This is a genomic window from Methanolinea sp. (genome assembly GCA_016699325.1).
Classification (GTDB): Archaea; Halobacteriota; Methanomicrobia; order Methanomicrobiales; family Methanospirillaceae; genus UBA9949.
The window spans coordinates 1430045-1545387 of record CP064971.1 but is presented as its reverse complement, the minus strand read 5'-3'; the positions used below and the strand labels follow the sequence as shown (position 1 = coordinate 1545387).

Here is a 115343-nt window from a genome sequence, read left to right as displayed (position 1 = left end):
ATCAAATTTCAGGGAGTGCCATCTCCCTTCGGGACCCATATGGATATAGGGATGTTTATCATACCGTAAAACGATAAGGAATAATCGTCATACATTCTGGAGGTGTCCATGATCAAAACCAGGGACTGGCAATCCGCCGTTTCGCCCGTAGTCGGCGTGATGCTGATGCTGACTATCACCATCATCCTCGCTGCAGTAGTCAGCGCTTACGTTGGGGGGGTCGGGCCGACCAAGACAAAACCGCCGCAGGTATCGATTACGGGGACTGTGTACAACAACGGCACCATTTTATTCGAACACATGGGCGGTGATGGCCTCAACATCAACGACCTTGCCATCGTCCTCGACCAAGGTGATCAGAGGTTGCGGATCACCAATAGGACCATTAACCGAAGTTCATGCGATATGAAGATCAAGGGAGGATCCGATTTTTCGTTCATACGGTCCGGCGACACCATCGTTCTTTCGGGAGACCGTGGGTCCGGGATGACGAACTTCAGTGTCAATGATACATCACAAAAACCGATATCCATCAGGCATAAGGAGGAGTTCACCTGGACGCTGCTCTCGCAGCGGTGCGATGCCATCATAGCGTTCGGGAGACTGGCGTTCTACTGATAACCCGGGAAACGATAGGACGATGGAAATCCGGAAGAATGGAAGACAGAACGAAAAATCGTGTTGTGGACAGCGAAATCATAATCTTTTATAAAATACCCATAATAATCCATAATACTGAATTGGTATCTCATTATCTTTAGTAACATTTATCTAAATATATGTGCTACTGATCCAGTGTAGGGAGTTTCGGTGCACCCTGCCGTGCACTACTGCCATGCACATTGAACCGTTGCATGGCCGGATGCCACCTTTTTCCGGACTCCGTCCCTATTGCAATTACGGAGGAACATTCTGATGATAAAAGAGTATGAAAAAGACGATGCCGTCTCACCAGTAGTCGGCGTGATGCTGATGCTCGTTGTCACCATCATCATCGCCGCTGTCGTCTCAGGTTTTGCTGGAGGACTGGTATCCAGCACCGAGAAGGCCCCACAGGCGAGCATCGCGGTGAGTACCGGGACTGTCGATGGAAACTTCGACATCAAGTTCGAACACCAGGGAGGTGACCCGATCCGGACCAAGGACTGTGAGTTCATCACGTTCCTTACGCTGCCGAACGGGACCGTCGTCAAGCATGTCCAGACGCCGACGTCTTCAGTGGCGCGGAGCGAGAAACCCCAAATTGCTATGACTCATTATACTTACTCCCGTGGTCCGCATCTAACAGACCCGCAGAAGTACGCTTATCCATGTAACCCGGCGACAAGTGTTACCGTCAATGGTTGGGTGATTTCAGGGTATCAGGACGTTGGTGATAACTACGCCTGGTTCGGGCAGGCAGTCTGGCTGCCGGGCGATGTCGCACGCACTTTCAATAACGGCTATACCGCGAACTTCGTCGGCCTCGTAAAGGATCCATTGAACCCGACTGATGAAGAGTTCGCACTGCTGGGAGAATGTGTCCAGAGGAACTGCAATCTCGAGATCAAGCTGCTTCACGTGCCGAGCGGGAAGTACATCCTGGACAAGACCATCACGCTGCAGGGGTGACGAGAGATGAAAGACAGAATCAAGAAAGATGAAGCGGTATCACCGGTTGTCGGCGTGATGCTGATGCTCGTCGTCACGATCATCATTGCCGCGGTCGTGAGTGCATTCGCAGGTGGGCTTGCTGGTGACAACCAGAAAGCGCCGCAGGCGTCAATTGTTGCGACAGACTTTGTGGCGAGGGGAATTGTCGATACTGTGGAAACCTCCGGGATGACCAATGCATGGGGTCAGGGCCAGTGGCGACCTGACCAGGGAGATACGGGCCCCGCAGCTGACATTTACGTGGTCTTCGAGCACATGGGCGGCGATTCGCTCAACCTCGACACCATAGAGATCCACCTCGGCAAACTGAGCGAGCCACAGATGGGATCGCTCGTTTCCAGAGCGCTCACGCCACAGGCCGGACCGGACCTTGTTACATCGCAGGGTAATTTCGGGACGATTGGCGTCAAGGCGGATATACCCGGATGGAGTAAAGGCTGGACCAAGTATCTCGAGAAGTACCCTGACCGGACGAGTGTAGTCATCAAGCCAGGCGACCGGTTCGTCCTTCACGCCGATTATGGGGCGCGGAATGCGGGAGGAGAAAACCGGGTGATGTGGCTCCAGCAAAGCGGGGACTACCCGTTCCCGATCGGGAAGGGCGACGTCCTGACCTATGACATCATCGACAAGAACAGCAAGAAGATCATCTGCTCCGGGCAGATTGCCGTACCGGACTTCGGGGTGGCGAGCTCCTGAGGAGGGATGAACGATGAAAAAACAACACAGAAAGAACGATGACGCGGTCTCGCCGGTTGTCGGTGTGATGCTGATGCTTGTCGTCACCATCATCATCGCCGCTGTCGTCTCAGGTTTTGCCGGAGGACTCGCCGGAGGAGCAAAGACCGCGCCGCAGGCCAGCATCAAGGTGAAGACGGGGTACGGGTTTGACACGAATGGAGTGAATCTTGATAAAAACAACTTTGACATCAGTTTCGAACACTTAAGTGGTGACCCCATTCCAACGAAGGATATCGAGATCATCACTTACCTGACGCTTCCGAACAGGACTGTAGTTCAGCATAAACAAACTGCGAGCTCACAATTTAGTCTAATGGCAAATCCAGGAGCTTCAACTATTCGATATGCTAGGATTCCATACTTAATGGACCGGCAAAATGAGAATCTGACTGGGACAAATCCCGTTTATAAGACACAAACAGAAATTGGAACACAAGATCCTTCGAACGCATGGTTCGGTGAATATGTATTCAAGCCCGGACAGGTTGCACGGACATACAAGAAGGCAGGGACTGCCTCATTCTTAGGACTCGTTGCTGAAACGGATATGTATCCAGCTGATACGGATGCACACAATGTTGCATGCAACATCCTTGATGAATGCATCCGGAAAGGTTGTCCTGTTGACATCAAGTGGCTCCATGTGCCATCCGGGAAGTACATCCTGGACACGACAATCACGCTCCAGGGGTGAAGAAAGATGAAACATATGGCCAAAAAAGATGATGCGGTCTCGCCGGTTGTCGGCGTGATGCTCATGCTCGTCGTCACGATCATCATCGCTGCGGTGGTCTCTGGGTTTGCTGGTGGACTTGCCGGAGGAACCGGGAAGGCGCCGCAGGCGAGCCTTGTAGCGAATGAGATTGTGGTGAACGAGGCGTATGATACAAACACAATAAACAACATGGCTCCAAACCCTGTTGCTGATAAGGCTGCTGATATCTATGTAATCTTTGAGCATATGGGTGGAGATGGTATCAACCTGAACAACATTGAGATCCATCTCGGGAGCCTGAAATATGCTCATGAGAAAACGTTGATTAGTAATTCAAAGACACCAAATAATGATCCAGGTCACTATTGGGAATAAATCCTTTATTGAGTCAGATTTCTCAAGGAGCTGGGCTCAGTACATAAGAGGTTTCCCGGATAAGAAGAGTCTGATTGCGCCTGGTTCTAAGTTTGTGCTTCATGCAGATTATGGCCAGTGGACAACCACATATTATTCCTCTGGCAACATTGATCGGAAAGCAATTGGCTGGAAACCCGATGGTGCCGCCGCTGCATTTACTATTGAAGCAGGCGACTACCTGACCTACGACATCATCGACAAGCAGACACATAAGTCCATCTCGTCCGGCCAGATCCTGGTTCGGGACTTCGGTGTGGCTGCTTCCTGATCTTCCCTTTTTTCCAGGTGAATTGATCACTTACCAAATGATGCATTAATTCCAACGTAATATGATAACAGTGTGAACACCATGCACAACCCTCGTCCTGAACCCCGCCCCATCACCCTTCACCCCGTCGGAACGGTCCACAACAACATCACCAAGCCCACCTTGGTTGCCGGGAAGGACGGCCTATCCCTGCAGGGCAGTCATGCGGCCATGGTTGAACGCTCCCGGAGTACCGGTACCGAGGTCTCCGAGATCGTGATCCGGGAAGACCTGGAGGACATCCTCACCGGCATCGAAGAATACTCCCACCTGGTCGTCCTCTACTGGGCACATGCCGTTCCCGGTGAACGCCGCACACTGACCCGGGTGCACCCGATGGGGAGAAAGGACTTTCCCGAAGTGGGGATCTTCAGCACCTGCAGCCCGGCGCGGCCTAACCCCGTTCTCACCACCGTTGTCCGCCTCGTGCAGCGGGAAGGAAACGTGCTCAGGGTCACCGGCCTTGACGCCATCAACGGCAGCCCGGTAATCGATATCAAGCCTTACGCCAGCGAATTCTATCCGCGTGAAGGAGTCAGGATCCCCGCGTGGATGCAGCAGATCCACGATGAGATAGGGAGAAGAGACCGGTCCTGATACCAGGACCGTCCTGCATCTTCTTGAGCTCTATTGGGATGGGGCTGCCTGAGAGGAGGCAGTCGAGAACAGGAAAGATACTCCGGGGACAGTCTGTTCATAAACCGTGAATCTGCCCGGGAGATGTCCGAGAACCAACTTGAAAAACGTGCGGGACCAGGCTCCCCCGTCCCGGCCCGGCATATCTTCTGTTTTCGAGTGATGGTGCTTTCTTTCCGAGGAGATTTCTGCCTGAAATCGTCCTCGGGGAATACTTGTTCTCTAGGGTAATAAGATTTGTTGTTTCTGTGTGAATAGTTATGACTCCCCACAATAATCCTTCAAGGATCTTCAATCTCGCCCCGTTTCCTTCATTGAGAGCAGGAACGTTTCTCCCCTGGCTCCCCGCTCCGGGTAATTCATTGCCAGCATGAATGCTGCCCGGTGGGAGCAGGGTGCCGGAAGGTTCCCTGTACCGCATGGCATGACGGAGATCCAGGACACACCGGATCAGCCGGGACCAGGATGTTGGAACAGGAGGCCGCTGGTGGAGAACGGGAATGGTGCCGGGGCAGTCCTGCCTCCTGGTGAAAAAGAGGGGACGGGCAGGGAGGAAAGGATATGATCAGGTAACTTTTTTCTTTACCGTTTTCCCTGCAGATCCCGCTGCTGTGGGTGAGGCTGGTTTCTTGGTCGTTTTTGGCGGTGCAGACACGGACTTCTTCGGAGATGCAGGTTTTGTCACATCTCCTGCCGGGCTTATTTGTGTGGAAACGGCCTTCTTCTTCTCCGGCCGCTTCTTCACACCTTCTGCCTGCTTCACCGGTGCGGTTCCGGGAGTTGTACTTACCGCCACTGGTTTCCCTTTTTTTGATCCGGGCGCTTTTGGTTTCTCAGTCTTCTCCATGGTTCAGCTCCTGATACGAGCATGCATGGTCCGCGAGACGCAGAGGTGATCCGCGGGTGCCAGGTGCTCTCACCAGCGGTGAGTTGCACCTTATTCATACGGATATGTTTATGAGTAATAAACATTAAGATGACCGAACATGCCTGTAGCATTATGAACAGATGATCCCCTGAACAGATCGTTAAAAAAATGCACCCTGGGACCGGCTTCCCCTACCGGTCCCGGGAAACGTCATTATATATACAGCGATAGTTGTCGGTTGTGAGGAGATCTCCTCAAGGAGAAAATCATCCCCGTAAGGAGATGTATCCTGGTTCGTATTAAGCCTTATTGATTTCGTGTGAAATAATCACATTAATCTGTATCAACCACCTGGAATGAACAGTGGACAAGGACAATGGAACCATTACCAGGGATAGGGGATGCCCGGACCATGGGCAGGGACCGGCGGTGCCTGCCCGACACAAAGAAGGGAACTGACCGGAATCAGGGGGACAATGGACCTGCAGTATCAGCAGTGGCCGGGAAAAACCGCGGGAGAAAGACAGGGTCCGGGCACTGCTGGAGACGAATCACATCCACACCCGGAGCCTGTGGATCCTTCTGCGGTGGAGCCTCCCACGACCTGGAACAGGACATCCGTCCCCGGCGTCTGTAGGTCCTTTTTCCGCATCGCCAATAATCCTCATTTTCCCGGCGAAAACCCCACCACCATCCCGACAAACCCTGAGGTGAACGGGATAGCCGCACGGTTAAACCCGGACCTCGCGACGATATCGCGGAATTCCGCAACCGTGGTGAAGGTAGGCAGGTGCTTCGCCCGCTGGGCGATCATCCCCCTGATAACGTCGTCCGGAGTCCCGGCCAGTCTCATGCCCCGGCACCAGGCCTCCACCAGCAACCGTTCTTCCCAGTCTTCTTTGGCCCGGAAGATATCCCCGCAGATGAAACGCCCGTCCGGTGCCAGCGCCTGGGCAGCCCTCTTGGCAACCGCTATGCGGTCCTCGCGCGGAACATGATGGAGACAAAGTGACGTGACAACGGCGTCGTAGCATTCCTGCGGCCAGGAATCCCGGAGATCCTGCACAAGAAACCTGGCTCTTCCGAGACCTGGTTTTTCCGACGCTATTGCCAGCATCTCCGGTGACAGGTCGATGGCGGTTATCTCCACATCGGGATACCTGCCCAGGATCATTTCAGTAAGGATTCCTGTACTGCACCCCAGTTCGAGAATCTTTTGCGAACCTGTCGGCAGGTAATCGATTATGGATGAGAGTAAAAGGGCCTGGACAGGCACGATGCTCCTGATGAGACCATCGTACTGGTCTGCCTCCATGACCCCGTGTACAGTATGCTGTTCAGCCATTTGCTGCCCCCCACTATTCCTGTAATATAATCTGATAAGGTGTATAAAATGATTATATTTATTTCATACCAATTCTGATCCGCCTAATTTTAAATATCACTTTACAGATTATAGTATATGGATGCCAATACTCATTCCCACTGTAAATTCTATAATATCGATCCCCAGTTCTCTGTAGCCGACCTTGCCGCCTTCCACGGGCACCTTGGCCCCTATATCGTGGTCGGCTACCGCATCGGCAAGTACGTCCGTAACGCGTTCTGCGACGATCCGTTCCGGATGAAAGCCGAGGTGCGATGCAGTGGCACCCCGCCCCAGTCCTGCCTGGCCGATGGCGTCCAGCTCGGAAGCGGGTGCACGCTAGGGAAACGGAACATTGAGATCATCCCCTCGGAGACCATCAGCTGCACCTTCACGGCCGATGGAAAACGCCTCACCATCACCCCGCACCCGTTCCCCCTCCCGAGAAAGGACATGGACTACGAGGCTGCCATCGAGGCTGTTGCCGAAGAGATGTACCACCTGCGCGATGAAGAGCTCTTTGACGTTTCATTATCCTGAAAAGAGCAATGCCCCAGGCTGCACCCCTCATCGAGCTCAGGAACGTCTACACCGCCTACGAAGGAGCGGATCGTCCGACCCTGACCGACATCTCTCTCTCTATCGGGAAGGGCGAATTCGTGGTAATCGGCGGACCTAACGGGGCCGGCAAAACCACCCTGCTCGAGACCATCAACGGGATGCTCCCCATAACCCATGGAACGGCCACCGTATGCGGACATGATGTGCGGGGTGACGGGATACAGGTACGGTGCCGCGTCGGGTATCTGCTCCAGAACTTCGCCTTTGACCCGCTGACGCCGTTCACGGTAGGGGAAGTGGTCATGATGGGCCGCTTCGGGATAATCGGGCTCTTCCGGAAACCGGGGAAGGAAGACCGCGAAGCGGTGGAAGAAGCCCTGCACCTGCTTGGGATCGAAGACCTCGCCAGTCGGCCCATCGGGCAGCTCTCCGGTGGGCAGCAGCAGAAAGTGCTGCTGGCCCAGAACCTTGCCCGCCATCCCGAGATCCTGCTGCTGGACGAGCCGTTCTCCAACCTGGACATGTTTGCCCGGGAAGCCATCAACAGCCTGCTCACCCGGCTGGTCGCTTCCGGGATCACCGTGGTGATCGTCTCGCACGCCTTCGATGACCTGCCTGACCGCCCGGTCAGGGTGGTGGTGATGCATGACGGAAAGATTTCCCTGGACCGGGAGTGCCTCCCATCGGAAGTCGGCAGTATCATCAGGAGTGCCGGGAGCGTCCCTCTCAATGCTTGAATTTCTTATCCAGAACAATATCGTCTGCCACGCGGTGGAGGCCATGTTCTTTGCCTCTATTGCTTGCGCCGTTCTCGGAGTCATCATTACCCAGGTCCAGATCTCGTCCATCGGGTTCACCATGGCGCATGCCGCCTTTGGCGGAGCGGCAGTGGGGATGTTTCTCTCTCTCAATTCAACGGTCTGTGCGATCTTGGCCGGCGTCTGCGTGGCCTTTCTCATCGGCCCGTTGTCGGACAAGGCCCGTGTTTCCCCTGATACGGCCCTCGGTTTGCTCTTCGGGATCAGCATGGCCGTGGCCATCTTCTTCATCGCCTACATGCAGACGCTCGGTCGGGGATTTTCGGCCATGGGACTACTCTTCGGGGACGTTATCTCCCTTTACAGGGAAGAGATCTACCTTCTAGCCATAATCTGCGTGGTGGCGGTGGTCTTCATCGTGGTACTCTACAAGGAGATTACCGGCATCATCTTCAACAAGAGGATCGCTGAATCGGTCGGCATCCGGGTAAAACCGGTCTATTATGCCATGCTCTTCGTCATCGCCCTGACCGTATCCCTCTGCCTCCCCATCATCGGGGGCCTCCTACTCTATGTCTGGCTGGTCACACCGGCGGCAATCGCCCTCCAGTTCTGTTACCGGCTCTCGGCAATGTTTATCGTTGCCCCGGTTGTTGCCGCGGTCATCAGTATCTCCGGTGCACTGGCCGGGCTTGAATATTCTATGCCCGTTGCCCCCCTGACCGCCGTCCTCCTCTCTATTGTGTTCATCATGGCGGTGATCCTATCTCCCAAGCGCCGGGTAACATTTCGAAAATCTTAAACGATTCCTCACATTTATTCCTAACTATGAAAAGTGCGGTTTTATTTTTAATTCTAATCATATGCGTAATACCCGGGGTGGGCGCGCTCAACGTGGTCTCCACGACCGCCGTCCTCTGGGACCCTGTCCAGTACATCGGCGGGGAAAAGGTCGAGGCCATCTACATCGCCGACCCGACCATCTGCCCCCACATGCAGGCCGACATCATCCCCAACCGCATCCAGATGCAGAAAGACTTCATCCGCGATGCCGACCTCTTCGTCGCCCATAACGGCTCGGTCGACCAGTCCTACGTGATGCCCTATATCACGGACTTCATGGCCGCCAACAGATATGGTACCGTGGAATGGGTCACCCTGGAGAACTCCTCCATGATCTGGAACATCCCCTCAGGAGCAAAGATCCTCTCCCGCGAGGTGGCGGGATGGCTGGTCGCTGCGGACCCCGCGAACAAGAGCTACTACGAAGCACGCCTGGACGATTACCTTGCACAGATAGATGCAGCCGACCTTACTCCAGCGGAACGATCCCTGATTTCCGGGCAGGACGCGGTAGTCATGATCTGGCAGAAAGAAGCGGCCGGCGAGTGGCTGGGTCTGGATATGGTCAACATTTATGCTCCGGACTTTTACGAGCGGGGGCAATACACTCCGAGAGCCGTTGTGAACGATTTTTACAACACCCCCGGGAAATACCAGGACGTCAAGTACATCATCGAGAACATGCAGTCGGGCGAGATGGCAAAAGGCCTTGAAGAAGCCCTCCGTGACCACAAAATCCCTGTCAAACGGGTCATCTTCACCAATTTCCCAAAATCCCTTCCCGGAGTTGATTCGTTACCGGACGTTATCCGTTACAATAAAGGCCTCGTCACACCGCAGCAACAGCCCGGAGCTGCACCGGCACCAACCAGTGCCCCTTTCAGCGGCATCCTTTCGGTTGCAGCGGCCCTGGCATGTGGTTTCATCGCCCTTGGATCCCGCAGGCGCTAGGGAATTTTTCCTCAATTTTTCTCCCGAAGCGGCACCGGATAACATTTCGAAACTCTTAAACAATTTCTCACAAATAGTTCCCATATGAGAACTATTCGTATAATCTCTTTAATGCTCATGGTATTCCTTGTGGTACCGGGAGTGAACGCGCTCAACGTGGTCTCCACGACCTCCGTCCTCTGGGACCCTGTCCAGTATATCGGCGGGGAAAAGGTCGAGGCCATCTACATCGCCGACCCGACCATCTGCCCCCACATGCAGACCGACATCATCCCCAACCGCATCCAGATGCAGAAAGACTTCATCCGCAATGCCGACCTCTTCATCGCCCATAACGGCTCGGTCGACCAGTCCTATGTGATGCCCTATGTCACGGACTTCATGGCCGCCAACAACTACGGTACCGTGGAATGGGTCACGCTGAAGGATCCCTCCATGACCTGGAACACTCCGCCGGGGGCAAAGGTTCTCTCCCGTGAAGTGGCAGGATGGCTGGTCGCTGCGGACCCCGCGAACAAGAGCTACTACGAAACACGGCTGAACGATTACCTTGCACAGATAGATGCAGCCGACCTTTCTCCAGCGGAACGATCCCTGATTGCAGGGCAGGATGTCATTGTTATGGTCTGGCAGCAGGACGCTGCAGACTGGCTCGGGCTTAACATCGTGACCTTCTATGGCCCTGATTTCTACATGGGAGGAAAGTACACCCCGGTAAAGGTTGTTGACGATATCGGCAACAACCCCGACAAGTACCGGGAAGTGAAGTACGTCATCGAGAACATGCAATCAGGAGAACTGGCAAAAGGCCTTGAGGAGACACTTCGCGACAGGGGTGTGCCTGCCAGGCGGGTTATCTTCACCAATTTCCCAAAGTCCCTCCCCGGCGTTGATTCTTTGCCGGACGTCATACAGTACAACAAAGCGCTCGTAACCCCGGAACAGGCACCGGCCGCTAGTCCACCCACCAACGCTCCGCTGTCATGGATGGTCGCCGCTGGAGGAGTTGTTGGATGCGTTCTTGTCCTGTGGTCCCAGAAGAAGAAATAGCTACTATCCCAACCTCTTTTTCATCAATCCGGTGTTTTCATTGGTCGTGACCGGTATTGAATCCCTTAAAATTACTCTCCGGCCTTGGTAAAGAGATGGGGCCCGGGTTGGACCCTCGCTCTTGATTCCTGTTTAAATTAGATACGGTCGAGATCAATGGGCGCAAGGATCTGCAGGCCTGCCGGTACATCAACCCAGACCGTCTTTGGCTGGTAGCCGGACCGGTTCAGGGTCAGGTTCCGGGTCCCGGCCGGGACACCCGTGACAAACTGGTTCGTGGTACCGCCCAGCACGCCGTCGATATAGATCTCAGCGCCGGACGGCACTGATGCGATATACAGGGTACCGGTATCTGCAGGTCCGCCACCAGGGGTCAGAGTTATCGGCGCAAGCACCTTAATGCCGGTCGGCACATCGACCCAGACCGTCTTGGTCTGGTATCCGGATTTGACCAGGGTGATGTTCCGGTTGCCGGTTGGAATGTCCGTGACGAACTGGTTCGTGTACTGCCTCAGCACACCGTCGATATAGATCCAGCGCCGGACGGCACTGATGCGATATACAGGGTACCGGTATCTGCAGGTCCGCCACCAGGGGTCAGAGTTATCGGCGCAAGCACCTTAATGCCGGTCGGCACATCGACCCAGACCGTCTTGGTCTGGTATCCGGATTTGACCAGGGTGATGTTCCGGTTGCCGGTTGGAATGTCCGTGACGAACTGGTTCGTGGTACCGCTCAGCACACCGTCGATATAGATCTCAGCGCCGGACGGCACTGATGCGATATACAGGGTACCGGTATCTGCAGGTCCGCCACCAGGGGTCAGAGTTATCGGCGCAAGCACCTTAATGCCGGTCGGCACATCGACCCAGACCGTCTTGGTCTGGTATCCGGATTTGACCAGGGTGATGTTCCGGTTGCCGGTTGGAATGTCCGTGACGAACTGGTTCGTGGTACCGCTCAGCACGCCGTCAATATAGATCTCAGCGCCTGACGGCACTGATGCGACATACAGGGTCCCGGTTGCACCTGCAGAAACGGTTATCCACCCAGTCTTCACCTCGCTGTCCGAGCCGCCAGGTCCCGTAACGGTCAGGTTCACTGTATACGTCCCGGCTGAGGCGTAAGTGTGGACCGGGTTCTGGCTCGTGCTATCCACAACGCCGTCGTTCGTGAAGTCCCAGGCATAGGAGGTGATGGTCCCGGTTGACTGGTCGGTGAACGCGACGGTCAGCGGTGCCGTCCCGGACGTGGTGTTGGCCGTGAACTGGGCAACCGGGGCTACGGGTGGAGCAGTTACGGTGATATAGTTCGTCTTCACCTCGCTGTCCGAACCGCCAGGTCCCGTAACGGTCAGGTTCACCGTATACGTCCCGGCTGAGGTGTAAGTGTGGACAGGATCCTCATCCGTTGAGTCCACCACTCCGTCGTTGGTGAAGTCCCAGGCATAGGAGGTGATGGTCCCGGTTGACTGGTCCGTGAATGCGACGGTCAGTGGTTCCGTCCCGGACGTGGTGTTGGCCGTGAACCGGGCGACCGGGGCAGGTTCCTCGTACTCGATCACGAGGATGCAGTTCATCGCATACATGTTATCACCGCTGCTGCCCGGGTCCCGGCTCTGCAGGCGGGCTTCGTTGTTACCGCTCACCAGTGCACCGGTGACATCATATTCAGAGAACCCGATCTGCGGAGCAGTGAGATAATCTGGCCAGAACCCGGGATATTCCTGCTCGTTAAAGAAGAAGGCACTCTTGTCTGCATCCGCGGCGCTGGCAAGGATCGCGATCATTGTCGCTCTCTCCACCCCGCCCGTATCGATGCCGGCGAACGGTGCATACACCGTCGCCTCGGTATCGTTCACGGAGTAGGACGCCCGGGAATAAATCATGTCGAACCCGTCATTGATCCGGATAGATTTCCAGCTCTCCAGTGGGTCTTCATAGACCACCACGAGGTAAGCACCGTAGATGCCGTAATCATTCCCTGCCTCAGGGGCGATGATCATGCTATTGCCCGTTGTGTTGAACGATCCTGTGACATCGTAGACATACAGGCCGTAGGGGTAATCGAAGGACCCGAAGCCCTTGCGATCCTTGTAGGTCGCAACCGGCTGTACTGTAACCCCGTTCAGGGACAGGGTACAGGCAGGATCGGTTCCCATCTTGTTGTAGGCGTATCCCTGGTACAGGCGGGCGCTCACAACGGTCGCTCCCGGTGGGACCGGGAGATCGGACGCTGACCAGACAGCAGTCGTTTCAACCCAGTTCGCTCCCTGGTATGCGGTGGTGCCGGGAGAGGAGAGCAGCCCGTAGCGCCCGTCAAACGAGAGCTGGGTTGTGAGATCATCTCCTCCGGTCCAGCGCTTGCCTTTGTAACCGTTGTTGTACACCGTTTTTTGTACCGATGCAGTGTTGTTGGTCTCGTCCGACTCTTCAACCATCCCGGCAGAATCCGCGGTCGCCGTGATGGTGACGCTCTCCCCGCCACTTCGGAGAACCGTATCGGGCACGGTTACAGTCGTTGATGCTCCCATGGCGAGGCCGGTGACATCAACGGTCTGAACTGCTCCACCAATGTCCACGCTCACGGTGAATGCACCGGCATCGGCCGTTCCGCTGTTCCCCACGCTCACCATGACATCGTTCGGCTCAGCGGCGAAGAGGTCGTTTCCTGCACCGCTATTGGGAATGATCGATACAACGGTCAGATCGGGCATCCCTGCTTCATTCACGACGATATAGTCGATCTTCACTTCACTGTCCGAGCCGCCAGGTCCCGTAACGGTCAGGTTCACCGTATACGTCCCGGCTGAGGGGTAGGTGTGGACAGGATCCTCATCCGTTGAGTCCACCACTCCGTCGTTGGTGAAGTCCCAGGCATAGGAGGTGATGGTCCCGGTTGACTGGTCCGTGAACGCGACGGTCAGCGGTGCCGTCCCGGACGTGGTGTTGGCCGTGAACTGGGCAACCGGGGCTACGGGAGGAGCAGTTACGGTGATATAGTTCGTCTTCACCTCGCTGTCCGAGCCGCCAGGTCCCGTAACGGTCAGGTTCACCGTATACGTCCCGGCTAAGGGGTAGTTGTGGACCGGGTTCTGGCTCGTGCTATCCACAACGCCGTCGTTGGTGAAGTCCCAGGCATAGGAGGTGATGGTTCCGGTTGACTGGTCCGTGAACGCGACGGTCAGCGGTGCCGTCCCGGACGTGGTGTTGGCCGTGAACCGGGCAACCGGGGCTACGGGAGGAGCAGTTACGGTGATATAGTTCGTCTTCACCTCGCTGTCCGAACCGCCAGGTCCCGTAACGGTCAGGTTCACTGTATACGTCCCGGCTGAGGGGTAGGTGTGGACAGGATCCTCATCCGTTGAGTCCACCACTCCATCGTTGGTGAAGTCCCAGGCATAGGAGGTGATGGTCCCGGTTGACTGGTCCGTGAACGCGACGGTCAGCGGTGCCGTCCCGGACGTGGTGTTGGCCGTGAACTGGGCGACCGGGGGTGTATATGGGTATTCGACCACGAGAAACGCATGGCTCGCAGCCATTACCGGTGTCGATCCGGCGGTTGATCGGACACCAGCCTCATTCCTGCTCCCTGCCAGGAATGTCAGAACATCACGGGTATCCACCGCGACCTGCGTCCCGGTGAGTGGACCGTAGTCCCAGACACTGTTGCTGATGGTAACACCGTTCCAGAGCAGGTCCCCTTCAGGCCCGTTTCCTGACGGGACGAAGGTGGTCAGGAAGGCGCCAGACGCTTCTTCCGGGGATATAGTCATCCCGGAGAACGGGAGGTACGCGGTAGCCTCCTCCGGCGTGGTGCCGTACTGGGTCTCGTCCGCGCCAAGGATGTCGAAGCCCTCGTTCAGGAACACCTGTTTCCGGGAAGCAGAGGAGTCCTCGTAGACGACGGCAAGGGTCAGGCCGTACATGGCGACATTGGTATCGATGTTATCCTTGGAAAGCAACGCCGTATTTCCTGCCGGGTCAAACCATTGTGTCACGTTGTAGGCAAGCAAACCATACAGGTGGTTCGCATAGCCCCCGAAGTTGCTCTGGTCGGTATAGTGTGCTTCGTGGGCCATTACCTCCCCGTTGAAGGTGAGGTTGAAGTGGTCCGGGACTTGCTGCGAATCGTCCCATGTATAGGGCACGTACAGCCTCACTTCCCGGACCGTTGCGCCAGGTGGGAGAGGGAGGTCGGATCCGGTCCAGGTCACTGTATAGGAAGACCACCCAGACCCTCCCACGCCACCGGCCCTGTACGCGCTGTTCCCGGAGGAGAAGAGGAGCCCGCCGTGGAGATCAAAGGTCCGGGAGGTGAGCAGGTCGCTTTTTCCTTCCCAGTAGCGAGCTCCCTTGTAACCGTTATATCGGACCACCTTTTCGGTGCTACTCTTCTCGTTGTTCTCTTCGTTTGTCTCAAGGACGAGGTTGTCAGGGTCAACCATGGCGGTGTACGTCACTGTCCCACCGGCAAGGTTTCGCACGGTAGTATCGGTCACGGAGACGATGGTCGTCTGCCCCGCGGCGATTGAGGGGACGTCGCCGCTGCCGTCAAACCCGTCCGAGGAAGTGAGGCGCACCGTTGTTGGAGGGGACGGGTTGGCCCCGTTGTTCTTCACGGTGATGCGGACGGTGTTCGGTTCTTTTGCAAAGACATTCCCTGTCACCGGGTTCACGAACGTGACCTCGAGGTCACCGGGTGGCGTGGACTCCATCCTCACTTCAAGGGCAGCGAGCGGGATCTTGTAGTAGTTGACGATCCGGTCATAAGTGAGGTTGTTTAAATCGCCGGGAAGGACCATGGAAGTCAGGTCCCATGTGTTGTACCCAAAGAATGCCCCCTGGGAATTTCCCCCGGAGGGATCGGTCGGAACCTGGTTCCCGTTCCACGCATAGGTCCCGTCTGTGCTGGCAAGGTGATTGACCGTGAGCGTCGCAGACTCGATCGTTCCCGATAGAGAACCCAGGTCGAATATTGACTGCCCGCTGTAGGGCATGCCAGCGTCATCAGCAAGATAAGAATCCACGTCATGCCCCTGGTTCACCCAGTAGTACACTTCATCGGTATCCCCATCGTTGTAAGCGACAACAAGAGTGACCATCTTGATCCGACCGTCAAAACTACTACCATCGGTTTTTTCGGTCACTACCCGGGCCTTTGGTGTTTGGGAAGCTATCAGGGATGTAACATCGTACCACATCAGGTAGTCACTCGTTACCCGGTTGCAGTGATCGTTGACCGTGATAGGGCCCGTGCCGCCCTCGCCCGGGTAGGTATAGCCTCCCGGGGTATCAAGGGTCTCGGTACCCATAACAGTCCATGATGTACCATCGCCACTCCCGTCAAACGAGACAGTTGCATTGCCCGGGTTGTTGTTCTGCATGTGCCCGGAATAGACCACGACATAAATCCGGGCCCACTCGATATCATCTACAGAAGGGATGGATGCAAAGGTCTTGGTAACATCCATCGATCCCCACGAAGGAAGTTCTGCATCAACATAGAGCCCTCCGGAGACGGTACCGGACTGGACCGTGGTGAGTGGGATCCCTCCTACGTATTCGTCTGCAGAGATGCAGGGAACAAGGCAGAGGGTGAGAATGAGAAAAATTGGGAGTTGTGCCAAATACTGAGAGTATACCGTACACTTACCAGTCTTCATAATGCCACCTTTTGATTGGTAATCTGCTTATCTCCCACATAAGTATTAATAGTTATCAGCATATGCACACCAGAGAGAAGAGAATTTTTAACTTGACTGTTTGTCCCGCCCAACCAGTGGCCGTGAGCTTCACGGTGTAGGTGGCGGCTGTGGCATAGGTGCAGCTCAGGTTCTGCACGTTGCTGTCGGTTATCCCGTCGTTGTTGAAGTCCCAGGCCTATGACGTGATGGTGCCCGTGGACTGGTCCGTGAACGCAACAGTGAGGAGAACGGTGCCGGAAGGCGGAGAACCAGTAAAGGCTGCCACCGTGCAGGGGCAGATGAGATCTCGCCGGTTATGGTTAATGAGTCAGCGGCGAAAGCAGTGATGGCGAGGAGGGCGAGGGCAACCAGGGGTGCGACAAGCACGGCTGTACCAGTTCCTGCTGTACTCGGCTTCATACGACCCCTCCCGTGAAGATGAGGGTGATTGTATAATCACCCGGTGCCTCAGCCGCTACGATCTCCTGCTAGACGTCCGCAGTATCAGTCCGGCTCTCGTATTGTGCGCAGGTCATGAACCCAACGAAACAAGAAGGCATAGCCTAGAATGAGTAGTTACCGTTCGCAAAGCAGGAACCGCTGCTGGTTGAAAAGAACGCGTATTTGAATAGGTCGTACATACCGGGCACCCCCTCCGCAGGGCCTGTCCCGTTTCACGCCGGGAAGAGCGCATCATGTGACCCGGCAGTCTCAAATGCGTTTCGTTCGAGAAAAATTGAGTTCCTGGTAATCCAGGTGCAGTCCCGGCCCTCGATGGGAGAGTGCCAACGGTGAGCGCTCCCGGGGTGATACCGGATCTCCTGTTACGACCGCACTGGCAAACTGCGGTCCACGGCAAAATCCTGCCTGAAGACCGGGTCCGGGCCGCCGCCAGGTGCAATGCCCTGCAGGGGTCATACCATGGAAACTGAACCTGGGAAAGGAAGCTGGCAGGATGCGGGATGCCAGACAACAAGAGGACTTCCATCTTATTCTCCAAAGCTCCGTGGGTGATGGGGTGCCCCTGGGATCCACCTCCCGATCCCCTTTTTTTCACCCAAAAAAAGCCCTATACGGGCTCTGTTTTCCGGTGCACCAGTTGTCAGGCTCAGTTCCATGGGCAGTTGCGCTGACCCATGAGGAAAAATCTCCTATATTCTTTTGTTTTCAATAAACAAGCCTTAAAACCGCTCCAAAAAGATGCTCTTTATTGCGCTTCCAGAGGCGGTCTTCCTGGCCTTGGGTAATTCATCGATCAAACCAGGCAAACGCCGCCATACGCAATCTGTGAAGATCTCCAGGAAAAGGCTGGTTATTGACTATTTTCAGGAAATACGCCGGATATAACCTTCAGAAGTCCTCCGGTCTCCGGGACATCTCCACCCGGGACCGTCCTCTTTTTTCGTTCCACGAATATCCGGATGGTCTCTGTCATATCCAGGGTGTCCACCAGGTAGCAGGGATCGATCGCTCCGTGTTCCTGTTTAAGCCGGTACCGTTTGCGAGACCAAGGCGGGACATCTGCCCTTGATTCCCTGGTATCGATGACAGGGGCCTGGACCAACAGGGTGAAGATCTCCCGGTGTGTTGAGGGCCTTCCTGCGTTCCGGGCAGGGACCGGGTCACATGCAAGACCGATGACGGCATTCATGAGCGGGAACAACACCATAGCGGAAGCATAAAAGTTCTTCCGGTCGAGTTCACGCCGCTCATGAGTGGAGAGAAACGACGTGTCCCCTATATACCGGTCGATATCCCCACAGGTCCGTGCCATCCTTCTTGTTTTCCTGCAATCGTATCACCAAACGTGCGGGCGATATGGCGGTCTGCCAGGGAGGCTGACGCTTACGGCTGCAACAGGTGCCGGTGGGGGTAACGGAAAGCCATGGAGTATCCCGCAATGGAACAATGGGAACCTGGCAGGAGGGGGGGCCGGAGAAGAGCGATACCATAACAGTCTTTGGACCGAAAGGGAGGAGCTTTTCGCTGTACACCAGGCCATGGACGATGAACGGTCACAGAGCACTCCTCTCCGCTGCCCGGGAACCGGACATGCACTCCACCGGGAAGATCGGGGATCATGCGTACCAGTTTCCGCATGCCCGAAAGAGGAACTGGCCCCTCCCTTCCATCTTCATGGTCTCCAGGAAGGTTACCCCTTGCAGAATAAGTATGCCGGAGCAACATGATCGCCTGGATGAGACGCCGGGGCTTTGATTCTGCCGCTCGAAACCTCCGGCCGGGATGAAAAGGTGAGGTTGCCCCGAGGTGCAGTCATGACCCCGGTATTCTGCGACCCGGTTCACTCCGGGAACACCGCATGCACCCGCTTCTCCTCCCCGGCTCCCATGACCACATCGTAGGTGCGGGACACGTCCGCCCCCACCAGCCGCACGCTGTAGAAGCCGATGGGAAGGGACGTTATGGTGACCGGGGTCCGCTCGCCCGTGTTCCGGCCCGAGAGGTATACCCGGGCACCGGGCGGACTGCTGGTCAGGTTCAGGCTGCCATGGGGATATTCCTCGAGCCTGATGAATACCCGCTCATCGATCAGGTCGGCGATGATATCGGTGACCATCAGGTCCCGTTCTCCGGGAAGGTAGCCCGGCGCCTGGACCATGACGCGATGCAGGCCCGGCGAGACGTTCTCTATCACGGCCGGTGTAGTGGATCCGGTCGAAAAACCATCGAAGAAGATTGCTGCTCCGTTCGGCTCTGAGGTAACCACCACGGAAAGCGCCTCCCGGTCCTGCGGACTTGGCCGGATAAGCAGGCTTCCACCGCTCTCGAGGAAAGGGGGGATGACCCGGGATATGAACGAGCCTTCGGAAAAGATGACGATATAGGCCGGAGTCCCCTCGATCCCGACCTCGTCAGGGATCTCGCGGACAGGTCCCCGCCCGTTCACAGTGAAGGATGCACCTGCATAAGTGTCGCTTTCAACCGTCACCATCCGGGAATACCCGGGCCCTTCCATGAAGGAGACCGGGATAATCGTCCCGGGAGATACAGCGACCCGCAGTGGAGCGGGAAACACCATGTTCTTCTTCTCCACCCCGACCGTATGATAACCTTCCCGGAGCCCGTACATCACGCTGGGAGTGACCTTGTCGGTCTTTCGCCCATCGATGATGATCGTGGCCTCAGAGGGATAGGAAGTGACATAGACCCCGCCCAGATGTCCGGCGTGGGACAGCCCTGGTTCCTGCACGGGTATGTACGGGGGGACAAAGGAGGTAAAGACGATGTGGAGGTCGGAATCCGTGGCAGGAATTATCGCTGTGCGGTAAGGATCATAGCCGTCCAGCATGACCACAACTTCCTGGGTCTCGTTCCGGGGTACCGCCACGATAACCGGGGTCAGGTCGTCCTGTTCAACGCCGTTCACCTTGACCCGGGCACCCTCGGGATCGGTGAAGATGGTAAGGTCGACCTGGGAGGAGAGCGCGGCAACAGGGGGTCTCTCCCCGGCCGCAGGTGCCGTTGTCGCAGGCATGACCGGGGCGAAGATGAGCCGGAAAAGGTACTGGAAGAAGCCCGGGCGCTCCTCACCGCCAGCAGGAGCAGGTGTCACATCCGCAGGAGCCACCGTCCTCGTCACCCGGACCGTGTCCTGCCTGGTGACTGGGATGGATGCCGGCTGTCCGTCATCCGGTTCCACAACCAGCACCGCCCCCCGGTTCTCCAGGTAGTCCCCCCGTTTCAGGGTAAGGTGACTCTGGATCGTGGCCTCGTTGAAGCCGGGACGGATGCTTTCCAGCACATCAACCATGGCAATGCTGGTCGCCGCTGAACCGTTCACCAGCAGGTTATCCCATTCCGCCTCGTTGAAGGTGATCCGGTTCTCGTCATCCGGCTCTCCGGATGCCGCGGTGCTGATCAGGTAGAGCCTTGCCGCTGAAAGAGCTGCGGGAACCGCCTCAAAAGGAAAGACCGTGGTCGCATCTTCGGAGCTGGTCTGGAACTCCGTGCCGGCCAGCAGCACATCGCTACCCTCTGCGATCCAGTACCGGGTGGGAGTCCCTCCCTCGATCTCGGTGGCAAGCACGAGCAGCAGGCCGTAGACTGCAAAAGCCTCGTTGCCTTTTCCTGTATTTCCAACCGAGAAGGTATAGTTGCCCCCGCTGTCCAGGATCTCATGGACATCGTAGACGAAGGTCTCGACAGGATAATCGTAGATCCCGAACCCCTTCCGGTCAGAGTACTGTGCCACAGGAGGGACTGTGCTGCTCCCATACTGCAAGGTCAGCGGAGCCGCACGACCTTCCCGCCTTTTTTCATCGTGGCCCCAGGTCGTGTACGTGTAGAGGCGGGCGAGGCGTACCGCATCACCCGTGGCCAGTGGCACACGGAGCGTGTAATTCTTCGAATCCCCCACCGGGATAAGCCCCGAGTAATCGCTGGTCTCGATGACCTGCACGCTCCCGTTCACCATCCCGGTTAACGATACCGGGATGGTCCGGCCAAAGTACCCCTTTCCATCCGCAACGACCTCCCCGGTACCGGGATCCCCGGGTGCAGTGCCGGCGGCAGGGGGCAGTGTCGGCTCTTCCTCAGGAGGCTCCTCCGGTTCGTTACCCTGCCGGATGGTCAGGGAGGCAATGATGATCTTGTAGAACTGGCCTCCAAAACCTGGTCCGGTGCCACCGGCCCGGTCATAGGTCAGCAGGTTCTCTCCATCGCCTCTGACCTCCCCGGTCACATCCCAGCGATTGGAGCCGAAATAGGCTCCCTGGTTCTGGCCACCCTCAAGGTCTTCTCCGTTGAACCGGTAGAACCCGTCCTGGCTGGAAAGGTGGTTGACATAAAGCGTTGCCTTCTCGATCGGTCCGGAGACCCCGGAAGTATCAAACGAGGTCTCGCCCCGGTAGTCCTCGCCCAGAATGTCATCTGAGTAGTAGGTGTCGGTATCATGCCCCTGGTTTACCGCGTACCAGACCTGATCGTCATCCCCGTCATCGTAGGCAACAACCAGGGTGACGGCCTTGATCCTTCCATCGAAACTTGGGTTGAGCTTGGCGACCTCCACCCGCACCCCGGGTTTCCGGGAGCTGATCCGGTTCGCGACATCGTACCACATCAGGTAGTCGCTCGTCACCCTGGTCGTTTGGCTGTTCACCACCACGTATCCAGGTCCGCCGTCGACCAGGTAGGTAAACGGGACATCGAGAGTCTCGGTGCCAAGCACCGTCTCGTAGGTCCCGTCACCGTTCCCGTCGAAAGAGACCCTCACTGTGCCGTTATAGTTATTCTGCATGTGCCCACAGTAGACAACCACGTACAGCCGAGCCCACTGGATACGGGAATATTCCGGGAGCAGGAACGACTTGGTGACCGTGGCCTGGCCGAATGAGGGCACAGTGGCATCCATGAAGAGATCCCCTGATACCACCCCGGTCTGGACCGTCTCGAGCGGCATGCCCCCCACGTATGGATCAGCCGAAGCCGCAACCACAACCGTGAAGAGCGCGATCAGCATCGCGGATGCCAGGATCCGGATACTCCGCCCATCCCATTCGTTCGTTCTGGTTTGTTCCATCCTTTCCATAACTTATTACCACCCCATACGGTCAGCTGCCCGACCGGATAGCCTCCACCGGGTTGAGCCGTGCAGCCTTCACCGCAGGGTAAAGGCCGGAAAGCACGGCGAGCAGGACCGAGACCACGAGCCCTGCAAGGATAAGGCCGGGAGTCACCCGGGCGATCTCGGTTCCGAAGAGCACGGCAAACTCGTCTCCCAGCCGCGAGAGGATAAACGATCGACCTGCCGTGTTGATCAGTGCGGTGAACAAGACGCCAAAGATGCAGCCGAGCACTCCCCCGGTGGCCCCAATGATGGAACACTCGGTCAGGAACAGTGCGATCACGTCCCGGTCAGACGCCCCGACCGCCATGGTGATCCCTATCTCCCGGACCCGCTCGTAGATCGACGTCATCATGGTGTTCATGATCATCAGTGCCCCGACAACGAGCGATATGACTGCAAACAGGGCCAGGAACAGGACCACCATATCCATCAGCCGGTTGACCGACTCGATCTGCTCGAATGCACCGGTCGCCCCGAGCTGGAGCCCCCGGATACTGTCCACCACCTGGGCGACCCGTTCCGGGGAATCGACCCGGACCAGGATCCCGTCATAAGACGGGGCATCGGTCCGCGAAGCGACAACCGTGCCCCGGTCGGCAATGAGGGTCTCGTCAATCGCATCACCCCGTTCCTGGAGCACTCCCACCAGGGAGAGATCGAGCGCGGTGTCACGCGGTCTCCCGGATGCATCGTACTCCCGGATGGTCACGGTAAACCGGTCCATGATCCGGATCCCTTCGTAGCGCTGGAGTTTCTCGCCGAGACGGTAGCCGGCTACCACCTCGCGGGTATCGGGCGAGAACGGCCTGCCCCGCGAATACCTGAAGCTGAGGAGCCCTCCCTCCTCGGACGAATCGATGCCCATCACCGGGATAAAGGTCTGGCGGGCCGTTGCATAAGTATCGCGGGTGATCCCTTCCGCGCTCACCACGTGGGGAAACGTGCGGATCTCGGCAATCCGTGAACCGGTCACCAGCTGGACCGTGCTCCCCCTGACTTCCGGTTGGACGGTAACCAGCGTGAGGTCCGAATGTGTTTTGATGGTCTCGACAGCATTATACCGGATCCCCTCCCCAAGGGAGATCGTCCCGATCACTGCAGCGACCCCGATTGCTATCCCAAGCACGGTCATGAAAAACCGGAGCCGCTTCTTCCAGAGGTGCCGGATCGCGATTGCTGCATAATCGGCAATCATGCCACCACCTTCCCGTCCAGGAGCTCGATACTCCGGTCCGAGAAGCCGGCAAGATCCCGCTCGTGGGTCACGACCAGGAACGTGGTGTTCCGTTCCTGGTTCACTTCACGGAGGAGACTGTAGATCCCGCGGCTGGTCTTTGAATCGAGGTTCCCGGTCGGCTCATCGGCGAGCACGATCGGGGGGCTTGCCACAAGCGCTCTCGCGATAGCCACCCGCTGCTGCTCACCGCCTGAGAGTTCAGCCGGGTAGTGCCCTGCCCGGTCGGCGAGGCCGACCAGGTCGAGCAGCTCCTGTGCCCGGGCCTGCCGCTCTACGCGGGGCCTGCGGTGGAACAGGAGGGGATAAGCGACGTTGTCGGCCGCGGTCATGGCCGGGAGGAGGTTGAACTGCTGGAAGACGAACCCGACCTTCTCCCGGCGCAGCCTGACCAGTGCCGCATGGTCGCGGTAATTGGTGGGCGACCCCGAGACCCAGACCTCACCGGCAGTCGGGTAGTCGAGCCCTCCGATGATGTAGAGGAGGGTGCTCTTCCCGCTCCCGCTGCGCCCGACAATGGTCACGAACTCGCCATTCTCAACCGAGAACGTGACCTCCCGGAGTGCGCTTACCGTAGCGCTGTACTGCTTTGAGACCCCCCGCAGGCTGACCGCACCGTCATCTGCCGCCATAGGTCACCTCCAGGACCGCATTGGTTAGCTGGAGGTAGTCCCCGTTGTCCTGTACCTCTGCACGGTTCCCGCCTGCACGGAGAAACGGTTTTACTTCCCGCCGGTCTATCCCGATCTGCTGCAGCTCCGTGGCCGTGAAGATGTCAGTCCAGGTCTTCCCGGAGAAGGAGGGAAACAGGATATGCACAACAGGCCGCAGCACGAGCGGGACAGCACCCTCGTCTCCCCTGTTGAAAAACAGCCGGTTCATCTCCGGCACTCCGGTGAGAGAATAGCCTCCGGAAGGGGCAACAAGGAAGAGCTCGGCGTCCTCAACGCGATCGATGGCAAGGGGGAGGGGGAACTCAACCCTGCTTGTTGCCATTTCAGGGGTGATACCGTAGCGGCTGTACAGGAGGTCGGCCCCTTCCATGACCTGGATAACCCGCTCCCTGCCTCCCGGGATAGTGTAGACGGCCAGGAACCCGATACCCTGGATGGTGAAGGTCTCCCCCTCGCTGCCGGTATTCAGGATCCGGATGGTGAAGGGAACGCGGAGGTCGGTGCCGGCCGGAAACTCGTAGGTGTCCATTCCTGAATAGAAATCGTTCTGGCTGGCAAACCCCTTATTATCAATGAAACGGTCCCGGAACACGGGCGCAGACCCTGGCCGTTCTGGCACTGACTGCACACCGATCCCAGGAAAGATTGCCGCCTGCCCGCGCTTGCTCCAGGACCAGTAGACATAGATGCGGTGGTACAAGGGACTCGATCCAGCCGGGACCTCAGGCAGGAGGGTTGATTCATAGGCTGACCCGGGCTCCAGTATGCCGCTGTAGGTGCCGTTCCCGAGCACGAAAGAGTACCCGCCAACGACCGTTTCCAGGAAAGCCGGGCGCAGCGTGTTGTCCCCGGCATATGTGGCTGCACCGGGAGGGATGAGGAGGACGAACGCGATGACCACCCCGGACAGCAGTACATCAGGGAAATGCATAGACCCGCTCTGCAGTGTTATTTAACCGGTTGTTATCCGGGATGGTGCCCCGTTCATCCGCTACCACCCGCAGGGTGTGACTCCCGGGCAGGGCGAAGACCGGAACCCGCACTGTTACCTCCCCTCCGGCCGGGACGCCGTCCGTCACCTCGTGCTCTGTCACCTTCTCGCCGTCCAGGTACAAGGTGAGGATAAACGTTGGGGCATCACTCCCGCCGCTGTTCCTGATGGTGACCGGGACCGACACTGCCGAGATCCCGCTGGCTGTTCCCGAGGCGGCCGGGACCAGGGCCAGGGCAAAGATCCCGGACACCAGGATGAGGCAGGTGAGTAGGTTCGGGGGCGCCTGCCTGCGCCTCAGCCACCAGGCCAGGACGAGGACTTCTGCGCAGGCGCCGGTCATCGGGAACGGGATATCCCGGGAGCCGGTCATCCCGGAAGGTTCGAGGTCACCCAGCGAGACCGAGAGGTCAGGGAGGCTTCCCACCTTGAGGGAACGGGACGCCCGGTTGTTGGAGGGATCTGGATCCCCGGCGACGGTGACTGAGACTGATACGGTATGGTCCCCGGGTGTCGCCATCCAGGTTCCCTGCACCTCCTGGATTCCCCGGTACCCGATCGCCACCTGCCGGGTTTCGACCGGTGTGTCATCAACCGCATAGACCACTTCCGCCGGCCCGGAAGGAACGAGCCCGGTATTCCTGATGATGGCACTGATGGTCGCACGCTCACCCTCATAGGCATTCGTGACGGTGATCGGGTCAACTGAAAGATCGGCCGGGTAATCCCCGCTCTCCCGCCTTATGGTGAGCATGGCAAGGACCGGGTGAATATAGTCCTCGCCTTCGGAGAGAAGACCGGTGGTCGTGATCATCCCATCCCCGTCGAGATCCCGCCCCAGCTCAAAGATGACCGTGTTGGTCTCCCTGATGAGTGGCGTGACCTCGAAGGTTTCGAAATCCGTGTAGCGGCTGTCGACACCCTGTCCGCCAGAGCCATCAAGCGACCGCTCGTTGCCGATATCGCGGGCGCCCGGCAGGTAGTCTGCCGCAGGAGCTGCCGGAACTCCGAGATCCATGCCATTGAAGGTGATATAGTCCGGCTGGCCCCTGGTGGAGGCGAGGAGGACCGCGGACAGTTCAGCCGAGCGGATATCCCCGGGAGCCACCCTGCCGAAGGTCACGGCGCATGAATCGTGACGGGTCGGGCTGGTCCCGGCCCATCCCTCTCCATGGAGGTTCTCGTTTCCCTCGGCAATCCAGTACTGGATAACGGTCCCCTCACCGGTCTCGAGCAGCGCTATGACGAGGATACCGTAGACCCTGCCATCGAGCTTGTTGTTTGGCTCACCGCGGGAGGTGGTGACCGTCACCGTGTTTTCCCCTTTCCTGACCAGGCCGGTTGCTTCGGCAGCAAGCCAGTACACCCCGTGGCCGGAGACATAAACTCCTTCGGACATATCGTCCTTGCCGTAGAGCGTGATGCGCTCCTGCTTTTTCCCGTTGATCTCAACCTGGACCCAGCCGGTGTACTGTTCAGTCCCGCCCCAGACCCCGGTGTAGACCCGTGCGAATACCGGCTGGCTCTCGAGCGTGAAGTCATGGGTGTATGGCGGAGCCCCGATTCCCATCTTCCACGTCTGAACAATTTCCCCCTGGACAGCCCCCTGTGCCGTGATCCCGAGCGGGACACCTTCAAACGAGTATATGGCGGTGGAGGGGAAGACCAGGAAGGAGATCACCATGAGGCTGAACAGGAGAGGAGGGCGGTGGGCTACCATGGATAATCAATGGAGAAATCGCTATTCTTATTCTTATGCATTTTCAAATAATTAATAATCGATACTAATAATGATCGGTTTATATCCATTATTTTTTAATAAAATAATTACCGTAAAAATGTGTGCGATATCATTGACTATTTAATTTACCAAGCGAAAGAATACAACAGGTATAAGACATGGCTGTCCGTAACCGCCGCATCCTCCTCCCGTTCTCGGCCATCGTCGGACAGGATCGCATGAAAAGGGCCCTCCTCCTTAACGCCATCAACCCCCGTATCGGTGGTGTGTTGATCCGCGGTGAGAAAGGGACGGCAAAATCAACCGCTGTCCGGGCGCTGGCCGAGCTCCTCCCCGCCATCCGGGTGGTGAAGGACTGCCCGTTCTCTTGCAACCCTGACGACGAGCGAGAACTCTGCGAGAACTGTCTTGAGAAGCAGGATGCCGGTGAGGTGCCCGGGGTTGCGGAGCGCCCGGTCCGGGTGGTCGATCTCCCCCTGGGGGTTACCGAAGACCGGCTGATCGGGACTATCGATATTGAACAGGCTATCAAGGAGGGGAGGAAGGTAATTGAGCCGGGAATTCTTGCTGCGGTCAACCGCGGGGTGCTCTACATCGACGAGGTTAACCTGCTTGACGACCATATCGCTGATGTTCTCCTCGACTCGGCAGCCCTCGGCGTGAACGTGGTGGAACGGGAAGGGATCTCCTTTGCCCACCCTGCCCGGTTCATCCTGATCGGCACCATGAACCCCGAGGAAGGTGAGATCCGTCCCCAGCTCCTGGACCGGTTCGGCCTCCAGGTGGCGGTGGAAGCCCTCTCCGACCCCCGGCAGCGGATGGAAGTAGTCCGTGCGGCCGAGCAGTTCGACCGCGACCCGGTCGGATTTTCAGCGGCGCTGGAACCGGTCCAGGAGGAGTTGCGGCGAAAGATAAAGGCCGCGCAGGTCATCCTCCCTGAGGTCACGCTCCCGGAAGGTCTCCTGGAGACCATCGTTGCCACCTGCGTGGAGATGGGCATCGCTACCCACCGGGCCGAGATCACCATCGTCCGGACCGCAAAGACCATTGCTGCCTTCTCTGGGCGGCGGCAGGTCAATGATAGCGATGTACGCGAGGCCATGGAGCTCGCCCTCCCCCACAGGATGCGCAGGAAACCGTTCGAGGAACCAAGGCTGGATCCCGACCAGCTCGATGAGGCCCTGAAGAGGGCGGAAGAATCACGGCAGGAGCAGCCCGCAGCGGATCCCGAGAGCCGGGAAGAAACGCAGGAACCCCGACAGGAACAGGAGGAGCCACAGAAGGGTAGTGGCGGGGGCACTGGCAAATCCGCTCCGGGATCAGCCCGGGAGCGGGTCTTTTCCATCGGGGATCCCGTCGAAACGGGGACGATCCGGCCATTCCGGGGAAGAGATCGTGAGAAGAGAAAGAACCTTACCGGGAGACGGGTTGAGAGCCTCTCTTCCGGCCCGAAAGGCACCTACATCTCTTCCCGGATCCCGTCCGGTGAATTCGACCTCGCCCTCGATGCCACCATCCGGGCTGCCGCCCCCTGCCAGGCATCCCGGGAACACTCCTCCTGCGTCCTGGTGGTCAGGGACCAGGATATCCGGGAGAAGGTCAGGGTGGGGAAAGTCTCGGCCTCCTGCCTGTTCGTGGTCGACGCCAGTGGCTCAATGGGGGCTCACCGGAGGATGGAGGCGGCCAAGGGAGCGGTACTCTCCCTCCTCCTCGATTCCTACCAGAAGAGGGATCGGATCGGCATGATCGCCTTCCGGGGTGACGCGGCCGAGTTGGTATTGCCTCTTTGTGCCAGCGTCGACCTTGCCAGGAAATGCCTCGCTGACCTGCCAACCGGTGGAAAGACTCCGCTTGCCCAGGGCCTCTTAAGGGGGATTGAGACCCTGCTCCGCGAACGGCAGAAGAACCGGGAGGTCATCCCGGTCATGGTTCTCATATCCGACGGAAGGGCAAACGTCTCCCTGAACGGGGCTGTCCGGGAGGAGGTGCTCGCCGTTTCCGGGCGGGTCCGCGAGTACGGCATCCACCTGGTGGTGATCGATACCGAAGAACGGGCCGGGTCGTTCGTGCAGCTCCGGCTCGGGTTCTGCCGGGAGATCGCCGATGCAGCAGGAGGTCACTATTACCACCTGAGCGACCTCGGCCCGGGAGCGCTTCAATCGATCACCGTACAGGAGATCGCCGGTCTTTGCGGGGTTTTTTAGGAGAAGGGCAGGAAAAGGAGCACCCGCTCAGGGCATACCGGAAGGAAAGGTACCGGAAATGCCCCGCTGCCCGATTACCGGAGACCTCCTTCCTGCCCGTTCTTCCGGTCCCGCCGGTTCTTCCCGGCTTACCAGGTATCAGAGCGTCACCTTCCTGAAACGGTAGACGCTCACGGCGATCACCACGGCCGCCATAGAAACGAGGAGCCCCAGCCGCGCCCAGAGGATCACGCCTCCCTGGAGGGCACGGATTGAATCGATTGCGTAACTGACCGGGTTGATATAGGCCAGCGGCCTGAGCCATGCCGGCATCACATCGTAGGGCATCAGGGCGCTGCTGGTGAAGAAGAAGGGCATGCTGACCATGGCGTTGAACGCCGCGTAGGCATCGTGGTCGGAGAGGTGCAGGGCGACCGTGGTGGAAAACGCCGAGATAAGCAGGCCGAATAAAGCGAGGATCCCGTAGGTGAGGAGCAGTTCGGCCGGGGAGAAGAGCGCTGCCCCGAGCAGGAATGCCAGCACGAGGATTACCGTTGCCTGCAGCAGCCCGCGGGTGGTGATGAAGAAGATCTTTCCGAAGAGGATGCTCTCCCGCGGTGCAGGAAGGGCCAGGAACTTGTTCAGGAACCCGAGGATCTTGTCGAAGATCAGGAGCGAACCCCCCTGCAGTGCGGCGCCAAGCATGGTCAGCACCAGGATTCCCGGTGTGATGAAGTCGATGTAGTTGGTGGTAAAGCTGGTGGGCAGGGCAAGTCCCACGAAGATCAGCCATGCTGCCGGCATGATGAGCGCTGACACAACCGAGAGCCGCCCCCGTATCCAGCGGAGGAAATCGCGCTCGAAGTAGTAAAGGATATCCTTCATCAGCGCCTCCGGAGCATGGTCCTGAACCGGCGGTCATCGAAACCACCGGCCTCGTCCCTGCTCTTCACCAGGGTGAGAAAGATATCATCGAGCGTAGGAGTCCTCACAGAAATAGCCCGCACCGATGCCCCCTGTCGTTCGAAGTGCCGGACCATAACCGGCGCCACCGTGCTTCCATCCTGCGCGGAAAAGACCAGTTCATCTTCTTCTTCCCCGAGGAACCGGACCCCTTCCGGGACGGTCCCGTCCCATGCGCCGGCGATGCGGACGGTGATGATGTCAGCCGCCTCGTGGTTCTTCAGCCGGGCCGGCGTGTCGACCGCCACCAGCCGGCCGTGCTCGAGGATCGCTACCCGGTCGCAGGAAATATCGGCCTCGTCCATGTAGTGGGTGGTGACGAAGATGGTCATTCCCCGCCCCTTCAGGGCGCGGATATGCTCCCAGATCTTCCTCCGGGCGGCGACATCAAGCCCGATTGTCGGTTCATCGAGGAAGAGGACTTGCGGCTCATGTACCAGGGCCTGGGCAAGCTCCAGGCGCCGCCGCATCCCACCCGAATAGGTGCGGACCAGGTCATCCGCCCGCGCGTCGAGTTCCATGATAGCCAGGACTTCATCGATCCTGTCATCCCGGTGATTTACGCCGTAGAGCTTGGCAAAGAGAGCCACGTTCTCCCTGCCGGTCAGCTTGATGTCCACCGCCATGTCCTGCGGCACGTAGCTGATGTGCTCCCTGACCTCGCGCGCCTCTTCCACCACATCATGGCCGCAGACCGTTGCCGATCCGCTGGTGGGCCGAAGCAGCGTGGTCAGCATAAGGACCGTTGTTGTCTTTCCCGATCCATTCGGCCCGAGAAGCCCGAAGATCTCGTTTCCAACTGAGAGCGTGAGCCCGTCAACGGCATAGAGATCCCCGTAGAGCCGGGTCAGGTCACAGGCCTCGATCGCGGTATCAGCCTTCACCTGGTTTCCCCTTTAGACGAGTGTGGTAATATATGTTGAGTGAGTGGAAAAGACCCTCATGAACCTGGCGGGGATCTGGGTGGTCATCCAACTTTTTCATAACATAACAACTGGGACGTTAATAAATAAGACAATTTTTATGATATGTGCTACGAAATTCAAATATGCATATGCGAACCGGAATCCCGGCCACGGCTCTCGTTCTTCTCATCCTCGTCACCGCCCAGGCAAGCGGGGCGGACATCACCCGTACTGTGATGACGGAGAACAACACCACTGTTGTCACCCTGGTCATCTCGGAACGTTCCGTCACCGGGATCACCGAGACCCTGCCTGCCGGCACTACACTGGCCGGCTGCTCTCTTCCCCCTGAGCAGTACCGCTTCTCCGATGGTGCCCTCCACCTCGCAGTGATCGGTGAACGGGAACTGTCATATACCATCCAGGGAGCCGGTCCGCTCCCGGTGTCCGGGACCTGGATCGATTTCTTGGACGGTTCCCGGGGAACCATCCCCGCCGAAGGGCAGTCCCTGCCTGGAGGACGGCCCACCACACCCTCACCTCCGGCGACAGTGGCGCCCGGCTTCACGGGTGTGGCTGTGCTGGGAGCTCTTGCCATGCTGATACTCCTGTCCTGCCCTGGAAGGTGGGACCGATGACTGGCCGGTACTGGGGGTACGCGCTTCTGGTCATCGCCCTCGTTGTCGGGCCTGCAGCAGGAGCCCTGCCTGCCGACAGCGACGCGGACCTTTCCCTCACCCGGCAGGAACTGGCCTCGGCCATGCTCACCTTCCTTGACTGTCGGGCAGGTGGTTCCTGCAGCGGAGCGCTCCCGGAAGGCGAGCTCATCGATGCGGCATACGTCTTTACCATGTGGGGCGGAAAGCCGAAACAGGTAACCGATTCTTCCAAGGTGACCCGCACCCTCACCCGGCCGCTCCACCGCATCGTGGTGATGAACAGCGAGACCCTAGAGACCCTCCGATCGCTCGGAGTGTCCCCGGAAATGGTGGTCGCCGTGGACAAATACATCGCCCAGAAACCTGAATTCTACCCCGAGTTCCGGAATTTTCCCTCTGTCGGGTCAATCTGGGCCCCGGATTACGAGCGGATCCTCGCGGCCCGCCCCGATGCTGTCTTCCTCTATGCCACGGTCAGCATTACCGAATGCGATGAGATCGAGCAACGCATCACCTCTGCCAACCCGGCAATTACGGTCTTCCGGGTGGACTGCTACCACCCGGCAACCTACCTCGAGGATGTGGAGATCCTCGGAGAGATCTTTGACCGGCAGGAAGAGGGAGAAGAGCTTGCAGGCTTCTACACTTCGATTCTTACAACGCTCTCCGGAGGTCTGGCCTCTCCTGCCGCATCCCCACGTCCCGCGGTCTACTTCGAGACCTGGACCGACTACAAGAGCGCCGGACCCGGCTCCGGGTACCATGACAAGATCGTGCTGGCCGGAGGTGAGAACATCTTTGCCGACAGCGCGGTAGAGTACCCGGTAATTGACCCTGAGGCTGTCATTGAACGCAAGCCCGACATTGTCGTGAAACTGGTAGGAACCGGCGATTACACGTTCGGGGGGTATTCCGGGACCAATGCATCGGCATTCGCTCCCACGTGGCAGGGTCTCATCACCCGTCCAGGGTGGAATGCCATCCCGGCCGTGCAGCAGGACCGGGTCTACCTCATCCACAACGCACTGGTAGGTGGGCCCCAGTATATCATCGGGGAAGCCTACCTTGCCCGGTGGTTCCATCCCGGACTTTTCGGCAGTCTCGACCCCCCGGCACTGCACAGCACCTACCTCACCCGGTTCCAGGGCCTGGAATCATCCCTCGCGGACCCGGCTCTCTTCGTGTACCCGCTTCCATGACAGCGGAACTTGAAGACCAGGGGATTGCCCAGGGGGAAGGTGAGAGGATTGCCGGTATCTACCAGAAGACGCTCAACAAACGGGCGCTCGCGCTCGTTGCACTCGCAGCCGGCATAATCCTTCTCACAGCCGTGGCCGTGACCCTCGGTTCGGCAGGCCTCACCGTATCCGAGGTCTACCTTGCCATTCTCTCCCGTTTCTTTCCCGGATCGGTGGAAGTCGACCAGCTCCATGCCACCATCATCTGGGACCTCCGCCTCCACCGGGTGATCTTTGCCGTTCTGGCCGGGTTCGGCCTGGCCATCGCCGGGGCCATGATGCAGGGGGTACTCCGCAACCCGCTCGCAAGCCCGTTCACTCTCGGGATCGCCTCGGCGGCAAGCTTCGGGGCAGCCCTGGCCATCATGTTCATCCCCACCTACCTCAAAGGAGACCTGGTCATCGTGATCTGCGCATTCCTTGCCAGCCTCCTTGCAGCGGCTGCCATCTACGGCCTCTCCCGCTACCGGGGCATGTCCGCGGAGAGCATGGTTCTTGCCGGGATAATCCTGATGTACTTCTTCGGCGCTGTCACCTCGTTCCTGCAGTACACCGGGAGCACAGAACAACTCCAGGCCGTGGTCTTCTGGATGTTCGGGAGCCTCCAGCGGACCTCATGGCTGAAATGCGGGATCGTGGCCGTTGTGCTTGGGGCCTGCGTTCCCTACGTGATCCTGAGGGCATGGGATTTCAACGTCCTGGCCATGGGCGACCAGGTGGCGCAGAGCCTCGGCGTCCGGGTGGATCGGGCGCGGACAGTCCACATGTTCATCGCTTCGCTCATCACCGCATCGATCATCTGCTTTACCGGGACCATCGGCTTCATCGGGCTGGTCGCACCCCACATCACCCGCCTTGCACTTGGCGGTGACCACCGCTACCTGCTGGTGGCATCGGGAATGATCGGCGCCCTTATACTGTTGCTAGCCGACAGCCTGGCCCGGACCATCCTCGCACCGGCCATCATCCCGGTCGGGATCATGACTTCATTCATCGGCATCCCGTTCTTCCTCTACCTGTTCCTGCGCCGGAAGGAGGAGTACTGGTGATCGCGGAGGTCCGCAACCTCTCGTTCTCTTACAATGAACGAGTGGTGCTCTCTGGTGTCTCCTTCGCGCTTGGTGATGGGGAGGTGCTGGGGGTGGTCGGCCCGAACGGCTGTGGCAAGACCACGCTCATCAAGTGCCTGGACCGGATCCTCATCGCTTCCGGTGAGGTGACAATCCGGGAAAAAACCCTGTCCCGCTACTCCAGCGAAGAACTGGCGCGGACTGTGGCCTACGTGCCCCAGGCCCTCTCGATAGGCATGGCCATGACCGTGCTCGAGGTGGTCCTGATGGGGAGAAGGCCCTATGTCCGGTGGAGCGTTTCGGATACCGACCTCTCCCTGGTAACCGCGATGCTCACCCGCCTGGACATTGGGCACCTCGCCTTCCGGAAGCTGACCCAGGTCAGCGGAGGGGAACGACAGAAGGTGATGATCGCCCGGGCCCTGGTCCAGGATCCCTCGCTCCTGCTCCTCGATGAACCGACCAGTGCGCTGGACGTCCGACACCAGCTCGAGGTAATGTCGATGATCCGGAACATCACTAGGGAGCGGAACATCGGGGCGCTCATGGCCATCCACGACCTCAATCTTGCAGCACGGTTCTGCGATACCATCATCGTGCTCCACCAGGGGAGGGTGGTGGCTGTCGGCTCGCCGGCATCGCTCCTCAACCCTGCCCTCATCGAGCAGGTCTATGGGGTCACGGCAATCGTGAAAAACGAGGGAGGACTCCCCTACATCCTTCCGGTGGAACCTGTCGGGGTAAGACAGCAGTGAGGGTAACGGCAATCGTCTGGGGAAGTGAACTTCCCATGCTCACCACCGCGGCAGAGAGGACCGGCATCTCCCTGACCGGATGGGCGACCTACCGTCTCAAGGACCCGGAGACACTGGACCGGGCGATCAGGAGCCTTAGCGGAGCAGACGTAATCCTCCTCCACCCGACCCCCGATGCCTTCTGGGATAGCATCATCCCGCACCTGGAAAAGGTGGTGCCGGTCATATCCTTCGGCCACGACCAGGTCTTCTGGGAACTCTCCACGGTTCCCCTCCAGGTCACCGCCACGGTGAATGCCTACTTTAGCTACGGAGGGCCTGCAAACATGGAGAACCTGGTTGCCTACCTCCGTGGCCGCATCCTGGGAGAGAATGTCACCTTCGAGTTGCCGGTGGCCGGTCGCTGGGAGGGCATCTACCACCCCGACGCCCCGGATTTTTTTTCCTCAACCGAAGATTACCTGCGATGGCGCGGCCCCTCACACCCCGATACCGTGGGCATCCTGTTCTACCGGATTTACTGGGCGAACGGTGACATGGATACTATCGATGCCCTGATCCGTGAGTTCGAACAGCATGCCAACGTGATCGCCGTGATGACCACCGGGACCGGTGACGAGGAGGCAGGAGCCCTGCCAGCGGTCGAAGTGATGCGGAAGTTCTTTGCAGGACGGATCGATGCTCTTGTCTGCCTCCCGTCATCTGCCCTCTCTCCCGATCCCGGAGCTCCTGAAGAATTGTTCCGGGAACTGAACGTCCCGGTCTTCCACCCCCTGGTGCTCTACTACCGGACCATGGAGGAGTGGTGGGAGAGCAGTGACGGTATCGGGAGCGCGGAGCTCGGATGGTCGGTGGTCCTGCCCGAGATGTACGGGATGGTCGGGATGATCCCGGTCGCAAGCGCCATGCAGGAAGGCCCTGAAGGACCCGACCATGCCTGGCACCGGCCCATCGCTGAGCGGGTGACTACGCTCTGCCGCAGGGTGATGGCCTGGGTGAGATTGAGAAAGGTCCCGGACCACGAGAAGAAAGTGGCCTTCATCCTCAACAGCTCGCCCTGCGCATCGGTCGAGGCGAATGTCGGGGCGGCGGCTCACCTTGATTCCCTGGAGAGCGTGGTCCGGATCCTCCGGAACTTCCGGGACAGGGGATACCAGGTTGAGGTCCCGGAGAGCGGAGACGCGCTCGCCCAGGAGATCCTTGGGAGAAGGGCGATTAACGAGTTCCGCTGGACGACGGTGGAGGACATTGTGCGTCGTGGGGGAGCGCTCGGTTTCGTGGATGGCCCCACCTACCAGCGCTGGTTTGACGAGCTCGATCCCGGTCTCCAGGAAAAGATGGTGTCGTCCTGGGGGGCTCCACCCGGTGAGGAACTTGACAACGTCCCCCCGGCCATGGTTCACGGTGAATCGATCGTGGTGAGCGGGATTTCGCTCGGTAATGCGGTAATCTGCACCCAGCCCAAGCGGGGGTGTGCCGGCTCACGCTGCGATGGCCAGGTCTGCCGGATCCTGCACGACCCGTTCCTCCCCCCGCCACACCACTACCTCGCAGCGTACCGCTACCTGGAACGGGTGTTTGGCGCCGACGTGATCGTTCACGTGGGGACCCACGGTACACTGGAATTTCTCCCCGGAAAATCGGCCGCCCTGTCCGGCGCCTGCATCCCGGATGCTATCATCGGATCACTGCCCTTCCTCTATCTCTACAACTCAGACAACCCTTCGGAAGGAACCATCGCGAAGAGGAGGGGGTCAGCCGTTATCGTTGACCACATGCAGACAGTTATGGCCCCGACCGGGACCTACGGGGCACTCCGGGAACTTGAAGACCGGATCAGCGAATACCGCAAGTTCCGCGACTCGGACCGCGCGAAGGCCCATGCTCTCGAGCATGAGATCATCGACCTCGTCCGGCAGGCCAACCTGGAACAGGATGTCGGGCTGGCCGGCGCCGGGATGGATTTCGATAGGATCCTTGACGGAATCCACCGCATCCTCTCCGGTATCACCCAGACCCGGATACCTGAAGGGATGCATATCTTTGGGTCTGTCCCGGAACGGGAGCGGCAAGCCCGGTTCATCGCTACTACGCTCAACCATGACGGGCGCGTGCATTCCCTCCTGTCCGGGCTGATGGGCCTTGATGAAAAGATTGCAGACTCCGAAATCGCGCTCCTCCGTGTCCTCGACTGTTTTGGCGAAGAGCTCGTCGGGACAATCCTTTCCGGGACGGACCCGGTGGATGCAGCCGGGCAGGTACTCGGTGACCGCCTCGTCCACAAGGATACGGATGGGCTGGAGTTGTTTGCCGGACTGGTCCGGGACCTGGCCGGACGGATGGACTCTTCAGACGAGATCGGAAGCCTGGCAAACGGCATGGCAGGGGGGTATATTCCCCCGGGACCTTCCGGCCTCATATCCCGGGGAAAGACCGAAATTCTCCCCACAGGGAGAAACTTGTATTCGCTCGATCCCCGGGCGGTTCCCACCCCTGCCGCCTGGACCGTGGGCCGCCGGCTGGCCGAACTCACCGTGGAGAAATACAGGGCCGAGCAGGGGGTGTTCCCGGAGAACATTGCGCTGATCTGGATGGCTTCGGACATCATGTGGGCCGACGGGGAACAATTTGCCCAGATCCTGGCCCTCATCGGCGTCGAACCGGTATGGGAACACGGGCGGCTGAAAACGTTCCGGGTCATTCCCCCCCAAGAGCTCGGGCGGCCCCGTATCGATGTGACAGTGCGGATCAGCGGGATTCTCCGGGACTGCTTCTACCAGTGCATCGAGCTGCTTGATGATGCACTGGCGATGGTCGCAACGCTGGATGAACCCGAATCCATTAACTTCATCCGGAAGCATACCGGACCGGGAGAGAATCCCCGCATCTTCGGTGCACCGAAGGGAACCTATGGCATGGGGGTGAACCTCGCGGTCTACGCTTCGGCATGGGAAGGGGTAGAAGACCTCGCGGATATCTTCATCTACTGGAACGGGTTTGCTTACGGCAGGGGAAAGTTCGGGGACGAAGCGCGGGCAGGCTTTATCGCGCAGCTCGGGACAGTAGACCTCACCTTCAACAAGACTGCAACCGACGAGTACGACCTGCTGGGATGCTGCTGCTACTTTGGCTCGCATGGCGGGATGACGGCTGCCGCCCGCAGTGTTTCGGGGCGGAAAGTCGAGGCCTATTATGGCGACACCCGGAATGTGAACCGTGCTGAAGTCCGGACACTGGCCGACGAGATACGGCGGGTAGTGCGGACCAAGCTGCTCAACCCCCAGTGGATCGATGCTCTGAAAGCCCACGGGTATACCGGGGCAAGCGAGATCGCACGTCGGGCAGGGAGGGTCTACGGATGGGATGCCACCACCGGGGAGGTCGATGACTGGATCTTTGACGACATCGCCAGGACCTTCTTCCTTGACGAAAAGAACAGGAAATTTTTCCGCGAGCATAACATCTGGGCACTGGAGGAGATGGGAAGACGCCTGCTCGAAGCAAATGAGCGGGGTTTATGGAAACCAGACGAAGAAGCGATTTCCGGGTTACGGGATGCCTACCTGGAGATCGAAGGCGACCTCGAAGAGGAGATGGGGGAGGTGAGCGGGAGACTTCAGGGCGGGGCGGTCGAAGTCATCACTTCCGAAGAGATCAGGAACTGGCGGACGGCCATGGAGCAGGCCGGGATACATACCAGGAAAGAACGCTCATGAGAACCCCGGGGTATCCACCGGTATGTCATCCTTCGATGAGAATGAAGATCCCGTTAATAACCGGATATCGGGGGATCCGACCGTCCGGGTTTTAAAACCTGACTTCGCCAGAAGAAGGATGAGAAGGTAGTGTTTATATAATTTCATGCAAAAAAACACAGCCTTCTCATTAGGTAATATAGCATTAATCGATAAAATTGATTCGGAGACCAACTTTTTCGCATCAGTTCTTGGCGGAGTTGGTGGTCGAAGCAAGTCATTCATACCATCCGTAAAAGCTTCTCATCAGCAACAAACTCAATCAATCGGTATCGATCAATAAGATTCTGGACTTTACCCCCGACGAACTTCTCAAGACACTGGGGTTTGAAGATACAATTTCAGACCGGAGTTTGTATCGGACTCTGGAACGACTGGGAGAAAGAAAGTCGATTGTTCTTGACCAGTTTCAACGCTGGATCTCCCAGCAGAGCCTCGTGGATCCAACCCAGTTCGTGGACTTCAGTTCGAGTTACTTTGAGGGGACAAAATGTCCGCTGGGGGAGTTAGGGTATTCCCGGGACAATCAGCCAGGGAAACTCCAGATCGCATTTGGGATCAGTGTCGGCCTCAATAACATACCGACGATGCTGACCATCCAGAAAGGAAATGTTCAGGATAAAAAGCATATGCAGATGCTGATCCGGTTATGCTCGAGCGTTCTTCCTGAAGGCAGTCTTCTGGTGTTTGACTGTGGAGGGAATACCCAGGATAACAAACGAAGGATCCGCGATCTGAAGTTCCATTATTTGACCCTGAAAGCAAAGAAGAAAGGACCATACCGGAACGAGATAACGATCTACCATGCCAGGAAAGAAAGCCAGGTTTCATTCGTTTCTGGCAACCGGGTCTATTCATGTGTCAAATATCGGGATGGCGAAGAAGTCCGGTACATATTTTTCTGTGACGACCTGGCCTGTGACCAGTTGACGAAGAAAGCAAGGAAACTTGAGAAAGACCTGGAGAAGGGGAAGGTTCTCACAAAGAAGGTTGAACGCGGAAAAGATCTCGGCCAGTATATCGCTCCTGAGGGTGGATCATCGCCCGTGGTCATCTCCAGAAGATCATTGGCGATATCCCCAACCCCTATGTAACCGGTCTTGAAGGTTTCTTCGTGCTTGAATCAACCATCGATGATGATCCCGAAAACATCCTGAATGCCTACAAGAATCGTGACCGTGCAGAGAAGTTCATCCGGGACCTCAAAGAAGGAGCCGAGCCCGGCCGATCCGGCACTGGTCCAAACACGCGGTGATCGGGTGCGTGTTGATCGTTTTCCTCACCAAAGTCCTGGTGAGTTTGACACAACTTTTCTGTAAAGATCCCGTCGTGAAAAATCTGAAAGTCCTCAAAAATTATCTCACGAATTTGACACTTACGATCATATACCCTTCTTTTGGGTATCCTGTCAAGATCATTTCCAACTTCTCCCCAGAAATACGCCCAATTCTTGGAGATTTTATCAAGAGATATGGTAGCCTGGAGGCGCCAAATCACTGGTAAATTGCTTCTGGCGAATTGGGTTAAGTCGTTTAAATTTGATGGAAGTACTGAAAAGTGGCGAAGTTAGGTTTATATGAGGCCGTATCCAAATGGTGTAATGAGGATATCAATAGTGGGAAATTACCTCGTAATACGACCCTGATCCGCATCCCCTGCACACCCCCCCCTCGATCGTTACATCAGGGACGAGTTCACCGCAGGAGGTACACCGAATTGATTTCCACGACTGCTTGAGAGGAACCCGCACCCTGACCCGCTGGACGGAAAGGATATCCCTTCCGGCCTTGAGTATCTCATCGATTAGTGGGTAGATCATGCTCAGGCTGCTGAACCCGGGGCTGCGCGTATACCACGCATTGATGATCGGAAACTCTTTCAGTTTTTCCGCATCGACATAGACCCGTACACCTTCCGTTTCCGGTGTTTCAGCGGGGCGATTCATGGTCAGGGCGAATTTTCCGATTGGAATAACCTGCAGGCGGTGATTTCCGAACGTGCACCCCGTAATGACCTGGACCGGATCGGGCACGCACCGGTAGGTCTCGGCGATAGCATACAGTCGTTCCCGCGGATGTGCTTCGAGGAGTTCAAGGCAGAAGTCCACCATGAAGACCGCGATGAACGCTCCAGGCGCCGTTACGCCATGAAAGGTGATACTCCGGGTAAACTGGTTCTGGAGCTCGGCGGAAATCCCATATGCATCCATACTCCCCCGCAGGTCGCCAACCTGATGGCCGTCCTTCGGATACTGCATATTTATTCGAGGGATATGTTCAGAAATAATGATTTGGAAAGGATTCTCCTTAAGGTCAGATCGATATATTGATATATATTCTATCGTCTTTATAGACAGTTAATGCCAATATATTAACTAATAAAATTGATTTATTAAAATTTATATAATATTGAGATAAGTCATTAACTGCACAAAAAAGTTAAACCAAATTTTCTGGATTTCCGGAAAATACTCTATGGTGAAGTTATGAGTAAAGACGATGCATTACTGAAGTATGTCACTACCACCTGCCCCTATTGCGGGGTGGGGTGCGCTCTCAACCTCGTTGTACAGAGTGGTAAGGTGGTCGGTGTCGAACCTTCGCAAAGGAGCCCGGTAAACGAAGGGAAACTCTGCCCTAAGGGCGCTACTTGCGATGAGTTCATCCACAGCCCTGACCGGCTGACGAAACCGAAGATCAAGAAAAACGGGAAGTTCGTAGATGCCAGCTGGGACGAGGCCCTAGACCTTGTGGCAAAGAAGTTCAAGGAGATATCCGATAAATACGGGCCGAAGTCGCTCGGCTTCCAAGTCTCTTGCCGGACTCCGAACGAGGAATGCTACATCATGCAGAAGCTCGCCAGGGTAGCCTTCAAGACCAACAACGTCGATAACTGCGCCCGCATCTGCCACGGACCCTCGGTTGCGGGGCTCTCACTCTCGTTTGGTTCAGGTGCGGCTACGAATCCTTTCGAGGACGTCCTGAACGCTGACCTGATCGTCCTGTGGGGCTCCAACGCGGTCGAGGCGCACCCGCTGGCAGGCCGACGGATCGCCCAGGCCAAGAAGAAGGGCATCCCGATAATAGTCCTCGATCCCCGGTATACGCCAACAGCCCGGCTTGGCGACGACTGGATCCGGTTCAACCCGTCCACGCACATTGCCCTCGCCAACTCAATCATGTACTGGATAATCAAAGAAGATCTGCACGACAAGGAGTTCATAAAGACCCGGACCAAGGGATTCGAAGACCTGAAAAAAACCGTCGACAATTATGCCGAAGTCGAGCACATCACCGGAGTGCCGACCGAGAAGGTCAAGGAATTTGCCCGCACGTATGCAAAAGCAAAGAATGCGGTCATCGTGTACTGTCTCGGGATAACAGAACTAACTACAGGCACCGACAACGTCCGCTCGATGGGGAACCTCTCCATGCTGTGCGGAAACATCGGGAGGCCGGGTGTCGGGGTTAACCCGCTCAGGGGCCAGAACAATGTCCAGGGCGCCTGTGACATGGGTGCCTACCCGAACGTCTACTCCGGGTACCAGAAGTGCGAGGTTCCGGAGGTACGCGAGAAGATGGAAAAGGCATGGGGCATGCCCGCAGGATCGCTCCCCGATTGGTACGGGTCGACCCTTACCGAGCAGATCAACCAGTGCGGCGATCCTATCAAGGCTATGTACATCTTCGCCCTGAACCCCGTCGTCTCTTACCCTGACTCTAACCACGTCAAGCGGTCCCTCGACAAACTCGACTTCTGCGTGGTTCAGGACATCTTCTGGACCGAGACCTGCGAGCATGCCGACGTGGTACTCCCCGGCGCCTCGTTTGCTGAGAAAGACGGTACATTCACCAGCGGTGAACGCCGTATCAACCGTGTCAGGAAGGCCGTCAACCCACCCGGTGATGCCAAGGAGGACTGGGAGATCTTCGTCCTGCTGGCAAAGAAGCTCGGGCTCAAGGGCTTCGATTTCAAGTCACCCCAGGAGATCTGGGACGACATGCGCAGCGTAACCCCGTCCATGTTCGGAGCCACTAACCCGCGTATTGACATTCCCGGGTCCGTTCACTGGCCTTGCCCTGCCGAAGACCACCCGGGAACCCCGATCCTGCACATTGGGAAGTTTGCAGCGGCCGATGGCCTCGGTAACTTCTTCGGAATCGAATACCGCCCGCCCGCGGAGGTTGCTGATGCAGAATACCCGTTCACCCTGATGACCGGGCGCCTGATCTTCCACTACCACACCAGGACCCAGACCGATCGGTCGCAAATTCTCCACTACGAGGTGCCAGAAGGCTTTATCCAGATCAATACCCTCGATGCCAAGAAACTCAACATTGCCGATGGGGAGAAAATCAGGGTCAAAAGTCGCCGGGGCGAGAGCACCCCTGTCGCCCGGGTGACTGATGAAGTGGCCCCCGGGGTCCTGTTCATGGCGATGCATTTCCCCCAGGGTGCCAATGCACTTACCAACACCGCGCTTGACCCGTTGTCAAAGATGCCGGAGCTGAAGCACTGTGCCGTAAAAGTGGAAAAGATTGCGGGGGCGAAATAAATGGCTCTCTTTGGCGGAAAACCTGACGTTAAGAAGGGGGACATGTTCTACGCATGGACCACCGATGCTGACATAGCAAAGAAGGCGGAATGCGGCGGTGCTGTCACCACCCTCCTGAAATATGCCCTCGAGAACAAGATGGTTGATGCAGTCCTGGCCGTGAAGCGGGGTGCTGATATTTACGATGCGATCCCGACAATCATCACCAATCCCAAGGATCTGGGAAATACTGCCGGATCCTTGCACTGCGGTACCCTCCTAGTCTCGAAGCTGGTGAAAAATTACTTTGACGGGGCCAAGAAACAGAAACTCGGTATCACCGTAAAAGGGTGCGACCTGATGGGCATCCTCGAGCTTGCAAAGAGGGGTGAAATCGATCTGGACAACCTCCTGTTGATCGGCGTAAACTGTGGGGGCACAGTCAGCCCGATCACTGCACGGAAGATGATTGCCGAGAAGTTCGGTGTCGACCCGAATAAGGTGACCAAGGAAGAGATCGACAAAGGCCAGTTCATCATCGAGTATGAGGGCGGCCACAAAGGTATCAAGATCGACGACCTTGAGGACGAGGGATACGGCCGCAGGAGCAACTGCCGCCGTTGCCTCTACAAGATCCCGCGCCAGGCCGACCTTGCCTGTGGAAACTGGGGTGTGATTGGTGACAAGGCCGGGAAAGCCACCTTCGTCGAGGTCTGCAGCGACAAGGGTGCCGACCTCCTGAGCAAAGCAGTGAAAGCAAAGGCACTTGAGGTGAGCGCTCCGGAACCGAAGGGAATCGAGATCCGGGGCAAGACCGAGAATGCCATGCTCAAACTCGGGCAGAAGTGGCGACAGAAGGATTTCTCGGCTATTTCCAAGAACCTCTGGGAAGTCATCTCCGAAGAAACCGGGCGGTGCATCAAATGCTACACCTGCATCGAGAAATGTCCGGTCTGCTTCCCGGTTGCCGATATGCTCAAGAAGGACTCCACCATGATCCGCAGGGGATTCATTCCTGCCGATCCTATGTTCCACCTGCGCAGGTTCGCCCACATTTCCGACAGCTGCATCAACTGCGGCCAGTGCGAGGAGCTCTGCCCGATGGAGATTCCGCTGGCGCTGTTTGGCAATGCGATCAGGGAAGAGGCCGACCGTGCTTTCGCTCCGAAGCTTGGTCCATCAAAATACTCCAACTAATTTTTTTCCGAAATGTCTCTTTATACCCACCAGTAATCAACAAATTTTCAAGAAAAATAACTAGTTTTATTAATAAAAACTAACACAAGCTTATCGGTTAAACTGCATGCAAAAGTAAAGCATTGCTGACTAACTATTCATTTCAGGAGAGACTCCATGACGAGCAAGCCATCCGTACCATCATTGAAATATGTGCAGACAACCTGCCCCTACTGCGGGGTGGGCTGCACGTTAAACCTCGTGGTAAAAGACGGGAAATTGACCGGTGTTGAACCTTACCGGAGGAGCCCTATCAACGAGGGGAAACTCTGCCCGAAGGGTATGACCTGCTGGGAATTTGTCCACAGCCCGGACCGGTTGACAAAACCGTTAATCAAGAAGAACGGCACGTTCGAAGAAGCCAGCTGGGATGAAGCCCTTGACCTTGTTGCCAAAAAGCTGAAAGAGACGTGTGACAAGCATGGGCCGAAGTCGCTCGGTTTCCAGGTCTCCTGCAGGACGCCGAACGAAGAGTGCTACATCATGCAGAAGCTCGCTCGTGTGGCATTCAAGACAAATAACGTCGACAACTGCGCCCGCATCTGCCACGGCCCTTCGGTAGCAGGGCTCTCCCTCTCGTTCGGGTCTGGAGCGGCCACGAACCCGTTTGAAGATGTCCTGCACTCGGACCTGATTCTTCTCTGGGGTTCAAACGCGGTAGAAGCACACCCGCTGGCCGGCCGGCGGATTGCCCAGGCAAAACAGAAAGGGATTCCGATCATCTGCCTTGACCCGAGATACACTCCGACCGCAAGGTTGGCAGACACATGGATCCGGTTCAACCCCTCCACTCACATCGCACTTGCCAACTCCATCATGTACTGGATCATCAAAGAAGGCAAGCATGACAAGGAGTTCATCGAAAAGCGGACCAAAGGGTTCGAGGATCTGAAAAAGATGGTGGAGAAGTATGCCGAAGTTGAGAATATCACCGGAGTTCCTACGGAGAAGGTCAAGGAGATCGCCTCCCGCTATGCGGCGGCAAAGAACGCCGTCATTGTCTACTGCCTGGGGATAACCGAGCTCACCACCGGTACCGATAACGTCCGGTCGCTCGGCAACCTCTCCATGCTCTGTGGCAACATCGGGCGCCCAGGCGTGGGTGTAAACCCCCTCCGCGGCCAGAATAACGTCCAGGGTGCCTGTGACATGGGGGCCTATCCAAACGTCTATTCGGGATACCAGAAATGCGAGCTCCCGGAGATGCGCGAAAAGATGGAGAAGGCATGGGGCATGCCGGCAGGATCGCTCCCCGAATGGTACGGATCGACCCTGACCGAGCAGATCAGCCAGTGCGGCGACCCCATCAAGGCTATGTATATCTTCGCCCTGAACCCGGTCGTCTCCTACCCTGATTCGAACCACGTAAAGCGGTCCCTCGAAAAGCTTGACTTCCTGGTAGTCCAGGACATCTTCTGGACCGAGACCTGTGAGTATGCCGATGTGGTACTCCCCGGCGCCTCGTTTGCCGAAAAAGACGGTACATTCACCAGCGGTGAACGCCGTATCAACCGTGTCAGGAAGGCCGTCAACCCACCCGGTGATGCCAAGGAGGACTGGGAGATCTTCGTCCTGCTGGCAAAGAAGCTCGGGCTCAAGGGCTTCGATTTCAAGTCACCCCAGGAGATCTGGGACGACATGCGCAAGGTTACACCGTCTATGTTCGGGGCCACGAACATCAGAATCGACAGACCAGAGTCCGTGCACTGGCCCTGCCCGACCGAAGACCACCCAGGCACTCCCATCCTGCACCGTGAAAAGTTCTCTTCGGCCGACGGCCTTGGCACTTTCTTTGGGATCGAATACCGCCCGCCAGCGGAGGTTGCCGATGCGGAATACCCGTTCACCTTGATGACCGGGCGCCTGATCTTCCACTACCACACCAGGACCCAGACCGGTCGGGCGGCCATATTGAACTACGAAGTGCCAGAAGCATTCGTACAGATCAACACCGATGATGCCGGGAGACTCAAAATCGCCAACGGAGAACGAATCAAGTTGCAGAGTCGCAGGGGAGAGACCACGCCGATCGCCCGGGTGACCGATGAAGTGGCCCCGGGAGTGCTCTATATGGCAATGCACTTTCCCGATGGAGCGAACAACCTCACCAATACTGCCCTTGATCCGATGTCAAAGATGCCGGAGCTCAAGCATTGTGCCGTGAAAGTGGAAAAGATCGCGGGAGGTAATTGAGATGGTGAAGAAAGGCGACATGTTCTATGCCTGGACCACCGATGCTGAGATGGCCAAGAGGGCAGAATGCGGTGGTGCCGTCACTCAGCTGCTTAAATTTGCCCTGGAAAGCAAGGCTGTCGATGCGGTCCTTGCGGTGAAGAAAGGAGCCGACCTTTACGATGCGGTCCCTGCCGTCATCACCGATCCCAAGGAGCTTGACCAGACCGCTGGGTCCCTCCACTGTGGAACCATGCTACTCTCGAAATACGTGAAGAAATATCTCGACGGGGCCAATAATTACCGGATCGCCATGACCGTGAAGGGCTGCGATATGATGGGCCTCTATGAGCTGGCGAAACGGCAGCAGGTCAACCTCGATAACATCCTGATGATCGGGGTGAACTGCGGAGGGTCGGTCAGTCCAATCGTTGCCCGCAAGATGATTGCCGAGAAGTTCGGTGTCGACCCCGACAAAGTCCACAAGGAAGAGATCGACAAAGGCCAGTTCATCATCGAGTATGAGGGCGGTCACAAGGGCATCTCCATAGATGAACTCGAAGAACAGGGCTACGGCCGCCGGACGAATTGCCGTCGGTGCAAGCTCAAGGTGACCCGCCAGGCAGACCTCGCCTGCGGGAACTGGGGGGTTATCGGGGAGAAGGCTGGAAAGGCCACTTTCATCGAGGTCTGCAGCGAGAAGGGCGCAAACCTGCTCAAGGCGGCCACCGATGCCGGCATGATTAAGACCGAAGCTCCCATCCCGAAAGGAGTCGAGATCCGCGCAAAGGTAGAGGGAGCCATGTATAAGCTCGCCGACAAGTGGAGGAAACATGATTTCGAGGAACTCGGGACCGGGCAGGCACGGCTGAAAAAGATCGTTGCAGATACCTCCCGCTGTATCAAGTGCTATGCCTGTATCGAGCAGTGTCCCATCTGCTACTGTGTCGAGTGCAGCACCAAGAAACCGTACCTTGTCGAACCTGGTACCCTGCCGGTCAATTTCATGTTCCACCTGATCCGGTTTGCCCATATCGCTGATTCCTGTGTCAACTGTGGTCAATGCGAGGAGAACTGCCCCATGGAGATCCCCAACTCCCTATTCATGCATGCCCAGCAGGTCGAGCTCGAGAAGATGTTCGGCCATGTCCCGGGAATCGACATGTCCTTGCCACTACTTGCCCTTGTCGAGGAGCGGGAAGAGCGGGACCGGCTCGCTGCGACCGGGAGCGACCAGATCTTCGATATATTCAGGTAAATCTAACCTTTATTGATCTTTTTTTTTCTCTCTCCATGAGGCATCGTTCACCCTGCATCACACATTCTCAAAAAAATACCCCATACCCCAAATAATTCTGTTATACATTTCAAATGCATCCAGGATCACGAACCACTTTAAGGCATCTTCCGTCAGAACTATCTCCCTTCAACCCAAAAGACGGTACAGATGCGGTGCAGTGCACTGGCGAGCGGGAGCAGTGGCAACTGCCTCTATGTTGAATGCGGTGACGATGCACTCCTCGTAGATGCCGGGCTCTCGAAGCGGGAGATCCTCTTCCGGCTCCGGGAGGCAGGGGGGTCGGAAGAGAATATCAGAGGGATCTTGGTCACCCACGAACATATCGATCATATCCGTGGAGCCTATGCCCTGGCCCGATACCTGAATGTCCCGATCTACGCTACCGGGGGGACCCTCCGCGAGATCATCAGGTGCCGGGGGACAGGGGCCATTTCTATCGACCTGGTCCGGTGCAGGTGGCAGAAACGGTTTGAGATTGGCAGCTTTTGTATCGAAGCCTTCCCGGTTTCCCACGACGCCCGGGAACCCTGCGGTTTCAGGATCTCGGGCAACGGCGCGGTGCTCGGCTGTTGCACTGATACTGGAGTAATCACCAGGGAGATGGAGGAGTGGCTCTCTGGGTGCAACATGCTGGTGCTCGAGAGCAACCATTGTCCCGAGATGCTCCGAACCGGCCCCTACCCTGATATGCTGAAGCGGCGGATCCGGTCCCGACGGGGTCACCTGTCGAATCCGGATGCAGCGGCCTTCATCCGCAGCTGCTGCACCAGTGTCGCCCGCATCATGCTTGCCCACCTGTCGGAAGTGAACAACACACCGGAAAAAGCCCTTGCCAGTGCAAGAGAAGCGGTAGGACTGTTTGCCGGCGACCTCGATATCGCAGTTGCCTCTAACCCAGGCACCGATCCCGGATGGCCACAGCGGATCCGGCTCTAATTGTCCTCCGATGGGAACTCTTATTCCCTGACCCCGCCAATGCTGTTCTCGAAACGGGGGCTGTGTATGGATTTCATCGAATTCGCCCGGATCTGCGAGCAGCTGGAAGGAACTTCCGGGAGGTTGGAGATGATCGATATTATCAGCCGGGTCCTCCCCGGTCTTCCCGATGATGAATTACCGATCTTCATCCGGTTCGTGATGGGAAGGATCTTCCCCGACTGGAGCCCGGCAAAGCTCGGAATTGGTCCGAACCTCCTGTATGAAGGCATCGCGTACGTGGCTGGCATTCAACGGGACGATGTGGTCCGGGTCATCAACCGCACCGGGGACGTGGGACGGGCGGTCGAGGAGCTCCTCGCCCAAAAAGAGCAAACCTCATTCTTTCCCGAAGACCTGACCATCACTGACGTGTATCGGGACCTCACATCCATCGCTGCTTCGGAGGGAAAGAAGTCGCAGCGTGAGAAGCTCCTCCTGGTCAGGCGTCTGTTCACAAATTCCAGGCCACTCGAAGGGAGGTATCTCTCCCGGATCATGCTCGAGGATCTCCGGATCGGGGTCGGTGAGGGAAACGTCAGGGAAGCAATCGCCAGGGCCTTCTCAGTTGATCCCGCTCTCGTTGAACACGCCTTCCAGGCGGAAAACGACCTCGGGAAGGTTGCCCTCCTGGCCCGGCAGGGCAGCGATCGCCTTCGTGATGTCAGGATCGAACCGTTCCGCCCGGTACGGATGATGCTTGCCCAGCAGGGTACCGTCACCGGAGCGGTTGCCGATAACGGTGCGATGGCCGCCGAGTACAAGTATGATGGGAGCAGGTTCCAGTTCCACAAAGCAGGGAACCGCTGCAGGATGTACTCGCGGAAGCTGGAAGACGTGACCGCTGCCCTTCCAGACGTCACCGAGGTTCTGATGGCCGCCACCACGCATGACGTCATCCTGGATGGCGAGGTCATCGCCACTTCGGACGGAAAGCCGATGCCGTTCCAGACCGTCCTCCGGAGATTCCGGAGAAAGTATGGGATCGATTCGATCCGGGAGGAGATCCAAATGGTCCCATACGTCTTCGATATCCTCTTCCTGGACGGGGAGACCTTGATCGATCTCCCTCTATTTGAGCGAAGGAGAAAGCTCGTGGGCGTATTAAACGCGCACCTGGCCCCCCAGATCGTGAGCGACGATACGGAGGAGATAGATCGGATGTATCGCGATGCGCTCGCCGCCGGACACGAAGGGTTAATGTTGAAAGTGCCGGGGTCGCCTTACACCCCGGGAGTGCGGGGGAAGAACTGGATCAAGATCAAGCCGGACGTTGATACCCTCGACCTGGCAGTCATTGGTGCCGACTGGGGCGAGGGGAAACGGGCACATGTCTTTGGTTCATTCCTTCTCGCCTGCCAGGATCAGGGCGAGCTTGTCCCACTCTCGAGGGTGGCAACCGGGTTTTCCGATGAGCAGCTCCAGGAGATCTATGTCCTACTGAAAGACAGGGTAATAAGCCAGCAGGGAAAAGAGGTCCGGTTCGAGCCCGGGATGGTGGTCGAAGTTGGTTACTCCGAGATCCAGAAGAGTCCAAACTACGAGAGTGGTTTTGCGCTTCGGTTCCCGCGTTTCATCAGGCTGCGGGACGACAAGTCCATCGATGAGATCGAAACCGTTGACGGCATCAGGGAACGGTACACGCACCAGGGGGGGGTTCGTTCCCAGGAAGCCTGATTCTAAAGGAAAGGTCCGTTTCTGACAGGTCCCGATGAGCAGTCCCATTCGGGATACATACGGTTTCCTCCGGAAGGCTGCACGAACTGACGGCTTTACCTCCCGGAGCGGATTATCTCCACCCGTTCTCCGAGATACCCGATGAGATTTTCCACAACGTCATCCCAGGCAACCATCTTCCCCGGTATCATTCCCTGGATTTCCCTGCCGATATCATCGTCCCGTTCCCGCACGGCACGGGCGATGACCGTTCCCGGGGCAAATGAAGACGGCACGATGCCATCTGCGTCGCCGTCAACGATGCCCAGGACCGGGATGCCAAGGTGGGCAGCGATATGACCACAGACGGCAGTCGTGTCATCCCCTACACAGACAATCCCCCTGGTTTCAGGAGTGATCACATCATAGAGCCGGTGCCCGCAGTGGTCGATGAAGAGCACTCGGCCCGGGCCGGTCCGGGGTTCACCTGCCCGTGGAAGAGCGGTCCGGACCAATCCGCTTTTGCACCATACCCGTGAGAGGTCGATGAACGGCTGATCTGCGAGCTTCTCCAGCCCGTGATCCTTGGCATGCATACCGGAGACCGGGATAATACTCCTACCTTCTTTCCGGATCACCACCTCCGGACCGGTGGCCTGCCCGATTACGATCCCGTTTACAAAGACTGCCTCGCCAGGAAGACATCCCCGGATGATCCGCTGTGATGTATCCCCAAGTGGAGGAGTTCTGACCTCTTCAATCATATAACCGGTTCTCTCCGCGGTTTCCTGTGCCAGCGTATCAGGCTCCCGGTTCCAGAGAAAGAGGGTCCTGCTCGAGGCTTCAAGATGGAGGATACCGCGAGGGGCGAGGCGTGAGGCAACTATCTCCCCAAATATCCTGCCCGAATCCGGTGTCTTGCCGTGGTTGGCGAGGACCGTTTCGAGAGGGAGATCGCGGATTACCATGCTCGGGGGAAGACCGGCCAGCTCGCAGGGGATCCCTGACTCTTCTGCAGCGGTCCGGGCCATCACCCCGGCTACGATAATGCGGGAGGGAGCCAGCTGTTCGATGAGAAAAGCGGCCTCTCCGGAGTCAAAGGGTTCGGGGCCGTGAATAACGAGGATAAGTTGACGATGCATAACAGAGGGAACGCCGGTTTTTCAGAGGTATCTTTGTGTATAGGAATGGCATCCGAAGATTCATAATCCTGCGGGTCATGCCTACCGAACACCCTTACCCGATTCATGGTGCCGGGATGACCATACGTACCTTAAGGACAAGGATACCCCTGATGAAGCTCATGCTCCTGGCTGGCCTGGCGTTACTGCTGCTCTTTTCCTCCGGATGTTCGGCCCCCATATGCCTGTTGTAAAATGATGGTTACCGTTTCCAAACCGCGATGAATGCCAAGCAGACCAGAGGTGCAATAGGAAGGGAATGATGAGAGGGAGACCCGGCCCGGGAAGTTAGGGTATTGGTTGATATGCCGGTTTCATGAAAGAAGTTTGGTTTGGAAGAGATGGAGGGTATTTCTCACAACACCAACCGCGGCCTGTATCGCGCATCATATCGCGGCGGCGATACCTGCTGGATTGAATGATGCTGATACTGCCACTATGACCACCATCAACAGGCCCAGGGCAATGAACTGGCCATCTGCGATCAGGTCGCATAGGAGGTTGCTCTCACTGATCTTCCGGTAGTTGCGGATATACCAGTGGGCATAGAAAATTCCCATTACGATAAGCATGATGTAAGCCAGCGGAATCTTGTTCCATAACAGGAGCACTACTGTTACCCCGAAGATAATATTGACCATCTTCAGCAGCAGCGTTGTGGCAGCTATCCCGATGCAGACCGGGATGGTCCTTACCCCTGTGAGCCGATCTCCTTCAACATCCCGCATGTCGAAGAGCACGGTATTGATAAAGACCAGGGAAAAAAAGAATAGGATTGCGGCCAGGGTAATCGTGTCCGGAAACGCCCCAGCTATGTATACAGGAAGGAGGGTAGGCGGGAGGGCCCAGGCTACAGCAACGATGAGACTCTTTGCGACCGGGATCTCTTTCAAGCGGCGGTACGGAAATCCCCGGGGAAATACCGGGGCGCTATAAACCACCCCGCTGATCAGGGGGATGGCCGATATCACCACAACAGCGGGACCGTAGAGCCAGGAAATGGCGAGCGCAAGGATATATGCCCCTATTGCCGTAGAGAAAAGGAGTCTTTCATATTTTTTGGTGAATCCGTATCGTTTCGAATGATTGATGGCGTCTTCGCTCTCATCGGTCTTCCGGTTCAGATTGTATACCGAGTAGGTTATCAGCATGCCGAGAACGAAAACAGCAGGATTGAATGATACTTCATGGAGAACACTGGAAATATATGCCATGAACCCGGCGGCAAACGAGAGATAAAGCGAGCTATACACGAGGTAATCGAACACAACAACGAGATTCAATGTAAACCAGTCATGCGGATACCAGTATTCAGACATGAATTATTTGTCTTGCCTGAAATTAACATACATTCCCATGATTAAAATTAAACAAAGTGACTAAGATCCAACCAACTAGTGAATATTCATCAGATCAATTAATGATCTTATGCTCCACTCCGCCTCTCTTCGCCTCAGAACCGGGAACTGTCTACAAAAAGAAAATGAAATTGATGGAAATATAATAGTTTGCCCGGCACTAATGCCTTTGATTTGATAAAGAGAATGGATTTGACAAATATTAATCGCATCTTACAATATTAATTCGGTCGCTTGTTTCCGGTAGTAATCAAAGAGCCGCTGGCCCCACCTGACCGCCCGTTCTTCTCTTGAGAAGAGGTCAGATGTCGAATCATAGGTGATCCCGTCGAGCTTATACAGGCCGAGGGAGATTGCCTTGTCAGTCACAGTCAACCCCAGTTTCGGCATGGGATCCAGTATAAAGATTTTCCCCCTCCCGGTTCCGACCACCTCGGATATCTTTTCGGCATAAGACGGTCGGGAGAACTGTTCGATGAGTTCTTTACCCACAAGAAGATCTATTGTCGCCCCTTCCATCGCACGTTTTGCTACCGCTTCGGTATGAGCAGGGCTGGAGATAGGGGAGACTATGCAGACCCGTTCAGCCTCATTGAGTACCTTGAGGAAGTTAAAATAGACATTGAAAATGTCTACATTCGTATCAGAAACGATCTCGGTTTGATAGAGTTCTCCAAGATCTTGCAGAAATGGTTCCGGGATCGCATCAACCCGGTGCTGATCCCAGAAATCCTTGTGCTTCCGGGTAACCGATTTGAAGAGGATGATGTCCTGGATCTTCAGGGCCAGGATTTTTCCCACCGGGGTTAAGTGGTATTCGTACTCCGATATTGCGATATAGTTGTTCGCTTCAAGCTTCCGTATCTTCGGGATGAGGGCCTGTGAGGAACTCCCAGTAATCTCGCGGAGCTGGGCTAGGGTCTTGTTTCCATCAGAAAGAGCGAGGAGGATCTGGATCTGAAGGCGCGAGCGGAAAAGTGCCTGAATGTCCCCCATTATCCGGGTGTAGTGGTCGACTGCCATATGGTGCTTGCCGTGGTGCTTCGTTATAGTCGTTCTCATCGCCTGGTGTTTTTAACCAGCCACCCCTTCTTCCTGAAACCACCAGATTACCTATAATCTTGGCAGTGAAGATTACCTGAACCAGAAAACCGTTGGCTGGAATTTTAATGACAATATATTGTGAAACAATCGTTTAAAGGTTATGATGATCCGGATGCATTCCACCAGAACTGCTCAAAGGAATGCAATATGTGGCCTGTCCCTCAACTCTTTTCACCACTTCGAATGGGGATCTTCCTGTATTAATTCATCATGATCTGAACTGCAGTTGGATATCTCTGCATGATTGCAAACACGATGGCACGACCAACCCAGAGCTTTCCTCCGTCAAATTCCCGAAACCGGGAGAGTTCCCCGAGGATCTGGAGCGCTTCTAATGCTACTTCATCGGTGAGCAGGCAGCTGTCAGGCACGGTCGAATCAAAGAAGAAGATGATTGGAAGTCTCAACAGAGGATGGAGCCGGTGAGGAAGGTTTTCTCCCAGTTTCCTGATAATCCCAAGATTAAAGGTGAATTCCGTACCGTTCCGGGTCACAGCTGAGGGGTGTTCTTCTGATAAAAGTTCGGAAAGTCTCCGGCGTTGAGCTACGACGCCATCGTTGACTTTTCCCATCTCGAGCGCCATCCAGCGCATGAGCACCGATTCATCAGGAATGAAAGGATGGGGTGTCACGGCACAGATTCCATGGCATTCCATGGTCTTGAACCTATGCGCTCCGGCAACGCAATGTGAGTGACCCTTCGAGGTATGAACGTTTTATCCAGAAGATGGTGGTTTCTGTCACCTGTATTCCAGTATCACGGTTGGTTAAGAATGCTGACACCCCGGAAGAATCCCCGGATGCAAAACCTTATTGGTACTGAGGAAGAGGGGAATAAATGTGGCTCCCCTATGGATATCATAGCATTCATCGGATTCCTTGCCCTGGTTATCATCGGGATAGCGATCGTCCTGTTCATTGTCAGGTTGATCTGGATGCTCCTTCCTGCTGCGCTCGTTGCAGCCATTGTCTTTTTCCTGACCTTCGACCTCTGGTGGACCGGTATGGCATTTCTAGCCATCGCTGTGCTCACGGTAGTGTGGAAAATCCTGAAAAAATGATCAAAGGCCGGGAAGATCCTCTGGCACACTTAGATAAACCTGAACGACGCGATAACCCTCTCGATTTCGGCTTCTCTTCTCATGATGTCGTCAATACCGGTCAACGATGTCCTGATTGTATATTCGCGACCCTTCCTCACCGCCGAGATGAAACGTCCACTGCCGTGGGGACTCTTGTAGCGGTAATACACAGTGTTTGCCTCGCCCCCAAGGCAGAATCCCTCAATTTCCTTGATGTCGGTCTCCATAAGTTCAAGAAATACGTTGAATACCAGGAAATCACATACCACAGCTTTCCTGATGATGGTGCTTGGCCAGATATTTGCTCCGGCAGAAACGGTGAGCCGTGATAGGCCGTCCGCGGATTCGAAGTAGTGCTTGTCACCGATGAGGCCGAAAAAAACGCTGTGGTGTGAGAGTGTCCCAAACCGCCCCCTCCGCTCCTGCCATCCATCAGGGAGTTCGATCACGTATCTGTTCTTTTTATCCTTAAAGATCATTCCTGCCACCTCTCTGTATTGAAGCCACGAACCCAATCCCCGGATGTTCCCCTCATAAAAGTACAGGGATAGTCCAGTCGGTCCAGCTGATCGGGCGTATCAGGAGAGGGGTATGATTTAACTGGAAAAAAATGAATCGATGAGTGCACCCGCCAGGTCCTAAGCCGGGAAATCATCGGATCGTGGAGTCAGCCTTTGCGGATTTCTTCCGCTAAGATCAAGGTACTCGAGAACTTCCTCATCTGAAAGATCGTGCCAGTTCCGGTAAGCATCAGCCACGGCAAAGGGATACCTATCCTTCAGGTTCATGCAGACGACCGATTCAGATTTTTCTGCGACGAGAGCGGCTGCCCCCCTTGATCCTGTCGGCACCGCAACTACAATCCGATCGGGCTCATCGGAAATGACCGCTTCGATTGCTGCAAGCATGGTGTAACCCGACGCGAGACCGTCATCGGTCAGGACGACAGTCCGGTGGCGAAATGACGGAGGGGGCTGCCCTCTTGCAAAAAGTTCCATTCGCTGCCTGATAACTTCCTGTGTCTGTTCCTTAGCCAACCTGATCTCTTCGGGGGAAAGGCGGAGCTGGCTTGCCAGCGGCTGGTTCAGGAAGATCCGTCCGTCCCAGGTCATGGCTCCAAACCCCGCTTCAGGGTTCCAGGGGATCTTCAGCTTCCGTACCACCGCGGGCACCAGATCGGTATGAAATACCCGGGCCAGCTCCAGCCCGACCGGGATGCCCCCTGCCGGGATGGCACACACCATGGGTGTATCAAGCCTGAGATGCTCGCGGGTAAATTTCGCGAGTCTGACACCTGCATCAGTCCGGTCCCTGAATACCAGGGTTTTGTTGCGGAGTGCAGGGTCTTCGATTATCCGCCCCATGGTGATGCATTAGAAATCATCCTTTCTATACCTTTTCCCGGATCGAAAGGACTGATACTGTCACTCTACCCTCTGGCCACCGGACTTGCAATCCACTTGGGATCCCTTGGTGCGTTTCTTTTTCCGGCCGCACTCTTCTTTCTCGTATATTTCCTCATAACACTTCACGAAGAGGAGAAGAAAGTCTCGAATTTGAAGATTGGCATACCAAATATGCCCCCGGTGCCAAGATGGATTTGTTCCCAGGCGCAAGTGTTAAACCGTGCCGTTTCACCTCTTCCATAACGGAAAAACAGGGATGGGCTCGAGGAGATTCGAACTCCTGACCTCCGCCATGTCAAGGCGACGTCATAACCAGCTAGACCACGAGCCCGCAACGGATAGAAATTGCGTCTACAAGGTACGTGAACACAGTATAAAATAATTCTGATATCCTTGTGGTGTCGTACAATTTCAAATCGGCATTATTTTACCAGAACAAACCTGAATTTGTCCCTATACAGCCATCGGGACCAGCACATTGTAGCAATTGAACTTCACCATTCCTTCACGCTTCATTCCTTCACGAAAAGAGGCGGTTAACGATCCACCAAATGTTCGTTTCACGGCAGAAAACACCCCTTCGATCTTCCATCTCATCCCGTAAAACCAGTTCATTTCAGATGCGGTAGGGGTTTATTCTAATAACCACAAATTAATACTCAAACAATAAGACTCCACATAATTCCCGGGTGAAGGTATTTGATTTCTGAATTTACAGGAAAACCAATCGAATTAAGTGTCATATTACCGACCTTGAACGAAGAACAGACCATTGAGACCTGCATTAGGAAAATACAGAATGTTTTCAAAAATCAAGGGATAAACGGAGAAATAATTGTTACAGATTCCTCAACCGATAAAACCCCGGAAATAGCCCGATCTCTCGGAGCAAGGGTCGTCCATCCAAAATCACGAGGATATGGATGTGCATACATGGAAGCTTTTACGCATGTCAGGGGGCGGTATATCGTCATTGGTGACGCTGACAATACCTATGATTTCAACGAGATCCCGCTCCTTATTCATGAAATGGAAAAAGGTTTCGACTTGGTGGTGGGATCGCGGTTCAGGGGAACAATAACGAAAGGGGCAATGACCCCTCTCCACCGGTACATTGGGAATCCATTTCTCACATTTGTCCTCAACAAGATCTTTCATACCAATTTCACAGATACCCATAGTGGGTTCAGGGCGATTCGTTCCGATGCTTTGGAAAGTCTTCATCTCCAAAGTTGCGGGATGGAATTCGCCTCGGAGATGCTCATAAATGCGTCCCGGGAAGGGTTAAAAATCTCCGAGGTCCCGATAACCTATTACCCGAGAATAGCGCCATCCAAGCTTGCAAGCTTTTCCGATGGATGGCGTCATCTTCGATTTTTCCTCCTCTTGAAACCAATTCCCTTTCTTGCTGTTCCCGGAATGCTCTCTGTGATCTTTGGGCTTATTCTGATGGGAGCATTCCATGATCCTTCGGGTGACCCCTCTGCACGAACCCATTCGTTCATTCTTGGAACAATGCTCATGATGGGGGGCATTCAGCTGTTCTTTTTCGGCATTGTCATCAAAATATATTCGAGCTTGCATGGGTATGGAAAAGAAGGCCTGACAGAAGATATTTTATTGAACTATCAGAACCTCGAAAAATTTTTGATAATGGGATCAGTGTTCATTATTGCAGGAGTATGCCTTGGCGGCTATATTCTCTATGAATGGATCATATCAGGATTTGGTGCCCTCAATGAAATTACCAATGCAACGTTGTCCCTGGCACTGGTCACGGTTGGCGTTGAGATTGTCTTCATCGCGGTACTTATCAGTATGATGTGTCTGAACAGGGAACCTTTCTCTGACTGAGGGACTATGCGCATCGCTTATGTCTACGATGCTGTCTACCCATATATTACCGGAGGGGTTGAGAGGAGAGTATGGGAAATCTCTCAGAGGCTCGCCAAACGAGGCCATGACGTCCACATTTATGGTATGCGTGTATGGGGCGAAGAGAAGATCCTCAAGAAAGGTGGTGTCACCCTTCATGGGACTTGCAGTCCCCGGTCACTGTACCGGAGAGGGAGAAGAACATACTCCCAGGCCATCATTTTTGGGTTATCCGTATTCCTGCCACTGGTGAAGGAAGATTTCGACGTGATTGATTGCCAACAGTTCCCGTTTTTCTCTGCGCTGAGTGCGGTGCTTTCCAATCGCATAACAGGATCTCCCCTCATAATCACCTGGCATGAAGTTTGGAATGGCTATTGGTACGACTATATCGGATTTCCTGGTTGTGCCGGGAAATTCCTTGAACGTGTCGTTGCGCATAACTCTTCCCATGCGGTAGCAGTTTCAGAGCTCACAAAAGAAGGTCTCCAGAAGCTGGTGAGAGACAAAGAAATAAAAATTATCCCGAATGGTATTGATCTGGAAGCAATTGATGCAATCATCCCATCCGATCAATCTTCCGATCTTATTTTTGCTGGTCGGCTCATAAAAGAGAAACATATCGATATCTTGCTTGAATCAATCGTTATTCTCAAAGAGACACATCCTGATATTACATGCATGATTATTGGAGACGGACCGGAGCGTCACAATCTTAAATTGATGACTGAAATGTGGGGATTGAATGATAATGTTGTATTTACCGGGTTCCTGCCCTCACCCGAGGATATAAATGCCCATATGAAATCATCGAAAGTATTTGTACTGCCGTCAACCCGTGAAGGTTTCGGAATTGCGGCTCTTGAAGCACTAGCCTGTGGTCTTCCTGTTGTAACCATCGACCATCCTCAGAATGCGAGTGCGGTCTTTGCAGGTCATGGATGCGGGGCATTGTCCCGGCTTGATTCAAAAGACATGGCAATTAAAATACATGAAGTCCTGGCCGATACATCAAGACGCTCTGCCATTTGCCGCCAGAAAGCACAGGGATACGATTGGAACGTGATTACTGATTACCTCGAAGAGCATTACCATAGAATCAGTGCACAGAAACGCTCGGTTCAAAGGTTCCCGTAAGAGCTATATGGTTATTCTGTTTTCCGCAGATCTCGTTTCATGCATAATAATTTTCACACCTTCCTGCTGTGTTGAATAAATCTGGCTAAAGATTACCAAAATACAGAAAATCTGAAGATCACGAAATTCCCACCATTCTATCGCGACAAAGAAAGAGCGATGGGGACGACCGCATGTAGCTATTCTTGCTTTGTACCGTATATAACGAGCGACTCGTGAAGCTAGGCCGAGTTTTACCTCTCTTTTGATTTCATTGATCAGGCAATGGAGGTAACGCACATCCTATCTGCCAGGTTCCAGGTGATGGAGGATTTGACCAGGTCCCTTGTCTACGAGGAATCAAATCAGGAGCCAAAACACGGGAGAACGCTGCCACAAGATCCACCGGATCACACTATCGCGCTAATTGTGTCGGCAAGCGTGTGAAGAGCGGAGGCTATCGAGAATGGGTAGACAAGGCAGGATACGGGAATAGATGGAAGAGCGAGGGAGTGTTTTTCCGCTGTGAAACGAATATTCGGCGAATCAGCCACTACCTCTTCCCGTGAAGGAATGGTGAAGTTCAATTGCTACAATATGGCGGTCTCGATGGCTGTATATGGGCTAATTCACGTTTATCCTGGTAAAGTAAGCCCGATTTTGAAATTGTAAAACACAGCATACCTAGTTAAAAGTAATAAAAACAACACCAATTATCATTGCAAGAAAGGGTAATTGCAGCGAGGTATGGTTCCCGGGGACTCGCGTACCTCAGTACAGCATACCACGTGAGTCGGCTTAACTGCTGGGTTCGGAATGAGTCCAGGTGTTCCCCGACTGCTATGGCCGCAATTACCCAAAGCCAAGGTCCGGATTTGAACCGGAGTGTAGTTGATCTGCAGTCAACCGCGTAGCCGCTCCGCCACCTTGGCAAGGGTCGTGTAGATGACAGGGATATCCGCTCTCGTAATTGCTATCACTCCCTTTTTGGGAAGGGTGATGTTACCGATGAGAGAGATGTCTCTGCCAGATACCTTCAAGTGTATGACAGATGAGGATATAATTTCTCGGTTTGCACTCAGAATTTCGTCTGGGTTTGACTAAGAGTACTGGGGAGTTTGGACATTAGTGCCCGCGGACTGAACACGTCGTTGCCTTCGTGCTTACATCCCAGGTCTATCAAACCGGTCTTTTACCGGTGTCCTATAACGGAGTCTCTTTTTAGGCCGGGTTTCAAGCTTAGATGCTTTCAGCTTTTATCCCTTGGCGCGTGGCTGCTCGGCATTGCCCTGTCGGACAACCGATCGACTAGAGGCGCCGAATGAAAGTTCCTCTCGTACTATTTCATTCTTACCCTCAGACTCCTGACACTCCTATTAGATAGTAACCGACCTGTCTCACGACGGTCTAAACCCAGCTCACGATCCCCTTTAATAGGCGAACAACCTCACCCTTGGCTGCTGCTGCACAGCCAGGATGGAAAGAACCGACATCGAGGTAGCAAGCCGCCGGGTCGATATGTGCTCTTGCCGGCGACGACTCTGTTATCCCCGGGGTAGCTTTTCTGTCGTCAATAGCCCTCATCAAAAGGGCGTATTGGTTCGTTAGACCCGAGTTTCCTCTCGCGATTGCTTGCTGTGCACAATCGCGTCAGGCCAACTTTTGCTCTTTCACTCTATTGTGAGTTTCTGACTCACATGAGTTGACCTTAGGGCACCCTTGATATTTTTTCGAGGGTGTGGCGCCCCACCCAAACTGCCTACCTACCGGTGTCCTCGTTAGAGTTAGGACTACAGCAAAACAAGGATGGTGTCTCATTGGTGACTCCCCGTCCCCCGAAAAGGACGGATTAACGCCTCCCATCTACTCTGCGCATGTAAAACCGTAATCCAGCGACAGGCTGCAGTAAAGCTCCACGGGGTCTTCACTTCCCAATAGGAGTCCCTAGTCTCTGCACTAGGACAAAAGGTTCAACGGACTCGTGTTAGGGACAGTAGAGCTCTTATTAATCCATTCATGCAAGTCGCCAATTAAGCGACAAGGTACTACGCTACCTTAAGAGGGTCATAGTTACCCCCGCCGTTTACGAGTCCTTCGTCCCGTTGTACCGGGTATTCAGATACTCGCACTGGGCAGGAATCAGTGACTATACTAGTCGTTTCCGAGTTGCAGTCACCTATGTTGTTATTAGACAGTTAGAGCTCCCTAGTCACTGCGACCTGCCTGATCTCCAGGCAGGCACCCCTTCTCCCGAAGTTACGGGGCCATTTTGCCGAGTTCCCTTAACACGATTATTCCGACACGCCTTCGCCTTTTCAGCGAGGGGCACCTGTGTCGGTTCTCGGTACGGACGCCGTCTCCCTTTTCATGGGCTCCGGGAATTTGTCGAATTTCTCCATCACGCTTTCATCCGTTTCTCACCATTACGGTACTCCACGGAGTTATACGCTTGGACGGGGCGACGACCCCGCTCAACATACCCCGAAGCGTCAGGGCTTCACGCTTCAGACGGACGGTACAGGAATATTAACCTGTTTCCCTTTCGATGTACTCGGGTTACGGTACATCTTAGGACCGACTAACCCTCGACTGACGAACATTGTCGAGGAAACCTAGCCCCTGCGGCGGTTGGGATTCTCACCCAACTATGCTTCTACTACTGCCAGAATTCTCAATACTGCACGGTCCACTGGACCTCACGCCCCAGCTTCTACCCATGCAGCACGCCTCCCTACGAGATCACCTTGCGGTGCTCCGTGGTCTCTGTAGTAGGCTTTAGCCCCGTCCATTTTCAGCGCCCTAAATCTTGACTGGTAAGCTGTTACGCACTTTTTAAAGGATAGCTGCTTCTGAGCTCACCTCCCAGTTGTCTTTGACCTAGGACCACTTTCAGTGTTTACACTTAGCCTACATTGAGGGACATTAACCACGGTCTGGGTTGTCTCCCTTACGGACTACAAGCTTACCCCGTAGCCCGGACTTCCGGCCTTCTAGGACGATGGGGAGTTTGGAGTTTGACAGGGGGGTGAGGGCTTTCGCCCCCAGCTCCCCCAATCAGTGCTCTACCTCACCATCTATCTCCAGCCAGGTCATACTGCGGTATGTTTCGGGAGGAACCAGCTGATGCCTGGTTCGATGAATCTTTCACTCCTATACGCAGGTCACGCGAATGATTTGCATATCAAAACCGCTTGCGGCCCTCCACGCGCCTTTCGACACGCTTCAGCCTGCCCACGCATAGATCACCAGGCTTCGGGTCTTATCCTGCTGACTCCACGCACTTTTAATACGTCGTCCCACGCTTGCGCTACGGACTTGTTGGTTTCCCTTTGGCTCCCCTTGCGGTTAACCTTGCCAACAGAATAAACTCTCTGGCCCGTTCTTCAAAACGTACGTTACGACATCGGCAACCCTCGCCCGTACTACCGCCTCGCGACGGGTTCCTTCGCGGGGAAGATCCTTTCATGCCGTAACTCGCCATCACCTGTCAATTTCAGGCGCTTTTAACCACCTTTCCAGGGTTACTTTTCAGCTTTCGCTCACGCTACTATTTCGCTATCGGTTTCGAGTTGTATTTAGCTTTGGAGGTTGATGTCCCCCGGATTCCCGCGAGAATTCCAACCCGCGGTACTCAAGACACCACCTGACCCTGTCGGCCATTCGCGTACGGGACTATCACCCTCTGGGGTGCAACCGTTCCAGGTGACTTCCGCTTGACCTTCAGGTATCGTTCGGTGGGCTTACAACACCACATCTCCCTTGCGGGATTCGGTTTGAACTGTGTCGTGTTCGATCGCCTCTACTAACGACATCTCGATTTGATTTCTTTTCCTGCCCCTACTAAGATGTTTCAATTCGGGGCGTTCCCGATCCTCAACGGATCAACACCGAAGTGCTGAGATGTCCCATTCGGAGATCTCCGGATCATAGATTCCTTGCGTCTACCCGGAGCTTATCGCAGCTTGGCACGTCCTTCTTCGGCACTCGAACCGAGCCATCCACTGACAGGTTAAAGCCCAGTGCTCCGTCAAACCCATTTAACGTCCTGAGTGCAAACCTCTACACGGCCTCTTTGAGTCATTGGCTTGACTCTCAGCCCTTCCCTGGTGACTCACATCTCCAGGTGCATCGAAAGTGGACTCACTGGGATTTGAACCCAGGGCCTCCGCCTTGCAAAGGCGGCGCTCTTCCAGCTGAGCTATGAGCCCTCTGTCCTTGCTGACACCGGCAATTGTGCAGTCTGCATGGTAACCGCATCCTGAAATTTGTCATTAGGAGGTGATCCAGCCGCAGATTCCCCTACGGCTACCTTGTTACGACTTAACCCCCCTTGCGAAACCCAGATTCGACCGCGGCGACTACCGCAGCCTCATCAAGACCTCACTCGGGTGGTTTGACGGGCGGTGTGTGCAAGGAGCAGGGACATATTCACCGCGCCATTTTGAGACGCGATTACTACGGATTCCAGCTTCATGTGGGCGAGTTGCAGCCCACAATCCGAACTAAGGACAGGTTTAGGAGATTGCCTTCACCTTTCGGTGTCGATACCCATTGTCCTGACCATTGTAGCCCGCGTGTAGCCCGGATAATTCGGGGCATGCTGACCTACCGTTGCCCATTCCTTCCTCCTCTTTAGCAGAGGCGGTCCCAACAGTGTCCCCACCATCCCGGAGGACATGCTGGCAACTGTTGGCGTGGGTCTCGCTCGTTGCCTGACTTAACAGGATGCTTCACAGTACGAACTGACGACGGCCATGCACCTCCTCTCAGCTAGTCAAGCAGAGTCTTCAGCCCGGCTATCATCCAGCTGTCTTATCCGGTGAGCTTCCCGGCGTTGAGTCCGATTAAACCGCAGGCTCCACCCGTTGTGGTGCTCCCCCGCCAATTCCTTTAAGTTTCAGCCTTGCGACCGTACTTCCCAGGCGGCACGTTTCACGGTTTCCCTTCGGCACCTCGGTGACTCGTGGTCACCGACACACCTAACGCGCATCGTTTACGGCTGGGACTACCCGGGTATCTAATCCGGTTTGCTCCCCCAGCTTTCGTCCCTCACTGTCGGAGCCGTTCTGGTGAGACGCCTTCGCCACAGGTGGTCCCCCAAGGATTACAGGATTTCACTCCTACCCCTGGAGTACCCCTCACCTCTCCCGGTCCCTAGGTTGCCAGTATCTCCTGAACGCCCATCGGTTGAGCCGGTAGATTTCCCAGGAGACTTAACAACCCAGCTACGGACGCTTTAAGCCCAGTAATAGCGGCCACCACTCGAGCCGCCGGTATTACCGCGGCGGCTGGCACCGGTCTTGCCCGGCCCTTTCTTCACCAGTTATTTACACTGATGGACAGCCCGAATTTACGGGCACTCGGGGTTCCCTTATCACGATTTCTCGCATTGTAAAGTTTTCGCGCCTGCTGCGCCCCGTAGGGCCTGGATTCGTGTCTCAGAATCCATCTCCGGGCTCTTGCTCCCACAACCCGTACCGATCAATGGCTTGTTGGGCCATTACCCCAACAACTACCTAATCGGCCGCAGACCCATCCTGAGGCGGCGGACCTTTGGACCAGAGAGCATTCCAGCACTTCTGGTCTATGGGGTATTATCCCCAGTTTTCCGGGGTTATCCCCCTCCTCAGGGTAGGTTATCCACGTGTTACTGAGCAGTGCGCCGAGGTCTTGCACCTCTCGACTCGCATGGCTTAATCGAACCCCGATAGCAGTGGCCTCTGGCAGGATCAACCAGAATTCTCAAGTAATGCACACTATCGGATGAAATTTCGAGGAATTAGCGGTTACCATTGCAGATTTCCGCATTGCCAGTACCAACGTCAGAACCAATTCCGGCCTACCGGGGTGGTTGGTTCTCCATCACAGAGGGTATGTTGTTCGCATTGTTGGTATTTAACCATTCCGAGGAAACGGGATGGTATGACAGCCCTGAACGATCAGAACCTGTCTGCCGGGCACGATCACACGGCCGCTGTGAGTCCGGCCTTATAGTGGGATCTTCCGGCATCAGAACCAGACATTTCCTCGCAGCAGCGTCCGATTCATCATCGCAATATGAGGACTTAATTATTGTCCTCAATCATATATCAATCCATCGCCCTTCCCTGGTGGGCGTGAGCGGTGATATCTTGCCATCGCCAGCGGAACAGACACGCTGAACCAGTGCAGGCGAACCATATCATTTGGATCCCACCACTATAAAAACTGATCCAAATAACCAACACCACTACGAGACATAAACTCCATCACCTATCATCATTTGTTAAAAAAGGACCAGGATTCTGCACTCCGTTAGCGCTACCAGGGCTCCGGTTGAGGGGTTACTCGCCTGCGCGGCAGGACTGGACCAGGATCTCTCCGAAGAACTCCTCTTGCCAGAGCGAGAGCTTCCCCTCGAACATCAGGTAGAGGAGCGGAATGTAGACATCGAGGATCCCCCTGCCAAGAAGCCTGGCAAGCTCGTGGAGGGTCATCACCCCTTCGGCAGAAATCGCTGCCTCGCACTGAGAGAGCACCGTTTCTGCGGCCTCTCGGTAGTTCTCCTCGTGGGCAATACCCACCACTTCCTCCACGTCCATCAGGCCCATGGAAAAGGGATCGCGGAACCGCTGTCGACGCCGCTGCTCCTTCTCAGCGTTCTTCAGCTCGAGGATCAGCTCGAAGAGGGTGACCGGCCGCTTGCGCAGGTTCTTGCGGTCAAGTCTCCGCCGGATCTCCCGCTCGAGTTGCTCGATCGGTCCCCCCGCCCCTTCCGGGAACTCTCCGGAAAGGTCGATTCCATCGTCCTCGTCTTCCAGGAACTCGTCGAGCACACCCTCGTCGACCGCCATATCCAGGTACTCGGACTTCATCCGCAGGAGGAGCGCCGCGTAGAAGAGCGTCCGGCCCGAGATGCGGAGGTCGAGCTCCTTCCTCCGCTCCAGCTCGGAGAGGAACCGGTCGGTCACCTCGACGATGTCGATATTCCATGGATCGATCTCACCCCGATCGGCCATCTGGACCAGGATCTCGACAGGCTCTTCAGACATCGGCCCTGACCCCGGTCACGAACGAGCTCTTGTCCGGGAGGAGCGTCACGCCCAGAATCCGGTCGGCCCCTTCGATCATCGGCTTGCGGAGGGAGACGATGATGAACTGCGAGGTCCCGGAGAGATCCCGGATCATCTCGCCGATCCGTTCCACGTTGGATCCATCAAGCGACATATCCACCTCGTCAAATGCATAGAACGGCGCCGGGAGGTGCTGCTGGATGGAGAAGATGAAGGCCAGCGTGGTGAGCGACTTCTCCCCGCCGGATAGAGCGGAGAGTAGGTGGACCGCCTTGTCCCGCGGTTGCACGGCAAACGAGAGCCCGCCCTTGAACGGATCCTCCTCGTTCTCGAGAATAAGCCTGCCGCTCCCGCTGGTGAGGCGGGCGAAAATACCCCTGAAATTTGCATCGATGGCCCGGTAGGCGGTCATGAAGGCCTCGAACTTCATGGTCTCGAACCGCTCGATCCGCGAAAGAAGCGTGGTCCGCTCCCGGGAGAGGATCTCCTTCTTCTCCTGCCGTTCGTTCACCCGTGATTCCACCCGATCGTACTCCTCGATGGCCAGCATGTTGACCGCCCCGATCTTCCGCATCGCTGTTGATGCTTCGGCAATGCCGTCCTCGATCTCGGAGAGAGAGAGATCGGTGGTGACCTCCCCGACCTCACCGCGGAGCGATTCGATCTCGGCTGCAAGCGAAGCCTGACGCCCGTGCAGGGCATCGAGCTGGATGGCGATCCTTTCCTTTGCGGAATCGAACTCGAGGAGCTTTTTCTCCGATTCATGGATGGCATTGGCAGTATCGGAGTGCCGGGTACGAAGACCATCAAGCTCACCGGAGAACTCCTTCTGCCGCTCTTCGACCTTCTGGATGGCTTCCCGGCTTTCCTCGATCTGCGCTTCTGCGGATGCAATATCAGCATCGATTTGCCGGTTCACCTCAGCCAGTCTTGTTTTCTCCCCTTTCAGCTCTTCCACTCGCGCCACAAAGTGCTGCCGCTCGCGGGAAAGGTCAGCGATATCGGACTCCTTGTTGCGGAGACGGCGTTCGGCATCATCGAGCTCGCGCCGCTTCTTTTCCAGCGACTCAGTCAGGGCAGGGATAGTCGTGTCGTCCAGTCGCTTCTTGAGCTGCTCCATCCGGCGGGTAAGTTGGGCGATCTCCCCGGTCGATGTATCGAGCGATGCCTCGAGTGCCGCAAGATCCGCTGTCCCGCTCCGCACCTCTTCAGCGAACACTGCCAGGACTCCTTCGACCCTCTCCTTTTCCTGGGAGAAGAGATCGGATTGCCTGCCGATCTCCTCCGCGGTGATCGTGAACCGCTGAAGCTCCCCATCGATCGCCGACCGCCGCCCCCGCCTCTCCTCGATTCCGGCGCTGCCCTGCTTTACCGCATTTTCCAGATCCGCAATCTCGGACCGGATCTCCCCGGCGCGCTGCCGTAGTCGATCGATTTCGTCCTCGACCGCCGCCCCAAACCCCCTGGGCGGCTTCTTGAATGAGCCACCGGTCATGGCGCCGCTCCGCTCCAGAAGCTCTCCATCCCGGGTGACCATGCGATACTTCCCGAGCAGCTGGCGGCCACGGTCAAGTGACTCCACCACCACTGTCGCTCCGAAGACAACTCGGAAGGCCGGCTCGAACTGTGGCTCATACTCGAGCATCCGAACCGCATGGCCGATAATTCCATTATCGGGAAGTTCCGGGAGCGGTGCCGGCCTGAGCTTGGCGAGTGGGAGAAAGGTGAGGCGTCCAAGCTTCTGGTCTTTGAGGTATCGTATCGCCGCTGCAGCAACCTTATCGTCATCCACTACCACATAGTGGAGCTTGCCCCCTGCCGCCACGTTCAGGGCCGTGGTGTATTCGGGGGGAGCCTTACCGAGACGAGCGATGGTCCCATGAACCCCCGCCATGGCCAGCACCGCCTCGAGTGCCCGTGAGCCGGGCTCTCCCTGGGCCTGTTGCTGAGCCTCGAGCCGCATTGTCTCGTGCTCTATTCCCCGCAGCTCCTCCCGCAGCCGTTCTGCTGAAGATCTCTTCGCGAACACCGATGCTTCGAGCGCGGATATTTCCTGTTCGATCGCTTTTTTTTCTTCCCGCAACGAGGATTCCTGCTGTTCCTCCCTCTTTCGCTGCACCACCCGGGATGCGAGATCTCCTTCAATCTCCCGGAGGCGCTCCTCCAGTCGCTCCCGTTCCAAGGTCCGCATCCGGCTCTTTTCAAGGATGAGATCCTTCTGGTGGAGGATTCCTGACCGGTTTGCCTTCTCTGCCTCTATGGCCTGCATAAGGGAGAAGAGTTTGTCGCGTGCCCCTTCCACATCCCGGCTCTGGTCCTGGATCTCGGCCCCAAGTTTCTCGATCTGGCCCCTTGCCGCCGCAGTCTCCATGGCGAGGTTGGTACGGTCGATGGTCATTTCCCGGATCGCATTGGTGCACTCCGTAATCCGTTCTTCCGCCCGTTTCTGGTCCACAAAAGAACGGTTCATACCTTCGAGGTTGGCTTCTTTCTCCTTCCGTGCCCGGCCAATGGCCTGCTCGGAGAGCCGGATGACCCCTTTCGCTTCTTCGAGGTCCGCGATCAGCTTCAGGTACTCAGTCCCGCTCTTCTGGTTTATCTGGCGGGCGATATCGTCCAGATCTGCCTTGAGGTAGGACCACTCGTTCTCCTCCAGACTCCGGTCCGATGCCACACGGGAGAGCGCCAGTTCCTGGTCGGCGATCACCCGCACCAGCGAGGCGAGGTCCTTTTCTTTTGCGTTCAGGAATGCACCGGCGCGGCAGGTTTCTAATTTCCGGAGTTTCTCCTGCCATTCCCGGTACTTCAGGGCCTGCTTCCGTTCCTCTGCCAGTTCGCCAAGGCGCTGGGAAAGCTCGGAAAGCAGCATCTCCTCTCGTTCGATCCGTTCCCGTACCACTTCGAGCTCCCTGATAGCCTGCTCCTTCTTGGCATCGAACTCTGCCACACCCGCAATCTCATCGATGATCTTGCGCCGTTCGAAATCGCTCATCTCTATGATGCGGGTGACATCCCCCTGCATGACCACGTTGTAGCCATGGGGAATGATCCCATGCCGGGAAAGAAAATCAGTAATGTCTGCCTGCTTGCAAGGCTTCTCGTTTAAGTAGGTATAGCTGTAATAACCGCTCGCCGTCCGCTTAATCCGCCGCCTGATCCTCGTGCCGTCCGAGAACGAGAGGGAGACCTCCGCAGTCTGCTTCCCTGAATTGAGGTTGATCAGGTCGGTCAGCTTCTCGGCGCGGAGGGTTCGCGAGGAAGAGAGGGCCAGCACAAAGAGGATGCTGTCGATGATATTACTCTTCCCTGAACCGTTCGGGCCCGAGATGACTGTAAAACCCTCAAAAAAGGGAATCTTTGCCTTTTTTATAAAAGATTTGAAGTTGTCTATCTCAAGCTCAGTGATGTGCAAATATCGGGTCTCCCATCACACCGTGCTGAAGTTACTTCTTCTCTTCTTTCTCCTCATCTTCGGCCACGATGAGTTCGGCCTTTTTACCCGCGCCCGCAGCCTGCTGTTTCCCTTTCCTGGAATAGGACGCTGAGGCAACGATGTATTCACTCGATCGCCTCTTCTCGGGCTTGAGCGTACCATCCGGCTGCATAATCATATCCTTGGGCTCTGGTTCTGGCGGCGGTGAAGTCCGGGCGGCCTGTGGTGAGGCCCGGGTTTTTGGGACCACCACAGTGCCACCTCCGGCAGCTGTGGCAGGCCGGCCCATCTTCACCTCGGTACGGCCACGATCTTCCGATACTTTGTTCAAGCGCATGGTGATCGATTTGAGATCGAGCATCTCCTCGGTGAGTCCCTTGACCATGGCCTCCAGTTCCTTGACCTTCTTTTCCAGGGCAGATATCCTCTCTTCAGGGGTGGCAGGGGTAGCAGATGACGGGTTTTTTACAATCTCCATATTCTTCTCCTTCCCGGCAGGGATGTTCTTCAGCAGTGATTTCCGGAAATCATCTGGCATCATAAGAACCCTCAGTGATAGTCATGGATTATTCCCCTATAATAATTATGCTCTCATTTTTTGGTCAGATTGACAAGAATATCCCGTTTTCTTGGAGTGGGGCTCTCCAGGCAGGAGATGGTGCCTGCGGCACATTCAGGCAGCTGGGGATTCCCTGCCTGTTCCCGGCCTCTTTCACCTGCGGGAGCACAAAGAGTATTACCTTATCAGGGCGACCTTTCTGTACATGTCCTGTCTGGCCACCAGCGATCACGAGATTGCCGATATCATTGAGAGAGAGCGACAACGCCAGGTAAACGGGCTCGAACTTATCGCATCAGAGAACCTGGTCAGCAAGGCTGTCCTCGAAGCGATGGGATCGATCATGACCAACAAGTATGCCGAAGGCTACCCCGGCAAGCGGTACTATGGAGGATGCGAGTTCCATGATATGGCCGAAAGCCTTGCCCGCGAGCGCCTGAAAGAGCTGTTCGGCGCTGGTCATGCTAATGTGCAGCCGCACTCCGGCACCCAGGCCAACATGGCGGTATATTTCGGGTTCATGAAGCTTGGAGAGACCTTGATGAGCATGAAGCTCACCCAGGGAGGACACCTCTCGCATGGCTCTCCGGTCAGTTTCACCGGCCAGTTTTACCGGGTGGTGCAGTACGGGGTGGACCCCGTCTCAGAGACCATCGATTACGGTGCTGTCGAGGAGATCGCCCGGAAGGAGCGGCCAAAGATCCTGGTCTGCGGGGCATCGGCATATCCCCGGACCATCGATTTTGCGGCCTTCCAGGAAATCGCCGAAAGCGTCGATGCATACTGCATGGCCGATATCGCCCATATCGCTGGACTCTGTGCAACCGGCATGCACCCGACCTCCGTGGGTGTGACCAATTTTACCACCACCACCACCCACAAAACTCTCCGTGGCCCCCGCGGCGGGGCGATCATGTGCGACGAGGAATACGCACTGACCATCGATAAGGCGGTCTTTCCAGGAATGCAGGGCGGGCCCCTGATGCACAGCATCACCGCCAAGGCCGTCTGTTTCAAGGAAGCCCTAAGACCCTCGTTTGCGGACTATTCCCGCCAGGTCGTTAAGAACGCTGCAGCTATGGCGGAGGTGCTCGAAGAGGCCGGACTCCGCCTTGTGTCCGGGGGGACCGATAACCACCTCATCCTCCTTGATCTGACCAGCCTATCCATCACCGGGCTCGAAGCCGAGACGGTGCTCGGGAAAGCCCACATCACGGTCAACAAGAACACTATCCCGAACGAGAACCGGAGTCCTTTCGTGACCAGCGGTCTCCGGATCGGGACTCCGGCAGTAACATCGCGAGGTATGAAGGAGGCCGAGATGCGCCAGATCGGGCGCTGGATCGCCGCGATCCTGAAAGACACCTCCAACGAGGTACTGGTGCAGAAGGTCGGCGCCGAGGTCAAAGCCCTGGCATCAACGTACCCGCTCTACCCAGAATGATATGATCCTCGATGGGACAATGGTCCGGCAGAAACGACTCGACCTCCTGCGGGAGGAGATCGATGAGTCCGGGCTCTCCCCGCGCCTCGCCACCGTCATCGTGGGACGCGACCCTGCATCCGAACTCTATGTTCGGATGAAGCATGCTGCCTGCGAGCAGGTGCACATCGGTTCGGTGGGAATCACGCTCCCCGGACACGCACAATCGGCTGAGGTGATCCGGGAGATCGATACCCTCAACCGCGATCCGGATATATCGGGTATCCTGGTCCAGCTCCCCCTCCCGCGCCAGGTCAATACCCTGCAGGTGATCGAATCAGTTGCACCGGATAAGGATGTCGACGGATTCCATCCCAGGAACCTCGGACGGCTTTTTGCCGGCCACCCTGTCTTTTCTCCCTGCACCCCGCTCGGTATCATGAACCTTCTCGACGAGTACTGTATTGACGTTGCCGGGATGCACGCGGTCGTGGTGGGAAGGAGTATTGAAGTAGGTCGACCCATAGGAGCCCTCCTCCTCTCCCAGGACGCGACAGTCACTACCTGCCACTCGAAGACCCGCGACCTTGCTTCCATCACAACGCAAGCCGACCTCCTTGTAGTTGCGGTAGGAAAACCAAGGTTCGTTGGTCCTGCCATGGTGAAGGAAGGGGCGGTGGTCATCGACGTGGGCACCAACCGGGTCGATGGGGTGCTCTGTGGCGATGTCGACTTCGAGCAGGTGAAAGACCGCGCTTCGGCCATAACACCGGTTCCCGGTGGTGTCGGCCCCATGACCATTGCCACGCTGATGGAAAATACTTATCTCGCAGCCCGGCGGTCGCTATGTCCCGGTGCCTGGTGAAGGGTATCCCGATAGGTCGCAACGAGCCGGTCAGGCTGATGGGTGTGATCAACTGCAGCCCGGAATCGTTCTACAAGTCCTCCTATGTCACCTCTGGGATCATTCTCCGAAAGGCCGAAGATATGATCAGTGCCGGGGCAGACATCATCGACATCGGAGCGCGGAGCACGGCGCCCGGCTCCCCGCCGCTCCCGGAACGTATGGAGATACAACGGCTGGACCGGGCCCTTGCCGAGCTCGATGGATCCGGCATCCCGGTCTCGGTCGATACCATGCGTGCCCCGGTCCTCGAACGCTGCCTCTCCCATGACATTCACGCGGCAAACGATATATCGGGACTCCTGGATCCGGACTATGCCCGTCTGCTTGCCGATGCCAGCCTCCCTGCCTTCCTGATGGCATCGGGGGACCGGCCGGGTGATGCCACCACGCTGGGCGGGACTTTTACAGCGCTCGAAACGGTAAGCTCGCGGTGTGCCGATACCGGAATCCACGATTATGTGCTTGATCCTGCAATCGGGCTCTGGATTCCGGAGCGCACCACAGATCTCGACTGGGACCTCTGCCGTCACTTCGGTGAATTCGCCCGTTTTGGCAGACCGCTGCTTGCTGCGGTCTCGCGCAAGACTTTTTTAGCCGGGCCTGAAAAGCGCCCTCCCGAAGAGCGACTGGTTGCATCACTCGGCCTTACGGCGCTTCTCATAGCGAAGGGCGCTGATGTGATACGTACCCATGATGTTGCCGAAACCGCCGAAGTCATCAGGACAGCAAGCCTGGTGGTGAGGCGGACGTGAGCTCGTTTCTGACTGTAGGTATCCGGACCGGGATCATCCGCTCCGGTGACGACCTGGCCGATATCCTGCTGTCGGGGATCTCTATATCGGAAGCAGTGTCCTTCCAGGACGGCGATGTCCTGGTTGTTGCCGAGACCGCGGTTGCAACCGCTGAAGGAGCGGTTGTCGAGCTGGCGTCGGTGATCCCTGGAGAGGACGCGCTCAGGACCGCGGAGCAGTACGGGATGGACCCCCGACTGGTCGAGGTCGTACTCCAGGAGAGCGATGAGGTTGTCGGTGGAATACCCGGATTCCTGCTCTGCATGAAGGCAGGGACCCTCCTGCCCAATGCCGGGATCGATGCCTCCAACGCCCCGCCCGGAACGGTCGTGCTCCTCCCTGCCGATTCGGACGCGAGTGCCAAGAGGATTCGGAAGGAGATCGGAGATCGGACCGGTGCCCGGATCGCGGTAGTTATCGCCGATTCCCGCACCCATGCCATGCGAGCGGGATGCAGCGGGGTGGCTATCGGGTGCTCCGGAATTGAAGCGGTCATCGACGCCCGTGGGAGGTTCGATATTTTCGGTCGCACCCTGGAAGTCACCAAGCAAGCCCTGGCCGATAATATCGCATCGGCCGCCGAGATCGTGATGGGCGAGGCCAACGAGTGCACCCCGGCAGCGGTCCTGCGGGGACTCGGTATTCCGATCGGGAATAACGAAGGGATCGAATCGATCGATGCTGATAAGTGCCTGTTCATGGGAGTGTTCAGGGGCCGCAAGCGGTATGAGGCAGAATATTGACAGGTACCATTGTAATCAAAGACAGCTTGGTTGACACAAAAAAGCCATATACCTCTTGGGCGTTCGGGGTTCGTATTTGACTCACTCCCCCCCCGCTGCAACGTCATTCTCCCGGTTCGAAGGGGGGGGCGGCAGGATGTATCTACCCCTATGAATTATTATTCTGGCAAACCCGATGAAATATCAGAGCACCAGCACGGAATCCTCACCCGCCCCCTTCCGCTCCACTCCGGTTCGCCCCCGTTCAATAGTGACAGAAAAACCGAGCTCCTCGAGATATATCCGCGAAAGCCCTTCACCGTGGATGAGGAGCTCCACCAGGTCCTCCTTCTCATCGATATCGGTGTGGATACGGAACGAATCGATGATCTCGCAGGTAAGTCCTGCTTCCCGCGCAATCTCGCGGTGCTTACAGAAGCTCCCTCCGTAATAACTCACCCTGAAGCGGTCGGCACGATGAAGGTATATGGCGTTCGTCCCCCCGCCCCTTCCTGGCACGATGGCCACATCCGCGGTTGAGGAGGTCAGGCGCCGGACCGCATCCGGGGTGGTGAGCGGGAGGTCCGCCATAAGGATCAGCAGGTGCCCGGGTGTCCTTGAAAGGAGGTCATTTAGCGCATCATTTAAGCCATGCTCATCCAGGGTCACGCGGGCATCGCCGAACGTGAAGGGTTCGGTGGAAAGAATGAGCGGCTCACACCCTGCCTCCCGTGCGGCTGCAACCACATCACAGAGCATGAGCCGGGCAAATCGCTCCCGCTCTTCTTGGTCGAGCAAGCAGGAGAGGCGGGTCTTCGGGTTCGTTGGTTTGAACGGGATGACTGCGGGGATTGCCACGTACGTACCCGGTTTGTGCCCTGGGAATATAATCTTCTGGTCAGGAACGGCGGAAGATCCCGTTACCTTATAAGAAAGCAATAGAGAACACTACTATAGAACCAGATGGACAGGCCGGTCATAACCTACTCGAAGAATGTCTTTCTTCCCCTTACCACCGTATGCCACAACCGGTGCGGCTACTGTATTTTCCGGACCCCTGTGCACGAGGGCTGCATCTTGGACCCGGCGGAGGCAAATGAGATACTCACACGGGGTGCCGCGCTCGGCTGCACCGAGGCGCTTTTCACCTTTGGGGAACGCCCCGGTCTCGAGATGGGTTTCCCGGAGATGCTCTCCCGATACGGATACCATGACATCCTTGATTACTGTTACGACCTCTGCGAAACAGCGATAGACCACGGGATCCTTCCCCATACCAACGGGGGGATCCTGACCACCGCCGAAATGGAACGACTCAGGGAGGTCAACGCGAGCATGGGCCTCATGCTCGAGACCACTGCAAATCTTGCCGCCCACCAGTTCTCTCCCGGGAAAGACCCGGTGGTGCGGATCGCCATGATTGAGGATGCCGGCCACCTGAAAATCCCGTTCACCACCGGCATTCTGATCGGCATCGGGGAGACCATGGAAGACCGGGAAGAGTCGCTCTTGGTAATCCGCGACCTCCACAGGCGCTATGGTCACATACAGGAAGTGATCATCCAGAACTTCTGCCCCAAGGAAGGAACCCCTATGGCTGCCGGAAAGGGAGTCGATTCTGATGAGATGTGTACCGTGATCAAGATGGCTAAGGACATCCTCCCAGATGATATCGCGGTCCAGATCCCGCCAAACCTCGCAAACGCCGGGAAACTCATCCCCTGTGGAATCGATGATCTCGGAGGTATCTCTCCCCTCACCATCGACTACGTTAACCCCGAACATCCCTGGCCTGAGTTCGAACGACTGGTAGAGATTGCCGGTGATCGTATCCTGCGGGAGCGGCTCTGTATCTACCCCCACTTTATCAAGAAGAAGTGGTTCCATCCCCGGCTGGAACCCCTTATTATGAGACTTGACCAACATATCAGGAGAAAGGAACGCACGTGAAGCAGGGTGAACTAGTCTACACCGGGAAGGCAAAGTCTCTCTATCGGACCGATACCCCAGGACATCTCTATGTCCGGTTCAGGGACGATATCACTGCATTCGACGGCGGGAAGAAGGATGTGCTCGCCAGCAAAGGAAGCCTGAACGCCATGGTCTCGGCAAAGATTTTCTCGCTCCTTGAGGATAATGGGATCCCTACCCATTTCGTCCGGAGGGAGGGGGACTGCGGCATGATCGTGAGGGACCTCCGGATGATCCCTCTTGAAGTGATCGTGAGAAACATCGCTGCGGGATCGCTCTCCAGGAACTACCCGGTCCCAGAGGGGATGCATCTCGACCCGCCGATCATCGTAATCGATTACAAGGACGATCTCCTCCGCGACCCCATGCTCAATGATGACATCATCGTGACCGCGCTCAGGCTGGTCAGCCGCGAGGAACTTGCCGAGATCAAAGCTCTCGCCCTCCGGGTAAACGCGGTCCTGCGCCGGTTCTTTGCTGAAATCGGCATCACGTTGGTCGACTTCAAGCTTGAGTTTGGCCGCGATGCAGACCGTATCGTAGTCGGGGACGAGATCAGCATGGACTCGATGCGCCTGTGGGACACAGCCACTGGCGTATCCCTTGACAAAGACGTGTATCGCTTCGGGAAGGGAGACGTGCTCGCGGTATACCGGGAGGTCGCGGCACGGGCTCTCTCCGGAGATGAACAGAAATGATGTTTCTTACAAAGATTACCATTGGACTGAAGGAAGGGATGCTCGATCCTGAAGCTCAGGCTATCTCTCGCGCCCTGGAAAACCTGGGCTTTCCTACTGATGGTATCCGGACCGAACGGGTCTTCCTGATCCGGTTCGATGCCGCTGATTACCGGGATGCTGAAGAGAAAGGGCGGAGGATGTGCGAGCGCCTGCTCGCAAACCCGGCAATCCACCGGTACGAGATCGAGGTCCATCGATGAGGTTTGCAGTTATCCAGTTCGGAGGAAGTAACTGCGACCGGGACGCCCATTATGCAGTTTCCGAAGTGTGCGGAATCGACACTGACCTCCTGTGGTACAAGGAAGGTCTCCGGCGGGCATACGATGCAGTGATCATCCCTGGCGGATTCAGCTACGGCGACTACCTCCGGGCGGGTGCTATTGCCGCACGGACACCGATCATGGATGAGATCGTGTCCCATGCAAAACGCGGGGGACTGGTGCTCGGCATCTGCAACGGTGCCCAAATCCTTGCTGAAAGCGGCCTTGTCCCGGGAACCTTTTCCACCAATGCCTATCCGGAGTTCATATGCAGGAAGGTGTACCTCCGGGTCGAGAAGTCCGACTCACCTTTCACCTCCCTGTACCGTACCGGGGAAGTCATCCGGATCCCAATCGCCCATAAGGAGGGACGATACATCGCACCGCATAGGGTACTCCAGGGACTCTCTTCCAGCCAGCAGGTTGCGTTTCGCTTCTGCTCGCCCGATGGTGCCCTGACCCCGGAGAGCAACCCGAACGGTTCCCTGGAAAATATTACCGGTATCCTTAACAAGGAGCAAAACGTCCTTGCCATGATGCCACATCCCGAACGGGCATCGGAACTGATTCTTGGATCTGAAGATGGAAAGAAGGTCTTTTTATCCATGATCGCATATATCGAGCGTTCAGGGAGTACATGAGCGCGGAGATGAACGATGCCCGAAGATAAACTCGAGGAGGAAATCCTGGAATGGGCGAAAAAGTATGCAAAGGAGCATGGGTGGGTCCTGAACCCTGACCAGAAAAAGCTGGATGTCGTTATCCGGGGACTGGCTCGCAATCGACGGAAGTATGGAGAATCCTACTGTCCCTGCAGGCTCCGGACCGGGGATGCGGAGAAGGATGCCCTGATTATCTGTCCCTGCGTGTACCACAAGGACGAGGTTGAGGAGCAGGGAAGCTGCCACTGCAGCCTATATTTCCGTCCCGGTGCAGAAGAACACGAATAACTGCTGCGGGACCGGCTGCAGTAATCTCGCAGATGGTGCCGCCTCGTTATATCATCTTCGCGCGACACCCATCACGTGCCAGATTGTATAAAGCCCGATAACGATTGCCACAACGTAAGCGAGGGCGGCGAGGTAGAAGACAAAATCCGGTATCCTGATATCTGCAACATTCAGGACCAGGGACGATCCCACCACAACGCCGGCGACGATCAGCCCGATCAGAATCTTATCGCTCGTCTTGTCAAGTGACTGCTGGAGCTTGAAGATATCGGAATCGGCGATGTCGATCTTGACCGTGCCCGTCGAGAGGGCCCGCAGCGTCTTGTTCACCGTCCGCGGCATCTCGAAGACGCCGTCGATGGTTTCAAAAAACGAGTGGCTCGCCCGGTACAGGATCTGGTCGAGGAGGTTATCACGCCTCCCCAGCTTCCGGACGTAAGGCTCCGCTTTCTCTCTGAAATTGAACGATGGGTCCAGAGTTACCCCGACATCGAGCACCATCACCATCACCTTGAGCATCAGCATCATGTTCTGTGGCATGGTGATCCTGTAGTTCCGGAGGATCTCGGTCAGCCCTTCGCTCATGCTCTTGAAGTTGTACTGGCCGACGCTCTCTCCCTCGGATTCGAGCATTGCCCGGTAAATCTCTTCCCGCAGCTCATCGCGATCGCTCTCGGCAATCGTTATGCCGAGGCGTTCTAGAGCCTTGAGCATCAGCTCAGGGTCAAGGTACATCATGGACATGAGGAGATGTATGAAGTGGAACCGCCGTTCAGGATAGATAACGCCGACAATCCCGAAATCGAGAAAGCTAAGTGTGCCATCTTTCGAGACTAGGAGGTTTCCAGGATGAGGATCGCCATGGAAGAACCCGTCCTCGAAGATCTGCTGCATGTATGCATAGAACCCGCGGTCGGCAATCTCTTTCGGATCGACGCCGAATGCTTTGATTTCTCCTACATGGTCTATCCGGACACCCTCGATATACTCCATGACCAGGAGGCGGCGCGTGCTGTGGTCCCAGTAGATCTTCGGGACCCTGACCTTCTCAAGGTTCTGCATGTTGACACGAAGACGGGCGGCGTTCTTCCCGTCGTGGATAAAATCGAGTTCCTTGTGAATCTGCCGCGCAAAATCGGCCACGATACCCTGAGGATTGTATACCGCATACTCGGGATAGTACCGTTCGATTCGTTTGGCAAACGATTTGAGAATCAGAATATCTGTCTCGATAACTTCTGCGATGCCCGGTCGTTGCACCTTCAAGGCCACCTGCGTGCCGTTCTTCAGGGTGGATTGGTGGACCTGGGCGATGGAGGCCGAGGCAATGGGCTTTTCATCGATGGTGAGGAACGCCGATGAAAAATCAGGGCATTCGTCCCTGATAACCGCCAGGATATCATCGAACGGGAGTGGCGCGACCTGATCCTGAAGCTTCTTCAGCTCCGCGATCAGGTCGGGCGGCAGCAGATCCGGCCGGGTGCTCATTATCTGGCCGAACTTGATGAAGGTAGGTCCAAGCTCCTCAAGGGCCATCCGCATCCGCATATAAACCGAGGTGACCGGTTCCACCTCGCACTCCTTGCAACGCCGGAACCGGTACGTGCCGGGAAAAAGGCGCTGGACGATGGATCCAAACTCATATTTGAGAAGGATGTCGGCAATCTGCCAGTAGCGCTTGAGCTTGGTGACCATGAAATACACCGAGGCCGGAAGATCCGGCTCCATTTCAGGCTGAAATACTTATCTGTGGCAGAAATAAGCAATTAATTCTTGTGGTTCCACATGGTCGATCCGGGCAAAACCCACCCGCTCAAACTGTACCACCTTTCCCTGGAGTGTGCCTGCTGCCGGCTCGCAGACACCGCTCACCGGGCCGTCCTGAGTCTCGAGGATGGCGGGAAGCGCCAGTTCTGCAGGGAGCCACTGGATGATCGGGGCTTTTAACGCCCGTGCATCGGCCAGATCCTCCCCGGCATAGGCGAGTATGTATTCCTCGTCAGATACCCCCACCCGCACATTAAATAGATCCTTGAGGCGGATCATGTCCGGGGCCTTTCCGATTTCCTCGCGGGGGATGAGCACCTCACCAAGAAACGGCAGAGTCCTCGTTCCCCTGGCGGCATCGTTCGGGTGGAGGAGGGGTCGGGCGGTATGGACCGGGGCATCCCGGACCTTCAGGCAGACCGGATCGGGAACAAAAAAATAACGGTCCGCGATCGGGTCCACGATAGTCCGGTTGTGCGCATAGAGGTTGTCCCAGGAAAACGAGATGTCCGTATCGCCTATCCCAATCTCGATCATCGCCGCCCGCACCGCACCAGGCTGGATCCCCCGCCGTGCCAGGGCACGGAGGGTTCCGAGCCGGATATCGTCCCATCCCCGGCAGGCCCCGGACCGGATCTCTTGTCTCATCTGGGATGTGGAGAGGATGACCCCCTCAATCCCCATCCTTCCGTAGTGCCGGTAAACCGGGACCGGCCACCCAAAATAATCGAAGATATAACGCTGCCGACGTGTGTTGGCGATATGATCCTTGCCCCGGATAACATGGGTCACCCCCAGAAGGTGGTCGTCCACGGCCACCGAGAAGTTCATCAGGGGATAGACGTGAGCCTCGATCCTGGGATGGAGCGGGACATGCAGGATCCGGAAAGCGGGGAAGTCCCGCATGGCCGGATCAGGGTGCTCGAGCTCGGTCCTGACCCGCACCGATGCTTCACCATCGTAGAATTCTCCGGCAATCATACGTTCCCAGAGCCCGAGGTTCTCATCCACGGTAAGACCGCGGCAGGGGCAGGCCCGGCGGGCCAGCTTGAGCTGCCTGAACTGCTCGTTTTCGCAGGTACAGACATATGCACCGCCACGTTCGACCAGCTCCCGACCATACCGGTAATAGAGATCAAAACGATCACTCTGGTAGACGACCTCGTGGATGGTGAGTCCGAGCCATTCGATGTCCTCCCTGACCATGGCATAAGCATCCGGGTCGACCCGCTTGGGATCGGTGTCTTCTATCCGGAGGATGTACTTTCCCCCGTATCGCTGAACATACGCATCGTTGAGAACCGCTGCACGGGCATGGCCGAGGTGAAGGGGGCCGCTCGGGTTTGGGGCAAACCGCATCACTACGCCGTGCTCTGCATTCTCGAGGAAGGGAAGCTCCCGGGCGTGCACCCGGGGTTTTGTCATATTCTCGGTGAAATCGGGTGCGAGGGCAGCCAGGCGCTCTTCGCGCTCAGTGGAAGAGAGTGCGGCAACTTCAGCGAGCACCGAGGCCATCACGGCAGCCACTTCCTTGGCACGGGACCGGAACTCCGGATGTTTCCCCATGACCATACCGATTACCGTACCAGCTTTGGGAAGGCTCTTGTGCTTGACCGCGTTCTGGAGGGCAAAGATGAACAGAACCTCCCTGAGTTCGTCAGCCATGTCAGTAACTCCGGGCGAGGAAGTGGTCGGCAACACTCATGAGCAGCTTTTTTTCTTCCGATGCTGGGAGGATACCGATTCGCTGCTTTCCCGTACTGATTAGGTTCCGGGCTGTATCGCGGACTTCAGCGAGTACGCCGAGCTCCTCGAGATGCCTGATCACGGTATCAATCTCGGTGTTCGTGAGAGGCCGCTGGAAAGGAGCAAGATCGAAACCTCTCTCCCGGGCCTTGATTGAGATCAGGGTCTTTTTCCCTTCGCGTAGATCGGAGGCACGGTCCTTGCCGCTCACTTCGGCCGGGGCCATGAGGTCGAGGATGTCATCCTGGATCTGGAATGCCATCCCAATGCCCTTGCCAAAGGCGTAAAGAGCATCCGCATGGGCGGGTTTCCCACCGGCAAGAATGGCCCCTATTCCGGCAGCAGCGGCATAGAGTACCCCCGTCTTTTTCTCCACCATGGTGAGGTACTCATCCTCAAGGACATCGTCACGGGCCTCGAACGAGATATCCATATGCTGGCCCTCGCAGATTTCAACGCAGGTCCTGGCGAGCATAGACACCGCCCGCACCTTCGCATTATCCGGTGCATCGGCCATCGCGATGAACTCAAAGGCACTGGCAAATAAGACATCGCCGGCGAGGATGGCCGTCGGCTCATCCCACCGGGTATGAACCGTCGGAACTCCTCTCCGGAATTCATCCTCATCCATAATATCGTCATGGATGAGGGTGAAACTGTGGGTCAGTTCCAGCGCAAGGGCTGCAGGCATCACGTCAATTGAGCTCCCCTTCCTCACCGAATCGGCAGAAAGCAAGAGCAGCGCGGGGCGTAGGCGTTTCCCGCCAGCCAGAAGAAGATGGGCGCTTGCCTTGCCAAGCTCACCGGTAACATTCCCGAAGTAGCGGTAGATGAGCCGGTCCACCTGGAGCGCGGTGCTGTCGAGAAATTCGTTCAGATCCATCCCGTTCGCCTTCTTGAAACATTACGTCAATTTGACACGGTGTCCGTTTGTCACCACGTGCACATCGTTGTGAAGGGTAAACCCGATCCCCTCGGCAAACTCTGCATATGCCGATGTCATGCGGACATGCCCATGGGCTGGAATGACATGCTGAGGGTTCAGCAGGTGGAGGAACTCGTAGTGATCCTCCTGGTAGGCATGGCCGCTCACGTGGAGATCCGGGAAGATACGGGCACCGGCCATGTTGAGGTGGGCCTCCACCATGTAGCGTTGCCCGATATTCATAGGGTTCGGGATTACCTTGGCCGAGAAGATCACCTTGTCTCCCTTCTCGATCTTGTAAGGCGTATCTCCGGTGGCAATCCTGGTCATGATGGATCCGGGTTCGCCCTGATGGCCGGTAATGATGGGCATGAATTTGTCCTTTCCCGCCTTCATCATCCGGCGCAGCGTCCGGTCAACCGTCCTACGGTTCCCGAACATGCTCATCTCCTTTGGGAACCCTACCAATTTCATCTGTTCTGCCGTCGAACTGTACCGTTCCATGGATCTTCCGAGCAGGATGGGTTTTCTCCCGATCTGTTCCGCACACTCAGCGATGGTCTTGACCCTGGCGATATGGGAGGAGAAAGTGCTCACGAGGATGGCATTCTTATCATCCTCGTAGCTGGTTATGGTGTCCCGAACGAGGTCGCGTGCGATACGCTCGCTCGGCGCCCGCCCGCGGTTGTCGATATAGGTACTCTCCACGATCAGGCCAAGAACCCCTTCCTTCCCTATCTGCCGCAGACGCGCGAAATCCGGGGGCTCGCCGATGACGGGGGTCCGGTCGAGCTTGTAGTCGCAGGCGTACACGATCGCCCCCTTGGGGGTGTGCAGCACGGCGGTTACCGTATCGATGATACTGTGCTGCATCCGGACGAATTCCAGCGTGACGTTCTGCGAGAGGGTGTACTTCTGCCCCTGCTTCAGGGCAAAAAGCTTGTTGTTGACCCCGAATTTCTGCTCGCCGGCAATCTGCTGCCGGATCAGTTCCGTGGTATACGGCGTGGAAATGATTGGGGCATTATAGCGGTGGGCAAGCTTCGGGATGGCCCCGATATGGTCCAGGTGCCCGTGAGTGCAGACGATAGCTTTCACGCTGCCCTCCACGGTATTCATCATCGTGTCATCAGGGATTGCCTTCATCTGGATAAGATCCAGCGAATGCATATTCTCGACTTCGGCTTCCTCGTGGATCATGACCTGGTCCAGGCGGAGGCCCATATCAAAAATAATAATCTCCTTTCCGCAGCGGACGGCGGTCATATTTCTCCCGACCTCATCATATCCGCCAACGGCAATTATCTCAATATCCATTATTTTCCTCCAGTGACTGCAGCATCTGGCGGGTCCTTCCGATTACGTATGGCCGCTTCTCCCTCAGTGTCCCCAGGTTCCTGGCCCCGGAAAGGAACATCGCAATCCGCAATTCTTCCACATACGCTGCAATGGTTTCTGACACCTGCTCTTCTCCCTGCATGGCAGGGGCAAGGAGCGGCAGGGCGACACCGCAGAGATCGGCGCTAAGGGCAATGGCTTTCGCCATGTCAATACCGCTCCTTATTCCTCCGGTAGCTATCACCGGACCCCCCGTCTTGGCAACCTCACAGAGGCTGACCACGGTGGGAATACCCCAGTCCTCGAAGATGCGCGAGATGGAACCTCTCCCACCTCCCGGCGGACTGTTCGTGTTCGTTGTGCGAAGGCCTTCAATCGCCGCCCAGTTGGTGCCCCCCCATCCACCAACGTCGATGGCTCCAACGCCTGCCTCCCAGCATTGCCGGGCGGTTGCCGCTGAGATACCGCTCCCGGTCTCCTTGATAATCACGGGGACTCGTGACTGCCTGCAGAGCTCCTCGATTGCCGGGAGACATTTGCGTGCATCGTGGTCTCCTTCCGGTTGAAGTGCTTCCTGCAGGAAGTTAAGGTGTACGGTGATAGCATCAGCATCAATCATGTCGATGGCACGGTCTGCCCATTCCAGGCCGTAATCGCGGAGCTGCACCGCACCGATATTGGCCGCGATAAACGCTCGCGGCGCAGCCTCGCGGACCACGGAGAAGGTGTCGGCGAGCTCCGGCCGCTCGAGTGCTGCCCGCTGTGAGCCGACTCCGATGCCGATTCCGGCACGGTCGGCCGCCCCGGCAAGTCGCCGGTTCACCTCGCGGGTATCTGGGTGCCCGCCGGTCATGGAGGCAATGAAGAGGGGAGCATCGAAGCTGTGCCCGAGGAACTCGATCCCGGTATCGATAAACTCCAGGTCGCACTCGGGCAGCGCATTGTGCACCAGCCTGACATCACCAAAACCGGGATCACCCCGTTCTATGTTCCGTTCAAGGCAGATACGGAGGTGGTCCAGTTTCCTTGATGATGTCTGGTCCCGCCGGTCCATGCTATCCGCCTCTCACCACGGTCCCGCCATGCGGGCGCCCGTCCAGGAAGTCCCCTATCCGGTCGGCGTGAAAGATGGCCGAACTCGTACCTCCCTGGGCGAGCCCGAGTAGCTCTTGCACCTTGCCTTCCATCCCCCCGGTTACATCGGTGTGCCGTGAAGCTCCGATCGCTATTGTTCCGATCAAGCCGGGTGTGATTTCTGGGATCACCCGCTCACCGTCAAAGACGCCATCAACGTCAGTCGCGAGCCCGATCCGCCGGATCCCGAGAGCACGGGCCAGGAAGACCACCAACTGGTCGCCGGAGACTATCGAAACCCCTCGTACGCCATCCATCACAACGTCGCCGTGCAAGACTGGGACTATGGCACGGTCAACCATCTGCCGGATGTGCCGGGTCTCCATGGCGACCAGCCGACCGTTCTCGGCATAAGCGGCATGGAATGGATGGATACCGACCGCCTCGCATCCTTCACTCCGGAGCGATGCCACGAGCCTGGCATTCAACCGCGATACCGCCCGGTGGGTTATTTCCACTCCGGCGAGGTTCCCGGGTGAGAGCCCGGTGGAAAGCCCGAACTTCCGCGCTTCAGGGTGTCCGCAGGAACCAGCCCCGTGAACGATGAGGAGCGGCAGCGGGCCATGGTCGGCAATCTCCCTGCTGATTCCGTCGATGACTGCCTCCCGCATCATCCCCTCCTGATCCTTTCTCGTGAGGACTGCCCCCCCGAGCTTAAGCAGAACTGTTTCAGGCATCCTTCTCCTTCCGGACCCCTTCTGTATCGATGTTCGTGGAAAACGCACGGGCGTCGCAGGCCTCGATCGCTCCTGCCACCCTGCTCTTCAGGTGCTTGGGGCAGATGGCGATCATACACCCGCCGCCTCCGGCACCGGTTAGCTTGGCTCCATAGGCCCCTGCAGCACGGGATGCCAGCACCAATCGCGAAAGCTGGGGGTGACCCACACCCAGCGCCTCGAGAAGGGCATGGTTCATGTCCATGTACTCTCCCAGTTTGTTCACATCGTTGAGGTGCCGCATTGCAGAGAGGGTGATCTCCCCGATGGCGTCAATAATCAGGTTGCAGATCTCTGGGCTCTTCTGCCGGAGTGCGGACACCTGTTCCAACATCTTTGCCGTATTGTGCTGGACAAGGGAATTTCCCACCACCAGCTGGAAGTTCTGGGGAGGTAGTCTCCGTCTCTTCGTCCCTGTGATCAGTACCAGGCCTCCGAACGTTGACACAGTTGTATCGGTCGGGCTGGCCCGTCCCTTCTGCACCTTCTTTTCAATGGCAAAAGCCATATCTGCAATCTCCTCCGGCCGGCACTTCTTACCGAATTCATCGTTGATAGCGGCGAGCGTAGCCACGGTGACCGCCGCAGACGATCCGAGCCCTGACGAACTGGCGAGCTGGGAGTTAACATACACGCTCCCCCGCACACCCATCATGTCGAAACAGCTGTCAATGTAGGGCGACTTGGCGTGGTGGGCCACCCTGCTTTTCCTGACTGTTACAAAGACACGCGGTTTGATGGCCATGGCAATGCCCGGTTTACCGTAGACCACGGCATGTTCGCCAAACAGGAATACCTTGCCTGGCGCACTCCACGTCGCCACCCTTACATCACCGCTACGGCTCCATATCCCACTACCGTAGGGTCACCGGTCACATCCCCGCTCGTGGCGTAGTGGAGCAGCTGGCCCCTCCGGGCGCCAAGCGCCCTGCAGACCAGGCAGACCACAGCGATTGGCCCGACACCGCAGGCGCTTACGCCCCTTTCAGCGACCCTGCGATAGAACGCAGGGATGTCCAGGTCATCGAGAGCAGCGATGGCATACCGGTCGTTCTCCCTGGCTTGTGCTGCGGGCACGTAATGGGAGAAATCGCTTGAGGCAATGAGCCGGACATCATCGCGGTTCGTTCGCCTGAGAGCATCGAGCACGCGCTCGGCAAGGAGGCTGGCGCTTTTATAGCCCTGGTCACCCATCAGGATGGGGACAATCCGGGTCCGGGGAAACCTGTACTTGATGAATGGTACCTGCACCTCTAGGGAATGTTCCTCCAGGTGCGAGACCTCATCGATCTTGATATCGAGGGCATCTGCGATTTCCGGATCGATGTCCACGATCCCAAGCGGCGTCTCCCAGGCAATGCGGGAGATGCAGGTTCCGAATCCCCGGTGGCTCGGCCCCACCAGGATAAACGTCCCGGCAAACGAAGCAGGTATCGCACTGTAAGCCCATGCGGCAACCTCCCCGGAGTATGGGTATCCGGCATGGGGGGCAACAATTCCGCGGGCATCGAGACCGGTCTCCTTTCCGTGGAAGAATTTCCCAAGCACCTGTTCAAGGTGATGGGGGTCCCTCGGATAGAACACACCTGCGACTGCGCATGTGCGGATCTTCATCGGATCTCCCTTCTCCCTGCTGATATTTAAAGTTCGGTCTCGAAGTCCTCAACGGTAAGGGAGGTGCCGATACCACGGAGGCGAAGTATCTCCCGGGTGAGCAGATAGTACACCATGGAAAGGGCTTTTCGGCCCTTGTTGTTGGTAGGGATGACCAGGTCGATGTAGCTTGTCATGTTGTTGGTATCGCAGAGGGCTACGATGGGAATGCTGGCTTGGACTGCCTCGGTGATTGCCTGGGAGTCTCCGATGGGATCGGTCACCACGACGACACCCGGTTCAAGGTAACCGTCAAGGTTCTGGTTGGTTAGCGTTCCTGGGATAAAACGCCCGGTCGCTGCCGTCCCCCCGATGGTCTCGGCGAACTTCTTTGCCGGGTACTGCCCATACTGGCGGGAGGTAACTACCAGGATCTTCGGCGGTTCGAACTGGTTCAGGAACCGGGCCGCGGTCTTGATACGATCGTCAGTCTCCCTGATGTCAAGGATGTAGAGGCCATCACCCCGGACCCGGTAGATAAACCGTTTCATATCCTTGCTCTTCTGTTGAGTTCCGATGTGCACCCCGGCGGCGAGGTATTCCTCCACCGGGACGAGGGGCTCAGTCAGTTGGATTTCCATCTCGTTTTCGGTCATGCTATCTGTTCCTCGATTCGTATGAGTTCGTTCAGTTTTGCGGTCCTTTCGCCCCCTACAACACCGGTCTTCAAGAAAATACACCGGAACGCGGTTGCCAGGTGTGCGATGGTCATGTCGGTTGTCTCGCCTGATCGATGGCTCATGACCGTATGCATACCGCTCGTGTGCGCGAGGTGGACAGCTTCAAAGGTATCGGTAAGCGTACCGACCTGGTTCGGCTTGATCAGGACGCAGTTCGCCGATTCCTGCTCGATGCCCTGCTGGATGCGGGAGGTCGTGGTAACGAAGAGATCGTCACCGCAGATCAGGCACTGGTCGCCAACCTGGGAGGTTAGTTCGGCAAAGCCTGCAAAGTCCTCTTCGTGGAGAGGATCCTCCACGTAGACCAGGTCGTAGCGGTCCACGAGCTCGCAGATATATGCAATCTGTTCCTCTGTTGAGCAGACGCGGTCCCGGTACCGGTAGATCCCTTTATCCTGCCAGAGCTGGCTTGCGGCAACGTCAAGGCCAATCCGGATGGTGATATCGAGATTCTCGGAAACGGTCCCGACCGCCTCGCTCAACAGTTCGAAAGCTTCGGCATCGGTGACCCGGGGAGCCCAGGCTCCCTCGTCCCCCTTGCCGCATGATTTCCCCTCCCTCTTCAGCAGCGCTTTCAGCTCCCGGTGCACAGCGGCATTTGCGAACACCGCCTCGGTCGGGCCTGATGCCCCAGTAGCGACCACCAGGAACTCCTGGATCTCGGTTGCGCCCTCGGCATGGGCCCCGCCTCCGATCACGTTGCCGATCGGCAGGGGCAGGGACGGGATAAAAACCCCACCAAGATATTCATAGAGCTCCATCCCCCGGGATGAAGCAGCTGCTTTTGCCGCGGCCATTGAGACGGCGACAGCGACATTGGCGCCAAGTACGGAGAAATCGCGCGTCCCGTCTGTCTCTCTGATCTTTTCATCGATTCCAGCCTGGTCACGGGCATCCTCCCCGATGAGGATCGGGATCAGGTTCTGCATGGCAAACCCAATCGCCACGTCCGGCTCCACAACCTTGGCCTCATAGAGCCCGGTGCTGGCCCCGCTGGGAGCGGCAGCCCGGCCGAACCCGTTCTCGGTATAGATGTCTGCTTCAACAGTGGGATTCCCCCTGCTGTCCAGTATCTTTCGCAATTGGATCTCGCAGATGGTGGTCATGGAATCCTACTTCCTCTTTACGGTGATGGGGATGATGTTGTGCTGGAATTCTTCGAGCGCGATCTCAAGGGGATCGATTTTTGTTGTCCTGATAAGCAAGGGAGCACCCATCGATATTTGCAGAGCGCGGGCGCCTATAATCCGGGCTCTCTCATACCGGGTGTACGACTCTGTCATATAACCTCAAAATTCTCCATGGATACTGGAATGGGGTCGCTGAGATTCGAACTCAGGTCACAGCGTCCCGAACGCCATAGGATAGTCCAGGCTACCCCACGACCCCTCACTGATACGGATTGAGATCGTCAATGATCTCCTTGTGGGTCAATAACATCCGGCGGCAGCAGTATCGCTCCATGCCGAGATCGTCAAGGATCCGTTTCGGATCCTCGCCAGTATCCCGGCGCCGCTTGAATTCCTCGTATGCCATCGATATTACCTTTCCGCAGGTGAAACACCGCACTGGTATCATACCTGTCCGATCTCCTAATTCATTTTGTCATATCAACGATAAGACTTTTGGAATTTCTTGCGTGCACCACGGCCGTGGGGTTTCTTCGGCTCCTTTTGCCGCGAATCGTTGACCAGGAGGGTCCTGTCATAGGACAGGAAGAGATCCTTGATTTGAGGATCGTTGTGCCACCTGATGATACCCCGTGCCAGCGCTGTGCGGACAGCCTCGGCCTGTCCCATGATACCCCCGCCGTTGACATCGATCGCCACATCGATCTGATCGATGGCGCTGGGGAACAGGAGAAGCGGCTCGGAGATTTTCATCCGGACCACCTCATTCGGGTAGACCTCGAGGGGGACGGAATTGATCCTCACAGTGCCGTTGCCCGGCCGGAATGTCGCCCGGGCTATCGCCGTCTTTCTCTTCCCGCTTGTATTGACTATCTTTACCATGCTCTCGCCTCTCCTAGAACTTGGCTCCCAGGAAGGTACTCACTGCCCCGACGGTTAAGAACTTCGGGGTGTTCAGCCGGTCCATATGCGCCTCATCGGGTATCTCCCGGTCGAATCCTGCAAGCTGGTGAGGGATCCCAACGTAGACTTTAACTCGTGAGAGGGCCTCCCTTCCTATTGGACGCTTGTAAGGCAGCATCCCGCGGATGGTTCGTTTCACGATATGGTCAGGACGCCTCGGAAAGAATGGCCCTCCCTCGCGGGATCCACGCTGTCGTTTATGGTCATAGTTCGCAAGAACCTGTGCCCGGCTTCCTGAGATTACAACCTTTTCAGCGTTGATGATCGCGATCTCTTCTCCGGAGAGGGCCCGTCTCGCTACAAGGCTCGCAACCCTGCCGAGAAGCAGCCCGTCACCATCGATCACTGTTACCATGTATGATCTCACCTCAGTATCCTGACCCTGCGCCCTTTCGGGTTGGTCGTGATCAGATCCTCGATAGTCATGCATTCGCCGTCAGCCTGCCGGATCTTCTCTGATGCAGCCTGGGAAAAGTTCAGGGCCGCAACCCTCACGGGAACCTGGAGCATCCCGCTGCCGAGCACTTTACCGGGGACGATAATGATCTCTCCGTTGTTTGCATACCGGTTGATTTTACTCAAATTGACCTCGGCATAGTTCCTGGCCGGGGCTTCAAGGCGGTCGGCAATATCCCTCCAGATGTTAACCTCGTTCTCCCTCGAGGTGGTCTTCAAGAGGGAGATGAGGCTGGTGAGGCGGGGGTTGCTCTTCCTACTCTTTCTGGTGTTCATCCCGGGTCTCTCCTAAAATCTCGGATATCTGTGCTGAAAATTCCTGCGACTGTGCCCTGAGATAGTCCAGTCCCTGCCTGATGATGCTTTTCACCGGGAACGATCCGTCCCCTTCAACAACGAAGAGGAACCTGGACTCGTCGCTCCTGACAGTTATTCCGGCTTCCTCACCGATCCCGGTATTCAGGCATGCCCGTTCACAGAGGCGGCAGAGCGAGCAGGATTCGAGCCTCCCCTCGATAACAGCCACACGCCCCCCCCTGATCTCGAGGATTTCCCGCGGGCATTCTTCCACGCATTGCCCGCAGGCGTCACACCGGTCATTGACTATGATGACCGGGTAGTTCTTGTACCCGCACGCTGTAGTGGGTTGCCACTTTGCGTGCTCCCTCCCGCGGGAAACAACAGCGCGGGCTTCCAGCACCACTTTCTGATCCTTGACGAGCTTGACGATGGGGATATCTGGGCTGGCCGGTCCGATCCGCTGGTCCTGCGAGATGAGATCCTTTGAGGTCACCACGCCGGGCCCTTCCACGCTCATGGTGAAGAGGACACTGCAGGAAGGGCATCCCACTCCGCCGCAGGAGCAAACGTCCCTGGGAATGAGGCACCCTTCATCGGTCCTGAGGGGGATCAGGCCGATGCGGTGGGCAAGCATCTCATCGAAGAGCGCGCTCGTATTATCGTAGATTTTCACATCCTCAATGGCCAGTGAGGGGACCTCTCCAATCATTGCCCTCCGGAGAGAGTTAGCAAATGCTATGCTACTTCCATCGAGTCGGAACCGGGCAATCTGGTCATCAAGGACGGAGAATGCTATCTCCATTCAGACTCTCCTTCCCCGCCGTCCGCCCTTGGCGCGGATTGAATCATGGGGGACCGGAGTGACGTCCTCGATCCTCCCGATCCTCATGCCGGCCCGGGCCAGGGCGCGGATGGCTGCCTGTGCTCCAGGCCCGGGGCTCCGTTGTTTTCCGCGGCCCGGCGCACGGACCTTGACATGCACGCCCATGATACCCTTCTCTCTCGCTGTTTGAGCGACATTCGAGGCCATCTGCATTGCGGCGTAAGGGGAACTTTCGTTCCGATCCTGCTTGACCACCATGCCGCCGCTGCTCTTGGTGATGGTCTCGGCGCCGGATAGATCGGTGATGGTGATGATGGTATTATTGAACGAGGCATAGATGTGGGCGATACCCCATTTTTCCTTCTCTGCCGCCACGTTTATCTCCCTGCCCTCGTGATCCGTGCCCGTTCGGCATGATCAGCGCCGGTGAATACCGATCGTCCATAATACGAGATCTGGCTCTCTTCGGCCCGTGTCACGCGGTATCCGGGTATGTTTACTCTCCTTCCGGAAATTGCGATGTGCCCATGGGTGATGAGCTGCCGCGCTTGTTTCGGTGAACGAGCCAGTCCATGACGGTACACCAGCGTCTGAAGCCTCCGCTCGAGCGCCTGCGGAATTTTCAGCGCAAGCACGTCATCGATATCTGCATCCGGACCGAGCAATCCCATCCTCTGCATGTGGTCGATGAGTTCGGTTTTTTTGGCATCGAACCGCTCCTGATCCGTCCCGGCGGACATGAGGGCAAGTATTTCACGGGCGGCTTTCCGGTAGCGGCGAAGGTAACTCTGAGCCTTCCATACCTCACGTTTGTTCCGGAGCCCGTACTCGATGACCATCTTGTTCTCTTCCTCAATCCGCGTCTTTTCAAATGGGCGTTTGGGTGTCTGGTACTGTTTATGGTTCTTTCCCGGGTATCCCATGCAATCACCTGGATTATTCCTTCTTCCGCTTTACACCTACCGTAAGCCCGGTCCTCCCAGTGGATTTGGTCCGCTGGCCTCGTACTTTCTGACCGGTCTCGTGCCTGATACCCTTGTAACAGCGTATCTTTCTCATGATGTTGACATCCTCTTCACGCGAAAGAGAGACATCGCTGCCGAAGAGGTGTCGCGGTTCGCCGGTATAGACATCCTTCGGCCTGTTCATCATCCAAGAGGGAACCCGTGATGTGTAGGAACCTACAACTTCGCGGATGCGGTCTGCTTCCTCATCAGTGATGCGCCCCATCAGTTCCTTCTCGTCAACCTTCGCCAGCGTCGCAATAACCTGAGCCGTATGCATTCCCACTCCGGAAATCCCGGTCAGCGCAATGTGGACCGGCTTTGTCCCGTCAAGGTCTGTATTGCTGACCCTGACGAAATACCTGATCTCTTCTTCCTGAGCCATCCAATCCTCCGTGACTGAGATTCTTGAGCGCTGAGGGAGGGATTTGAACCCTCGAGTCCCAGGGGGACACAGGTTTAGCAAACCTGCGCCATACCTAGCTTGGCTACCTCAACAGAGAAACTCGCGTCGTATCGACACTCGCAGCACCTGGTGATGCCACTCCATGAATGGTGCATCATTATTGGAATGGACAGCTATTAACCCTTTGGGTTAGTCCGCCGGGCGGACCCGGAATAAGTTCATTTTCTCTTCCTCTTCACGTCACGGGCAAACAGGGCCGAGGTAACCAGGGGGAGGGCGATGGTGGCATCGCAGAAGACCTGGACTCTGGGGCAGTCGAGCGTCTCTTTCCCCCAGGAGATGGCTTCCTCGAAGGTGCAACCTGAGAGCCCTCCCCAGTGGGGAGCATCAGTGGTGAACTGGATGGCATATGCATGACCGTGCAGGCCGGCTTCGTGGATGGAGGCGATGACCTGGGTCTGCTGGATAAAATTCTTGGGCACGCCACCTCCGATGAAGATGACACCTGTAGTAGCCGCGCCTTCCACGAATCGGGTTATCTGGTCGGCATCGGCCAGCTGATCCACATCCACAGCCACACCATCCCTCCGGGCCATGACGAGCCCGATACCGATAGAAGAGTCGGCAAGTGCTGGGACGAACACGGGGATCTCCTCCCTGAAGCAAGTGGCGATCAGCGATTTTCCTTCCGGCTGTTCCCTGGCGGCAAACTCCCCCAGCTTCCTCACGAATTCTGTCGATGACCCGGAGAAAGGGGCTATCTCCCGGGCAAACGAAGCAATCCGTGCGTCGATCCCCCTGAATTCCTCCTCAAAAGCGAAGATGTCGTAGATCCGGTCGATACCCTGCCGGAAGAGCTCCCCGTCATCCACGTGGTGGTGACCCTGGTAGTGATGAATCCCGAAGTGTTCGCAGAGGTCGTGAAATATGTTTGCTCCGGTTGATACAATTGCATCAATGTAATGCCGCTCTGCCAGGGTCATGAGGCAACGCTGCATCCCAGCAGGTATCATCGCACCGGAAAGACCCAGCAGGATCGTGCAATCGGGATCGCCGATCATCGCCTGCCAGATCTTGAACGATTCCCCGAGCCTCCGCCCCTGAAACCCTGTCCTGCTCATCGCGTCGAGGAGATCGGCAACGTTCTCCTGTGGAACAACCGGATCGGTCGGTACCATCGTCATTGTCTTCAATCACATTACCATTGATTCCAGATAATGATTCCCGTGAAGATTCACGCGGTTGTAGATAAAAGGGAGGGCTTAAAGGGCCCTGATAAGGGATTCCCGGGTAACGATCCCGGTAAGCCTGGTGCCGGTGGTGATGGGCAGCGTGCTGATATTTTTTGCAATCATCATGTCGATGACATCGTCGAGATTCGATCCTGAATCCATGGACATAACCGGGGTGCTCATTATATCCTTGACGAGCAGGTTCCGGATTCGGTGGTCCTGATGCTTGTCGTCAACAACCTCCCGGAAGTTCCGCATCGCCACTGCGACATCGGTCTCGGTGACGATCCCGACCACCTGATCACGGTCGGTGACGATAAAGCGGAGGATATTGTCATCGAGCATTCGCCTCCGGAGATGCACGACGCGTTCTTCAGTAGCGATGGTGCAGGCTTTTTCTACGACCTCGACCAGGGGCACCGCTGGCCGGTAGCGCCTGAGCAGATCATGGGCCGTCACCTTCCCGACAAGGCGGTGGTCGTCGTCATAGACCCCCACCAGCTTGTAGACTTGGAGGAGGGGGATCAGGATTTCGATATCCTGGTCCGGGTAAACGGTCGTAAAATCTTCTTCAACAGTGCTTGCGACATGGATAGAGTTTGGGGAGATTGCCGAGTTACGTCTGGTACCCAGCTTCTCGGCAACGCTCTTCCGGGAGACAGTTCCCACAACGGTATTGTTATGAATCACGATGAGGGGGTCAACACCTTCCCCGAGCATTTTGTCGAGGGCCTCCGTAATGACTGCCGATTTCGATATGGTGATCGGGCGGGACATGACATCCCTGATAAAAAGTTCGTCGCTCATTTTGCCACTTCCCTGATGAGATCATCTCTTTTAATGATTCCCTTGATATCGTTATCCTGCACGACGACCAGGCTGTTTATGTGCTCTCCCCGCATGAGCGCGACCGCATCGCTCACCGGGGCATCCGGTGCGATGGTGATTACCGGCCGGGACATAAAATCTTCGGCAATCGCCGCGGTTTCTATCACATAGCGCAGCGATTTCCTCCCGCCATGGGCTTCCTTGCGGAGCATGGTTATGTCCTTGACCGGCAGCTCCATTTTCTCGTTGACGTAGAGGAAGAATGCAAGGTTGCTTTGAGTTATGATTCCGGCAAGGGTTCCATCGTTGTTGATAACAACCACGGTATCGTTTCGCTCCCGCATCAGGTCGATGATGTGGGTCAGCGAGTGGTATCGGGAGATGGTAATCACATCCTCCATCACATCTCCTACCCGTGTTGTGATCTTCCCGAGGAGGGAGGACCGCATGAGGTCCGACTTGGTGACAATCCCGACAACGTCGCCGTTCTCCACCACCGGGACCCCGCTGATGTCATCATTGATCATCCGGAATGCGATTGCCCTGATGCTGGTATCAGGGCTGACTGTTACCGGATCCGGGGTCATGAGAATCGAGATAGGAATGGTATCAATCGGCCGGCGCCTCCAGATCGGTTCAGTCTGGCGCAGCCGGTAGCCAATATCTTTCTTGGTGATAATGCCGACGAGCTTTCCGTTCTCGATGACCGGCAACCGCGATATACGGTGCTTCAGCATCAGGTTCCGGGCGCGGGCAACATTCTCCGCAGGCCTGACCACATAGACCGGAGCAGTCATCACATCTGCCGCTTTCATCAGCTATCACCTCTTGGCAAGTGCTTTTACCATGTCAAACTCGGTGACCAGACCGACCAACCGCGCCCGTTCGATTACCGGGAGGCCGCCAACGTTGCGATCAAGCATTTCCCGGGCAGCTTCATTGACACCCTTTTCAGGTGAAGTCGTCACGAGATTTGAGGAGACCAGGTTTCTCACCGGGAGGCCCATCACTTCTGCCACATCACCGGTGACCAGCTGGTCGAAGACCTTTCTGGTTCCAAGGTATTTCATAATGTCGCTCGTGGTGACGATTCCATAGAGGACGTCGCCGCTGACAACCGGGAGTCTCCGGAACCGGTAGGTGGTCATGTCCCGGGTAACCTTCCCAATCGGACAGTCCGGATCAGTAACCCGGAGCGCGGTGGTCATGATGTCATTGACCGAGAGGTTTACTTTCTCGGTTGCGAGAACCTTCATGACATCCCGCTCGGTGACCATTCCTACCAGTACTCCATCGTTGTCGGTTATTGGCATTCCTCCAACCTTCTTGCTCACGATGATCTCAATGGCATCTTCTATATCGGCAGTATCTGGGAGAAAAGTCAGCTGCTGGGTCATAAGGGTCCTGACTGGCTCATTGATTGCGGCAAGGAGGTTACCTCCATGCCTTACCTGTACGAGGTTGAACTTGTCTCCGCCACCCATGAAATTGATGATATCCCCGGAGGTTATGATTCCCCGCAGTTTTCCGCTGCCGGGATCCACAACCGGCAATCTCCTGAACCCGCACGATGTCATCTTTTCAACAGCAGCCATGATGGTGCTGGTGGGGGGAACCGAAATCACCTCGCGGGTTGCCAGTGCCATGATGTCCCCTTCACGGGAGACGATATGGGACTTGAACTCGACCGGTCCGCGATCGAGCTTCCCCGGCATCTTCAGGAGTTTATCCGCCTGCTTGAAATTTTTATCATTGCTGTGCATCATTCAACCTCTGTTCTCATAGTAATTTGAAAAGCGATTCTTTCGAGGGCCTCTCACCCAAGAGCTTTCAGAATGTCGTGCCGATCAATAATGCCGACGATCTTTTCATCATCGATGACCGGGAGCCTGCTGACGTCATACTTCACCATCAGGGCAGCAGCATCACCTGTCGAATCATCCGGAGACACCGTCATGACCGGGGTGGACATGATCCCTTCGATCGGGATGCTGCTCTCGGATGCGGTGCGCCACCGCCCGTCTTTCAGTAGATCACGGCGTGAAATCATCCCAACAAGCCTCCGTCTCTTGACAACCGGAAATGCAGTAAAACCACTTTCGGTGATAAGGTTATGGATTCTCTGTGCAGTATCATCGGTGCTGCAGGTAATAACGTTGCGTGACATGCAGTCCTTGACCGATCCCTGTAGTTTATGGGTGGTGATGGCGACCGGAAAGAGCTCGGAAAGAAGAACGCCACCAAGGATAATGTTCTGCCCGTCCACCACAGGCACGCTGTCAGTAGCGCTGTTCCGGATGGCAACCAGCACGCTATCCACATGATCACCAGGGGATACGGGGGTGATTTCCTTTACGTATCCCTTGATGGTTACGTTTGACTTGGTTGCGGTCACCCGGAGCACATCAGTTATATCTATATACCCGAGCAGCTTCCGTTGGCCATCGTGGACATACAGTTCACGGTAGATATCTTCCCGCATGATCTTCCTGGCCTTGGTGACCAGGTCCTCATTTTGGAGGAGGGGAATGTCAACCAGGAAATCTGATGCAGTTTTCATTGGAGGAAATCCTCCTCCCTGCAGGAGGGACAGAGCATCACGTTATCGATACGACGCAGGTCATCTGACATCGTGCCGCACCTGCTGCACATGCCCACCTCGATTTCCTCCACCCTGTTGATCTCGATCAGGTCGATCATGAGCTCGTTGATCTCGGTCGATACCGTGAGAATGTCGCGCACCGTCACAATCCCTATTACCCGGTTTTCCTCGTCGACCACCGGAAGACGACGCACATGGTTCTTGATCATCATATGGGCCGCGTCCCGCACAGTCTTTTCCGATCCGACGGTAATGAGGGGAGTGCTCATCACTTCGCTGACCTTGACGGCTCCCGGCTTTTTATCTTTCGCCACTACCTTGCAGTTGAAGTCTTCCTCTGTCACAATGCCGACAGGAATGTTGTCCTGCAACACGATGCAGCTTCCCACTTCATCGCGGCACATGGCCCGTGCTGCCCGCGCCACCGATTCCTCGATCTGGATGGTGGTGGGATTCCTCCTCATCACCTCCTTCAGCGGCACCCGCGTTTCGAACCGAATCGAATCTGATGAATTTTTCACTCAATCACCCCTCAAGAACGTCCCTGAAAGAATGGTATACGCAGTAACCACTACTGCAAGCCATCATTATTAAAATAATCTCTGTATATAATACCTCCTTTGACAGTTCCCGCTCCAGCGACATACAAAACCTAATAATATCTCTATCCAAAGGAGTGTATGAAAAGAACAGGAAAAACCGGATGTGTTCCGGGGATCTTCGTCTGCTTTGAGGGAAGGTATGAGTATTTTTGTCCAGGCAAAAAGCCGTGTCTCGAGATTTCTGGCAGCATTCTTCCGGAAACGGCGCACGCGTATTGGGATTTACGGACCGCCCAACGCGGGGAAGACGACCCTTGCCAACCGGATAGCCCGGGACTGGACAGGCGAGACGGTCGGACCGGTAAGCGAGATACCACATGAAACCCGGCGAGCCACGCGGAAGCAGGATCTCACCATCACCGGTAACAACGGGAGCAGTATAACAATCGATATCGTTGATACACCAGGGGTTACAACCAAGATCGATTATAAAGAGTTCCTTGAATATGGTGTAGGGAGGGATGAGGCCGTGCTCAGAGCACGCGAAGCGACCGAGGGGGTGGCTGAGGCGATGCACTGGCTGCGGGAAGATATCGATGGGGTTATTTACATGCTTGACAGCACGGAAGACCCGTTCCTGCAGGTAAACATCATGATGATCGGCATAATCGAGAGCAGGAGATTGCCGGTCATTATCGCCGCAAACAAGATCGATCTCCCGGATGCCAGCCCGCAGCGGATCAGGAGCGCATTTCCCCAACACCCTGTCATCTCCATTTCGTGTACAGGCGGGAAGAACATCGAAGAACTGTATGAACAGATGATATACCATTTCGGGTGACGTATGCAGCAGGGTGTCCAGATAGATCTCATATCTGAAGAACGGCTCTCCACACTGACCTCTATGGAAAAGATTCATATGATCCTCGATGATGTCAGGGAAGGAACGATTGTGATTCTCGAAAAAGGGCTTGACCCCGAAGAACAGAGCAAACTGATCGAAATGACCATGCGCGAGATCCTCCCGGACGGCTTCAATGGGATTGAGATCGAGAGCTACCCGTCCCGCGACCAGGCACCGGGGTTCCTGCAGCGGCTCCTTGGCAGGAACGTGCCGGAATCCCGGCTCACGGTCATCGGACCGGCAAACCAGCTGCGCATGATCCGCAAGGATAAGGACATTATCAGCGCCTGGGTCTCATCGCGGTGAAGAAATGGTCCATATCTGTGCAGCGTGTGGAAAAGTATACCCTGATTCCTCTGGAGAGATCCTGAAGGGCTGCACATGTGGTGGAAAGAAATTCTATTTCGAAAGACCGGAGGCACAGAAAAATCGCGCTCTTCCAGACCCGCCAGCACCGGCACCTGAACCGGCACCTGCCTCTGCAGAGGGAGCGTCAGTCAAAGGGGACCGGTTTGATCGTGTGGAGAGCATCAGGATCATCGCTCCCGGAACCTACGAGTTGAATATCGAGAAGATGGCCAGGACCGATGAACGGGTTGTCGGTCTTGGCACTGAAGGGAGTTACGCCCTTGACCTCCTCTCCATGGCCGGTGCGAAGAAAGGAAAGAAGGATAAGCGGTAGCGGCCCCTGCTGCCAGCGTGACCGGGTAAAGGTTTTTTAAGGATCTGAAAAAAGCTCAACTGATATTTTCCACGCTATATCCTTTCTTTGCGAGGAGATCTTTTACCCGATCCTTGTGGTTACCCTGGAGCTCAATCGAGTTACCTTTAACCGTTCCCCCGCAGGCAAGTTTTCCTTTCAAATATTTTGAGAGATCTTCGAGATCGATATCCGTAGGGTCGAGACCCTCGATGACCGTGACCTCTTTGCCATACCGGCGCTTGTTGACTTTAACGTTGATGCGTTGTTGCTCTTTTGCTACTTCTTCACAGATACAGAGTTCTTTAGGTAGTCCACACGTCGGACAAATCCCACCATTCATTACATGGTAGGTTCAAGTTCTGTTTATATATTTGTTGGCATCCCATAGAGAGGTTCGATGGGGTTTAACGAGTCTGAAATGCGATGAGCGCCAGAATAAACCATCCGAAGAGCCCCTTCACCCGAAATAACTATCGACCCGGCAGGTATCGCATCCCCGGGATAAAACCTGGTCAGTACGGCTGTTATAACGGTATACCGTGATCCCCTTGCAACCGAGATCACGGGCGAGCAGGAAGGTACGGGAAATATCCCCGGACGTCGCATTTTCAGGGAGGTTTACAGTTTTTGAGACCGCATTGTCGATATACCTCTGGACGTGGGCCAGCATCCGGACGTGAAATGTGGGTTCAATCTCTGCCGCTGTGCGGAGAAGTTCCCGGATATCGTCACCAACCGGGAGGTGCTGCACGCTCCCGGTCCGCTGAATCTCCTTAATCATCGAGTGGCCTCTTGGAAGGGGTGCAATCAATCGCTCAACTGAAGGATGTATTGAACTGATCACCTGGCCGTTAATGCTGCGGGCCAAGGACAAGGAGAACAAGGGCTCGATCCCGCTGCTCGTACCGGCTATGATATGGAGCGAGCCGGTGGGTGCGATGGTGGTTACCGTGGCGTTCCGCATAGGCTCGGACCAGGTGGAGAGACCGATTGCTGGAAACGATCCGTTTTCTTCGGCAAGCTCCCGGGAAGCGGTATGGGCTTCATCCCGGACGAACCGCATCACCTCGCCGGTTGTGGACAATCCTTCTTCAGACTGGTAGGGAATCCCAAGAAGGATGAGGGCATCGGCAAGCCCCATCACCCCGAGCCCGATCTTGCGGGTGCGGAGGCTCGCTTCCCGTATCTCGGGAATCGGGTAGGAGTTGATGTCAATGACCCGGTCGAGGAAACGGACAGCCCGTCCGATCACTTCAGAAAGCTCCCCGAAATCGATACCATCCCGTGTTAGGCATGCCGCGAGGTTGATGCTTCCGAGGTTGCAGGATTCGAAGGGTAGGAGCGGTTGCTCACCGCAGGGATTGGTCGCCTCGATTGGTCCCAGTCCCGGTACTGTATTCGTCTCGTTGATACGGTCTAAGAAGAGTATCCCGGGATCTCCGCACAGCCAGGCCGCGGCCGCAAGTTCCTCCCAGATGGATCGTGCGGGAACGGAGTCCCACACTGCACCATTCCGGGGATTTACCAGGTCGTAATCGTTGTCCCTTGAAAGCGCGGAAAAAAACGTCTCATCGAAACCGACCGAGAGGTTGAAGTTTTGGAGACCGCCATTCTGCTTGGCATGGATGAATGCGATGATATCGGGATGCGAACTGGCCAGCACCCCCATGTTTGCACCCCTGCGTTTTCCGCCCTGCTTGAGGGCGCTCGTAGCCTCATCAAAAACATGGATGAACGGGATTGGTCCACTGGCAACCCCCGCCGTTTTTCCGACGCAGTCTCCAGCCGGCCTGATATATGAGAATGAAAACCCGGTCCCACCCCCGCTCTTGTGGATGAGGGCCATGTTGTTGAGGGCACGGAAGATACCTTCAATCGAATCGCCTACCGGCAGTACGAAGCAGGCAGAGAGCTGCCCTCCGGCCACCCCTGCGTTCATCAGAGTTGGTGAATTGGGGAGAAACAGGAGATCATCCATCATCCTGAAGAACTGTTCTTCTTCACGGGTCCCGATCGCCCGGGCCACTCTCCGGAACATTTCCCGGGGAGTTTCCCCGGGCAAGAGGTATCTGCTCTCGAGGAGGATGCGTCCGGCCCTTGTAAGACCCATAAAGTGCTAAAAGGAACACCTTTTATTTAAACTCCACGCTAACCTTTCGCCAAGAAATGTCCCTTTTTGTTCTCGGCACCGCATCACATGTCGGGAAGAGTACGGTGGTTGCGGCGATATGCAGGGTGCTGTCCAACCGCGGGATCACAGCCGCCCCGTTCAAGGCTCAGAACATGAGCCTGAACTCCTATGTTACGCGCGACGGGGCGGAAATCGGTATCGCCCAGGCTGCACAGGCCTTTGCCGCCCGCCTCGAACCGGAAGCGGATATGAACCCCGTCCTCCTTAAGCCCAAGAGTGAGCACATCTCCCAGGTGGTGCTTATGGGCCAGCCCTACCGCGACATCTCCATATCTGACTATTACCGGGAGACTGGGATGCTGCTCTCCCATGCCGTCCAGGCGGCAGAACGGCTCATGAACCGTTACGGGCATATCGTTGCTGAAGGGGCCGGCGGAGCAGCGGAACTGAACCTGTATGACCGGGATATCGCCAACATCAGGATCGAGCGGGAACTGGGGCTTCCCATCATCCTGGTTGCCGATATCGAACGGGGAGGGGTTTTTGCACAGGTCTTTGGAACCCTCGAACTTCTCCCTCCTGATATAAAGGCACTGGTCATTGGGGTCGTCATCAACAAGTTCCGCGGTGATCCAGCCCTTTTTGAGGACGGCATCCGGATCCTCGAGGATCTGTGCGGCATCCCGGTGCTTGGGGTGATACCTTACCTCTCTTTACCATTTCCCAGCGAAGACTCGCTCTCAATCGAGGATAAGAAAACATGTGACCACCCGGTCAGGATCGCGGTCATCCGGCTGCCCCGGATATCGAACTTCACCGATTTCGAATCCCTGGAACGGTCGGCGGCGGTGGTATATGTCAAACCCGGCTTCTCCCTTTCCGGGTACGACTGCATCATCATTCCGGGCACCAAGAACACGGTCGATGACCTCCGGATAGTGCACAAGAGCGGATGTGCCGCGGAAATCCGTGCGGCACGGGAACGGGGAATCCCAATTATCGGGATCTGCGGGGGCTACCAGATGCTCGGCCTGGAAGTGATTGACGATGGTGTCGAGTCACAATTGGGCCGCTATGAAGGGCTCGGACTGCTCCGCACCGTCACCCGTTTCTCGAAGTATGAAAAAACCACCGAGCAGGTGACACGGACTGCATCGGCAATCGGCCCAATCCTGGCTGCAATCGGAACGGTCAAGGGATACGTGATCCATATGGGCGAGACCGAACGGATCGGAGACGAGGAGGCTTTTTGCGGGGAAGGGGCTGTCTCTGGAGACGGCCTTGTAATTGGCACGTATCTCCATGGACTTTTCACGAACCCCTCGGCAAGGAATGCCCTACTCTCCTGGATGTACGCGCAAAAAGGCCTTGAGTATATTCCAATGGATGAAGTAGCCAGGCATGACCCCTATGAGCAGCTGGCCGCCGAGTTTGAGCGCCACCTGCAACTTGATCCCATTCTCGCCCTTTTTGAATCGTGACGGGAGTGGGGTTTTTAGGTGCGGACGCCCCATGAGTCCGTGAGAGCATGGCGCAGGGGAGGTATAGATGGCGATACGGGTATCTATCACCATGGATTCTGAGATGAGCGATCTCATCGACAAGTTTGCAAAAGAGCAAGGGTTGGACCGGAACCGGGCGATCCTCGAACTCATCGACAATGGGTTTACGCAGGTCATGGGAGGGCAGCCCGTCACCCTGAACCAGAAACGATCCTTCGAAGAATACCAGGAGATACTGGAAAAAATTGCAGAACTGAAGCATTCCTTGAAGAATCTTGCCGATGAGGTGCGACTGGTCCATCACATCATCGATGTCGAGCGGAGTGGGGAGATGCGGCCGGTGCCGTTCCAGACCAGACGGTGGTGGGAGTTCTGGAAGACTCCCTGAGCAGGAACCGGTTACCCGATGATGTTCATCATGCTGCGGTAGCCTTCCCCCGCGCGGTCAGCACAGGTTACGGCTTCCACTTCCTTCATGTTCACTTCTCCCGTGGCCCGGTGCCGCAGGCAATAAGCGAGAGCAGGGGACGTCACCTGGCGCCCCTGGACCTGGAATGAGCGGGAAAAAACACAAAACCTGCAGTGCTCAATGGTCTCCTCCCTGTCCGGGCGACAGCGGACTTTGCCGGCATGAACTTCGAGAACGCGGTATGCTTCTTCAGGCATTGAGAAGGAATCCTCCAGAGGGAAGTATCCCGGACAGCGATATAGACCCGCTGGTCCGGGCACCTCTCATGTATGCTTATTGCCAACCAGCGTGACCGGTCTACCCTCAATGTGACAGATTCCCTGTTCCATCGCAGCCATCAGTGCCGGTATCTCCCTGGCAAGGGCCTGTTCCCGCTCTTCGATTGCGGCCATCTTGTCCCGGAGACCTGCAAGCCGTGTTTCTCTCGTCTCCTTTTCATGCTGTGTCAGTCGGATTTTTTCGACTAGTGGGTGTGTCGCGTAAGCCTGCTCGGCCGCACCCAGCCGGGATTCGGCGTCCCGGTACTGATCGTAGAGCGCTCTGATCCGTGCCGCTACGTCGACCTCTTCGGAAAAGAGTTCCCGTTCTTCCTTGTTCTTCAGGGTGATCTCGCCGCTTGCAATCATGCTCCGGATCAGTGGGAGGGCCCGGGAAAGACCGGAGAGGAGTTGATCCTCGGCCGGAACATCTGGTCCGGCAAAGATATCGACCACCGCTTCGATCTCGCGTGGTGCCGATGACCCTCTCCGCTGGAGGATCTTCTCTCCTTTCCTCATAAGGTGGGCGATCACGGAAACGTCGGCCCGCAGCGCGCGATCGGCTGCAGAAACCTCACCGCTAATGGCGGAGATCCTGGCCTTCAGGCCGTCAACTTCTACGGATGCGGCCGGTTCCTCCGATACCGCCAGTGTTTTTTTGAGTTCCCCGGTTGCCTGCTCTTCACTACTGATTTCATCACGGATGCGAAGGAGGTCACGTGCCGCCTTTTCGCGGTTTGCTACTGCGGCTGAAAGCGATGCAGCAGTTTCGCGCAGATCCGCTATCTGGTCTCGTTTTTTCCGTGCTTCGGCAATGGACGGTGTCATGGCGTTCACCTCCCGCCCTATCCTGTCCACGGTCAACCGGATCTCTTTCATCTCATCAGGAAAGACCCCCCGCAGGTATCTCCCGGGTCCGGCGAGCCCTTTGATGCAACCTTTAAGGCATTCGCTTGATGCCATGTAGAACTCCTCGGAATCGCGGGGAAGGTCTTTTGCAAGTGAGTAGAGCATGGACTTCTCAAAAAGCGGTAGCGTGTTTTTGGCAATCTTTTCGAGTTTCGGATGGTATGCCTCTTCACGCTCTTTCGAGCGGAGATCTCCTATCAGTTCCTTAAGGTATTCCCGCGCAGCGATTACCTCGTTCCGGTGGCGTTCTATCCGGGCGGATAAATCCACTGCGATTTCCGCTTCACGGGTCTCTAACAGAGCCGGTACCTCGGCAATCGACACAGTGCGCAGTTTCTCTTCTCTCTCTCTTGGAAACCGGTCTTTGATGAACTTGAACATGAAACGCCTTACAGTCTCCGATCGTCTTGGCCGGACTCATCGGCGCAATCGTTGCCCGAGATCCTCCGGAGCCGTTCCACCCCGTCAATTTCGCGGATAACTCTGACCACCGCTGGAGGAACCAGCTGCTCCCATTCCTCGCCTTTTAGTATCCTTCTCCTGATCTCTGTGCCGGAATGAAGGTTCCGGGCATACATCGCCGGCGAATCAACGCTCACCCCTGCCTCTGAGAAGAGTTGCATCACCAGCGGGTTGCTGGAATAGACCAGATCAAAGGGCGGGGTCATCGATCTTACATGCGAAACCCAGAGGGCATTCCTCCGGATATCCTCGATAGGGATTACGTAGAGCGGAATCCCGATCTCCTCAAGCGAACCGGTTATCATCAGGATCCGTTCCCCTGCCGTGAACGGATTTCCCGGCTCATGGGAGAGCTGGGCGCTCCCAACCCCGATGATAATCTCCCGCGCCGCCTCTGCAATACGCTCTAGCACGTACTGGTGTCCATTGTGATAGGGCTGGAACCTCCCGATGTAGAACGCCCGGGTCATTGTACCACCGCCATGTTCGCAATCTGGGCTGCAAACGCCCCTGCCGTAAACCCTGCATCAATGTTGACCACTGCGAGGACCGAGCATGACTGGAGCATGCTTGCCAGCGCCGCCTGTCCCTGGCCCATATATCCGTATCCGGTGCTTACCGGAACGCCGATAACCGGTCGATCCACGAGTCCGGCGACAACCGCAGGAAGTGTTCCCTCTCTCCCGGCGGCGACAACAAATACATGGGCATCGAAGCACTTCCTTATGGCCGGGAAGAGGCGGTGGATGCCGGCGGCTCCGACATCGTAGGCCGTGCACACCCGGCACCCCATCTCGCAGGCAACGACACGCGCCTCCTCGGCAACCCGGATATCAGATGTTCCGGCAGTGATGATCCCGACCACTCCACCGGATGGCTCCACGGGGACCCCTCGCGAGAGGACGGCCATTCGGGCCGGTTCATGGCAAATTATCTCCAACCCTGCCGCGGTCGCCCGGTCTGCGAGGAATGTGTACTGAGCCCGTGAGATGCGGGAGACGAGGCAGCGACCCGAAGTACCGGCCAGGGCAAGTGCAATATCGGCGAGCTGCCCGGCTTCCTTGCCCTCCGCGAATACCACTTCTGGGACCCCGCACCGCAGAAACCTTCCCACGTCGAGGTTTGCGATCTCCCCGACCGCTTCGATGCGTAGAAAATCAATCTCCCGCTTGGCATCTTCGACAGTAATGGTGCCCTTCCGGAGCTGTTCAAGGATGACCTGGAGTCTTTTATTGGCAGGCATACCTTTCTCATAACGATATGAGCTCGCCTATATTAAGTTCGTTCAAAAGGGAAAAGCCGCTTATGCGGTGCGAGTCCCGCGTTCCGGCAGGTTTGCAACCGCTTCCGAAAAAACGATCAACCAATCTCCGGAAAAACGTGATGTGCAATTCCCGTTAAGTTATTGGCCGTACAGGGAGACATGTTCATACTGATGAGCTATCTCCTCTATGTCGCCCTCTTTGGAGTGGCGGTGGTTTTTTTCCTCTGGCTGAGGGATGCCAGGATTTTTTACCGGACCGCGCTTCCGGGATACCGGAAAGCAGCCTACCGGGGTGTTCTCTACGGAGCGCTCGCTGTTCTTGGTATCGCAGTTACCGGATTGTCGTCCTTCGAACTCCTCGGGCTTGGCATGATCCTTGCTGCACTCTACCTGCAGGGGCGGGAGCAGCGGGAGAAGATCTGGGAATCCGAGGGAACGTTCGATCGGGTTCTCGGAAAAGCTCCACTGCGAAAAGGTGCACTCAAGAAGGAGGTCTGATACCATGCTCCAGAAACCACGTGGAACCCGTGATTTCCTCCCTGATGAGATGGAACAGCGGCGCGAAGTGGAGGGGACAATGCGCCGGATCGCCAGTAACTGGGGTTACCGGGAGGTTTGCACTCCGGAATTCGAGGAACTCGAGCTCTTCACCATCCGCTCTGGGGAAGGCATCATCCAGGAGATGTACGTTTTCGAGGACAAGGGCGGGCGAAAGCTTGCACTGCGTCCGGAGATCACCGCCCCTGTACTGCGATTGTATGTCAACCAGGGAAAGACCATGCCAAAACCGCTCCGCTGGTTCTACTTTGCCGATTGTTTCCGGTACGAGCGGCCCCAGAAGGGACGTTACCGACAGTTCTGGCAGTTCGGGATCGAGCTGATCGGTGTTGACTCAGCGCTTGCAGAAGCTGAGGTCATCCTGCTTGCCCGTGATCTCCTTGCGGCGTGCGGCATCTCATTTTCCATCCATATTGGCCACCTCTCGTTCATGCGAAGCCTTCTTTCCGGCCTCGACCCCGATGACCAGAAGAAGATCAGGATGTTCCTCGACAAGAAGGATACAGGAGGGCTTGACGCATACCTCTTATCCCAGGGCATGGAAGAACTCTTCGATAAACTCACGGCTCTTACGGAGAGCAGGAGCCTGGATGATATATTTGCCATAACCGGAGATTTACAAGGTCGGGACCGGATAGAAGAGCTCTTCTCGATACTGGATGGAGCGGGTCTGGAGTATACCCTGAATCCTGGTATAGCCCGGGGTCTCGATTACTATACCGGTATGGTCTTTGAGATCTTCTCCGAGAACCTGGGTGCAGAGAACCAGGTTCTCGGAGGAGGGACGTACAGCCTGGCTCACCTCTTTGGGGGAGAAGAGACCCCCTCCTGCGGGTTTGCCATCGGGTTCGACAGGGTGATGGTTGCACGAGGCCAGAGGGAATCTGTTCCTGTAACGATTGCCGGAGTCGCGTTCACACCGGGAGGCAGGGATTGGGCGATGACCGTTGCCGGTGCATTCCGAAAGGCCGGTATCAGGACTGAGCTGGTTCTTTCCGGTAAATCCTTGGGAAACCAGATCTCCCAGATCGCCCGATCGGCAGACTATGCCCTGATCATTGGCGATCGGGAGCGCGACCTGCGACAGGTTACAGTGAAGAATCTTCGGACCGGCAGACAGGAAGCGCTTCCGCTTCCCGATGCGATCAGAGAGGTGTATGGGAGTGAGCCTCGCTGAAGAGCTTGCACGGCAGCAGCGAAGCATCAGTGTCGCTGAATTCTTCGAGAGAAACAAGCACCTGCTTGGGTTCGATTCCCCGACCCGGGGTATCATCACCACCATCAAGGAAGCAGTTGATAACGCACTCGATGCATGCGAGGAGGCACGGATCCTCCCTGACATATACATTGGCATCCGACGGCAATCTGGTGACGTTTTCCGCATCGTTGTCGAGGATAACGGCCCTGGAATCGTCTCCCGGCAGATCCCGTTTGTATTCGGGAAACTGCTTTACGGCTCACGCTTTCACCAGATCAGGCAGAGCCGGGGCCAGCAGGGGATCGGCATTTCAGCGGCGGTCCTGTATGCCCAGCTGACGACCGGGGTTCCCACGGTTGTTATCTCCCGGACCGGACCGGACCGTCCTGCGGTCCGGGTCGAGATTCAGATAGATGTTGGGACTAATGAACCCGACATCGTCTCGCAGCAGGAGATCGAGTGGGACCGGACCCATGGCACCCGTGTCCAGATCGAATTTAGAAGCTCGCTCGCGGCCAGAAAGCGACTGGTTGAGTATCTCAAGTATACCTCGGTGGTAAACCCCCATGCCCGGTTGCGGCTCGAACTTGATGACGAGACCATCCTCTTTGACCGGGTGAGCGATGAGGTGATCACCTGTCCGCAGGCCATAAAGCCCCACCCTCACGGGATCGAGATCGGGCAGCTTCGGCGGATGCTTATCCCCGCCAAAGAACACCTGGAAGACTTTCTTTCAAACCATTTCTCCCGTGTAGGGGCCAGGACGGCCCGCGAGATCTGTACCAGAGCGGGGCTTCCCGGAAACCGGGATGCGGGTTCACTCTCTCCAAAAGAGCAGAAACGGCTCATCGAAGCCATGCAGGAGGTGAAAGTCCCTGCTCCTCCCGTGGCCCAGTGTCTCTCGCCGATCGGAGAGGAGCTGATCATTCGGAGCCTCGAAAAGGAGTTCCAGATAGACTTTGTCAGGGCACGGACACGGCCAGGATCAGTATTCTCCGGACACCCCTTCATCATCGAAGCGGCTATCGGGTATGGCGGGAAGCTGCCCGCAGATGGCAATGCGCAGATCCTCCGGTTCGCCAACCGCGTGCCGCTTATGTACCAGCAGGGAGCCTGTGCCATCACCCAGGCCATCGCCGGGATGAGCTGGAAGAACTATTCCATTCCACAGGCAGGGTTGCCTACCGGGCAGCTCCTCATCCTCGTGCATGTCGCCTCGACCAATGTGCCGTTCACGAGCGAGAGCAAGGACGCCGTTGCCGGTATACCTGAAATCGAGCGGGAGATAGTGCTTGCCCTCCAGGATCTTGGCCGGGACCTTAAATTATTCCTTTCCCGGCGGGACCGGAACCGGCTCCAGGAAGACCGGGCCCAGGCAGTCTGCGCCATTCTCCCCGATCTCGCCGCCAAAGTGGCCGAGATTGTCGAAGAGCCAATCCCCAATATCTCGTATATAGAGGGCCGGGTCATGCGAAGACTGGTCGCCCGGAAGAGGATTGACAGTGGCACGGTGGTCATCGAGCTGGTCAACTACACCGCACAACCGGCCACTCTCTCCCTGTATAGCATCTCACCCGATGCGGCCGACGATGCCCGGCCGCCTCCTGACTTTGTTACCCGGCTGGAGGATGAATACACCAAGGTATGGCAGATCTCGGTCGGAGCTGGAGAGTCGTGGCAGACCAGATTTACCGGAAGTGGCGGAGGTACTCTGGAGCTGCGCGGTATCGATCCGCGGCAAATCGTGGTGGTGGACCAGGATGTCTAGGTCGCAGCTTGACAACCTGGCAACTGAGCGTCTGGTCGGGATCGCCAGAAAGTGGTACAGGCAGATGGCCGGTGGAGAAATACCGTCAATCTCGCTTCCGACCCGTACCAAACAAAACATCGCGTACGATGACGAAACGGAGGTCTGGAAATACGGGAACCGCGAGAGTACCCGGTCGGCCGGGACTGCAAAAAGCGCCCTCCACCTCCTTAAGATGGCCTGGGTCATCTGGTTTTTGAAAAACCAGATCAGTGAGAACCGGTCATCGACGTTAAGAGAACTCTATTACATATCCGAGGGATGGAAGAAAGCGAAGTTCCAGGCCCAGGACGAGAGCAACTTCCTCATCGAGGATCTAGAGATCCTGACCGATATGCAGCGCGAAGCGTTCCACCTCAGGCCTGAAGAGGACGGAGCAACCATCTTCGGCCCCCTGCGGCTTAAAGAGCTGACCCGCAGGGGTGCCCGCGACATCCATTGCCAGGACGATGTAGGGGAAGCCGGCTACCAGATACCGACGAATGTCGAGAACATCGAGCTCCTTGACCACGATGCACAGTTTGTGATCGCCATCGAGACCGGCGGCATGTATGCACGCCTGATCGAGAACGGCTTTGACAGCGAGTTTCGCGCGATTCTCGTCCACCTCAAGGGGCAGCCTGCTCGATCAACCCGCCGCATCCTCAACCGCATCAATGACCAGTTCGGCATCCCGGTCGTGGTTTTCACCGATGGTGACCCCTGGTCCTACCGCATCTATGCCAGCATTGCATATGGTGCCATCAAGAGCGCTCATATCTCGGATCTCCTGGCCACCCCGAAAGCCCAGTTCATCGGTGTCCAGCCAAGCGATATCCGGGACTACAACCTCCCTTCAGACCACCTCAATGAGAAAGATATTGCCGCCCTGAAGAGTGAGCTCACCGATCCGCGATTCTCTTCAGATTACTGGAAAGAACAGATCGGGCTCCAGCTCACACTCAATCTCAAGTCCGAACAGCAGGCCTTCGCGGCAAGAGGGCTCGATTTCGTAACGAAGGAGTATCTCCCGGCACGGCTCTCTGTCATGGGTGTGCTGTAAATCTTATCCTGCCACTGGTGCACCCCGAAAAAGCTTCTCATCAACAACAAGCCCAATCAATCGGTATCGATCAATAGAATTCTGGACTTTGCCCCCGATGAGCTTCTCAAGACACTGGAGTTTTAAGATACAATTTGAAGACATGGAATGAAGAGGGAGAGCTTCCTTGTGAATCCCTTCATCTGGCGGTAAAGCGTCTGGAGGAAGAGACGGATGCAAGGTCATCCACTGCATGAACAAATCCTGGTAGTGGAATGGATGACCTCGTTCCCCCGCATTCATTCTGGCGAGACGGGGGTCCTAATGATCTATGAAGTCGGAAAGAGGGGTAAAACTCGCCTCGCTTTACGAGTCGTTCATCATATACGGTCCAACCACGATTATCTTCATGCAGATGTCCCCATCACGTTCTCTTTGCCATGATAGATTGGTGGGACTTCCGTGTTCTTCGGATTTTGGTACTTATTACTTCAGATTTATTCAACACAGCACTTCTGAGGAACGCACAAATACAGGAAATTCGATGAACCTGGCCTGGCAGGAAAGAATGGAGGGCCAATGCGTGGGCCGGCAGACCGCGTGATTTACCATGGACGTGATATTCATCATGCAAAACCTGCCGGCACACCTCCTTGATGGCCAAGATTGCACTTGCACGATACACCAAAAAGATTGCTTTTTGATGTATTGAATTAATTGAATCCCTTTTATTATAAATTCTTCTATTTAACATTGTTAATTTGTAAAACATTCGTAGTTATTTATAATTCTTTCATAGTTTCACAGAAATGCGCACTAAAAAAAAGAGTATCCACGGCCGGAAGAATGAGGTGATTTTTTTATCCCTCCCTCAACTCTCAACAACAAACCCGACCCCGGTCTCACGGGACTGGCGGGATTTGGGTGTGGCCCGTATCATGCGGGGAAGACGTGGACCGCCGAGGCCTTGAAGATCACGGTTATCTCCTGTCCTGGTGCCAGCCCCAGCCGGAACAGGCTCTGCCGGGTGATGATGCCGCAGAGGGGAATCCCGACGTCAACCACAACCCTGGAAAAAGCGCCGTTTGCCTGGATCTCGCTCACCGTACCGCGGAACGTGTTTCGTGCTGTGGAATCGAATGGTCCAGGGGACAGGATCAGCTCATCAGCCCGGATACCGGCTATCACATCGCCCTCAAACGGCGTTACTGCATGCAGAACAATCGGGCCGAGATCAATTTCCACTTCATCGTCCCTCCGGACAGCCCTGCCCCGGAAGATGTTTTCCATTCCTGTGAAGTGGGCAACGAAATCCGACTTAGGGTGGTTGAAAATTTCTTCCGGTGTCCCGGTCTGGACGATTGCCCCGTCCTGCATTACGGCCAGTCGATCAGCGAGGGGAAAGAGATCCTCGAAGTAGTGGGTGATGTGGATCATGGTCGTCCCGGTATTCCGATGGATTCGCTTCAGCTCCTGGCGAAGGCGCATCCGTGATGCCGCGTCAAGGGCACTCATCGGTTCATCGAGAAGGAGGAACCTGGGGCACATCACAAGTGCTCGCGCCATTGCTGCACGCTGCTGCTCCCCCCCTGAAAGGGTCTGCGGCAATCGCTCTAGGAGGCTGGAAATCCCCATGAGATCCGCCATTGCGCTCACCCGTTCCGCGATTTCCCCCACTGACAACCTTTGCTCTTTGAGGCCGAAAGCGATGTTCTCAAAGACCGTGAGGTGGGGAAAGAGCATGACGTCCTGGTACACAATGGAGATTCCCCGTTGTTCAGGGGGGAGCCGGGTAATGTCAAGCCCGGAGAGTGTGATGGTCCCCGAATCAGGCATATGGATGCCGGCAATGGTCTCCAGGAGGATGGTCTTTCCCGCACCCGTTGGTCCAAGTATCATGAAATACTCCCCCTCCCTGATAGTGAGACTGACATTCCTGAGAGTGAATTCACCGAAGCGCTTGTTAACCGCAGTGAGCACGAGCATCACCATCACCTAGAAGAAACAGGAATCAGATGAGAAGTATTCGAGGATCAGGAGCGATGCCAGTGAGATACCGATCAGGATGATTGCCGCAGCGATGGCCAGCTCGATTTCCCCGGTTGACATGTTCAGGAAGAGGGCAATGGGGAGAGTCTCGGTCTTCATTCTCGTGGCTCCGGCAAGGATCAGGACGGCGCCGAATTCTCCGATGCATTTTGACCAGGTAATGACCAGGCCGGCACCTAGCCCATGCCTGGCAAGCGGCAGGGTAACCCTCCGGAATGCCCGCCATTCGGAACATCCAAGCGTTCGTGCGACGTGTTCAAAACGGGGATTGATATCCTCGAATGTTGAACGAAGAACCCGGATCAGGTACGGGACATTCACAAAGAACAGGGCAACGATGATACCGAGCGGTGTAAATACTACCGACACTCCTACCGCTTCAAGGAACTGCCCGATGCTCGATGGTCCGAAGAAAATGAGGAGAGCGACCCCGGCAACGAGCGGTGGGAGGGCGAGGGGGATATTCAGCAGGATGGTAGCTGCCCGTTTGCCTGGGAACGTTCCCCGGGCAAGGGAATAAGCAACCGGGATAGCGACAAGGGCACAGAGGCAGGTTGAGATGACCGATGTTACGAGCGAGAGCATGATGGCGAAGAGGATCTCCGCGGAGTGCAGACTCTGGACGAGCGCGCCGGTTGGAGGATACAGGATCATGCCAGCCAGTACAACGATAATGAAAACAAGCAGTGCCAGTGCTATAGCAGAGAATCCTGTCTGCAGGGTGGAAAGGTGTCCGGTTCTCATTCCTGGAAAGAGGCGCTCTGGTTCCTGATCTGATCAATATGTCCGGCAGTTACCCACCCGGTGGATGCACCCGGTGCCGCATCGAAAGAAGAGATGAACGGCTTGATATCAAGCAGCGGTGTCTCATCCAGCATATCCACACCTTCCACATCCAATCTGTTTCCTTCTGCCCGGATGATCCTGACCAGAGTAAGCCCCAGGTGGGCCGGTCGGTTGAAATGGCGTGTGGAAAAGATCCCGTGGGGTTCCTGGCCGTTAACCATTGGTTTTTCAGCCAGCATTACCCCAGGGGCCCGGTGAAAATGATAGATGAGCAGGCAGTGGGAGAACGTATCCAGGTGGCGGAGCCCCGGCGCATATTCCTTGTACAGTTCAATGGTTCCACGGGCGCGGGAAAAGATACCCTGGATGGGAGTTTTTGAAGGATCAGAGAATGGGGTATGGATGACCCCGATGACGGGGCATGAGACCTCGCGCCTGGAGCCTGCAGCACCCTTCATGGAGTAACACCAGCATAAAGAGGATCCGGGTAGGAGGGGAAGCCGTGCCGCACGAAGATCGCCTTCCCCCTATCGGAGGCTACGAAATCCACGAACATGCGGGCCAGTGTTTCCTGGTCTGTAAACGTGGTTGTCCCAATGGGGATAATCAGGGCGAGGTTCTCTTCAACCGGAATAGGGATGAAGTCCATTGTTTCAGGGTTTATCATATCGAGTGTGGTTATGGTGGCATCCGCTGTTCCCATGACCACCGCGGTTACGAGTTCCTGATTTGTTGCTCCCCTGGTGACCACGTTCTTTTCGACTGCCTCTGTTATCCCATGTCCCTTGAGCAGTTTAACGGTTGACTTCCCGATCGCGGTAGCGCTTGGATCACCGAGTGCAAGCCGCACACCATCCTTCGTAAAATCGTTTATCGATGTGATATTCTTCGGGTTGCCCTTTTTCATGGCGATGACCGGGATGTGGTAGGCTATATAACGCGGTTCGGTGACAAGCGACCTGTTCTGT

General features: G+C 56.3%; 108 protein-coding genes, 5 tRNA genes, 3 rRNA genes and 4 pseudogenes (1 of these 120 cut by a window edge). 48 read left to right on the top strand and 72 right to left on the bottom strand.

Translation table 11 applies throughout. From position 1 onward, the window contains the following. Nucleotides 1-108: 108 nt before the first annotated feature. From IPI71_08150 to tsaA (IPI71_08120), 7 genes are all read left to right on the top strand, one after another. The gene (locus IPI71_08150; GenBank protein QQR70625.1) at nucleotides 109-618 is read left to right on the top strand and encodes a type IV pilin N-terminal domain-containing protein; all 510 of its coding nucleotides are present in this window, start codon (nucleotides 109-111) and stop codon (nucleotides 616-618) included. Between the two features lie 297 nt (nucleotides 619-915). Beyond that, nucleotides 916-1611 carry a type IV pilin N-terminal domain-containing protein gene (locus tag IPI71_08145; GenBank protein QQR70624.1) on the top strand — a complete coding sequence of 232 codons (696 nt, stop codon included), beginning with the start codon at nucleotides 916-918 and terminating at the stop codon, nucleotides 1609-1611. 6 nt (nucleotides 1612-1617) lie between these two features. Next, nucleotides 1618-2352: a type IV pilin N-terminal domain-containing protein gene (locus tag IPI71_08140; GenBank protein ID QQR70623.1), complete on the top strand. Its 735-nt coding sequence runs from the start codon at nucleotides 1618-1620 to the stop codon at nucleotides 2350-2352. Between the two features lie 13 nt (nucleotides 2353-2365). Then, nucleotides 2366-3088, top strand: a complete 723-nt coding sequence (locus IPI71_08135) for a type IV pilin N-terminal domain-containing protein (GenBank protein QQR70622.1) — start codon at nucleotides 2366-2368, stop codon at nucleotides 3086-3088. A gap of 6 nt (nucleotides 3089-3094) precedes the next feature. Further along, nucleotides 3095-3484: a type IV pilin N-terminal domain-containing protein gene (locus IPI71_08130; protein ID QQR70621.1), complete on the top strand. Its 390-nt coding sequence runs from the start codon at nucleotides 3095-3097 to the stop codon at nucleotides 3482-3484. 94 nt (nucleotides 3485-3578) lie between these two features. Then, the gene (locus IPI71_08125; GenBank protein ID QQR70620.1) at nucleotides 3579-3794 is read left to right on the top strand and encodes a hypothetical protein; all 216 of its coding nucleotides are present in this window, start codon (nucleotides 3579-3581) and stop codon (nucleotides 3792-3794) included. 81 nt (nucleotides 3795-3875) lie between these two features. After that, nucleotides 3876-4430, top strand: a complete 555-nt coding sequence (gene tsaA, locus IPI71_08120; protein QQR70619.1) for a tRNA (N6-threonylcarbamoyladenosine(37)-N6)-methyltransferase TrmO — start codon at nucleotides 3876-3878, stop codon at nucleotides 4428-4430. Between the two features lie 97 nt (nucleotides 4431-4527). Here the strand turns inward: tsaA (IPI71_08120) and IPI71_08115 are convergent, their stop codons facing one another. Together IPI71_08115 and IPI71_08110 are read right to left on the bottom strand one after the other, a co-directional pair. After that, nucleotides 4528-4890: a hypothetical protein gene (locus IPI71_08115; protein ID QQR70618.1), complete on the bottom strand. Its 363-nt coding sequence runs from the start codon at nucleotides 4888-4890 to the stop codon at nucleotides 4528-4530. Nucleotides 4891-5034: 144 nt separating this feature from the next. Next, a complete protein-coding gene (locus tag IPI71_08110) occupies nucleotides 5035-5316 on the bottom strand; it encodes a hypothetical protein (GenBank protein QQR70617.1) in 282 nt (93 codons plus the stop codon). Between the two features lie 397 nt (nucleotides 5317-5713). Here IPI71_08110 and IPI71_08105 point away from each other — a divergent pair, with 397 nt between their 5' ends. Further along, entirely contained in the window at nucleotides 5714-5974 is a 261-nt protein-coding gene (locus IPI71_08105; GenBank protein QQR70616.1) for a hypothetical protein, read from the top strand. Between the two features lie 27 nt (nucleotides 5975-6001). Here the strand turns inward: IPI71_08105 and IPI71_08100 are convergent, their stop codons facing one another. Next, complete coding sequence (locus tag IPI71_08100; protein QQR70615.1) at nucleotides 6002-6682, bottom strand: class I SAM-dependent methyltransferase; 681 nt, start codon at nucleotides 6680-6682, stop codon at nucleotides 6002-6004. Nucleotides 6683-6799: 117 nt separating this feature from the next. Here IPI71_08100 and IPI71_08095 point away from each other — a divergent pair, with 117 nt between their 5' ends. The 5 genes from IPI71_08095 (at nucleotide 6800) to IPI71_08075 (ending at nucleotide 10866) form a co-directional block, all read left to right on the top strand. Then, a complete protein-coding gene (locus tag IPI71_08095; GenBank protein ID QQR70614.1) occupies nucleotides 6800-7243 on the top strand; it encodes a formylmethanofuran dehydrogenase subunit E family protein in 444 nt (147 codons plus the stop codon). 8 nt (nucleotides 7244-7251) lie between these two features. Beyond that, the gene (locus tag IPI71_08090; protein ID QQR70613.1) at nucleotides 7252-8001 is read left to right on the top strand and encodes a metal ABC transporter ATP-binding protein; all 750 of its coding nucleotides are present in this window, start codon (nucleotides 7252-7254) and stop codon (nucleotides 7999-8001) included. Continuing rightward, on the top strand, nucleotides 7994-8824 hold the full coding sequence (locus tag IPI71_08085) for a metal ABC transporter permease (GenBank protein QQR70612.1): 831 nt from the start codon (nucleotides 7994-7996) through the stop codon (nucleotides 8822-8824). Before IPI71_08090 ends, IPI71_08085 begins: the two co-directional genes overlap by 8 nt. A gap of 26 nt (nucleotides 8825-8850) precedes the next feature. Further along, nucleotides 8851-9816, top strand: coding sequence for a zinc ABC transporter substrate-binding protein (locus IPI71_08080; protein ID QQR70611.1), 966 nt, complete (start codon nucleotides 8851-8853; stop codon nucleotides 9814-9816). A gap of 84 nt (nucleotides 9817-9900) precedes the next feature. After that, a complete protein-coding gene (locus tag IPI71_08075; protein QQR70610.1) occupies nucleotides 9901-10866 on the top strand; it encodes a zinc ABC transporter substrate-binding protein in 966 nt (321 codons plus the stop codon). A gap of 137 nt (nucleotides 10867-11003) precedes the next feature. On the opposite strand, the gene IPI71_08070 is transcribed toward IPI71_08075, so the two are convergent. From IPI71_08070 to IPI71_08015, 12 genes and pseudogenes are all read right to left on the bottom strand, one after another. Next, entirely contained in the window at nucleotides 11004-11384 is a 381-nt protein-coding gene (locus IPI71_08070; protein ID QQR70609.1) for a PEGA domain-containing protein, read from the bottom strand. Continuing rightward, on the bottom strand, nucleotides 11378-11797 hold the full coding sequence (locus IPI71_08065; protein ID QQR71992.1) for a PEGA domain-containing protein: 420 nt from the start codon (nucleotides 11795-11797) through the stop codon (nucleotides 11378-11380). The genes IPI71_08070 and IPI71_08065 overlap by 7 nt, the downstream gene beginning before the upstream one ends. An 84-nt stretch (nucleotides 11798-11881) precedes the next feature. Then, nucleotides 11882-12454: pseudogene (locus tag IPI71_08060) on the bottom strand (PKD domain-containing protein). A gap of 813 nt (nucleotides 12455-13267) precedes the next feature. Then, nucleotides 13268-13582: pseudogene (locus tag IPI71_08055) on the bottom strand (hypothetical protein). A 42-nt stretch (nucleotides 13583-13624) separates the two neighbouring features. Next, a pseudogene (locus IPI71_08050) lies at nucleotides 13625-14407 on the bottom strand (PKD domain-containing protein). A gap of 1179 nt (nucleotides 14408-15586) precedes the next feature. After that, a pseudogene (locus IPI71_08045) lies at nucleotides 15587-16531 on the bottom strand (DUF3344 domain-containing protein). Between the two features lie 1333 nt (nucleotides 16532-17864). Continuing rightward, the gene (locus tag IPI71_08040) at nucleotides 17865-18326 is read right to left on the bottom strand and encodes a hypothetical protein (GenBank protein QQR70608.1); all 462 of its coding nucleotides are present in this window, start codon (nucleotides 18324-18326) and stop codon (nucleotides 17865-17867) included. 528 nt (nucleotides 18327-18854) lie between these two features. Next, complete coding sequence (locus IPI71_08035) at nucleotides 18855-22091, bottom strand: DUF3344 domain-containing protein (protein ID QQR70607.1); 3237 nt, start codon at nucleotides 22089-22091, stop codon at nucleotides 18855-18857. Nucleotides 22092-22122: 31 nt separating this feature from the next. Continuing rightward, the gene (locus tag IPI71_08030; protein QQR70606.1) at nucleotides 22123-23334 is read right to left on the bottom strand and encodes an ABC transporter permease; all 1212 of its coding nucleotides are present in this window, start codon (nucleotides 23332-23334) and stop codon (nucleotides 22123-22125) included. Beyond that, nucleotides 23331-24005: an ABC transporter ATP-binding protein gene (locus IPI71_08025; protein QQR70605.1), complete on the bottom strand. Its 675-nt coding sequence runs from the start codon at nucleotides 24003-24005 to the stop codon at nucleotides 23331-23333. The genes IPI71_08030 and IPI71_08025 overlap by 4 nt, the downstream gene beginning before the upstream one ends. Further along, nucleotides 23992-24978 carry a DUF3344 domain-containing protein gene (locus IPI71_08020; GenBank protein ID QQR70604.1) on the bottom strand — a complete coding sequence of 329 codons (987 nt, stop codon included), beginning with the start codon at nucleotides 24976-24978 and terminating at the stop codon, nucleotides 23992-23994. Before IPI71_08020 ends, IPI71_08025 begins: the two co-directional genes overlap by 14 nt. Then, the gene (locus IPI71_08015; protein QQR70603.1) at nucleotides 24965-26758 is read right to left on the bottom strand and encodes a DUF3344 domain-containing protein; all 1794 of its coding nucleotides are present in this window, start codon (nucleotides 26756-26758) and stop codon (nucleotides 24965-24967) included. The genes IPI71_08020 and IPI71_08015 overlap by 14 nt, the downstream gene beginning before the upstream one ends. Before the next feature lie 179 nt (nucleotides 26759-26937). On the opposite strand from IPI71_08015, the gene IPI71_08010 reads away from it, so the two are divergent. Next, a complete protein-coding gene (locus tag IPI71_08010; GenBank protein QQR70602.1) occupies nucleotides 26938-28983 on the top strand; it encodes a putative cobaltochelatase in 2046 nt (681 codons plus the stop codon). Nucleotides 28984-29121: 138 nt separating this feature from the next. On the opposite strand, the gene IPI71_08005 is transcribed toward IPI71_08010, so the two are convergent. Beyond that, a complete protein-coding gene (locus IPI71_08005) occupies nucleotides 29122-29847 on the bottom strand; it encodes an ABC transporter permease (GenBank protein QQR70601.1) in 726 nt (241 codons plus the stop codon). Then, complete coding sequence (locus tag IPI71_08000) at nucleotides 29847-30809, bottom strand: ATP-binding cassette domain-containing protein (protein ID QQR70600.1); 963 nt, start codon at nucleotides 30807-30809, stop codon at nucleotides 29847-29849. The genes IPI71_08005 and IPI71_08000 overlap by 1 nt, the downstream gene beginning before the upstream one ends. Before the next feature lie 170 nt (nucleotides 30810-30979). On the opposite strand from IPI71_08000, the gene IPI71_07995 reads away from it, so the two are divergent. The 7 genes from IPI71_07995 (at nucleotide 30980) to IPI71_07965 (ending at nucleotide 39562) form a co-directional block, all read left to right on the top strand. After that, complete coding sequence (locus IPI71_07995) at nucleotides 30980-31468, top strand: hypothetical protein (GenBank protein ID QQR70599.1); 489 nt, start codon at nucleotides 30980-30982, stop codon at nucleotides 31466-31468. Continuing rightward, nucleotides 31465-32688 (top strand): ABC transporter substrate-binding protein, encoded by a 1224-nt coding sequence (locus IPI71_07990; protein ID QQR70598.1) that lies wholly within the window; start codon nucleotides 31465-31467, stop codon nucleotides 32686-32688. The genes IPI71_07995 and IPI71_07990 overlap by 4 nt, the downstream gene beginning before the upstream one ends. Then, nucleotides 32685-33776, top strand: a complete 1092-nt coding sequence (locus tag IPI71_07985; GenBank protein QQR70597.1) for an iron ABC transporter permease — start codon at nucleotides 32685-32687, stop codon at nucleotides 33774-33776. The genes IPI71_07990 and IPI71_07985 overlap by 4 nt, the downstream gene beginning before the upstream one ends. Next, a complete protein-coding gene (locus IPI71_07980) occupies nucleotides 33773-34552 on the top strand; it encodes an ABC transporter ATP-binding protein (GenBank protein ID QQR70596.1) in 780 nt (259 codons plus the stop codon). Before IPI71_07985 ends, IPI71_07980 begins: the two co-directional genes overlap by 4 nt. Next, nucleotides 34549-38268, top strand: coding sequence for a cobaltochelatase subunit CobN (locus tag IPI71_07975; protein ID QQR70595.1), 3720 nt, complete (start codon nucleotides 34549-34551; stop codon nucleotides 38266-38268). Before IPI71_07980 ends, IPI71_07975 begins: the two co-directional genes overlap by 4 nt. Before the next feature lie 392 nt (nucleotides 38269-38660). After that, nucleotides 38661-39401: a hypothetical protein gene (locus IPI71_07970; GenBank protein QQR70594.1), complete on the top strand. Its 741-nt coding sequence runs from the start codon at nucleotides 38661-38663 to the stop codon at nucleotides 39399-39401. A gap of 20 nt (nucleotides 39402-39421) precedes the next feature. Further along, nucleotides 39422-39562: a hypothetical protein gene (locus IPI71_07965; protein QQR70593.1), complete on the top strand. Its 141-nt coding sequence runs from the start codon at nucleotides 39422-39424 to the stop codon at nucleotides 39560-39562. A gap of 354 nt (nucleotides 39563-39916) precedes the next feature. Here the strand turns inward: IPI71_07965 and IPI71_07960 are convergent, their stop codons facing one another. Continuing rightward, nucleotides 39917-40564 carry a formylmethanofuran dehydrogenase gene (locus IPI71_07960; protein QQR70592.1) on the bottom strand — a complete coding sequence of 216 codons (648 nt, stop codon included), beginning with the start codon at nucleotides 40562-40564 and terminating at the stop codon, nucleotides 39917-39919. Between the two features lie 228 nt (nucleotides 40565-40792). On the opposite strand from IPI71_07960, the gene fdhF (IPI71_07955) reads away from it, so the two are divergent. The 6 genes from fdhF (IPI71_07955) to IPI71_07930 all read left to right on the top strand — a co-directional run bounded on the left by fdhF (IPI71_07955) (nucleotide 40793) and on the right by IPI71_07930 (nucleotide 50201). After that, nucleotides 40793-42862 carry a formate dehydrogenase subunit alpha gene (gene fdhF / locus IPI71_07955; protein QQR70591.1) on the top strand — a complete coding sequence of 690 codons (2070 nt, stop codon included), beginning with the start codon at nucleotides 40793-40795 and terminating at the stop codon, nucleotides 42860-42862. Beyond that, complete coding sequence (locus IPI71_07950) at nucleotides 42863-44038, top strand: Coenzyme F420 hydrogenase/dehydrogenase, beta subunit C-terminal domain (protein QQR70590.1); 1176 nt, start codon at nucleotides 42863-42865, stop codon at nucleotides 44036-44038. It abuts the gene before it with no gap. Nucleotides 44039-44194: 156 nt separating this feature from the next. Next, nucleotides 44195-46270: a formate dehydrogenase subunit alpha gene (gene fdhF / locus IPI71_07945; GenBank protein ID QQR70589.1), complete on the top strand. Its 2076-nt coding sequence runs from the start codon at nucleotides 44195-44197 to the stop codon at nucleotides 46268-46270. Nucleotide 46271: 1 nt separating this feature from the next. Next, the gene (locus IPI71_07940; GenBank protein ID QQR70588.1) at nucleotides 46272-47507 is read left to right on the top strand and encodes a Coenzyme F420 hydrogenase/dehydrogenase, beta subunit C-terminal domain; all 1236 of its coding nucleotides are present in this window, start codon (nucleotides 46272-46274) and stop codon (nucleotides 47505-47507) included. A 189-nt stretch (nucleotides 47508-47696) separates the two neighbouring features. Continuing rightward, the gene (locus IPI71_07935; protein QQR70587.1) at nucleotides 47697-48485 is read left to right on the top strand and encodes an MBL fold metallo-hydrolase; all 789 of its coding nucleotides are present in this window, start codon (nucleotides 47697-47699) and stop codon (nucleotides 48483-48485) included. Nucleotides 48486-48551: 66 nt separating this feature from the next. Beyond that, nucleotides 48552-50201 (top strand): ATP-dependent DNA ligase, encoded by a 1650-nt coding sequence (locus tag IPI71_07930; GenBank protein QQR70586.1) that lies wholly within the window; start codon nucleotides 48552-48554, stop codon nucleotides 50199-50201. Between the two features lie 95 nt (nucleotides 50202-50296). On the opposite strand, the gene IPI71_07925 is transcribed toward IPI71_07930, so the two are convergent. The 4 genes from IPI71_07925 to IPI71_07910 form a co-directional block, all read right to left on the bottom strand. After that, a complete protein-coding gene (locus IPI71_07925) occupies nucleotides 50297-51322 on the bottom strand; it encodes a DUF2117 domain-containing protein (GenBank protein ID QQR70585.1) in 1026 nt (341 codons plus the stop codon). 425 nt (nucleotides 51323-51747) lie between these two features. Beyond that, entirely contained in the window at nucleotides 51748-52680 is a 933-nt protein-coding gene (locus IPI71_07920) for a UbiA family prenyltransferase (GenBank protein QQR70584.1), read from the bottom strand. A 252-nt stretch (nucleotides 52681-52932) separates the two neighbouring features. Next, nucleotides 52933-53781, bottom strand: coding sequence for a DUF1724 domain-containing protein (locus IPI71_07915; GenBank protein QQR70583.1), 849 nt, complete (start codon nucleotides 53779-53781; stop codon nucleotides 52933-52935). Nucleotides 53782-54023: 242 nt separating this feature from the next. Continuing rightward, nucleotides 54024-54479 carry a DUF61 family protein gene (locus IPI71_07910; GenBank protein QQR70582.1) on the bottom strand — a complete coding sequence of 152 codons (456 nt, stop codon included), beginning with the start codon at nucleotides 54477-54479 and terminating at the stop codon, nucleotides 54024-54026. Nucleotides 54480-54674: 195 nt separating this feature from the next. Here IPI71_07910 and IPI71_07905 point away from each other — a divergent pair, with 195 nt between their 5' ends. Continuing rightward, nucleotides 54675-54884 carry a hypothetical protein gene (locus IPI71_07905; GenBank protein QQR70581.1) on the top strand — a complete coding sequence of 70 codons (210 nt, stop codon included), beginning with the start codon at nucleotides 54675-54677 and terminating at the stop codon, nucleotides 54882-54884. A 29-nt stretch (nucleotides 54885-54913) separates the two neighbouring features. Here IPI71_07905 and IPI71_07900 read toward each other — a convergent pair whose 3' ends face one another. The 3 genes from IPI71_07900 to IPI71_07890 form a co-directional block, all read right to left on the bottom strand. Beyond that, a complete protein-coding gene (locus tag IPI71_07900) occupies nucleotides 54914-55384 on the bottom strand; it encodes a hypothetical protein (protein QQR70580.1) in 471 nt (156 codons plus the stop codon). A gap of 159 nt (nucleotides 55385-55543) precedes the next feature. Then, a complete protein-coding gene (locus IPI71_07895; GenBank protein ID QQR70579.1) occupies nucleotides 55544-56269 on the bottom strand; it encodes a phosphoribosyltransferase in 726 nt (241 codons plus the stop codon). Nucleotides 56270-56568: 299 nt separating this feature from the next. Further along, a tRNA-Val gene (locus tag IPI71_07890) sits at nucleotides 56569-56642 on the bottom strand. 368 nt (nucleotides 56643-57010) lie between these two features. Between IPI71_07890 and IPI71_07885 the strand changes: the two genes are divergently transcribed. Together IPI71_07885 and IPI71_07880 are read left to right on the top strand one after the other, a co-directional pair. After that, on the top strand, nucleotides 57011-58165 hold the full coding sequence (locus IPI71_07885) for a glycosyltransferase (protein QQR70578.1): 1155 nt from the start codon (nucleotides 57011-57013) through the stop codon (nucleotides 58163-58165). Nucleotides 58166-58171: 6 nt separating this feature from the next. Further along, on the top strand, nucleotides 58172-59323 hold the full coding sequence (locus IPI71_07880; GenBank protein QQR70577.1) for a glycosyltransferase family 4 protein: 1152 nt from the start codon (nucleotides 58172-58174) through the stop codon (nucleotides 59321-59323). Nucleotides 59324-60034: 711 nt separating this feature from the next. Here IPI71_07880 and rrf read toward each other — a convergent pair. From rrf to IPI71_07835, 9 genes are all read right to left on the bottom strand, one after another. Further along, nucleotides 60035-60156, bottom strand: a 5S ribosomal RNA gene (rrf, locus tag IPI71_07875). Between the two features lie 6 nt (nucleotides 60157-60162). Then, nucleotides 60163-60234, bottom strand: a tRNA-Cys gene (locus tag IPI71_07870). After that, a complete protein-coding gene (locus tag IPI71_07865) occupies nucleotides 60205-60342 on the bottom strand; it encodes a hypothetical protein (GenBank protein ID QQR70576.1) in 138 nt (45 codons plus the stop codon). Before IPI71_07865 ends, IPI71_07870 begins: the two co-directional genes overlap by 30 nt. Nucleotides 60343-60407: 65 nt before the next feature. After that, nucleotides 60408-63326 (bottom strand): 23S ribosomal RNA (locus IPI71_07860). Nucleotides 63327-63437: 111 nt separating this feature from the next. Next, a tRNA-Ala gene (locus IPI71_07855) sits at nucleotides 63438-63510 on the bottom strand. A gap of 65 nt (nucleotides 63511-63575) precedes the next feature. Then, a 16S ribosomal RNA gene (locus IPI71_07850) occupies nucleotides 63576-65042 on the bottom strand. The 16S, 23S and 5S rRNA genes sit together here with 2 tRNA genes alongside, the layout of an rRNA operon. A gap of 583 nt (nucleotides 65043-65625) precedes the next feature. After that, nucleotides 65626-66333, bottom strand: a complete 708-nt coding sequence (locus IPI71_07845; GenBank protein QQR70575.1) for a segregation/condensation protein A — start codon at nucleotides 66331-66333, stop codon at nucleotides 65626-65628. After that, nucleotides 66326-69766: a chromosome segregation protein SMC gene (gene smc / locus IPI71_07840; GenBank protein QQR70574.1), complete on the bottom strand. Its 3441-nt coding sequence runs from the start codon at nucleotides 69764-69766 to the stop codon at nucleotides 66326-66328. Before smc ends, IPI71_07845 begins: the two co-directional genes overlap by 8 nt. A 31-nt stretch (nucleotides 69767-69797) precedes the next feature. Continuing rightward, nucleotides 69798-70328, bottom strand: a complete 531-nt coding sequence (locus IPI71_07835; GenBank protein QQR70573.1) for a hypothetical protein — start codon at nucleotides 70326-70328, stop codon at nucleotides 69798-69800. 223 nt (nucleotides 70329-70551) lie between these two features. On the opposite strand from IPI71_07835, the gene IPI71_07830 reads away from it, so the two are divergent. From IPI71_07830 to cofE, 4 genes are read left to right on the top strand one after another with little or no spacing between them, the layout of a single operon-like run. Further along, the gene (locus IPI71_07830; protein QQR70572.1) at nucleotides 70552-71790 is read left to right on the top strand and encodes a serine hydroxymethyltransferase; all 1239 of its coding nucleotides are present in this window, start codon (nucleotides 70552-70554) and stop codon (nucleotides 71788-71790) included. Nucleotide 71791: 1 nt separating this feature from the next. Next, a complete protein-coding gene (locus IPI71_07825; GenBank protein ID QQR70571.1) occupies nucleotides 71792-72634 on the top strand; it encodes a bifunctional methylenetetrahydrofolate dehydrogenase/methenyltetrahydrofolate cyclohydrolase in 843 nt (280 codons plus the stop codon). After that, nucleotides 72616-73428, top strand: a complete 813-nt coding sequence (gene folP / locus IPI71_07820; GenBank protein ID QQR70570.1) for a dihydropteroate synthase — start codon at nucleotides 72616-72618, stop codon at nucleotides 73426-73428. Before IPI71_07825 ends, folP begins: the two co-directional genes overlap by 19 nt. Further along, entirely contained in the window at nucleotides 73425-74210 is a 786-nt protein-coding gene (cofE, locus tag IPI71_07815) for a coenzyme F420-0:L-glutamate ligase (GenBank protein ID QQR70569.1), read from the top strand. Before folP ends, cofE begins: the two co-directional genes overlap by 4 nt. A gap of 183 nt (nucleotides 74211-74393) precedes the next feature. Here the strand turns inward: cofE and cofC are convergent, their stop codons facing one another. After that, entirely contained in the window at nucleotides 74394-75047 is a 654-nt protein-coding gene (gene cofC / locus IPI71_07810; GenBank protein ID QQR70568.1) for a 2-phospho-L-lactate guanylyltransferase, read from the bottom strand. Between the two features lie 105 nt (nucleotides 75048-75152). On the opposite strand from cofC, the gene cofG reads away from it, so the two are divergent. The 5 genes from cofG to IPI71_07785 are packed head-to-tail and all read left to right on the top strand — an operon-like array spanning nucleotide 75153 to nucleotide 78110. After that, entirely contained in the window at nucleotides 75153-76139 is a 987-nt protein-coding gene (gene cofG, locus IPI71_07805) for a 7,8-didemethyl-8-hydroxy-5-deazariboflavin synthase subunit CofG (protein QQR70567.1), read from the top strand. Next, nucleotides 76136-76858 (top strand): phosphoribosylaminoimidazolesuccinocarboxamide synthase, encoded by a 723-nt coding sequence (locus tag IPI71_07800; GenBank protein QQR70566.1) that lies wholly within the window; start codon nucleotides 76136-76138, stop codon nucleotides 76856-76858. Before cofG ends, IPI71_07800 begins: the two co-directional genes overlap by 4 nt. Next, nucleotides 76855-77100 carry a phosphoribosylformylglycinamidine synthase subunit PurS gene (purS, locus tag IPI71_07795; GenBank protein ID QQR70565.1) on the top strand — a complete coding sequence of 82 codons (246 nt, stop codon included), beginning with the start codon at nucleotides 76855-76857 and terminating at the stop codon, nucleotides 77098-77100. The genes IPI71_07800 and purS overlap by 4 nt, the downstream gene beginning before the upstream one ends. Then, the gene (gene purQ / locus IPI71_07790; protein ID QQR70564.1) at nucleotides 77097-77801 is read left to right on the top strand and encodes a phosphoribosylformylglycinamidine synthase subunit PurQ; all 705 of its coding nucleotides are present in this window, start codon (nucleotides 77097-77099) and stop codon (nucleotides 77799-77801) included. The genes purS and purQ overlap by 4 nt, the downstream gene beginning before the upstream one ends. A 15-nt stretch (nucleotides 77802-77816) precedes the next feature. Continuing rightward, entirely contained in the window at nucleotides 77817-78110 is a 294-nt protein-coding gene (locus IPI71_07785) for a ferredoxin:thioredoxin reductase (protein ID QQR70563.1), read from the top strand. Between the two features lie 51 nt (nucleotides 78111-78161). Here IPI71_07785 and IPI71_07780 read toward each other — a convergent pair whose 3' ends face one another. The 27 genes from IPI71_07780 to IPI71_07650 all read right to left on the bottom strand — a co-directional run bounded on the left by IPI71_07780 (nucleotide 78162) and on the right by IPI71_07650 (nucleotide 98334). Further along, nucleotides 78162-79805 carry an AarF/ABC1/UbiB kinase family protein gene (locus tag IPI71_07780; GenBank protein ID QQR71991.1) on the bottom strand — a complete coding sequence of 548 codons (1644 nt, stop codon included), beginning with the start codon at nucleotides 79803-79805 and terminating at the stop codon, nucleotides 78162-78164. A 48-nt stretch (nucleotides 79806-79853) separates the two neighbouring features. Next, on the bottom strand, nucleotides 79854-81542 hold the full coding sequence (locus IPI71_07775) for a glutamate--tRNA ligase (GenBank protein ID QQR70562.1): 1689 nt from the start codon (nucleotides 81540-81542) through the stop codon (nucleotides 79854-79856). 1 nt (nucleotide 81543) lies between these two features. Further along, nucleotides 81544-82506 (bottom strand): polyprenyl synthetase family protein, encoded by a 963-nt coding sequence (locus tag IPI71_07770; GenBank protein QQR70561.1) that lies wholly within the window; start codon nucleotides 82504-82506, stop codon nucleotides 81544-81546. 21 nt (nucleotides 82507-82527) lie between these two features. Further along, nucleotides 82528-83865: an RNase J family beta-CASP ribonuclease gene (locus IPI71_07765; GenBank protein QQR70560.1), complete on the bottom strand. Its 1338-nt coding sequence runs from the start codon at nucleotides 83863-83865 to the stop codon at nucleotides 82528-82530. After that, nucleotides 83855-84940: a type 2 isopentenyl-diphosphate Delta-isomerase gene (locus IPI71_07760; GenBank protein QQR70559.1), complete on the bottom strand. Its 1086-nt coding sequence runs from the start codon at nucleotides 84938-84940 to the stop codon at nucleotides 83855-83857. Before IPI71_07760 ends, IPI71_07765 begins: the two co-directional genes overlap by 11 nt. 1 nt (nucleotide 84941) lies before the next feature. Further along, nucleotides 84942-85697, bottom strand: coding sequence for an isopentenyl phosphate kinase family protein (locus tag IPI71_07755; protein ID QQR70558.1), 756 nt, complete (start codon nucleotides 85695-85697; stop codon nucleotides 84942-84944). Continuing rightward, a complete protein-coding gene (gene mvk, locus IPI71_07750) occupies nucleotides 85690-86559 on the bottom strand; it encodes a mevalonate kinase (protein QQR70557.1) in 870 nt (289 codons plus the stop codon). Before mvk ends, IPI71_07755 begins: the two co-directional genes overlap by 8 nt. 2 nt (nucleotides 86560-86561) lie before the next feature. Next, a complete protein-coding gene (gene amrB, locus IPI71_07745) occupies nucleotides 86562-87350 on the bottom strand; it encodes an AmmeMemoRadiSam system protein B (protein QQR70556.1) in 789 nt (262 codons plus the stop codon). A gap of 26 nt (nucleotides 87351-87376) precedes the next feature. Beyond that, a complete protein-coding gene (locus IPI71_07740) occupies nucleotides 87377-87985 on the bottom strand; it encodes a 30S ribosomal protein S2 (protein ID QQR70555.1) in 609 nt (202 codons plus the stop codon). After that, nucleotides 87982-89175 (bottom strand): phosphopyruvate hydratase, encoded by a 1194-nt coding sequence (gene eno / locus IPI71_07735; protein QQR70554.1) that lies wholly within the window; start codon nucleotides 89173-89175, stop codon nucleotides 87982-87984. Before eno ends, IPI71_07740 begins: the two co-directional genes overlap by 4 nt. 6 nt (nucleotides 89176-89181) lie before the next feature. After that, on the bottom strand, nucleotides 89182-89352 hold the full coding sequence (locus IPI71_07730; GenBank protein QQR70553.1) for a DNA-directed RNA polymerase subunit K: 171 nt from the start codon (nucleotides 89350-89352) through the stop codon (nucleotides 89182-89184). Nucleotides 89353-89383: 31 nt separating this feature from the next. Then, a tRNA-Pro gene (locus IPI71_07725) sits at nucleotides 89384-89458 on the bottom strand. Beyond that, entirely contained in the window at nucleotides 89459-89647 is a 189-nt protein-coding gene (locus IPI71_07720; protein QQR70552.1) for a DNA-directed RNA polymerase subunit N, read from the bottom strand. A gap of 32 nt (nucleotides 89648-89679) precedes the next feature. Further along, entirely contained in the window at nucleotides 89680-90081 is a 402-nt protein-coding gene (locus IPI71_07715) for a 30S ribosomal protein S9 (GenBank protein QQR70551.1), read from the bottom strand. 13 nt (nucleotides 90082-90094) lie between these two features. Beyond that, the gene (locus IPI71_07710; protein QQR70550.1) at nucleotides 90095-90517 is read right to left on the bottom strand and encodes a 50S ribosomal protein L13; all 423 of its coding nucleotides are present in this window, start codon (nucleotides 90515-90517) and stop codon (nucleotides 90095-90097) included. A gap of 8 nt (nucleotides 90518-90525) precedes the next feature. After that, on the bottom strand, nucleotides 90526-90894 hold the full coding sequence (locus tag IPI71_07705) for a 50S ribosomal protein L18e (GenBank protein QQR70549.1): 369 nt from the start codon (nucleotides 90892-90894) through the stop codon (nucleotides 90526-90528). Further along, a complete protein-coding gene (locus tag IPI71_07700) occupies nucleotides 90875-91720 on the bottom strand; it encodes a DNA-directed RNA polymerase subunit D (GenBank protein QQR70548.1) in 846 nt (281 codons plus the stop codon). The genes IPI71_07705 and IPI71_07700 overlap by 20 nt, the downstream gene beginning before the upstream one ends. Further along, complete coding sequence (locus IPI71_07695) at nucleotides 91721-92116, bottom strand: 30S ribosomal protein S11 (protein QQR70547.1); 396 nt, start codon at nucleotides 92114-92116, stop codon at nucleotides 91721-91723. 2 nt (nucleotides 92117-92118) lie between these two features. Next, nucleotides 92119-92664, bottom strand: coding sequence for a 30S ribosomal protein S4 (locus tag IPI71_07690; protein ID QQR70546.1), 546 nt, complete (start codon nucleotides 92662-92664; stop codon nucleotides 92119-92121). A gap of 13 nt (nucleotides 92665-92677) precedes the next feature. Beyond that, the gene (locus tag IPI71_07685) at nucleotides 92678-93130 is read right to left on the bottom strand and encodes a 30S ribosomal protein S13 (protein QQR70545.1); all 453 of its coding nucleotides are present in this window, start codon (nucleotides 93128-93130) and stop codon (nucleotides 92678-92680) included. Between the two features lie 28 nt (nucleotides 93131-93158). Next, nucleotides 93159-93243: transfer RNA gene (locus IPI71_07680), tRNA-Ser, on the bottom strand. Nucleotides 93244-93369: 126 nt separating this feature from the next. After that, on the bottom strand, nucleotides 93370-94329 hold the full coding sequence (locus tag IPI71_07675; GenBank protein QQR71990.1) for a deoxyhypusine synthase: 960 nt from the start codon (nucleotides 94327-94329) through the stop codon (nucleotides 93370-93372). 84 nt (nucleotides 94330-94413) lie between these two features. Further along, entirely contained in the window at nucleotides 94414-95190 is a 777-nt protein-coding gene (locus tag IPI71_07670) for a CBS domain-containing protein (protein ID QQR70544.1), read from the bottom strand. After that, a complete protein-coding gene (locus tag IPI71_07665; protein ID QQR70543.1) occupies nucleotides 95187-96026 on the bottom strand; it encodes a CBS domain-containing protein in 840 nt (279 codons plus the stop codon). The genes IPI71_07670 and IPI71_07665 overlap by 4 nt, the downstream gene beginning before the upstream one ends. A 6-nt stretch (nucleotides 96027-96032) precedes the next feature. Further along, nucleotides 96033-96974 carry a CBS domain-containing protein gene (locus tag IPI71_07660; GenBank protein ID QQR70542.1) on the bottom strand — a complete coding sequence of 314 codons (942 nt, stop codon included), beginning with the start codon at nucleotides 96972-96974 and terminating at the stop codon, nucleotides 96033-96035. 53 nt (nucleotides 96975-97027) lie between these two features. Then, nucleotides 97028-97771, bottom strand: coding sequence for a CBS domain-containing protein (locus tag IPI71_07655; GenBank protein QQR70541.1), 744 nt, complete (start codon nucleotides 97769-97771; stop codon nucleotides 97028-97030). Then, nucleotides 97768-98334, bottom strand: a complete 567-nt coding sequence (locus IPI71_07650) for a CBS domain-containing protein (GenBank protein QQR70540.1) — start codon at nucleotides 98332-98334, stop codon at nucleotides 97768-97770. Before IPI71_07650 ends, IPI71_07655 begins: the two co-directional genes overlap by 4 nt. 220 nt (nucleotides 98335-98554) lie before the next feature. Between IPI71_07650 and IPI71_07645 the strand changes: the two genes are divergently transcribed. Genes IPI71_07645 through IPI71_07635 form a run of 3 tightly spaced genes read left to right on the top strand, consistent with a single transcriptional unit; the run spans nucleotide 98555 to nucleotide 99941 of the window. Next, nucleotides 98555-99196 (top strand): GTP-binding protein, encoded by a 642-nt coding sequence (locus IPI71_07645; GenBank protein ID QQR70539.1) that lies wholly within the window; start codon nucleotides 98555-98557, stop codon nucleotides 99194-99196. 3 nt (nucleotides 99197-99199) lie between these two features. Beyond that, complete coding sequence (locus tag IPI71_07640) at nucleotides 99200-99565, top strand: DUF2073 domain-containing protein (protein QQR70538.1); 366 nt, start codon at nucleotides 99200-99202, stop codon at nucleotides 99563-99565. 4 nt (nucleotides 99566-99569) lie between these two features. Next, nucleotides 99570-99941 carry a hypothetical protein gene (locus tag IPI71_07635; protein ID QQR70537.1) on the top strand — a complete coding sequence of 124 codons (372 nt, stop codon included), beginning with the start codon at nucleotides 99570-99572 and terminating at the stop codon, nucleotides 99939-99941. A gap of 55 nt (nucleotides 99942-99996) precedes the next feature. On the opposite strand, the gene yciH is transcribed toward IPI71_07635, so the two are convergent. Next, entirely contained in the window at nucleotides 99997-100302 is a 306-nt protein-coding gene (gene yciH, locus IPI71_07630; protein ID QQR70536.1) for a stress response translation initiation inhibitor YciH, read from the bottom strand. A 117-nt stretch (nucleotides 100303-100419) separates the two neighbouring features. Further along, a complete protein-coding gene (locus IPI71_07625) occupies nucleotides 100420-102072 on the bottom strand; it encodes an adenosylcobalamin-dependent ribonucleoside-diphosphate reductase (protein QQR70535.1) in 1653 nt (550 codons plus the stop codon). Between the two features lie 56 nt (nucleotides 102073-102128). On the opposite strand from IPI71_07625, the gene IPI71_07620 reads away from it, so the two are divergent. Continuing rightward, nucleotides 102129-103574, top strand: coding sequence for a cobyric acid synthase (locus IPI71_07620; GenBank protein QQR70534.1), 1446 nt, complete (start codon nucleotides 102129-102131; stop codon nucleotides 103572-103574). A 67-nt stretch (nucleotides 103575-103641) separates the two neighbouring features. After that, entirely contained in the window at nucleotides 103642-103983 is a 342-nt protein-coding gene (locus IPI71_07615) for a type II secretion system protein E (protein ID QQR70533.1), read from the top strand. 11 nt (nucleotides 103984-103994) lie between these two features. Here IPI71_07615 and IPI71_07610 read toward each other — a convergent pair whose 3' ends face one another. The 4 genes from IPI71_07610 to larB all read right to left on the bottom strand — a co-directional run bounded on the left by IPI71_07610 (nucleotide 103995) and on the right by larB (nucleotide 106935). Then, a complete protein-coding gene (locus IPI71_07610; protein QQR70532.1) occupies nucleotides 103995-104261 on the bottom strand; it encodes a hypothetical protein in 267 nt (88 codons plus the stop codon). A 66-nt stretch (nucleotides 104262-104327) separates the two neighbouring features. Further along, nucleotides 104328-105611, bottom strand: a complete 1284-nt coding sequence (locus tag IPI71_07605) for a hypothetical protein (protein QQR70531.1) — start codon at nucleotides 105609-105611, stop codon at nucleotides 104328-104330. An 8-nt stretch (nucleotides 105612-105619) separates the two neighbouring features. Then, on the bottom strand, nucleotides 105620-106162 hold the full coding sequence (locus IPI71_07600) for a nicotinamide-nucleotide adenylyltransferase (GenBank protein QQR70530.1): 543 nt from the start codon (nucleotides 106160-106162) through the stop codon (nucleotides 105620-105622). Next, nucleotides 106159-106935 (bottom strand): nickel pincer cofactor biosynthesis protein LarB, encoded by a 777-nt coding sequence (larB, locus tag IPI71_07595; GenBank protein QQR70529.1) that lies wholly within the window; start codon nucleotides 106933-106935, stop codon nucleotides 106159-106161. The genes IPI71_07600 and larB overlap by 4 nt, the downstream gene beginning before the upstream one ends. 192 nt (nucleotides 106936-107127) lie before the next feature. Here larB and IPI71_07590 point away from each other — a divergent pair, with 192 nt between their 5' ends. Genes IPI71_07590 through IPI71_07575 form a run of 4 tightly spaced genes read left to right on the top strand, consistent with a single transcriptional unit; the run spans nucleotide 107128 to nucleotide 111561 of the window. Beyond that, entirely contained in the window at nucleotides 107128-107454 is a 327-nt protein-coding gene (locus IPI71_07590) for an ABC transporter permease (GenBank protein ID QQR71989.1), read from the top strand. 4 nt (nucleotides 107455-107458) lie between these two features. Continuing rightward, entirely contained in the window at nucleotides 107459-108691 is a 1233-nt protein-coding gene (locus IPI71_07585) for a histidine--tRNA ligase (protein QQR70528.1), read from the top strand. Further along, on the top strand, nucleotides 108678-110480 hold the full coding sequence (locus IPI71_07580) for a DNA topoisomerase VI subunit B (GenBank protein QQR71988.1): 1803 nt from the start codon (nucleotides 108678-108680) through the stop codon (nucleotides 110478-110480). The genes IPI71_07585 and IPI71_07580 overlap by 14 nt, the downstream gene beginning before the upstream one ends. Next, nucleotides 110473-111561 carry a DNA topoisomerase IV subunit A gene (locus IPI71_07575; GenBank protein ID QQR70527.1) on the top strand — a complete coding sequence of 363 codons (1089 nt, stop codon included), beginning with the start codon at nucleotides 110473-110475 and terminating at the stop codon, nucleotides 111559-111561. The genes IPI71_07580 and IPI71_07575 overlap by 8 nt, the downstream gene beginning before the upstream one ends. A gap of 915 nt (nucleotides 111562-112476) precedes the next feature. Here the strand turns inward: IPI71_07575 and IPI71_07570 are convergent. The 4 genes from IPI71_07570 to modA all read right to left on the bottom strand — a co-directional run. Then, nucleotides 112477-113526 carry an ABC transporter ATP-binding protein gene (locus tag IPI71_07570; protein QQR70526.1) on the bottom strand — a complete coding sequence of 350 codons (1050 nt, stop codon included), beginning with the start codon at nucleotides 113524-113526 and terminating at the stop codon, nucleotides 112477-112479. A 9-nt stretch (nucleotides 113527-113535) separates the two neighbouring features. Beyond that, nucleotides 113536-114243: an ABC transporter permease subunit gene (locus IPI71_07565; protein ID QQR71987.1), complete on the bottom strand. Its 708-nt coding sequence runs from the start codon at nucleotides 114241-114243 to the stop codon at nucleotides 113536-113538. 86 nt (nucleotides 114244-114329) lie between these two features. Beyond that, nucleotides 114330-114833, bottom strand: coding sequence for a tRNA (N6-threonylcarbamoyladenosine(37)-N6)-methyltransferase TrmO (tsaA, locus tag IPI71_07560; GenBank protein ID QQR70525.1), 504 nt, complete (start codon nucleotides 114831-114833; stop codon nucleotides 114330-114332). Beyond that, a protein-coding gene (modA, locus tag IPI71_07555; protein ID QQR70524.1) for a molybdate ABC transporter substrate-binding protein crosses the window boundary here: on the bottom strand, nucleotides 114830-115343 show its 3' portion. Its footprint extends 296 nt past the window's final position; 514 of the gene's 810 nt are visible here — the last part of the coding sequence; its start codon lies off the right edge, out of view — the gene reads right to left on this strand; its stop codon occupies nucleotides 114830-114832. The genes tsaA (IPI71_07560) and modA overlap by 4 nt, the downstream gene beginning before the upstream one ends.

What these genes read in the sequence shown, in the direction of transcription:
- IPI71_08150 (QQR70625.1), top strand. Translation starts at nt 109, where the DNA reads ATGATCAAAACCAGGGACTGGCAATCCGCCGTTTCGCCCGTAGTCGGC.
- IPI71_08145 (QQR70624.1), top strand. Translation starts at nt 916, where the DNA reads ATGATAAAAGAGTATGAAAAAGACGATGCCGTCTCACCAGTAGTCGGC.
- IPI71_08140 (QQR70623.1), top strand. Translation starts at nt 1,618, where the DNA reads ATGAAAGACAGAATCAAGAAAGATGAAGCGGTATCACCGGTTGTCGGC.
- IPI71_08135 (QQR70622.1), top strand. Translation starts at nt 2,366, where the DNA reads ATGAAAAAACAACACAGAAAGAACGATGACGCGGTCTCGCCGGTTGTC.
- IPI71_08130 (QQR70621.1), top strand. Translation starts at nt 3,095, where the DNA reads ATGAAACATATGGCCAAAAAAGATGATGCGGTCTCGCCGGTTGTCGGC.
- tsaA (QQR70619.1), top strand. Translation starts at nt 3,876, where the DNA reads ATGCACAACCCTCGTCCTGAACCCCGCCCCATCACCCTTCACCCCGTC.
- IPI71_08115 (QQR70618.1), bottom strand. Translation starts at nt 4,890, where the DNA reads ATGCGGTACAGGGAACCTTCCGGCACCCTGCTCCCACCGGGCAGCATT.
- IPI71_08110 (QQR70617.1), bottom strand. Translation starts at nt 5,316, where the DNA reads ATGGAGAAGACTGAGAAACCAAAAGCGCCCGGATCAAAAAAAGGGAAA.
- IPI71_08105 (QQR70616.1), top strand. Translation starts at nt 5,714, where the DNA reads ATGGAACCATTACCAGGGATAGGGGATGCCCGGACCATGGGCAGGGAC.
- IPI71_08100 (QQR70615.1), bottom strand. Translation starts at nt 6,682, where the DNA reads ATGGCTGAACAGCATACTGTACACGGGGTCATGGAGGCAGACCAGTAC.
- IPI71_08095 (QQR70614.1), top strand. Translation starts at nt 6,800, where the DNA reads ATGGATGCCAATACTCATTCCCACTGTAAATTCTATAATATCGATCCC.
- IPI71_08090 (QQR70613.1), top strand. Translation starts at nt 7,252, where the DNA reads ATGCCCCAGGCTGCACCCCTCATCGAGCTCAGGAACGTCTACACCGCC.
- IPI71_08085 (QQR70612.1), top strand. Translation starts at nt 7,994, where the DNA reads ATGCTTGAATTTCTTATCCAGAACAATATCGTCTGCCACGCGGTGGAG.
- IPI71_08080 (QQR70611.1), top strand. Translation starts at nt 8,851, where the DNA reads ATGAAAAGTGCGGTTTTATTTTTAATTCTAATCATATGCGTAATACCC.
- IPI71_08075 (QQR70610.1), top strand. Translation starts at nt 9,901, where the DNA reads ATGAGAACTATTCGTATAATCTCTTTAATGCTCATGGTATTCCTTGTG.
- IPI71_08040 (QQR70608.1), bottom strand. Translation starts at nt 18,326, where the DNA reads ATGGCACGGACCTGTGGGGATATCGACCGGTATATAGGGGACACGTCG.
- IPI71_08035 (QQR70607.1), bottom strand. Translation starts at nt 22,091, where the DNA reads ATGGAACAAACCAGAACGAACGAATGGGATGGGCGGAGTATCCGGATC.
- IPI71_08030 (QQR70606.1), bottom strand. Translation starts at nt 23,334, where the DNA reads ATGATTGCCGATTATGCAGCAATCGCGATCCGGCACCTCTGGAAGAAG.
- IPI71_08025 (QQR70605.1), bottom strand. Translation starts at nt 24,005, where the DNA reads ATGGCGGCAGATGACGGTGCGGTCAGCCTGCGGGGGGTCTCAAAGCAG.
- IPI71_08020 (QQR70604.1), bottom strand. Translation starts at nt 24,978, where the DNA reads ATGCATTTCCCTGATGTACTGCTGTCCGGGGTGGTCATCGCGTTCGTC.
- IPI71_08015 (QQR70603.1), bottom strand. Translation starts at nt 26,758, where the DNA reads ATGGTAGCCCACCGCCCTCCTCTCCTGTTCAGCCTCATGGTGATCTCC.
- IPI71_08010 (QQR70602.1), top strand. Translation starts at nt 26,938, where the DNA reads ATGGCTGTCCGTAACCGCCGCATCCTCCTCCCGTTCTCGGCCATCGTC.
- IPI71_08005 (QQR70601.1), bottom strand. Translation starts at nt 29,847, where the DNA reads ATGAAGGATATCCTTTACTACTTCGAGCGCGATTTCCTCCGCTGGATA.
- IPI71_07995 (QQR70599.1), top strand. Translation starts at nt 30,980, where the DNA reads ATGCGAACCGGAATCCCGGCCACGGCTCTCGTTCTTCTCATCCTCGTC.
- IPI71_07990 (QQR70598.1), top strand. Translation starts at nt 31,465, where the DNA reads ATGACTGGCCGGTACTGGGGGTACGCGCTTCTGGTCATCGCCCTCGTT.
- IPI71_07985 (QQR70597.1), top strand. Translation starts at nt 32,685, where the DNA reads ATGACAGCGGAACTTGAAGACCAGGGGATTGCCCAGGGGGAAGGTGAG.
- IPI71_07960 (QQR70592.1), bottom strand. Translation starts at nt 40,564, where the DNA reads ATGCAGTATCCGAAGGACGGCCATCAGGTTGGCGACCTGCGGGGGAGT.
- fdhF (QQR70591.1), top strand. Translation starts at nt 40,793, where the DNA reads ATGAGTAAAGACGATGCATTACTGAAGTATGTCACTACCACCTGCCCC.
- IPI71_07950 (QQR70590.1), top strand. Translation starts at nt 42,863, where the DNA reads ATGGCTCTCTTTGGCGGAAAACCTGACGTTAAGAAGGGGGACATGTTC.
- fdhF (QQR70589.1), top strand. Translation starts at nt 44,195, where the DNA reads ATGACGAGCAAGCCATCCGTACCATCATTGAAATATGTGCAGACAACC.
- IPI71_07940 (QQR70588.1), top strand. Translation starts at nt 46,272, where the DNA reads ATGGTGAAGAAAGGCGACATGTTCTATGCCTGGACCACCGATGCTGAG.
- IPI71_07935 (QQR70587.1), top strand. Translation starts at nt 47,697, where the DNA reads ATGCGGTGCAGTGCACTGGCGAGCGGGAGCAGTGGCAACTGCCTCTAT.
- IPI71_07930 (QQR70586.1), top strand. Translation starts at nt 48,552, where the DNA reads ATGGATTTCATCGAATTCGCCCGGATCTGCGAGCAGCTGGAAGGAACT.
- IPI71_07925 (QQR70585.1), bottom strand. Translation starts at nt 51,322, where the DNA reads ATGCATCGTCAACTTATCCTCGTTATTCACGGCCCCGAACCCTTTGAC.
- IPI71_07920 (QQR70584.1), bottom strand. Translation starts at nt 52,680, where the DNA reads ATGTCTGAATACTGGTATCCGCATGACTGGTTTACATTGAATCTCGTT.
- IPI71_07915 (QQR70583.1), bottom strand. Translation starts at nt 53,781, where the DNA reads ATGAGAACGACTATAACGAAGCACCACGGCAAGCACCATATGGCAGTC.
- IPI71_07910 (QQR70582.1), bottom strand. Translation starts at nt 54,479, where the DNA reads ATGGAATGCCATGGAATCTGTGCCGTGACACCCCATCCTTTCATTCCT.
- IPI71_07905 (QQR70581.1), top strand. Translation starts at nt 54,675, where the DNA reads ATGGATATCATAGCATTCATCGGATTCCTTGCCCTGGTTATCATCGGG.
- IPI71_07900 (QQR70580.1), bottom strand. Translation starts at nt 55,384, where the DNA reads ATGATCTTTAAGGATAAAAAGAACAGATACGTGATCGAACTCCCTGAT.
- IPI71_07895 (QQR70579.1), bottom strand. Translation starts at nt 56,269, where the DNA reads ATGGGGCGGATAATCGAAGACCCTGCACTCCGCAACAAAACCCTGGTA.
- IPI71_07880 (QQR70577.1), top strand. Translation starts at nt 58,172, where the DNA reads ATGCGCATCGCTTATGTCTACGATGCTGTCTACCCATATATTACCGGA.
- IPI71_07845 (QQR70575.1), bottom strand. Translation starts at nt 66,333, where the DNA reads ATGTCTGAAGAGCCTGTCGAGATCCTGGTCCAGATGGCCGATCGGGGT.
- IPI71_07835 (QQR70573.1), bottom strand. Translation starts at nt 70,328, where the DNA reads ATGATGCCAGATGATTTCCGGAAATCACTGCTGAAGAACATCCCTGCC.
- IPI71_07830 (QQR70572.1), top strand. Translation starts at nt 70,552, where the DNA reads ATGTCCTGTCTGGCCACCAGCGATCACGAGATTGCCGATATCATTGAG.
- IPI71_07825 (QQR70571.1), top strand. Translation starts at nt 71,792, where the DNA reads ATGATCCTCGATGGGACAATGGTCCGGCAGAAACGACTCGACCTCCTG.
- folP (QQR70570.1), top strand. Translation starts at nt 72,616, where the DNA reads ATGTCCCGGTGCCTGGTGAAGGGTATCCCGATAGGTCGCAACGAGCCG.
- cofG (QQR70567.1), top strand. Translation starts at nt 75,153, where the DNA reads ATGGACAGGCCGGTCATAACCTACTCGAAGAATGTCTTTCTTCCCCTT.
- purS (QQR70565.1), top strand. Translation starts at nt 76,855, where the DNA reads ATGATGTTTCTTACAAAGATTACCATTGGACTGAAGGAAGGGATGCTC.
- purQ (QQR70564.1), top strand. Translation starts at nt 77,097, where the DNA reads ATGAGGTTTGCAGTTATCCAGTTCGGAGGAAGTAACTGCGACCGGGAC.
- IPI71_07785 (QQR70563.1), top strand. Translation starts at nt 77,817, where the DNA reads ATGCCCGAAGATAAACTCGAGGAGGAAATCCTGGAATGGGCGAAAAAG.
- IPI71_07780 (QQR71991.1), bottom strand. Translation starts at nt 79,805, where the DNA reads ATGGTCACCAAGCTCAAGCGCTACTGGCAGATTGCCGACATCCTTCTC.
- IPI71_07775 (QQR70562.1), bottom strand. Translation starts at nt 81,542, where the DNA reads ATGGCTGACGAACTCAGGGAGGTTCTGTTCATCTTTGCCCTCCAGAAC.
- IPI71_07770 (QQR70561.1), bottom strand. Translation starts at nt 82,506, where the DNA reads ATGGATCTGAACGAATTTCTCGACAGCACCGCGCTCCAGGTGGACCGG.
- IPI71_07765 (QQR70560.1), bottom strand. Translation starts at nt 83,865, where the DNA reads ATGGATATTGAGATAATTGCCGTTGGCGGATATGATGAGGTCGGGAGA.
- IPI71_07760 (QQR70559.1), bottom strand. Translation starts at nt 84,940, where the DNA reads ATGGACCGGCGGGACCAGACATCATCAAGGAAACTGGACCACCTCCGT.
- IPI71_07755 (QQR70558.1), bottom strand. Translation starts at nt 85,697, where the DNA reads ATGCCTGAAACAGTTCTGCTTAAGCTCGGGGGGGCAGTCCTCACGAGA.
- amrB (QQR70556.1), bottom strand. Translation starts at nt 87,350, where the DNA reads ATGAAGATCCGCACATGCGCAGTCGCAGGTGTGTTCTATCCGAGGGAC.
- IPI71_07740 (QQR70555.1), bottom strand. Translation starts at nt 87,985, where the DNA reads ATGACCGAAAACGAGATGGAAATCCAACTGACTGAGCCCCTCGTCCCG.
- eno (QQR70554.1), bottom strand. Translation starts at nt 89,175, where the DNA reads ATGACCACCATCTGCGAGATCCAATTGCGAAAGATACTGGACAGCAGG.
- IPI71_07730 (QQR70553.1), bottom strand. Translation starts at nt 89,352, where the DNA reads ATGACAGAGTCGTACACCCGGTATGAGAGAGCCCGGATTATAGGCGCC.
- IPI71_07720 (QQR70552.1), bottom strand. Translation starts at nt 89,647, where the DNA reads ATGATACCAGTGCGGTGTTTCACCTGCGGAAAGGTAATATCGATGGCA.
- IPI71_07715 (QQR70551.1), bottom strand. Translation starts at nt 90,081, where the DNA reads ATGGTAAAGATAGTCAATACAAGCGGGAAGAGAAAGACGGCGATAGCC.
- IPI71_07710 (QQR70550.1), bottom strand. Translation starts at nt 90,517, where the DNA reads ATGGTAACAGTGATCGATGGTGACGGGCTGCTTCTCGGCAGGGTTGCG.
- IPI71_07705 (QQR70549.1), bottom strand. Translation starts at nt 90,894, where the DNA reads ATGAACACCAGAAAGAGTAGGAAGAGCAACCCCCGCCTCACCAGCCTC.
- IPI71_07700 (QQR70548.1), bottom strand. Translation starts at nt 91,720, where the DNA reads ATGGAGATAGCATTCTCCGTCCTTGATGACCAGATTGCCCGGTTCCGA.
- IPI71_07690 (QQR70546.1), bottom strand. Translation starts at nt 92,664, where the DNA reads ATGGGATACCCGGGAAAGAACCATAAACAGTACCAGACACCCAAACGC.
- IPI71_07685 (QQR70545.1), bottom strand. Translation starts at nt 93,130, where the DNA reads ATGGCTCAGGAAGAAGAGATCAGGTATTTCGTCAGGGTCAGCAATACA.
- IPI71_07675 (QQR71990.1), bottom strand. Translation starts at nt 94,329, where the DNA reads ATGGTACCGACCGATCCGGTTGTTCCACAGGAGAACGTTGCCGATCTC.
- IPI71_07670 (QQR70544.1), bottom strand. Translation starts at nt 95,190, where the DNA reads ATGAGCGACGAACTTTTTATCAGGGATGTCATGTCCCGCCCGATCACC.
- IPI71_07665 (QQR70543.1), bottom strand. Translation starts at nt 96,026, where the DNA reads ATGAAAGCGGCAGATGTGATGACTGCTCCGGTCTATGTGGTCAGGCCT.
- IPI71_07660 (QQR70542.1), bottom strand. Translation starts at nt 96,974, where the DNA reads ATGCACAGCAATGATAAAAATTTCAAGCAGGCGGATAAACTCCTGAAG.
- IPI71_07655 (QQR70541.1), bottom strand. Translation starts at nt 97,771, where the DNA reads ATGAAAACTGCATCAGATTTCCTGGTTGACATTCCCCTCCTCCAAAAT.
- IPI71_07645 (QQR70539.1), top strand. Translation starts at nt 98,555, where the DNA reads ATGAGTATTTTTGTCCAGGCAAAAAGCCGTGTCTCGAGATTTCTGGCA.
- IPI71_07640 (QQR70538.1), top strand. Translation starts at nt 99,200, where the DNA reads ATGCAGCAGGGTGTCCAGATAGATCTCATATCTGAAGAACGGCTCTCC.
- IPI71_07635 (QQR70537.1), top strand. Translation starts at nt 99,570, where the DNA reads ATGGTCCATATCTGTGCAGCGTGTGGAAAAGTATACCCTGATTCCTCT.
- yciH (QQR70536.1), bottom strand. Translation starts at nt 100,302, where the DNA reads ATGAATGGTGGGATTTGTCCGACGTGTGGACTACCTAAAGAACTCTGT.
- IPI71_07625 (QQR70535.1), bottom strand. Translation starts at nt 102,072, where the DNA reads ATGGGTCTTACAAGGGCCGGACGCATCCTCCTCGAGAGCAGATACCTC.
- IPI71_07620 (QQR70534.1), top strand. Translation starts at nt 102,129, where the DNA reads ATGTCCCTTTTTGTTCTCGGCACCGCATCACATGTCGGGAAGAGTACG.
- IPI71_07615 (QQR70533.1), top strand. Translation starts at nt 103,642, where the DNA reads ATGGCGATACGGGTATCTATCACCATGGATTCTGAGATGAGCGATCTC.
- IPI71_07610 (QQR70532.1), bottom strand. Translation starts at nt 104,261, where the DNA reads ATGCCTGAAGAAGCATACCGCGTTCTCGAAGTTCATGCCGGCAAAGTC.
- IPI71_07605 (QQR70531.1), bottom strand. Translation starts at nt 105,611, where the DNA reads ATGTTCAAGTTCATCAAAGACCGGTTTCCAAGAGAGAGAGAAGAGAAA.
- IPI71_07600 (QQR70530.1), bottom strand. Translation starts at nt 106,162, where the DNA reads ATGACCCGGGCGTTCTACATCGGGAGGTTCCAGCCCTATCACAATGGA.
- larB (QQR70529.1), bottom strand. Translation starts at nt 106,935, where the DNA reads ATGCCTGCCAATAAAAGACTCCAGGTCATCCTTGAACAGCTCCGGAAG.
- IPI71_07590 (QQR71989.1), top strand. Translation starts at nt 107,128, where the DNA reads ATGAGCTATCTCCTCTATGTCGCCCTCTTTGGAGTGGCGGTGGTTTTT.
- IPI71_07585 (QQR70528.1), top strand. Translation starts at nt 107,459, where the DNA reads ATGCTCCAGAAACCACGTGGAACCCGTGATTTCCTCCCTGATGAGATG.
- IPI71_07575 (QQR70527.1), top strand. Translation starts at nt 110,473, where the DNA reads ATGTCTAGGTCGCAGCTTGACAACCTGGCAACTGAGCGTCTGGTCGGG.
- IPI71_07570 (QQR70526.1), bottom strand. Translation starts at nt 113,526, where the DNA reads ATGCTCGTGCTCACTGCGGTTAACAAGCGCTTCGGTGAATTCACTCTC.
- IPI71_07565 (QQR71987.1), bottom strand. Translation starts at nt 114,243, where the DNA reads ATGATCCTGTATCCTCCAACCGGCGCGCTCGTCCAGAGTCTGCACTCC.
- tsaA (QQR70525.1), bottom strand. Translation starts at nt 114,833, where the DNA reads ATGAAGGGTGCTGCAGGCTCCAGGCGCGAGGTCTCATGCCCCGTCATC.